Genomic DNA, 94,528 nt, shown 5'->3' on the forward strand with positions numbered 1-94,528 from the left:
CATTATTAAATGGTGCCCTAGTACCGTTTGTAGATACAAATTGAGTTATTGTTGATGGAGATGTTTTAATCTCAAAGTTTTCATCCTTTATTAGCTCACTAGCTAACTCTGGAGTAATAGCCCCTAAATCCATAACACCCATAATTTCCTCTGATTTAAGTGCTGTGTAACGAGTTTGTGCATCTTTAATTACATTTACTCTTACATTTTTAACTTTACTTTTATCTCCATAATAGTCTTGATTTCTCTCTAACAAAACAAATTGTTCTTTTTCTCGTTCTTTTATCTTAAATGGACCAGTTCCTTGTGCATACTTAGTAAAGTCTCCCGTTTTTACATCAAAACACTCTGGACTATACATAGCACTTCCAAATCTAGCCATGTTGTATATTAAAGTTGATATTGGTTTACTGAAAGTAAGTTTAACTTCATAGTCAGAAACTTTATCCACACTTTGTAAATTAGGATATGTCTTTTCTATATCAAACGAATAAAAAGGTGAAGATTTCGTTTTCATATTCATATAACGTTCAAAATTTTTTACTACTGAATCTGCATTCAAATCTACACCATCATGGAATTTTACACCCTTCTTTATTGTAAATGTCCATTCTTTATAATCATCTGAATTTGACCATTTTTCTGCAAGTTCTGCCTTTGGTTTTCCATCATCACCCAGCCCTATTAAAGGTTCCCAAACATAGAGTATAGAACTTGTGTAATAAGCATCTTGTTCACCTGGTGCCAAATCCCTAGCTGCTGCTAAAACTACTTCCTTTTCATTATTCATCTTACTAACATCATTATTTTCCTCTGGCTTACTACACCCTGTTATCAATGATAACATCAGCATAATTGCTAAAATTATACTACTCAGCTTCCCTTTTGAAATCTTCCTCATAATACATTTCCCCCTTATTTAGAAATATGAGCATAAAAAAAGTTATAGCAAATAATGCTATAACATCCCATTTTAATATGTATACTTTAAATTCTAAATTCCATATACAAAACAATAAATCTAGTTGCTCCCCCCTAAATTTATTTACTAATATTTAATGTAGGTATCTGACTTACATTTCATTTTCTCAGCCTTTCTAAATAACATCTGTTGGCTATGTAGAATTTATCCATGCTTACAGTGATGGGTTCGTGTTGGATTTTCACCAACTTCCCTACTCTTTAAATACATTTATTCAATTCTTAGTTTAATTGTATGCAATCTTATATAAATTGTCAACTTAAATCAAAATATAGCACTATATGCAAAATTAAAATTTACAATTATCTATCTATTAAAGTCTATTATAAAAACAGATATATTTTTTTCGTATGGAAGGTAATAAGCTACTTTATCTCCTTTAACTATATTTTTCATAATATGATTGTATATAGTTTCATACTCTCCGCCTTCATCATAAGACTTAGCATACCTAACTATGTCATCTTCACAAGTAAATGTCTGTCCAAATTCAAGACTTAATGGTATTAATTCATATCTAAGTTTCTTTTCATCTAATAATACTTTTAAATTTTTTGAGCTATGTCTTTCCACCACATCCATTCTTTTCTTAGATACTGGAATATGAGTTTTGGACTTATCATTAACAATTGCAATTAATCTATCACAATGTCCAGTAAAAAGTTCTATATTCTCATATGAAAAAAAAGAAATTAGTATAGTATCAAATTTTGTATTTATATCTTTAAAATCTTTTACCATACATCTAATATTGCTTATATTATTGTCTTTTATTGATTTTTCTAAATAATTTATAGCATTTTGGTTTATATCAATACAAGTTATATCTTTCAGTTCTTTGCTTAAATACATATCTATTAAACCTAATCCACAACCTACATCACAAAAAGTTTGGCTATCTTTGATGTACGGAATTATTTCTTTAGCTAATATCTTGTGAAAACCAGTATACTCACTTGCATCAGCAAAAGATTTTATTGTAGTATCATTCCAATTCATTCTCATATTTAAATTTCCCCACCGTCTTTTAAATTTACTTTCTGACCTGTACTGTAAAACATACTGTTTCTCTCATTTCCACTTATTATGCTCATTACTTTATCATGTTCTTTAATTACAAATCCTGATAAATCATTTACTCCATACTTAAATAATATAGGTGCCATTGGAGTTGCTGGACCTACCAATACCACATAAGCATTTTTGCTTAATTCTAAATACCAAGGAAAAGTTTTTGTACTTAATGTGTAACAAGATATAACTACAAAGTCCTGTTCAGGTAAGATATATGGTGCTGAAGTCTCTGGATAATCACCATATATATCTTCACTTTCTATTATGGATAAATCACAAACAGGTGCAAATAGTTGTTCTAAATAGTGAAAATGACCTATAACCGCTACCTTTTTTCCCCTTATCATATTCTGGTATGAAATAAAAGGGTCATTAATTCTATCTTCTATAAAATTGTTTTCATTTAACTTTATATTATTTTCTTTTGAAACTTTTACAGAATTATAATAAGAATTTATTGCAGCCAAGCCAATTCCTGATTCTGTGATATTCCAAGACTTAATACATCCAGCTATTTCATATAAAGATTTTCCTTTAAAAGATTTTACAAACTCTGGAGGACGCCCATCTTCACTATATACAAAACCTATACCACTACCTACACTACTTCTTACTAAAATATTATGTTGCCCAACAGCTATATCTTCAACTATTATCTCCTTAGGAATTCCTTCTATTAAATCATCATAAAGTTCCCACAAAGTCATTTACCTCCTCCTGTACAATACTCTCTATTTCTTTTCTATTTAAGACTTCACCTTTTCTAACCTTGTGCCTAATATCTAGTAAAATATTATCTAGGCTTTCTATGTATTTAATACTTTCTATTTCTTCATCTGTTGTAGATATTACCTTTGAAATTCCACCATTTTTAATAACTATTCTTTTATTAGCGTTTAAAGCTAATATAGGGTCATGTGTTGAAATCAAAATTATTTTTTCCTTTTTAGATAATAGTCTTAGAGCTTCCTTTCTATCTATACCTGCATTTTCAATTTCATCAATTAAAACTATTGGTGAAGAACTCATATATGCAGTATCCGATATCATAAGAGCTCTTGATTGACCTCCTGATAATTGGGTTATCTTTGTGGTTAATTCAAATTTTTCTCCAGCTAGTTTATTAGCACAATAAAAGCATTTTTTTACTATGTCATCTTGATTTTTACAAAAACGACTTTTAGAGTGCATTTGTAAAAATTCTTCTACTGTTAAATCCATTACAAAATTCATATTTTGTGAAAGTTGAGCTACTAGCTTTCCATCCATAACAAAACGAGTTTCATCACTTGGAATACTTTCATTTATTAATATTTGTCTGTTAGTAGGAGTGTCTCTCTGGGCTAAACATTCAATATCCTCTAACAGTCTACTTTTTCCTGAACCTGTAGGTCCAACAATACTTATAATTTCTCCAGCCTTTATTTTCAATGAGATAGCTTCTTTTTCTTTTAGCTTATTGTACCCACCATTAATAGTAATGCTTTCTATATTTAAACTCTTTTCATCTTGGCCAAATTCTTTTAAAAACTCCACCAGTTTAATGTATAACTCTTCTTTTTCTATCCCAAAAGTTATATAAAATTCCTCATCTAAAGATTCTATTAGATTATTAAAAATAATTGAATCATCTACATTATTTAGATTGTAATTTAAGAAAAAATCAAAGGCCATAGAGTAGTTTTCTTTTATCTCTTTTATAGACATGTTTAGTAAATTTTCATAATTATCATATTTCATAGTCAAACTCCATTTTCTTTATCATTCCCATTTGATAAGATTCTCCAATTCTAGTCTCTCCAGTACAGTAAGAACACACTGATGCTGGTGTTGTAAAACGTAATTGTTTTTCCCTAAGCGTGGTTATTTCTTTTATATCACTTAAATATTTCTTAAGTAAAAATACTCCTTGTCCTGTGATTCCATTTATAAATATTATCTTAGCTTTTGAGTTTACTTGACGTACATTAAAGGAAAATACCTCCCTTTCTGCTTGTGATACTATGTCTCCTTTTGTAATTACAACAATATCAGCATATTTTAGCATTGGTCCTATTTTTCTAGGTGTATTTATCCCTGATAAATTATCCATTACACAAACTGCTGGTATAGTTTTTATATAGGGTGAGCAACGATTACAAAGCCCTGCACTTTCAGTAATTAAAATATCTAAGTTTAATTTTTTAGACCAATAAAGTGCATCTTCAATATTACTTATAAAAAAATGGTCTGGACAAATTTTACCAGATAGTCCAATTTGAACAGGTATATTATTCTCTTCATATCTAATCTGGTCAAAAGATGTAAGGCAGTCAAACTTTACTACTCCAACCTTATTTTCTTCTGCCTCCATAGCTTTAATTAGATGAAGAATAACAGATGTTTTTCCAGATGATGGTGGCCCTGCTACTGTAATTAGTTTCATATCAATTCCCCTTTTTACGAAAGAAAGTAGGTAAAATCCTACTTTCTTTTAATTTATGTCTATATATTATTTAATAACTTTATGTCTAAACATTATTTAGTAACTTTATATCTATATACTATTTAATAGCGTTTTTAGTTAATTTGCTATATTGTTCATCACTTAAATCAACATGATAAAATAACTTATAAAATTCTTTTGTTTTTTCTTTTAAATCATAATTAAAATGCTCTGGATAAAGTATTTCAGATAGCCAAATCATACCCATATATCTATTTACAGATGGAGGGAATCCCATCCAATTATATGGCGTACTTGGTGCTTCATAGTATTTACCACTAGATATAGCACTTATTTTTTGCCATTCAGCTTGACTTCCTACTTTACTATATATACTCTGTGGTGCAAACACTATTACATCTGGATTCCATAAATATAATTGTTCTAACGATACTTCATTTCCATTGCCTTTACTTGATGGGTCATTGAGCTTTGCAACATTATTTGCAAGTATATTAATAATCTCAGAGTGGAAAGACCCTTCTGCAATTACATTTGTTCCTGTGTCTCCTACGCAATAAGCAAGGTTTACTTTATTCTTATCACCTATTTTCTTCATCGTTTCTACAGTTGTATCATAAGTAGTTTTACAGTAATCAGCTAATACTTTTGCATTATCTTCTACATTTAAGATTTCTCCTAGCTTAGTGTAACATTCTGACATATTAGCAGTTGTAGCTTCTATAAATATAGTTGGTATACCTGTTTGTTCTTGTATAGAATCTAAATCTTCTTTCATGCTACCTTTCTTCTCACCTATATCGATAATTACTTGTGGTTCTGCTGCTGCAAGGGCTTCCATATTTAAATCTCCCTTACCATAAAATTGACCAAAAACAGGAAGACTAGTATACTTTTTATCCACATAGTCTTTTGAATCCTCTGTCCAATCTCCTGATAGTCCAACTAGCTTATCTGGTGCTACTGAAAATAGTACGATTTGTGCTAAACTTCCTGAAGGTGCTATTTTTTCAATATTTGCTGGAATCTCAACTTTTCTACCTACTGAATCAGTAAACATTATTGTTTTAGATGCATTTTTATCCTCTTTTTTTTCTTTAGCATCACCATTTGACGATGTACATCCAACTAAAGATGTTATTACTAAAGTTAGTACCAATAACAATGATAATAATTTCTTTTTCATTTTATCCCCCTTAAGTAAATTATATAGTTACACTTTTTGGTATGCAGACTCTAATTTTATCATCATATAAGCTGTTTAATTCTACATCTATGTTATATAATTTTTTAATTAGGCCAGAATTAATTATGTACTTAGGCACACCAAAAGCTAATATTTCATGATTGTATAAAGCTAAAACCTTGTCTGCATACAAAAAGGCTTGGTCTGGATTATGTGTTGACTGAATTATTATATATCCATCCCTTGTTAATTCTTTTACTGTATTTAATACTCTAATTTGATTACCATAATCTAAATCAGAGGTTGGCTCGTCCATAATAAGTATCTTTGCATTTTGAGCTAAAGCTCTTGCAATAAGTACTAATTGTCTTTCTCCTCCACTTAAATTTATAAAATTCCTATCTTTTAAATAGGAAATTCCTATTTTGTCTAAAGATTCTTCAACTATTTCCATTTGTTTTTTAGTAGGTTTAGACATAGGTGAAATTTGTGATGTTGTTCCCATCAATACCATTTCAACAACAGAATAACTAAATACAGGATTATGAGACTGAGGGATATAAGCTATTTTTCTTGCTAGATTCTTAATTTTGTAATCCTTCAAGTTTTTTCCATCCAATAATATTTCACCTTTATATCCTTTTAATAACTGAAGTATACACTTAAACATAGTACTTTTCCCTGCACCATTAGGTCCTAATATACATAGTAACTGACTACCTTCAACATTAAAGGATATTTGATTAAGTACATTTTGATTTTTATAAAAATAACTGAGATCTTTAACTTCTAAAATCATATTAATCCCCCCTTTTCGTAATCAGATATATGAAAAATGGTACACCAATAAACGATGTTAATATACCTATAGGTATCTCACTAGTCCATAAATTTCTAGATACATTATCAACTAACAACAAAAACGATGCTCCAAACATAGCTGATGTTGGCAATAAATAAACAAAATTATTTCCAACTAATCTTCTAGATAAATGTGGTATTACAAGACCAACCCAACCTATCATTCCACTTACAGCAACACTTGCAGAAGTTAAAAGTGTAGCACATATAATAGTAATAAATCTTATACACTTTGTATTTATCCCCATCGTTCTTGCCTCATCTTCTCCTACAGTCAATATGTTTATTTGCCAGCTAATAAGTATTAGAGGTACTATACCTATTAACATAGGAATAATTGCAAATTTTATGTCAGATATTTTAGCTCCTGATAAACTTCCCATTAACCAATATGTAATTGCAGGTAACTGGTCATTAGGGTCTGCTACAAGTTTTATAAAAGATGTACCTGAAGAAAATAATGAACTTACCATAATACCAGATAAAATTAAGCCTAACACTTTACTTCCCTTTGTTCTTTCACTTATCAAATAGACTAAAATTACAGTAATTAAACTAAAGATGAATGCACTAACTGTAACCTCTCTACCACTTTTATAAAGAAATAATGCTAAAGCAGCTCCAAATGCTGCTCCTGATGATGCCCCTAGTATATCTGGTGATGCCATAGGATTTAAAAAAATATATTGATATGATGCTCCTGCAGCTGCCAATGCCCCACCTACTAAACATGCAAGTACTATTCTTGGTAATCTAACATTTAAAAATATAGTTTCCATGCTATCTGTCCAAAACTTATCTATATTACATATTTTCGAAACTAAAATTCCAAATACTTGATGTGGTTCTACTGGATATTTTCCAAGTGCTAATGATACTAATATCAATGTAATCAATATTATAACTAAACAAAACATAATTAACTTATTACTTTTTGCACTCTTATTCACTTATTTAATCCCCTTTTGTCTCCACTATTTTCATTATGTTACCTGTCTTTTCGATATCCTCATAAGGTGCACTTATTTTTACTAAATTAAAACATTTATCTATATCATCTACAACAAATCCACCTATATTTTTTATACCTAATTTTTTGAAATCTGAAGATATAGGTGTCGATATATCACAAATTATGCTTTCTTTATTAAGTGAATCATTTGCTATTTTTATTAAATGTTTATTAATAATTAAGTCTCCTCCTAAATATGTACTATCATAGTTTTCTACTAAATATCCATATGCTGATATGTTGTAATCCTCTTCTACTATTTTTCTATTGAAAAAATCCACATCATATCTAAATTTAATTTTATTTTTATTTTGAAGATTTCCCTCTACTACTGCTATTTTTTTTGATGAATCATCAATCATGGAAATGAAATGATGATTAATTTTCTCTAGGCTTAATGTTTTATTGCAAATATTCTGATTATAATAAGAATTTATTGCTGCTAATCCTAAACTAGCTTCTATAAAATTCCAAGATTTAATTGACTTGCATAAATCTTTTAAAGACATATTTATTTTTATATCGTTTTCAAAAGGAAATCTTTTATCAGATAATAAATGACTAATACCTGCTCCATAATCTGTTATTACCATAGCAAACTCTGAGCCTATAATAAAATCTTTTACTCTTATGTTTTCTGGTATTTTATCTATTAAATTATTATAAAACTCCCACATTTTGTCACCCCCTTCAAAGTAATTATATTATGTTTTATTATATTTAGCTATATTTTTTTATATTTTTCTGTATTTTTAGTTATGTTTCATTATGTTTTACTATGTTTAATTATATTACACTTCATTATTTTTTAATTTAACCGTTCTATTTTGAAATCATAAGTTTATTTAGTAGATGTGGCTATTATGCACAAGTTTTCCATAGATTCAAAATAACTATAATACTCTTGCAACTAAAAAAGCCATGCAAACTAATCTAATTTACATGGCTTTATACTCATCAATCTACACCTAACACAACTTTAATTTTAGATTCTATTGTAATAACTCTTGGCCCAAATATAACTTGAACTGAATTTTTCTTCCTAACAACTCCACTTGCACCTAGCTCATTTACCCAAAAACCATCCTCATAGAATCCATCTATTGGGTTTAGCTCTACTCTAGACCTAGTTGCACAGTTCGTAATACTTTTTATATTGTCACTTCCTGCTAAACCTTCTATTATAGAATGTACAAGTTCTGTATCTTTGTCTTCTACTGTATCTTCTACTGCACAATTATTTACTGCTTTAAAATTATCTACATCTTGTCTTTATCTATACTCTTTCTTACTGTAAAGCTTAACTTCTTCTGAGCTTCTTCCTGGTGTCTTTATATCAAACTTCTTAATTGCACATGTGAATATTACATAAGTAACTATAAAGAATATTGGTAAGTATCTCATTACAATAAATCCTAAATCATTTATTACTTTAATGAATATATTTATAAATAAGTCTTCATGTATTAATCCACAAGCCTTAAATCAGAAACATTTTCCATATTTGCAAAAGCTAACCCTAATTCTATAAATATCCCTGCTAGAACAAGTAATATAATAGGAATCATCATTGATTCAGAAAGTACTTGTAATTTATCCTTCATCTTGTATAGATTATAATTAGTTAGACAATAAATATTTGAGCATGATATTATTATATATAATAGTACAAAGAAATATAGTTTTGCCATGAATAGAAAAAGTAAAAGTTATATAAATAACTATAATAATTGAAAAGGAAGTAATCTATGAAAATAGCAATCATAACAACTGAATTTTTAAAAGAATTTGTAGCGAATTCTATAAAAAAATTAAATATTAATGCAGAAATTGAAATATATATTTATAAAGATTTTTCTCATGTTGGAGATTTATATCTAGAAATTGAAGATAAGTTTGATGGATTCGCAGTCAGTGGACCTATACCTAAGGAAGCTATTACAAAAAAAGTTGGTACTATAAAAAAACCTTTAGTTGATTTTGGTACTGATTTACAAAGTTATTATGATATGTTTCTAAAACTTATTTTTAAATACAATACATTAGATTTTTCTAGAGCATACTTTGACCTAATGGACTGGGCAGATAATCCAAAAGACATATCATATTATTTATCAAATGGTACTTTTGGAGATTTAATGTATAGTATTAATGAAAATACATCCAAAATGAGTTTATCTGATATAGCAGAGCTTGAAAAAAATATTGAAAAAAAACATATTAAGTTATGGAATGAAGGGAAAATTGATTTTTCTACTACTCGTTTTAGTAGTATTGTCCCTATGTTACAAGATGCAGGAGTAAATTTTCACTTCATATATCCTGACATAAATTTATTGAAAAGTACTTTTAATGAATTAATAAAGGACATTCATCTGCATAGAATGAAGGTAAACCAACCTGGTGTAATATATATAACAGTTAAAGATATGAACCATTATGATTATACTATAGACCAAATTTATAAAATATTAAACAATCTAAAAAAAGATAAATTAACTGATTTTATAATTGAAAAGGATACTAGCTCTTTTAAGATTTTTACTAAATGTGAGACCATTAAATCATTAACTAAAAATTTCACTACATGTTATATAAAAGAATCTATTGAAAATAGTATAAACCTTAAAGTATGTGTTGGGTATGGAATTGGTAATAATATAAAACAAGCCATGTCTAATGCTATAAATGCTAATAAGGAATCTAAAATAAATCCTTTAAACTACAGTTTCTTAGTTAATGAAAGTTATGAGACAATAGGCCCTTTACTATGTGATAAATTACTTACTGTTTCAAATAAAGTAACTCCACACATAAATACAATTGCTAAAAATTCCAAATTGTCTACTCTTACTATTCAAAAGATTATATCCGTTATTGAAATTCTACAAAGAGATGAAGTTACTCCTAAGGAATTATCTTCTTGTTTAAATGTAACAGTAAGAACTGCCAATAGATTTTTAAGTAGTCTACTAAAGTCTGGAAATGCTACTATATTATACGAAAAACAAAACTCAACAAAAGGTAGACCTGAGAGGGTATACAAATTATTTATATCAGAAAACAAACATTAAAATCTAGAGTACATAAAAATATTTTATCATTGAATAGTAAATAAAGTTATATGATTTTCTAAAAGGTATATCCCATATTTGTTTTTTAAGATATACCTTTTGTGATATTTATTAATAATTTATGTTATTCCCTATTAAAATTATTTTCTAGCTATTTCACTTCGCAATGAGCAAATAAACAGTAAAATTTCGTGTTCTTTTGATAATGAAAAAATGCTGGCATAAAAATTGTAATCTTATATTTTAAACTTTATATCTCATTTAAGGAGTTGGAATATCATCTGGAATAGGACACTTATATGTTTTTCCATTCATAGATTTATCGAATTCTTCTTTTGCCTTTTTAGCTATATCTGGATTATTCAGTATCTTAGCTCCAAACATAGCCATAATTTTTGCCGCATATATCATACCTTTTTCTCCAATAGAACTTCCTGCACAAGATGTAAACTGCCAACTATGCCCAGGTGCCCCTAGGTTTGTACATCCTGTAAAAAAGTAGGCTGTAGGAACTATATGCATTACATCTCCAATATCAGTAGAACCATAGCTATTAAAGTTCGTAACATTTCCTCCACCATAATATAGATGAGTTCCTTCTGGTAAATTATATTTATTTATCATAGCCTTATATTGTTGTGGGCTTTGTCTATCTAATTCAGCTGCAAAATCCAATTCATCTTGAGTCCAAGGCTCTTGTTTAATATTATCCATACATTCTGACACAAGATTTGCTAAGACATGATTATTTAGAGTATTATAACATCCTCCTAAAAACTCTACTTCAACCTCAGTCTCAGTCATCATTGCAGCTCCTTTTGCTACTTTTATAAGTCTTTCATATGTATTTTCTACAGCTTCCCTACTTAAAGCTCTTGTATAATACCATACTGATGCTTTATCAGGAACTATGTTAGGTGCTACTCCTCCACCTGTAATGGTATAATGAATTCTTACATCAGAAGTAACATGTTCTCTCAAATAATTAGCTCCTACATTAGTAAGTTCTACAGCATCTAAAGCACTTCTTCCATTTTGCGGGTCTGAACCAGCATGTGCAGTTTTTCCTTTAAAATGAAATTTTACAGAGTTAACAGCTGTTGATATACCAATTGTAGCTTCACTAATCTTATTTGGATGAAAATTTATAGCTAAGTCTAATCCTTCAAATGCACCACCTCTAGCCATAAATCCTTTCCCTGTTAATTGTTCTTCTCCTGGACATGCATAAAATACTATAGTTCCACTTAAATGGTTTTCTATCATTTCTCTTTTAAGTCCTACTACTGCTCCTACATGTGCAGTACATAATAAGTTATGTCCACATCCATGACCATAACCTCCCAATTCAAATGCTTCTTGCTTTGTTGAAACTTTTTGGTTTAAACCAGGTAGCGCATCAAACTCTCCCATAAAACCTATAACTGGTTTTCCTGAGCCAAAACTAGCTTTAATAGCTGTAGCTAAGCCTCCTACTCCTATTTCTACATCAAATCCTTCACTTCTTAGAAAATTTGCTGTATTTTCACATGCTTTGAATTCTTTAAATGCTTTCTCTGGATTTTTCCATATTTTCTTACTTAAATCATCAAGTTTGAGTCTTTTTTCATCTATCTCATTTATAGAAATATTTCCTATCATTAACTTTACCTCCCATAAATCTATTTTACATTAACCAAATATAATTGGACCTATTATACTAGCAAATGCCACTGAAGCAATAGTTACAGTAACAAATCCCCCTATAATCATTTTTGGTAATAAATAATCTGTTGCCCTTTGCTTCTCTTCTACAGTTCCTTCCATAGCATCAATACCTTCATTAGAAATTATCTGTGTTGCTGGATAAGCAAGCATACAAGTTACACCAATTGCTGCTGACATTCTTGGAGAGTATCCTAATAACTTTCCTACAATTGCAGTAAATAGTATTATGAATACAGCTCCTACAACTAGAATTCCTATAGTTGGAACAATCATTGCAAATAATGCTGTTGGAGTTACCTTAGCAAGTCCTCCAGGTAACATTAACATACATCCAAACATTATAATTCCATTAGATTGAGATTTATCTAAAATTCCCTTTTCTAAAAATCCTATTCGTGTAAAAATTAAACCTACTAACAAGCATGCTATATTTGGATTTAAATAATAATTTGCTGGAGTAAATCCTGGTATTAGAGTAGCTAATCCTACAAAGTTTCCAATCATAGCAACAAATGAAAGTTTTGCAAGATATACTAGATTGGAGGATTTCTTATTTGATTCTTCTTTAAAAATTCTCATACTTGGAAGCTTAAAATTACTCTTTGATACATCCTTTAAGAAATCTCCCCTATCTCTTTTAAATTTTAATTCTTTATTTATGCAATATGTTGTTATAGGAATACCAAAGAATTTTTGAAATGACAATACTAAAATTACAAATGCTGCAAGTTCAGGTCTATTTGCTGCTTCTGCAACCGTTGTTACAATAATACCAGCAACAGTAGAACCTGCTATTGGAGGTGCTGCTATTAAAGCATACTCTCTACCAAATAACATACTACCAACTGTGAAACAACCAACCGCTATGCCTACAATACCTACTAATGCAATTACAACTGTTTTCCATTCATGGCATAAATCCTCAAGGTTTATAAGCGTTCCCAAGTTAGTTATTAACAATGCTATACCAAAGTTACTCATTGCAGCTAATATCCCTGATGCTCCTGTAACGTCTTTTGGAAGAATATTTGTCCAAAAGCCTAATAAAAATATAATACATACAAATAGCAATGTTGAAATTGCACCTTTTGTTTTCTTAGATAAAAACTCACTAAAAGCATAAATCATTACACATACAGTAAAGCAAGTAAGCGGATTCCAAAAATTTTCCATTGTTGTTTCCTCCTAAATATAATAATTTTTATCAATAAAACAATAATTATAAAGTGTGTATTCTGTAGTTATTCTCAACTACATATAGCACAATTTGATATTTTTTGATGATATTTTATACGTCTCAAATTATTCCTAAAATGCCTAATATAAATTAATAACATATCCATTAATATTGTTAAGAGATACCTTATTTTAACTATTTCTTTTAAGTCTTCTTTAGGTGCAAACTTGTATTTGCTAATGCCTCCCCTCTTTAAGTTAGACTATATCTAGCGACTTTAGAAATCGTATTCCTAGCAATAACAATTATTTGTCATATTAAATAAATGATAAACTATATGTCTATAGTAGTCCTAAATTATTCTTAAATTAGTAAAAAAAAATAAATTTACTAAAATAAGGTCACTAGTTTTTATTTTGTCAAACTATTCTTGATATAAATTATAATTTCAAACTTTACTTTTGTCAATATATTCTGACAATAAATTACAAGTTTATAGTTTTAGAATTATTCTTAATCTTCTTATATCACCATGTACTTTATACTTAAATGATTATCATTCAGAAGTTATTCTAGAAGATTCCTACTATATATTACTTTTTATACAATATACTTTTTTAAGATTGAATATAATGTTATGTATCTATTTTTCAATAAAAATACTCCTATTTTATCATGAGCTATTTATCCAACATGCCTTTAAGATAAATTGGTGGATGCTTTACACCTTTTAATTCTTCATTGCTTTTTAAAAGTTTATTATTATTTTCCATATCATAAATTTGTAACATTACTTTATTTACATATAGAGCATAATAATCATCACTATAAAAATATTGATATTCATATTGAGGGTCATCTTTGTAATATACTCTATATAGTATTCCTTTGTAGCTTGCTTTCTTTGCTTTTTCTCTTGTAATACTCTTTATATTATCTTTTGAAATATCTTGCTTTACCATATACTTGTTAATATATATTTCAGCCTCCTTCCATGGTTTAATGTAGTTTTTATACACAACAAACCCTGTTACACTTATAATACTTATAATTAATACTCCTAAAATAACTTTATACTTTTTCATATTAATCCTCCCTACTTCAATCTAAATTTTTTTCAGTTCTAATGTTAAAAACTTGATATAATATACTAAAAAAGAGATGTTATATTTTTTTATTAAAATATAACATCTCTCATATTTAGTATCAATATATATGCCCCAACTGGTAGGTTAAGTGACCCCACTGTCAGTATTTTGATTAAGTGGTATGTATTGTCCATTTTAACCAATTTACTATATTTTAATTGCTCTACTATCACATATAAACTGTAATATCACATCTGCTGCTTTTTTTGAACCTCCTGCATTATAAAAACTTTTTGATAGTTTAGTTGCATTTTCTTTGTATTCATTATCATTCATAACTTGAAATACTGCATCTTTAATATCTTTTGATTTATTTTCTTTTAACATGAGCCCTGCGCCCAAATAAGTAACTCTATTAGCTACCATTCTCTGCTCCGAATGTTGTGGAAATAATACCATAGGTACTCCATAATATAAACTTTCATTAACACTATTCATCCCACAATGAGTAATAAACACATCAGTTTCTTGAAGTACAGTAGTCTGTTTGACACTATTTTTAACTTCAAAATTATTTGGTATATGTCCTAAACTTTTAATATCAGTATCACTACCAACAGACATAATTACATCAACCTCATAATCTTCAAATGCATTTATACAGTTTTTATAAAAGTTAATATTTTTATTATTAATTGTACCAAGTGAAATATATATTAGCTTTTTCTTTCTCTCTTTGGATCCAATAATTACCTTTGATACTGATGGCCCTACAAATGAATATTTACTAGAAAAAGTTTCTACCATTGGTTGAAATTCTTTTGATGTATATACAATAGTATTCGTATCATCATCATTAGAAACTATAGAAATAAAGTTTTTTACCTCATATCCTTTTCTTCGTAAAAGCTTTATTTTTTTATTAATACGTCTCATACCAAAAACCATACGTATAATTTCTATAAAGCTTTGTTTCATCATCTTCGCTGTATGTTTATTAATCGCGAAAGTTGTTGTAGAACATATATATGGAATATTAAGTTTTTGTGCAAATAATTTTCCCCAAAAACTTAGTGAATCTGATACAATACAATCTGGATTAAATTCTTTAAGTTCTCTACAAACTTTTTCATCTAAAGATATGGTAGTATCTACTATCATCTCAATTAACCCAGAAAAATCTTTACCAATTTTTTTCTCATCTCCAGGACGTAATTCTGGAAGATATTTATCACAACAAATAAATTTTGCTCCAGCACCTTCAATTTTATCTTTAAATTCATTAAAAGAATAGTACAATACCTCATTCCTTCTATCTACCAATTCACGAACTACTTCAACGGTAGGATTGGTGTGACCATATGCAGGAATACTGAAAAATACTATTTTACCCATATTTTATCCATCCTTTTATAATTTTTTTAAATTACTCTTCTTTACTTATTACCCCCATATGACCTATAAAATTTATCAAATCACGTTGATGAACAATTCCTAATCCTCTTTCTTCATCTCCTAGTATCAATAATTTGTCCCCTGAGTTTATATTAAATACATCCCTTGCTTCTTTTGGAATAACAATCTGACCACGTTCACCAACTACGACAGCTCCAAAGAAAAATTTTCCTGTAGGTGGTACTATAATCCCTGATTTTTCTTCCGAATGATTAACTAAATCATCTAATCTGACATTATACAATTTTGCAAGTTTAATACAACTATCTATATCAGGAGTAGATTCTCCATTTTCCCATTTTGCTACTGATTGTCTAGAAACATTAAGTTTTTCAGCTAATTCTTCTTGTGTGTACTGGTGAATTTTTCTTAGTCTTTTCAAATTCGTATTAATCATATTTTTCATACCTCCTATGTTTATAGTATTAGATTTATTACTTAAATTCTATCAACTAATCTTAACATTCATGTATATATTTTTATACATAAAAAAGAGCTATCACAGAACAAATTTAATTTATTCATGCGACAACCCCTTTTTGCTAAATCACTTTACTTTACTCACCTTTTCTTACATCATCTTCACCAATATGTTGTATTCCAACAAATATAAGATTTATTAGCTCTGTTAGTGATTTCCATTGTGATTTTTTTGAATCAAGATAATAATAATTTCTAGTTCCTTCTCTACGTACATTAACAATTTCTGCTTCTTTCAATATTTTAAGATGATGAGATACAGCAGGACGAGAAAGATGTGTTTTTTCTGTAATTTCTCCTACTCGTATACCATTGAAGTCACTTTCTAGGAGTGTGATTAAAATTAACTGTCTAGTTTCATCTCCCATAGCAGAAATAGCTTTACGACATTCTTTAAATTTAGATGTTATTTCTTGTATTCTTTGCTGACATTCTTTTTCCATAAACTCCTCCATACCTTATAAGTATCTAACACTTGCTGGTTCTTTTTGTGCAGTACGTCTATATTTAACATCTGGATAGCCAATCACTAGTGTCATAAGTACATGATTCCTGTGTTTTAGACCTAAAAGTTTTTTTAACTTTGGTGAATTATTTGCTACATCTGAAAAATATCCACTAAATAAAACCCCCAGACCATAAGATTCTGCCATTAGTGCCATATTAGATGCTGCAAGTGAACCACTAATCTTATCTTTTGTTACTATCATTATTGCAATAGGAGCATGCTTGAAGAAAAAGTTATCATCAACCTCAACTTCCTTTGAATATTTAACAGCAATATTTGCAATAGGTTTTATTTTTCTAAAAAATCTCACTGCTTCCTTTTCATATATTGCTTTTTTATTGTCTAAAACAATATATGATACATCTTGTGAATTTTTAGCACTAGGTGTGTATCTACCTGCTTCAATAATTTGCTTTACAATTTCTGAAGAAACTTCTTTATCTTTAAATTTCCGGATACTTCTTCTAGATTTAATTGCCATTAGTAATTCATCTGAGTCTAAGTTTGGCTTATTTGTAAGTTCTATTGGTGGTTCATCAAACCCAGTAAGTGTAATAGCTTCTTTGGGACAGATTGCTGCACAGTGTCCACACATTAGACAATCTTGTTTTTTAATTACTGATTTTTTATTTTCTATAATTATATTATTTACTGGACAATCATTTTTACAAAGTCCACATCCAATACAAAGGTCTTTATTAACTTCAATTATATGTTGATATTTCATATACATTCATCTACCTTTCGTTCATTAGTTTAAACTATTATAACACGAAGATGTTTTTTATATTCATTGGTAAAGAATTTGATTACCATTAAATTTTTAATACCTCTATTACACAAGTTTTTCATAGATTTTAAAGTATTATAGGTTTTGTATAATAAAAAAGACAAACTTGAAATTTAAGCTCGTCTTTTTTATCTCTTACTATAAAATAAACTCTCTCTTCCTTTTTAGCAAATCTCTCCATGAATCCTGCTACATTATTATCAACTAATAACTTTCCTTTGTTTAATCCTAATAACTCATATCAATAATTTGGCACATGTTTATAATCGGTAACGATGATAACACATTTTTCATTCCAAAATAAATTCAAATTTATAGTTTATACAATATCTATGCTTCATAAAATACACCTACTATTTCTTTTTTGGTATGTGCACTTAAAAGCCTTTCACTTATATCTTTACCACCTAAAATATAAGATATTTTAGATATTAACATTATATCTTCTTTACCTTCAGATTGTGGCATAGCAAACATAATTACTAATTTTACAGGCAAGCCATCTATACTTGGCCAATCTACACCTTCTCTAGATTTACCTATTACCACAGATGCTTTCTTTACATACTTTGTTTTTCCATGTGGCATAGCCATTTGATAACCTATACTTGTAGAGCCCATTTTCTCTCTATGCTTTAGTGCCTTTATAAACTTACTTTTTGAAGTTATACTTCCTTTATCATATAATTTATCTACTAATTCTTGTATTATACCTTCTTTTGTAGTTGATTTTAAGTCTAAAATAACACTTTCTTCGCTTAATATTTCTCTAATTTCCATTTATTTTCTCCAGTACATTGTTATCAAATAATATTTTAATATCCTCTTCTCTTTCGCAATCTATTATATAATTTATATAGTTCTTTTGCCTATATAGATTTGATACTTCAATCAGAATATGTTTTAAAAAGCTATGATTACTAGTTTCTAAGTAAAGGTCAATCGTTCTATTAATATTATTGACATTCATTATTCCCTTATTTACTTTACTTTGATTGCATATATATATATTTAAATCTTTTCCTAATGCAATAGATTCATATTTACTGCTTAAATTCATACCTATTAAACTTCTCATCTGGCTTACATCAAAATTAAAATATATATTATCTTTTAAATATACTCCTAATAAGTTTGTATCTAAGTCCATACTTTTTCTAGGTTTATTAAGTAAAGCATTTTTTATATTATTAATATCACTTTCCATTAATAGTACTGATACAACTATATGTGATTTCTCTTTCAAATCTAAATTTACAGTAGATATTACAAAATCTACATCATCCAAATTTCGCTTATTCAACTGATGCATGGGAATTATATCAACTATAGTCCATTCAGGAAATTCTCTTTTTAATCTAGCAGCAAGAAGCTGAGATGTTCCATATCCTGTATTACAAACGACTATTACTCTTTTACTACTCATATTTCTTTCTATAGCTGCTTGAAAATATGTAGCAATATACGAAACTTCATCTATACTAATATTCTTCAGATTATAATGCTCTGTCATAATATTTATAGTCATCATGCATAACCCCAATACCTCAGAAAATCGCTCTTGTATCTCTTCTAATAATGGATTTTTTATTTGGATATCATATCTTAATCTGTTTAACATGTGTCTTACATGAGATGTCAGACTTTTTTGCAGTAGTTCATCATCTTTAAGATTTATATTTAAAAACTGTGACATATTCTCTATCATTATAGATGATATTTTTTCACTATCACTTAATATATCTGATTCATCATTGCAACGCTTATTGCTTTCGCTACTAAATCCAGATGATACTAAATATATATATATATATTTAATTTCATCTTTAGTTATTTTTACTCTGTATCTATTTTCTATTTTACCTATAAGTGTAGTGACCTTTTGATATACTAACTCATCCAAATTACATATAGAGACTTCCTTTTCTTCCTGAAAATCTATTTGATTACCTTCTTCAACTCTCTTTAAGCATATAAGTATATGTGTAATTAAATTTATATAGTAGGGCTGACTTATAACATATCCTAAATTATCTTCTAATTCTGTAATTATAGTTTCTACAAATATGATAGAATCAATATCAAATAAATTTATCAATGCACTAAATGTAGCAGAATCTAATCTGGTTAACTCAGATATATCGTGCTGTTCATAATTTTCATCTAATAAATCATCTACCATCTTAGCAATCGATTTCCTTATATCTACTTCTTTACCTATAATTTTAGTTCCCTCTAAGGTTTTATTAAGTTTTAAATTATATTCTTTTATCCATTCCTCTATATATTTAAAATCATTTACTATAGAAGTTTTACTTACATAATATTTATCCGATAACTGATTTATTGAAGTTATATTATTTGAATTTAATAATAGATATTTTAAAATTTCCATTCTTCTTTGCTCTACTGATAAAGACTTATTTCCCTTTGGTTGTATATTTAAACTATTAATTAGGTCTATATCTTTCTTTGCTGACGCTTCTATTAATATTCCGCAACCCCTTTTTATATCAATTTTTATACCGAAAGTTTCTAAGTATATCTCAATCATCTTCAAATCTTTTTGTAATGTTTTATCTGATACATTTAATTTATCTTTAAAGTATTTTATAGGTCTATATTCATTTTCATTTAATATCAATTTAAGAAATTCAATTTGCCTTGATGCAAGCATACTTATGCCCCCTACCCATTTTTTGATATTTCTATTAATTACTATTTTAGCATATTTAATAACTATGTAAAAATACTAAAATACTTCTGTATCATAAAAGAATTTATGATACACTTTACAAAATCGATATAATATAGGATATAATTTTAAAATAAAAAATAAGGATATTGAGAGGTTGCTAACTACTTCCAATATCCTTATTTTAACTCTTATTTATAATTTAAGCACCAAGTACTTCAACTTCACCACTTCCACTCTTTATAGTAGGCTTTGTTATTCCTATAATTAAAGTTGTTATTACTGTACCAGCTAATATACAAGCTATATACGCAACTGGTGCACTACATGCAAATGGTATTACAAATATTCCTCCATGTGGTGCCATCAAGGTTATATCTAAACTCATACATATTGCCCCACCTATACAAGAACCAATTATGTTTGCCGGAATCATTCTTAACGGATCTGCAGCTGCAAAGGGTATTGCTCCTTCCGTTATAAAAGATGCTCCCATTATAGCAGTTGGTAGTGCTGACTTTCTTTCTTCTTTAGTAAACTTATTTTTAAATATTAACATGGCTAATGCTATTGCTAATGGAGGTACCATTCCACCCACCATTAATGCTGCTGATGGTTCAAATACATTACTAGAAAACATAGCTAATCCAAATGCAGAAGCTGTTTTATTAATAGGTCCTCCCATATCTGATGCCATCATTCCTGCTAATATTGCACCTAGTAATACTTTATTAGTTCCAGACATACTTTGTAACCAGGACTGTAAAGCTTCATTTAACCATGATGCTGGTGTATTAACTACGAAGAACATTATAGCTCCACTTGTGAATGCAATCAGCAGTGGACATATCAGTACAGCATTTACCCCTTTTAATACATCTGGTAAGTTTTCTGTTATCTTCATTACTCCTAAAGCTATATATCCAGTTGCAAATCCTGCTACCATACCCCCTAGGAATCCTGAACCTCCAATAACTGCCATAAAACCAGCTATCATAGCAGGAGCAAAACCTTGTCTTCCTGCAATTGATTTAGCTATAAAACCAGCAAGTATTGGTATGAATAACTTAAATGCTGAATCGCCTCCAAGTTGCCCAAAGAATCCAGCTATAGGATTGTATGTTTCATGAGTTGGGTCTGATGCAAATATACCAAACATAAATGCTATAGCTATACCAATCCCACCTATTACTACAAATGGAATCATTTCAGATACACCATTCATTAAGTGCTTATAAATACCTTTTTTCTCTGACCCTTGAAGTATTTCTTTTGAATCTTCTAAAGTTTTTCCACCTGGCTTAATTTCTTTAGCCATTCCATTTTCAGCATTTATAATTAAATTTTTGGCTAATGAAACATTCTTAGCATCTGCTACTTTCTTTTGTAATACTTTCTTTCCTATAAATCTACTTGTTTGAACTTCTCTATCACAAGCTATTATTACGTATTCAGCTCTTTTTATATCTTCTTTAGTTAACTTATTTTCTACACCTATGGCTCCATGTGTTTCTATTTTAACTTCATACCCAAGTTCTTGACCTGCTTCTTCTAACGCTTTTTTTGCCATAAAAGTATGAGCTATACCTGTTGGACATCCTGTTATTCCAACTATAAGACCTTTATTTTGATTATTACTTGAATCTCCTGATTCTACAGCTTTATAATTAAATATATCTAATATTTCATATGGAGTTTCTGCACTTAGTAGGTTCTTAATAAGATTTTCATCCATTAAATATGTAGCTAGTTTAGATATAATCTTAAGATGCTCGTCTAAACCTGACTCTGGAACTGCTATCATAAAAAATGACCTAAGTTTTTGACCATCATTATCCGTGATATCCTTATCTGTTCTTAAATACATCATTACAGGTCGCTTTACTGTACTTGACTTAGCATGAGGGATAGCTATTAAATTTCCCATGTTAGTTGGTGATTCTTTTTCACGTTTATTAATATCAATTATAAACTTTTCTTTATCATTTATATAATTTCCATGATACAAATGATTTGCCATATAATCAATTACATCTTTTTTAGTTTGTAATTGTTTATCTAATACAATACAATCACTACGTAATATTTTATCTACCATAAATTCGCCCCTCCCTTTAATTTGTTATCCAATCACTGATTCTTCTTTTGGTGAAAAGCATTTTAATTTATCTATGTCATTGAATAAATTCATTTTAAACTCTATAACTTCCCTTGCAGCTTCTATACATTGTGAATATATAGCATCTGGTTCATATAAACTTGGATTTTGTTCTAATACTTCTCTGCACTTCTTATAATACGCTGATTTAACATCACTTGAAATATTTACTTTACAAACTCCTAGTTTAACTGCTTGTGCTATTTCTTCATCTGGATTTGACGATCCGCCATGAAGAACTAAAGGTATATCTACTACTTCTTTTATTTCTTTTAATAAATCTAATTTAAGCTCTGGTTTAAACCCTTTTGGATATATACCATGTGCTGTACCAATTGCAATGGCTAATGTGTCTACACCTGTTTTTTCAACAAAATCCCTAGCTAATTGTGGATTTGTATATATTATTTCATCAGAACCACCTTCTCCTGATGTTCCAGTTGTTCCTATTGTTCCAAGTTCTCCTTCTACAGATATATTTAATCCTTTTGCAATTTCTACTACTGCCCTAGATATTGCTACATTTTCTTCATATGATAAATGTGAGCCATCAATCATTACTGATGTAAATCCACATCTTATAGCTCTTAATATTTGACTTTTATTTGCTCCATGGTCTAAGTGTATTACCATAGGTACCTTACTCTTATGTGCTTCTTCTATACAACTAGCTACAAAGCTATCTTCTAGGAAACTTAACTCATTTGGGTGTATTGCAAGTATTACTGGTGCATTTTTTTCATTAGCACTCTGTACTACTGCTTTAAGTATTTGCCCACTCCCTATATTAAATGCTGGTACTGCAAATTGATTTTCTTGTGCCACTTGTAACATTTCCTTCATATTTATTAACATATTGTACCTCCTGATATTTTAATTTTGATTTATTTGTTATTGTTTATATTTAAATAATATCAGGGTAATAAAAGTCAGAAAATAACAATCGTTTTCCTTATTGAAAAGGAACTTTTATTATATATTCTTAGTTCCTTTTCAATAAGGAGCTTTTAGAAGTCTGTATCACAGTTAATTATATTTCTTAAACTTATTTATTATCAATACTCAATAAGCTCAAAAGCTGACTCTAATAATTGTGATTACTTTGTAAATCTTCATTTAAATTCTATCCTCTAGATATATCATCAATTTATCAAAAGATACAAACATATCAAATACCCTACTTTCATTTACTTGAAAATTAACATTCAATAATAGCATATCTTACATAGATGTTATATTTTACATACCTATAGCTATAAATTTTAAAACACTAGCACTATAGTTAATGCTATATTGATATCAAAAAATCAAAAAGATATTAGCCAGACAGCCAATATCTTTTTGTACATTTCAATGGTATAGATGATTTATAGGAATCATACTCACAATTATCTAATTTTTAGATGTCATAAGCTTGACATAACACACCAAAATTACACTTCTTGAGTTCATTTCTAAGAAATAAAGAAACTTGGTTTTCTAATCACTAATTTATAAATTAGTACCTACTATTTTATGTAAATCTTTTTCTATCTAATTTATAAATTATTCCTAATGCTATATAACATATCCCAATTACTAATACACCATAAGCCATAGATACTCCTATCTTAAATTCTTGCATATTAGTTACAATGGATATTGAAATAGGTCTATTGTAAACGCCATAAAGCAAGGCTGACATTGTATATTCTCCAATTGTACGAATAAATACTAATATAGCCCCTGAAATTATTCCTGGCATCATATTTGGGATTATTATATTATAAAAGGTTTGTATTCTTCCAGCACCTAAACTCCTTGATGATTCTTCTAGTCCTAAATTTATTGACTTCATAGCAACCTCATTGGATGAAAATAGTAATGGCAAGGCATAAATTGTATATGCTATAGGCAAAATATAAAAACCACCTATTAAGGATTCATTAAAAGCAAATATACTTTTTTGATTAAATGTATTAATTAGGTTAACTGCAATGGCACTTGCAGGCATACTCCAAGGTAACATTATAATAAATTTTGCTAGTCGATTATATGTATTATCCTTTTTAATTACTAAATATGATACTGGTACTGTAATTATTAATCCTAATGCTACTGCCATTAAAGACATTTTCAAACTGTTTAAAATAGGCTGTAATACACGTGATTTTTGGAAAATCATCTGATAGTTTTCCAGTGTAAAATCTCTAGGAAATATGGTCGTCATAATTGAATGTGTACTTACAAATGATAAGTATACAATAGTAATTATAGGGAGCATAATAATAATAATTTGTATTTCAATAATAATCTTACATACAAATGTAAATAAGTCTTTTTTTCTATTGTCAACTTTATAACTTTGAGATTTTAGGGATGATACTACTCCATATTTTTTGCCATAATACTGTAACAAAAGCATAAATGCAATCCCCATTAGTAACAAAGTAATCACTTGAACTGAAGCTATATCCATATGGTTATTAGCCTTAGACCTAACAATCTGAGTACTCAAAACTTTAAAACCACCACCTATAAGATTTGGTGCTGAGAAAGAACTAATCCCTGATGCAAAAGTTATAATAGTAGAAGTTATAACAGCTGGTGTAATAACAGGCCATATTACATCGAAAAATACTCTTAGCTTTGATGCTCCCATTCCTTTTGCAGCTTCAACTGTTGAGTAATCCACATATTTTAAGGCAACATATACATTTAAATAAAAATACACATACTGAGTATAGGCAACCACAAATAAAATTCCCTTTAATCCACTAAAATCATAGGGTTTGTTGATAAATGAGAGTAAAATTTCTATAGATTTTGTAACTATCCCACTTTCTCCATAAAGCTGAATACATGCAATTACCATAATTACTCCAGGAATCATCATTGGACTTAGTAAAAGAATATGTATGATTTTTTTGTGTTTATCACAAACAAATGTCATATACAAGGCAAGTGATATACCCATAATTCCACACACAACTACAGAACCCAATCCCAAAATTATAGTATTGCTTACTACCCTTAAATTATTAGTATTTGAAAAATATTCTTTGAATACTTCAAAAGAATATCCAGCTTCACCTTGAAATGCTTGTGCAAAGGTGTTAGCTATTGGAACGATAATATATCCAATCAGAATCCAAAATAATATACTGTATAAAATAATAGAAATAATATTTTTAGATGTGAATTTACTATGGTTTCTTTTTTTAATCATATTATTCACCTTGTAGCACACCTAAATATGCCCTATCCCCTACATTTAATTTATTACTATTATTCAGCCTATTAAGTTCAGTCACTTGATATTTTTTCCCATTATTTGATACTGTATATTCTAAAATTGGTCCTAAGAAACGCTTAGATTCTACTTTTACTTTTACAAACCCACTTTGGTTAGTATTTTGCAACAATACCATTTCTTCAGGTCTTTTATAAATATAAGGCTTTGTCTCTTTTTCAATATTAAAATTAACATAATCCTCTTTTTCAATACAGTTTGAAGTGCCTACAAAATTTGCCACAAAATCATTCAATGGTCTTTTGTAGACTTCCATTGGCATACCAATTTGAAGAACTTTACCCTTATCCATTACAGCTATTCTATCAGAAATAGCCAACGCCTCTTGTTGATCATGAGTAATAAATAAAGTAGTAATACCAATTTTTTGCTGTATCTCTCTTATTTCTTCTCTCATTTTAACTCTTAAAGCTACATCTAGATTAGACATTGGTTCATCTAATAAAAGCATAGTAGGCTCAGTAGCTAATGCTCTTGCTACTGCCACTCTTTGTTGCTGTCCACCAGATAATTCATCAATCTTTTTTTTCCTAAAATCTTTCATTCCTGCCAGTTCTAAATAAGTATCACATTTTTCTACTATAATTTTTTTAGATAATTTTTTTATTTTTAATCCATAAGATACATTTTCTTCTACAGTCATATTTGGAAACAATGCATAGTTTTGAAAAACAGTTCCCATATTTCTATTTTCTGGTTCTAGGTTGGTAATATTCTTATCACCAACATAAATACTCCCAGAAGAAGGTTTTATAAATCCACCAATTATTCTTAAAATGGTTGTTTTACCACATCCAGAAGGGCCTAATAAAGTAAAAAATTCGCCTTCTTTGATGGATATATTAATATCATGTAATACTTTTTCTTTTCCATAATAATGATTAATTTCCTTTAATTCTATATTCTCCATATCGACCCCACAAAATATCTAATATTTATAAATTTTTAAATATACACATGATGAATCACTTCACATCATCGGCTACTTCATTAATTACTCAAAAGCTATTTTATTTAATATCAGAGTATTAGCATCATTAGGTAGCGTGAATTACACAAAAACCATGATATACTATAGTTCCCTTATACGTAAAATAGCGAGGAAAGTCCTCACTATTTTTGTATATAATATTAAATTATCTAACTAGACTATTTTATAGTTTTATTATTATCTATTATATCTGTTTCCCACTTTTCAATCCAGTTAGATTGATTTTTTCCAATTACAGACCAATCTACATCCATAGCTTTATATTCTTTCGACATCCACTTTGGTGAATCTTTAAGTGCAGAATCTAATGTTGGTATACGGTTAAAATCATTTGCAACCATAGATTGGACTTTAGCACTTCCAACAAAATCTACAAATTTAGCTGCTGCATTTGGATGTGGTGCATTTTTTAAAGCTGCTACACAGTCTGTAATTACTACAGAACCACTCTCTGCATCCACAACTTCTAATGGCATATTATTTTTTTCTTTATTATCTATTATATCACTTAACACTGCAACAGATATAGCAGCTTCACCTTTACCTATTGCTGAATACATAACACTTCCACTATTGTAGTAGTTCTTTATATTTTTATTTAAATCTTCAAGATACTTCCAAGCTTCAGCTTCACTCTTAGTAGTTGAATAGTAATTGATTAAGTTACTAACAGTAGAACGCATAGATGATGATAATGAGTCTCTAGTAACTATTAAATCTTTATATTCTTCTTTTGTTAAATCGCTCCAATCTTTTGGTGCTTTATCGGCTGATAATAATTTTGTGTTATAAAACATCATTACTGGTGTTTTTATAGTTCCATACCAATATCCTTCTGAATCTTTATAAGACTTGTCCAATTCATTATTCCAACTTGGTTCAATCTTTTCATATAATCCTTCTTCTTTTAATTGCATATATGTAGACGTATCCCCACCAAACATTATGTCTGCTTGTGGATTATCTTTTTCACTTCTAACACGATCTGCTAGTTCACCCTTTAAGTTTATAAATTCAACATTAACTCCTGTGTCCTTTGTAAATTCTTCAGAAATCGCTCCTAGCATATCCTCACTATGAGTAGTATATACTACTAATGTATCCTCTAATTTATCACTTTTTGCTGCATCATCATTGCTACAAGCTACAAGTGATAATGACATCACTACAGTTGATAAAATAGCTGCTATTTTTCTCTTCATATTGACTCCTCCCCCCATATTCTCCATGTTCATTTTAAATGTTATTATTCTTATAGTCAACGATTCGACAATAATCTATATAATTGTATTTTTCTATAATTACTTATTTTGTTATTGTTTTTTTCTATATTCATGTTTATTTTTATACATATAATTTTTGTATTCACATTAATCCTTTTTTAATATTAGTATTTTATTTCTTCAAGACATATTTTAAGTATTAGTATTATATACATAAAAAATGACCTATAAATAGGTCATCTGAACTAATGATTCTATGGTATATGAGATACTTTCTTAAATCACTTATTATTATTATCATTTACAATACTCTTTTTATCTTAAAATAATTATAATCTAACTTTAATCACAAATTAGATTACATACAAATATTTTTAGCGAACTTAATAATTAAATAGCTATATTTCATTAACCATCTTATAAATAATTATAATCTATCCACTATTCTTCCTCAATAAATTCAAATAAATTTTCCACTGTAGTATCGAATACTTTAGCAATATCCATAGCTAACTTTAGAGAAGGATTATATTTTCCATTTTCTAAGTGTACAATAGTCTCACGTCTTACTCCAACCGATTTAGCAAGTTCATTTTGTGTCATAAGGAGTTTTTCCCTATATTCTTTAATTTTTGTCTTCATCAATATTGACACTTAGTTACATATCCCCCTTTTATCAAAGTACACATACAAAATTAATTTAGATAATGATTGTATAAATAATACTGCAATAAGAATTATGCCAGTGTCCTGGTTTGATATATTTATATTCCTTGTATAAGGAGTTGCAAAGAAAATAGCAATTATAACTATAGAATATATCATTATTTTTATTGCAATATGATTGACCTTTGATAGTATAAATTTAGATGATTCATCAACTAAATCATTATATTTTTTATTATAAATTAGATAACAACCAAAAACTATTAACCAGCTCAGCCCTGGAAGAGAAGCAGTACTTGGACCTTTAAAAATATACTTAGTCGCTAATACCGCTATAAAAAAATAAGTTATTACAAGTAATTCTAAGATAAGCTTTGATTTTACTCCAGTTTCTGATTTAGACATATAAAAACCCTCCTTAAAAGTTATATACTCTTTAGTTTTTGTTTTCATTAATATAATTACTTAATTATATATACCTCTTTTATCAAAATATATATACAGAATTAATTTAGATAACGATTGTATAAATAAAACTGCTAATAGAATTATACCTATATCCAAATTTGATATATCCAAAGCTCTTGTATGATTAGCTGAAAAGAGAACAGCTATTACAAACATAGAGTACAGCATTATTTTTGATGCAATTTGATCAACCTTTAATAACATAAGTTTTGATGCCTCATCAACTAAATCATTATATTTTTTATTATACATTGAGTCAAATACCCAAAAAACTAATAAGATTATAAAAGTAATCCAAATACCTTCGCCTTTAAAAATAAACTTTTCTAATAATAAGTCTATAAAGAAATAGGATAACATCAGGAATTCTGAAACAAGATTTGCTTTAACACCAAGCTCTGATCTAGACATATAAAATCACCCCTTAAAAGTTATATATTTATAACACTTCATGTTATAAATATATAACTTTTCCAAATAAATTACAAGAAAATATTGTAAATACTTAATAATATTTTTACAAGTATAGTTCATAAAAGATTTCATAATAGATATCTAATGCTTACAAATAATATTATAAAATTACTTTTTTATTCACTCCTATATAACCAGCTCTCTAAAAAATTCTTATACCATAAAAATTTATTCTTTAGTAAGCATTACAGTACAGTACTAGATTAGTTTATTATATCTATTTTCTCAATCATATCATTTAATAACTATTATCCTAATTAATATGAAATATTGAAATGTATAATTATACAACCTAAGTTCACTTCAATATCCTTCAAAAATACCTTTTCTTGCGACTGGAGTATGGTTTTGGATTTCATAATCAAAATTCTAAACCACTTATCTATTGCCATAGAGAAAGTGGTTTAGAATTTGAATTTAAAAATAAATCTTAAATTTATTTATTACAATTCATTAATTCGAAAAAATATTTAGAGTCATGTGTCTTATAAAGATTTAGCCAAGAAATTAATGCTTCTTCTTTAAAAACATCTAAAACTTTTAAAACTTGTATCGTAAATTCTAATGGTGCAATTCCAGAAGCAGTAATTAAATTTTCATCACTAACTGCAGATTCCATTTTATAATATTTTTCTCCAGAATAACTTGGTATCACCATTTTTAGAAATTCTAAATCATTACTTGTATGATTTTTAAAATCTAGTAAACCTGTTTTAGCTAACCCTAAAGTAGCACCACAAATAGCTGCAACTATAGACCCTTGTTCCAAAGCCTCCTTAGATTTTTCTAATATTTTCTCATGACCCATAGACATCCAAGTATTTCCCCCTGGCAAAATTAATAAATCATTACTTTCAATATTAAGCTCATCAATTGTAATCTCAGGTAAAACTTTTAATCCACCCATTGTTATAATAGGATTTTTATCAACTCCTACTGTAATTACTTTTAGTGGCTTTAATCCTTTTTTAAAATATCTTCCTGTGTTTAATTCAGCAGTTAAATATCCAACTTCCCAATCTGACATAGTATCGAATACATACATGTATACTTTTCTATTTTTCATCTTTTACTCCTTATCTTATCAATTAATATACCTACATTGTAAAATAACTTAACTGACAGACTCTGTCAGTTAAGTTATTAAATTTGATAGTGATTAATTAATTCAATTAAATCTTCAACCATTTTATCCCTAAGGCTTAATGGTTCAATTATTTGTATAGATTTTCTATAAGGTATAAGTATATTTGGTACATATGTAAATATTATCTCTTCTTGAAGTTTAAATATTGCTTTATTTGAAGTCCTTTCTTTCAAATAATATCCTAGAAGCCAATGCTGACATAAGTTGTCCAATGCATTTCTCTTTCCTTCTATAACTAATTGTATAGTATTATCTTCATCTTTTGTTTCGTCCATAATCCCCTTTATAAAGAATTCACTTGCTGAAAATTCCTTTGGTCTATTAAAAGTATTTGATGTTTCTATAACACTACTAATTCTATCTAACCTAAAGCTACGAATCTCATTTCTCATTTGGCAAAATGCTACTATGTACCAATTATTATTCCAACGAACAATTCCATATGGATTTATAATCCTACATTTTGATTTTTCTTCACGAGCTGTGCGATAATTAATTTCTACAGATAATTCATTTGCTATACTATTCTTCAACTTTTTAAGTACAGATTCTATGGATATTTTTCCAGTTGGTTTTATTACTTCAAAACCTATTAAATGTTTTGTTAAAATTTCTTCTTGTTTTTGATTTGAATACATTTTTAACTTTGAAGTTGCTTTATCTAATGTTTCATCTAAGAAACACCCTTCTTCTTTAGCAAATATAGCTGCATGAAGTAGAGCAGTTTGCTCTTCTGTATCGAAAAAAAGAGGTGCTTTGATGAAATTATTCAAAAGTGTATATCCACCATTATGACCTGTATCTGAAATTATAGGTATTCCACTAGCAGATAATGCATCAATGTGTCTGTAAACAGTTCTTATGTTTATTTCTAGTTTTTCAGATATTTGTTTCGCGGTAATTTTTTTATCTGAGTTTAGCATCCATAATATGGACATCATATTGTCAATTTTAGCCATATAGTTTTACCTCTTCATGTGTGTTTTATAAGTTAATTATATATGTTATTAGATTAATTTTCCAAAAAAGATATTAGCAATTTGCTAATATCTTTTTTGGATTTCAATAGTGGAAACGAGTGGGAGTCTATAAGTGGTTAGTTATATATCTATTTTCTTTATTAAACATATTTTATTTACTCCTATTTGTATCCTAATACTCTACAGTTGAATACTTATACTCTATTCCTTTACTAATTTTAAATGCGTACTCTGGATTAATATCTAACACTTCTTCTAAATCATCATTCTCAAGTATCTCATTCATTACCTCATGCTTATCAGTTTTATTTAACCAAAAGTCCATTATCATCTCCTTGTCAAACAATCTATCTATGATATGTTCATCATCTAGCATTGTTTCTAAAGCTTCTTTAGCATATTTTTTTAAGTATTTATCACTTCTGTATATTAAGTATTCTTCTATTTCTATGTATCCATTTATATCTAATATTTCATAATTAATAATCGCATTTTCTATACTCATATCTTTTATCTCTGAGTTGTACCAAATGAAAAATAGAATAACATCCACATCTATATCTCTAATTTTCATTGTACTTACTACTTCATCTAACTTACTAGGATTATTTAATAAGTATTTTCCTAATTCTTCATCATCTAGATGATTCATTATTGATTCTATTACTTCTTGTGTACTACTTTCTATTTCATTGTATTTTCTTATTAGTTGTTGAAGTTCTTTGAAAAACAATTTATTCAAAATCTCTGATTTTATTTTTATCATGCTATCCTCCACTACTCTTGTATTTTTTATCAGGGCTTCTAAGGCTTTATTTTATTAGCCCTGTTAGCCCTAGTTAATTACATAGGTACATAGAAAAAGTCTTAGCTTCTATCTCTAAGCTAAGACTTCCTATATCTTGTTATTTTCTTTAAAACTAAAGTATGTATCATTATCACCTACTATAATATGGTCTACTAATTCAATTCCTAATATTTCACCTGATTTTCTTAATCTCTCAGTTATTGATTCATCTTCTTTACTAATATTAATACTCCCAGATGGATGATTATGAAAGCATAATATTTTTGATGCATTAGTAAGAACCGCTGTCTTAAATACTTCTCTTGGATGTACTATAGCTGAATTTACAGTGCCAACACTTACTACTTCTATGCTTACAGGTTGATTCTTTGTATCTAAACAAGCCACTATAAACTTTTCTCTATCACTATCTATTAGAAAGTTTTTTGCTAATCTATATGCATCATAAGGATTACTTATTTTTCTAGTTTCATATAGTACTGAACTTTCTTTAACTATTTTAAGAGATACAATATTTACTCTCTTTGCTGATACTTCCTACTCCATTTTTATCTCTCCTTATATATCCATACCTTTATTTATTACAATCTATCCTATAACTCCATACTTTGAACAAGCTTTACTTACTGCTTCGCTTGGATCTATCCCCTCTGCTATAAGACTTAAAACAAATGCTATTATTAATGTCCACATATTCTAACCTCCTTTAAATTATCAATAGTTAATATATTTCTTAATGCTAAATAAAAATAAGCATCTATACTTTGCTAGTATAAATGCTTATTTTAGTAATTCATCAGTTGCTTTATTCTTAGTAATTACGGTAATAGAATAATCACTAGATAATAAGTATAATGTTGAACTATATTTATCAATACCATCTTCATGTATAACATCACTAAACTCTTCAATTAATCCCTTTAGTATGTTTACTTTTAGAGACTCTACTTCTTCAATCTCCTCAATTACACATACATATCCACCATCATCTGTTAATTTTCTATCCTTTCCGTAAGATTCATTCAATATCGTGATAATGTTATCTACACTATCAACAATTTCTTTAGGATATTCTGATAATAAGTTTAAATCTTCTTTCTTACATAAGTTAATCATATTAACTTCCTCCTTTTAATTTTTTATACTAAAAAAGAGATGTTAATATTTTTATCAACATCTCTTTTTTAGTTTTTATGTTCCTATTCTAGTAGGCTATCTATTTAATATAGATCAAATATATAATATATAGTTGTAAAACAATTTGATACGACTTTCTAGCCTACCATCTATTTGTAAAATATCTTTCTTTATAGCTTCTAACATATTATCTATTTTATCTACATCAAAATTTGATTTCTTATATAATCTATTTTGTTCCTATTTTCAAATATGTTATTTGTTAACACTATAATTAGGTCTATTAATGTATTTTCATAATTTTTTAATTCTTCAAATCTATATGGTGTAATTAATATATTACTTATATACTAATAAGATATTAAATTTATTCTGCAGTTTAAACCTTGCAGATATTTATTCTGTTTACCGACCGTTTTAAGCACATTTAAGTATTTAATTATTCATCTTTTTTAATTAAAAAAGATGGCTGCATACGCCTCCAATTTTAAAATTAGTTATGCTACAGCCTCACTAAATTAATCCTCATCTACAATCTTATACTGTTTACTTAATGGTCCATTAAACAATTCTTTTGCATGACTACCAGTAAACTTATCAATTGCCTCTTGTACCTCTGATTTCATTAAGTCTAGATAACGAATCTCATCATTTTTTTCATCTGTAACAGCAAGTACTCTTGCAAACATTGTTGGATGATCTTTCAGATATGAAACATATCCTTTCAATCGACCAACACTATCACCCAACCAGCCTCCATGTGGATCAACAATTGAAGGAATAATTTTTCCGCCTACATTCTGAAAAAATATAAAATCGGGATAACAATTATCGAGCTGCTTTCCTTCGCTATTCATCCATTTTGGAATAGATAGTGATGCGCGAAGATTCTTTGGTTGATTTCTATACCAAGCAACATTCAATGCATGACTCATTTCTGTTCTGAGAATTTTCTGTTCTAATTCATTTAACTTATGATATGACCATCCATCATCATCACTGATGATATGTTTTTCATATCTATCATAATCTTTATTCTGATGTGTATTAGTAGATTTTATGTTCAAATAATCTTCAACATAAGGTTTTGTATTACCTTCAATTCTATCCCATTTTTCTCTATTCTTTTCAGATACAGAAGCTCTAAATGGTCCATATATGTCAAGTAGTTCTTCTGTTTTGCTTTCAGCCCAAACTTCCATAGCCTGAACAATTTCAATACAATATCCAACTGCACACATCATACGAATAGCATCTTCTTCTGTATCAAGTTCATCTTTCATTCTTTTATTAATGCAGTATTTAATTTTATCAGATGCACCTGAGAAAACTCTCACTGTATTCTTATAGTAAGCGAGTAATCTATCTGCATCATTTTCAGCCAATTCAACGCGATCTTCAAATTCTTCACCAGTTAATGGGTCAACTCTTTTAATAGACATCTGTGTACTACGAATTTCACCAAGTGAACGCTTGTATTGTGCTGGATTCCTCTTAATTTCAGCCTCAATATTACGATAGAAATCTTCCTGAATATCAGCATCAAGATTTCCATTTGGATTAAGATCCGCTTCAATTATATCGACACAATCCCACAAATCTAAAAAATGATTTGGCTTATCATGACGTACTTGCCTTGTAATAATACTCTCAAAACATGTACGTATAGCTTCGCTATCGACCTTAGGAATACGTTCAAGTATCTCATTAAGTTTCTGCATAAATTCTTGAGCCTCGTCTGAATTAACTGAAAAATCATCATCCATATTTACATAAAATTCATCCTCTAAATTAGATATATCTAACATACCAGAACTAACTATATTTGAAATTTCCGTTGCATTAGATACATGTTGCACAATTGTATCCTCATTGCATAAAGATATATCATTCTGTCCACTTTCTTTTTTCTGTTTATTCTCCAATTTTTCCTCTAACATCTTCTTTGTTTTACCAAAAAATGCAACATCAACAGAGTTAACTGTGATATTAGAAGTCTGGTCTATATTATCTTCTTTCAACTTTTTAACAACACTTTCAACCGTTGATGCATCATACTGTGGAAGGTAGCAAGAAACAGTATTTAACTCCTCTATATCACGAATTCTCCGAGCCAACGGTGTACGAACCATACGACCAATTAATTGAGCAATATATGTTGGATCACTACGTTTACGTCTAGAATAAATTACTTCAGCACGTGGACAATCCCAACCAGTTGAAACTGCATCCTTAGCAAATAGAACTTTAATTTCATTATGTTCTGCAACATCCTCAGGTTTTACATAAGGAATTTTCCCTGCATTAGTTATAATATCTTCATGTCCACCAAATACATTAGCAAAGCATGTTGAACTATCAAGCCAAGGTAAAGTTTTGCAAATCTGGCTACATAATGCAGCCAATGTTTCTTTACTAACCTTGTCTTCAACCTGTACAACCATAAGTGGCACAATAATTGGATATATATGATTCTCTTCACAATACTTTTTCCAAAGACTTGATGATTCAGCTAACTTCTCGCAAGCATATTTCAAATCCTGATGTTTTGTATCAACTGCTTTTTGGGGTGTTCTTAACTCAATAGAATCTTTAACCAACCCAGAAGTTCTTACCTGTGATACTGGAACTTTCACTTCAGCTTTAATATCACGTTCTTTTCTACCATTCATTGCTTTGTTGAAATTTTCAGGAGTAGCAGAAATACCAATCACTACAGGTACGGGTGGATTATTTCCTTCCTGACCATCAATCAATTTAGCATAAATAGTCTTACTAGTATTTTCAGATGTAGCCTTGCTATCACCTTTACTACCAAGACCCCTATGTGCTTCATCAATAAATAAATAAAAACGAATATTATCGTCTTCAATTGTATTTGTAAGAACATCATAAAAAGTACGCCCAACTTCTGATGGATTTGATAACTTTTTTCCTTCACCAAGAAGCTGTCTATTTAAAAAATAGATATGTCCCTGCTGTAATTTCAGATGATTCTTTGCAAAATCTGGACCAATAACTTCCATAGTTTTTGCATCTGACAGTAAATCTGTCGCGTCAGCAAACTTCTTTAATGTCTGCTCATTCAAGGACGGACTGTCAGACAACCATAAAATAGTCGCACTACTATCTCCACTATAGATATCATTTCCATAAAACAATGCCTCTGCTACAGCTGCAGCAATAACTGTTTTACCAGAACCTGTAGGTGCAATTAACGGAACTGCAGATAATGAACCATCTGATTCATAGCTTCTCTGCATTGATTCTAATCTCTTTAAAAGAGTATTTACTGCAGTTTTTTGAAAATCAAATAACTCATATTTCATATTTAGTCAATACCCCCTTCTCCATAAATTTCAAATGTTCTAAGGTATGTTTCATACAATCTATGTACTTCTACTCCTGGTAGCCTTTTACACATATTAGAATACCTTCTTTGATCATCTGTTACAACAAATACGGTCTTAATTGATGGTGTATTTTTAATCTTCTCACAAAATTTTGACGCTTGATTGTAATCAAATAATACACCATAATAATCTGTTGTTAAATAACTCTTTCCTATTTTTCTAATAATTGGTCCACGACAACCTGCTTGCATCCAAAGAATAGGAGCAATTGCATCAAATGCATTATCCAGTCGAATAGGCCATGCTGACTCGTATGTTAACTCACAAAATATGGCATTCTCTTTAAATCCATCAGACATAGGAAATTCTTCCGTAAATTTATAGTCACCTTTAACTGGTTCATTAAGAGTATTGATACCTGTAATTGCTGACTTAATACGAGGCCACGTGAAATAATTCGCAATTCCATATTCCATCCACTCAGCATCATAAGGTTGTAAACCTTTTTGTATAAATGTTCTTTCTTCATCTGCCCCAATTTCATTATTTGTAATAGAAATTGAACGTCTATTTCCTCCATCAAGATGATTTAGAAGCATTACTGCATTTGCTGTAGTACCTGAACCCGCAAAAAAATCTACAATAAGTGCATCTGGTTTATTTGTAACAAATAAACGAATAACATCCTCTACAGCATATACTGACTTAGGAAATGGAAATATTCTATCTGGCATAAAACACGAATTAACATTTGTTCCATATATCTTTGCATCATATGCAACATTATCCCACTGAGTTGTTGGCAATGATTTCTTTCCAGTAGAATAAAAAGCATTTACGCTACCATCTTTTGCATAACCCGTAACAGTTGCTTCTCCTTTTTCAATATCCTCAATGGTTCCTGTTGTCAAATATGATATTACATATTTTTGAGGTTTGTCTTTAAAATATTTACCAACTCTGACAAATCCCTTCTCTAGACGAGCTTTTAATGCACCACCAGTTAGCCCCCAGTTCATTTCTATACCATTATCACGAATTGGAAAAACAGGAATTGTACCTTCAATCATTGGAATTGAATCTAAACTATCACTTGGCATTAACGGCTCTCCTATATGAACAATCTTCCCTTCTTTAGAATCAATATAAATAGGATAAAATTGTGCAGTTCCACCTTTTTTTGTACCTCGTTTAGATGCTAAATCGCTCCTACGTAATGGTTGCCAATGCACTTCAGAATCTTTTGAAACAGATTTAACATCATTTAATTTCTCAATCGAACAATTTCCAAAACGGACACAATAAATAAATTCATTTGTTCGAGAAAATTCATCCGCACGAGCAGTACCTTTTCTACTGATAATACTACTTATCATCTGAATTTTAGCTTCTGGAAAAATTTGCTCCAACAATAATCCTAATCTAGCATACTCCTTTTCATCTATTGTAACAATTAGAACGGAATTATTAGGATTTAATAATTGAGCTGCTAATTTTAAACGTCTTTCCATAAATGTTAACCATTTGCTGTGTCTATATTTATCATTTTCATCAACATAATCATTATTATATTTCCAATCAGTAGCACCTGAATTATATGGTGGGTCAATATATATGCAATCAACCTTACCAGCATATGCATAAGTCAAAGCTTCCAATGCATGATAGTTCTCAGAATTAATTACCATATGATATGGATCTTCAGGTTTCCCATTCTCTACACGGTCAACCTCTTTTAAACCTGGATAAATAACATCTCTATATCCAACGATTGGAACAATATCTTCCACTGGTACTTCATAAAATTCGTCACTATTCTGAATAATTGCAACTCCATCTTTAATTTCTTTAACAGTCCATACCACTTTGTTTACATCTGTTTCTTCATGTCCGCGTTTGGATAAAATATTAACATTATCACCAACTCCAGGCAATTTTTTATATAATCTTACTGCATCTGGTAAGTTATTCTCATATACAAGACCATAAGAATGCGTCTTCACATATTTCTGAATCTCCCTTGCTAATGCAGGATTTAATTTTGCAACTTCTTCAATCACAGCATGAATATTAGCCATATTTTAATTCCTCCTTAAAATTATATCATGAATTAATTAAATCCCTTTAGATTTCAAAAACTCATCTAGTATATTTCTCAACATACTTTTCATTCTAACATCATTAAATACACAATAAGTTTTTAATCTTTTTTTCATATCCTTTATGATATAGATCTGAACAGGCGTCATCAGTTCTACAGTTTTATTTATAGGTACATATACTCATTCAATAATAATAATTTTCACTACAATCTTTTGCCTATTCAAGTCTCCATTTATCCATCTACTGTACATTTAATCTTATGTACTTTGAATCTATATTTCGCCATATTCTGTTCTTCTTTTCAGTCTACTTCAAAATCGTATTCATTTACTTTCAAAATTTATGTTTTCATTATATCATTAATAGATATAGCGTCAATAATAAAATCTACCTTGACTACCATAGTAAATTTTAAGATATAAGTTTTTATACAACGCATAAATAAGATTATAAACAAACTGTACAATTTTATCAGATTAATTATCATATTCCTTGTATAACAGAAAAATTTATTTCTCAAATATTATTTTCTATAATTTTTTTATATACACAAATAATATCTAGTTATTTTACTAAATATATTATATATTATTTTGTATTAAAAGTAATCTTGCTTAATTCAAATATCTTCATTTTATTACCTCATATAATAAAAAAAATATTGATTTTTCAATCAATATCTTTTTAGTGGATTTCAATGGTGGAGACGAGGGGAGTCTATAAGTGGTTATTTGATTGTTTTGTTGTTTTTCGTAAGTGTAGGCATATAGCTATTTAGTTATGATGTTAGAGCAATTTTTTGGTTATTTTTTATTGTTTATTTTTGTAGTTGGGGTATTATTGGGGTACAATTTTTTATTTAGTATTTAAATATTAGTATAAAAATAGGTTTTATAACTAATTGTTATAAAACCCATTATTTATGATACCTTCAGCTTTGACTCTTATTATTGTATAGTATTTTAGAATATTTAAAATCTCTTTATCATTTGTCAAATAAATTTTGAGCTTTTATTATTTTATCAGCCATATTTTTACTCCTTTTATAATACCATTGCAATTTCTTCATCTAATATTTTTTTTCTTTCTTCCCAGTCAGGCATAAATATATAAAGAAAGTCATAAAACTCTTTATTATGTTCATTGTGAATCATATGAATTAACTCATGTAAGATAACATATTTTATGCAGTACTTTGGGGCTTTGATTAAATCTCGATTTAATATTATTGTATTTTTACTAGCAATACATGATCCCCATCTTGTTTTCATTTTTCTTATATTAATTTTTATATGAGGAACATCATATTTACTTAACTGTGGGTAAGTTTCATTATACAAATCATTAAATATAGTTTTACATTTATAATCGTACCAATTATTTAATAACTCTTCTTTTCTCTTGTAATTACCCTTATCTTTCACATTTAAATAAATATAACCTCTAAAATATTTTACAACTTCTTCTTCACTTTCTACTACTTTAAGTCTGTACTGTTTTCCTAAATATTTTAAAGTCTCTCCACTAACTAATTCTTTCTTATGTTCTTTTTCCGGTTCATGATTTTTGTAATATTTTAAATTTTTTTCAATCCAGTCAGCTTTCTTAGAAACAAACTCTTTTATATATTCTAGTGGAACTTCTTGATTAGCAGATACAACTACATCCCCACTAATTTTAATATTTAAGTTAATATTTTTAATATGTTTTCTCTCAAGCTTAAATTTAATTATACTTTCACCATAGATTATCTCATATGTGTTCATTTTGTCTCCTAATATCTCTTTAACGCTATATTTTTTACTTTTTCTATTATTTTATCTATATCGTCAAAAGTAAGTTCTATTCCTGTTTTGTCTGTATAATCAAATATAATATCATCTATTTCTTGAGCTATCTGATTGTGTACATCAGTATTATTATGCCAATCAACTTTACACTTTTCCCTAATTACATTATCAATTTGTAAAGCTAACTTTGCCAAATCGTCCATTTCACCATATTCACTATCGCTATCACAGACTACTTCACTTACTACACCATAGAAAGCCTGTGCATTCTCATTATACTTAATAGGGTCTGGATACTCTGTTTCATCTTTCTTTTCTCTATATTTATTCTTTAGATCTTCCATTTTATTTAGATAATCAACTTCAGATATTCTTTTATTTTTATAATCTTCTAATACTTTTTCTATTCTCTCTGAGAACTTTTTATAGTAAGTAGGATTTTCATCCCATTTTTCGCTTATACTTTTTCCTAGTCTTGTTCTAATCGTATCTGCTTTTGATCTAGGATTTTTGGCATTCTTTACTTCTTCTTCAAAAGCTTTTTCATCAAGTATATCTACTGGATTAGTTATATACATCATACCTTCAGCTGCAATGTAATTATCTATTAGTTTTTGCATTCTAGCTTCATATTCTTTATTGTCTATACTATCTGAATATCTTCTTTTTACAGACTGTCTTAATTTCTGACAGAACTTGAAATATGATTTATGTTTTTCTATCTCTTCTTTTCCTAATTCATTATAAATTTTTTCAGATTCTAGGGTTATTGATAAATTCCTTCCATAGTTGCTTACTAACTCATAAAAATCTGTTCTTAATTTATTATCAGCTAGGTAAACTTCATATTCTTCTTCATCATCTTTATTTTTTACACTATTAAAGAAACTAATAAGTTCACTGTAATATTGCCTTAAAGAACCTATTATTACACTTACATTACAAATAGCACCTTTTAGATCTTTTCCTTCAAAGTTCTCAAGCCCAGATCCACTATATTGGCTCATAGCTTCATCAAGCTTTTTTATTAACCCTCTATAATCCACAATATAACCATAGTCTTTACCTTCATATAGACGATTAACTCTTGCAATAGCTTGAAGTAATGTATGTTCCTTCATTTCTTTATCTATATATAAAACAGTTGCTCTTGGTGCATCAAATCCTGTAAGAAGTTTTTCTACTACTATTAATAAATCTATTTCACCATGAATGAAGTTATCTTTTATCGTATCTTCATATGATGTAGAATTACTGTATTTCTTCATCATTTCATTCCAAAACTCAATAATCATATCCTTAGATACTTTATCTACTTCTTCATTTCCTTCCCTCATATCAGGAGGTGAAATTACAACTGCCACATTCATATCATTCAGCTCTTCAAAAGCTCTTAAATATTTTATAGCTTCTGATTTACTACTAGTTGCTAACATAGCTGTAAATGGTGAGTTACTACTTTTATAGTTATTCACAAAATGTTCATTTATATCAAAAGATATTAGCCTTATTCTTTGTTCACTAGATGCTACTCTCTCAAAACAACTCCATTTTTTCATTACTTCTTCTTTTTGAGCTTTATTAAGATTTCTTGTAATTATATCAAGTTGTAAATCAATAGCTCTCCTATTAACGCTTTGTTCTACCATTCTTCCCTCATATAAAAGTGGCAGTATAGCTTTGTCTTCTACTCCATCAGCTATAGTATATTTGTGTATTAGTTTACTCCCAAACTTTTTAACTGTACTTTTTTGCTTTTTCATTAGAGGTGTACCTGTAAATCCTATATAACATGCATTAGGAAATACATTTTTCATCTTTGTATTTAATTCTTTATACTGACTTCTATGAGACTCGTCTACTAACACAAATATATCTCTATTCTCCAACTTTGTTTCTTTATTTGCTGCTGTATCAAATTTATGAACTAAAGTAGTTATGATATCAGCCTCATCATCATTAATTAGTTTTATTAAATGATTACCAGTTGCTGCCTTTATTGCTCTTAATCTTGTATGGTTAAATGTTCTATTAATCTGTGTATCTAAATCAACTCTATCTGTAACAACTATGACTTTAGGGTTTAGAGTTGCAAGTTCAGATAAAATATATTTTGCTACCATTACCATTGTTAAAGATTTTCCAGAGCCTTGGGTATGCCATATAACCCCAGATTGTCTATTTCCATTTTCATCATTTTCTTCTATAGTCTTCATTATTTCTTTTATTGCAAAATATTGTTGATATCTACATATTTTCTTTATATCTTTATCAAATAATATAAAGTATTTGATAAATTCAATAATTCTTGATGGATGAAGTAACGAGATTATATTTTTATCTTGGTTAGTAGGTATTCTTCCATTTACTACTTTGGCTAGTTCAGACCCTAGCCATTTATTATTTTCCTCTTTCCATACACTCCAAAACTTCTTAGGAGTACTGCATGTAGCATACTTGGTTTCATTCTTATTAGTCGCCATTACAATTTGTATAAATTTAAATAACTGAGGAATATAGTCTTTTGATTGATTTCTAATCATTTGACTTATACCTTGGTCTATAGATAATGAGCTTTTTTTACATTCTATAACACCAAAAGGAATTCCATTTATAAATAATACTAAGTCAGGTCTAGCTGTATTTTTTCCATCTTCACTTTCAACTGAAAATTCTTCTACAATATAAAAGTCATTGTTACTTATATATTCCCAGTCTATAAACTTAATTGTAAAACTTCTTTTAGTTCCATCTTCTAAAGTTTCAGTGTAACTTCTTCCTAAAAGTAATGTGTTAAATATTTTTTCATTTGTTTTAACTAGCCCATCAGTTAATAATTCGTCTAAATCATTCATCGCCGTATTTATATTTTTTTCATTAAATTTATACTCTTTACCCTTATATGTGTAAGAGTTTAATTCTTCTAATTTAGATTTTATTATTGGTTTTAGTAATACATTATATAGATTCCCTCTCATTATTTCAGCGTCTTGTGTATCTATATATGTGTATCCCAAATTTTTCAATACTTCTATAGCAGGTTTTTGGCTTATGTTTATTTCATCTAATTTTTTATTATCCATATCGTCCCCCCTATCTTCTATATTAAGAAACAGCTAATTTATAATATTAACTGTTTCTTTTTAGTATTTAATATATTTTATAATTACTTATACTCTTACTATACCTGTTAAAAGTAATTGCATAATACCTTTCTTTTGCTCTTTTAGTAGTTCTATTTCTTTTCTTAGTAAATCAATTTCTTTATCTGATGTTCTTAGTATAGACGCAATCATTTTTTGTTCATTTATGTCTACAGGTATATTAACCTTTATTCTCTTAAAATTTTCATACTTTAAGTTTAATGTATCACTTACCAAACCTTGAGAGTGTCTATAAAATAAATTAATTATCTTAGGAAGTTTAAATAGATACGAGATAAATTCTGAATCAACATTTTCTGTTGGTTGTAATATTGTATATGCTGGACTCACTATACCTTCGTATTTAGAAAAACCAGATACTCCTTGCCACATTCTCATTGTATTATAGCCTATATCTCCAGGTAAGATTCTCTTATATTTACTCTTATCTTCACTAGAGTTATCTTTTATATCTACTGCTGTTCTTTTTACAACCCCATTAGCAGAAGTTATTGCTAATAATTCTAAATCACTATATCCCATTTCTTTTCTTTCCTTCATAACATTACCTAGCTTTACAGTTTTCCATTTTTCAGTACATCCATTTATTCTTAATTGCCCAGTTAAGATTCTTTGCATTAGTCCTTTTTTACAATTAATTTTTTCATCAAGTAGTTTACTCTTTAATTCAATACTAGCTTTTACGCTATTATAAATAGTAACTATTTTCTCTTGTTCTTCTAATTTTGGTATGCATATACTTTTTTTCATCCAATCATTAGTTTTAAATAAGAGTTTTTCTATATGAACACCATCACTAGATATATAAAAATTTCTTTTCATAAATGGTAATTGCACATACAAATTGATAAATTCTAAATTAATTTTTAATTTAGGTAAAAAAACATTGTATTCATTAGATACTATTGAGTTATCAAGTTCTTCAGGAACTATTCCACAGGCTCCATGGGCTATTTGTCTTTTGGAAATTAAAAAATCTCCTTGCTTCACTCTAAATTGATTTTTTACTAATATCTTATTTCCATAAAACTTACCTCTAGAATCTATTCCATTATAATTTCGTCTGACAGTAACAAGTTCATATCTGTCTGTATCTTTCATTTCAATTGGTCTTTCTATTAGTTGTAATACATCATTTATAGTTATCCTTTCCCAATCTTTAGGAAAATTGTATTTACTATAGTTATAACTCAAATTTTTCATAACCTTCACCTCCTATTTCAACTTTCTCTGCTCTTCCTTTTCAATGGTCTTAACACTTCTCTCTGGTGTTGGTAAGTCCTCAGGCATTGTTCCACCAAGTTCTTTTATAGTATTTCTAACTTTAGTCCCAACCTCATAATGAGTTCTATTTTCATTGTCTTTTCCTTTAATATTATCTCTTCTCAGTTTTTCCTCTGTTTGTGTAGCTCAGAATAGATTTGCAGCTAGTTCTGTACTCCCCATATGATTTAATATATTTTGACTCTTCTTTAAACCTTCTTTAGCGTGTCCATCCCTAGCTTTCAATCCACCATAAAGACCCATATATCCATAATTTTGAAAAATAGCATATACAATATTAGTTTTTACACCTGCCTCTTTTGCTGCATCTACTAATTTTTTGAGTATTCAAGAGTTTCTGCTAATTCTCTTCCATACCAAAATTCTTGATCATATGCATTTATATGCTTGATTTTTTCAAGTATTTTTTCATTATATTGTTGAATTTCACTCATAGCATTCCTCCTTAGTTTAAACCTAATTCTTCTAAGTATTTAGCCATTTGAGTTTCAACTTCTGATATCTCCGCTTTTAACTTAGATATGTTTTCTGCTACAACTTCCATATCAACCATTTCTTCTTCTTCAAAAGTATCAACATATCTAGGTATATTTAAATTATAATCATTTTCTTTTATTTCTTCTGAACTTGCTACGTAACTATACTTATCTAAAGTTTCATAACTTTCATATACTCTAACAATCTCTTGTAAATCTTCTTCCCTTAACTTATTCTGATTTTTACCCTTTTCATAATGATCGTCTCCTGAAGCATCTATAAACAACACATTATCTCTTTCTCTATTGTTTTTAAATATTAATACTACTGCAGGTATTCCTGTTCCGAAGAATAAATTTTCTGGTAATCCTATTACTGCGTCTAAAAGATTTAACTCGAGTATTTTTTTTCTTATTTTTCCTTCACTAGCACCTCTAAATAATACTCCATGAGGTAATACAACCCCCATTCTTCCTTCTTCTGCTAAAGAATATAACATATGCTGAATAAATGCAAAGTCACCTTTGCTTGATGGTGCTACTCCCCATTCAAATCTTCTGTGTATATCTAGACTACTTTCCATCTTAAATTTTTTGTCCTCTACCTCAGCCCCTGAGAATCCCATAGCCCACTTATCTAAAGAGAAAGGTGGATTAGCTACAACAACTTGAAACTTCATTAATTTTCCATCTTCTAAATGAAGTGGATTTGATAGAGTATCTCCATTCTCAATCTTTGCATCATCAATACCATGTAAGAACATATTCATCTTACAAAGTGCTTGAGTTTGTCCATTTCTTTCTTGACCATAAATCTGAGCTTTTCCATTAGGTACTTTTTTAAATGCTCTTATAAGAAGAGATCCTGAACCACAAGTTGGATCATATATTCTATCATTTGCTTCAGGTTTTACTAGTCTAGCAAGTAACTCTGAAACCATTGATGGAGTAAAAAACTCTCCTCCTTTTTTTCCTGCATCTGATGCAAATTGAGCTATCATATATTCATAAGAATCTCCAATTACATCATTTCCTGCTATATTACTTGGCTTTAAATTTAATGATTTGAAATCATTTAATAAAGTTCTTAATATGGCATTTCTATCATTAGTTTTTCCTAATATAACTTCTGAATTAAAATCTATATTTCTAAACACACCTCTTAATTTTGATTTATTTGATTCCTCTATATGCTCCAATGCTTTATTTATAATATCCCCTATACTACTATCATTTCTCTTCTCATATAAATAATCAAAAGTAGATTTTTCATCTAATATAAATCTTTCTCTGCTTAAAGCTCTTTTTATTCTAGCTCCATCATTATTATATTTTGATGCATACTCTTCATAATGCTCTACATAAACATCACTTAAATATTTTATAAATAACATTACTAATATGTAGTCTTTATATAAAGACGAATCTATTTTACCTCTAAAAGTATCTGCTGCCCTCCATAGAGTTGAGTTAATTTCTTCTTGTGTAGTTTTTTTTATTTCCATACCTTTACCTCCATTTTATTTGAACATTTTACTCATTATAGTTTTGTGGTATTTATTTTTTTCATCTATAAATTGTTCTAGTATTTGTTTCTCTTTAATTACTAATTTGTTTAATTCTATGACCTTGTTTTGATTTTCTAATGTGTACTCTGGTATCTTTATATCTTTAAAGCTGCTAGTTCTTACAATTGGCACTGCACTACCTATAGTATCTGCTGCTAATCTTCTTTTACACTTTTCTGAATTTAGATATACTTGAATAAATCGAAAATTTATAGTTTTTGACCTATTTCTTATTATAGCAAATAAAGATGGTATAACTATATTTTCCTGATCTTTAGTTATGTATATTGCAGTATTTGGTGAACTTAATCTTACTATAATATCTCCTTCTTGTGTTAAATATTTACTTTTTATTTTTTCTTCACTAGTAAAATTATCTAGGTAATCATCTTCAAGATATCCATTTTCACTAAAACTTTTTAAGGTAAGGAGTTCATATTTGAACCCCTTATTAGTTGATGACTTTTTCCTAGCTAGTACTAACCCAGTACTAATGTCTGCTATCTCGTCTAATTTCAAATTATCACCTCATTACTTCATATAATCTGCTGCATATACAGTAGATTTCACATTTTGTGGTGTTACTAAAACTGGCCACCAGAAAGGTGTTCCGCTCCATCCATACTCTTTATCAGCCTTTCCATTTTGTTTTATTAATATTAATGATGGATTGTCTATTGCCATTTCTTTTGCAGGAATACCATCTTGTGTACCATTATCAGGAGAATTCATGATTCTTCCTGATCCAGGTGTGTATTTTTTAGTATCTCTTCCTTCTCTAACAACTAAATGTACTTCATCTTTAGATAGGTAATTAATTAAAGATAACATAGTTTCTTTATCTACAGAATAATTATCATCTAAATCAATAGTTTCATACACCAAATTAATAATATCACATGCTATTTCCTTGTTAACAGTAAATTCTGATGCTTTTTTATGATCTGGATTTTCATTAATTATTATTTTATCTATTTTGCTTACTATAGGTATTATTTTGCTTTTACACTTTGGTGTAAATCCTATTGGCAACATTCTTCTGTGCTCTTTTAGTATATGAGTTTTACTTACCATTATTTTATTAGGAGAGCAAGGAATTATTTTGCCTAGTGAATCTCTTCTTATGAAAATAATTCCATCTTTATTCTTTTGTTCTTCAAAATCTTTTCTTAATGCCGAATCAAATTCATTTATTTTTACCATTTGATTATAAAGATGTTTAGTAGTATACAATCTTGTAACTGCTAAATCTTCTAACTTTCTATAACCAAACATTCTTGCATGCTGCAATACTGTATCTTGTTGCATCTTCTGAGGCCTTCTTCCATACACAAAACCTAATAGATTTGAAATAGTTATACCTCTGTCTAATATTTGCCCACCTACAAATATATTTAATGGTGTCCTAAGTTCTAATTGCCCTCTTTCATCTAACATATCTTTTACTTCATTCTCTGAGTTGACAACAGATATAGTTATTCTTTCACTGATTGCTGTATATACTTCTGATTTCAATATTTCTTCATCTATACTGTCAAATCCATATGCTTCTATACTTCCACTTAAATCCGCTAATGATTCTAATATTAATTCATCTAGGGTCTCTTTATCATTATTTATTAACTCTTTAAGTTTTTCGACTAGTGTAATAATATTCTCTTGTCTTGTATGAGAGTTTTTTGCTATTTCTGTATGAATAATAAGGCTATATCTATTATTTTCATCAAATTCGTCTCCACCATTTTGAAGCAATCTAATAGTTCCTGCTACTATGAAGTTCATAATAGCTTTTCTTATTCCACTTATTTTTTTATGTGTAAGAACTTCTTCTTCTTTAAATACTCTTCTATCACTATTTTTTAGAATCTCAAACTCTTTTTGATCTATCTCTTCAAATAAGTATTGTGCTAACGGATTTTCTTCATGATTAAAATAATAATCTCCACCTATATATCCTTTTCCTGGTGGTACCAATACTGTGTGAGCAGGTTTTATTGGATAAATATCTACACCTAACTGAAAAGTTTCTGGCTGAAGGTATAATGAGTATGGAGTTGCTGTCACTTGGATAAATCTACATTCATCTAAAGTTCCCCTAATTTCATTTATATCTGCTACAATCCTTCTAATATCAAAAGCTTCATTTTTCTTTTCAAATCCAACACTAGCAAAATCTGCTTCATCATCAATAATCATGCACTTTTTATTAGATTTTAGAGGATAAGTTTCTATAAAATCTTTAAATCTTGTAAGATTGTTTTTTTCTTTTTTGATTATTATTATCATCTTTTGTTTTAGTTCAAATAGTGATAGATTATTTGGCATTGACATTATATCAAATATTCTTACATGTTCCCCTTTAAACTCATATTTCATTCTTGACAGTGTTTGTTGAGATAATGCGTTAGTTCCTTTAGTCAATACTACTGCTAAATCATATCCGTTATCAAATCCTAATGCAATTGTACCTATAAATGTTTTTGTTTTTCCACTTTGAATCTTACCAAGCATCATTAAAGGTTCATTTTTTAAACCTTCTAGCGTTTGAATACTTTCCTCTATGCATTCCTTTTGCTCCACTGTGTATTCATTTGAATCTATTCTCTTTTTGTAAAACTTCCCATTTAAATTCATAAATCCCCCTATTTTTTGTACTACATTAAAAATGACTTACACTTGTATAGTAACCAAATTTTGTATTATTGTCAATCTTTTTTTGTACTATATCATAAATAACATATTTATTTTTAATAAAACAATCTTTTTATAAAAACATTGATTATTTAATCAATACATTTCGTTTGAATTTCAATAGTGAGGAATATAGAAATAGAAGTGGTATTTTACTTGTTTTATTGATTTATGTAAAGTTATCTATTTAATCATTTTACTAATTTTGACATTCTTTTTTTCATAAGACTTTTTATTTTTATAGTTGAGAGTATAATATTCTGTTTATCTAAAAATAGGCTAACACTTTTTTATTACTTTTGTGATTTTTATTTATACTCAAACAATGTAATATACATGTTGATTAATACCCTTTACTTTGTTTTGATGATAAATATAGTGTCTCTTTCTATTACTCATATTTTTCTTAAATAAATACTTGTAAATTACTTTATTTATTTGCTCTGATGTATATTTATTAAACACCCTTTTTTCTCATTAGGTTCTAGATTAAGTATTATCATATTATCTTCCTCGAGTTATTATTTTAAATTTTAATAAAATTATTGTATCATATGTTTATTATCAAAATATGTTATTCACCTAAATACACAAAACCTACAATATAATTAATTGAATAAAAAATTATAGAGGGCATATTTATGCCCTCCTTTATAAAATATATTTATTTTAAACAACATAATCAAAATCTATTTAATTCAAAATATTACAGTACAATTATTAATAAACTCAATTTGTGATTTAATTATTCTACTGAAATATACAAATTAATTACTTCAACAACTCAATTGTAAATTTTGCTCCTGCTTGAAATCCAAATTTATAACTAAGCTCTCTTTCAAATTCTATCAATGAATTAAATAAATCATTTAATTTTATTAACGCATGTATTCTATTTTCTTCTAATAATCCATTCTCTATTAATTCATTAATATCTCTAATTTCTTTCCAATTTTCAATATAATACTTATCTTTTTCTAAAATATCTTTGTATATATGTTCATTTATCCAATAATCAAAATATATTTCTATAATTTCATCATACATTTTAGTACCTCCTTGACTTTCATCTGGTACTTAATATATACTTAACTTGTGTAGGTTAGTGTACATTAAGTACCTAATTTATAAAGGTAGTTGTTATATTTATATGGCAACTACCTTTTTCTAATAAATTTTTCAATCTAAATACTATATATTTTAAATCTTTATTGCATACAATTAAGGATTATATACTTACCTTCTTACATTCCTTAAAAGAAAACAAACTTCCTATATACCAATAAGGTCTAAAACCTGATTCCCCATCTCTATTTTTAGCAACTATAATCTCACTTAAACTAGCTCCAAAACCTTTTTCTCTACGCCTTAATTCTTTTATATCCTCTATTCCCATTGTCTTACAATAATCAAGAGCCTCTTTCTCTGTAGGTCTATGAATATATATAACTGAATTAGAATCCATATATATCTGTTTTGAACTTCTCATTACTCTATCACCTTTTGGTCTTTCATCCTTCAATTCATCATTTAATTGAGCCAACTGTATAATTGGAATATTAAAGTCTAAAGTAATCTTTTTTATTTGCCTTGATAAATCAGCAAATTTAGCTTCTCCAACTTCTTTACCTTCATAATCCAAAATCTGAAGATAATCAATTATAACAACATCTGGTTTAATACTTTTTATCTCCCTCTTAATTCCTGATATTGTATTCACTGAATCATTAATATATAGATTATTCTCCTGATTTAAAGTACTTAAAGCATTTATGTATTTAATTATTTCTTCTTCATTTAGATTTCTATTCTTCATTTTTACAACTGATATTCCAGTTAAAGAAGCTATGTTTCTAAACAAAATTTGTATATCACTCATTTCACCACTTATAAAAAGTACTTTTTTACCTTGAAATACTACATTTCTCATTATCTGTAAGGCTAGTGCTGTTTTTCCTCTTCCACTTTTGGCCGCTATTGTAATTAATTCACCACTATATAGACCTCCAATAGTTTCATCTAAAAATTTTATTCCTATATTGATACCTTCTTCAATTTCATCATTTATGTATTCAAAGGCTCTTTCTGATATAGCTGTTATACTAGAATCCTTCTTAACCAATTTCTGATTGACTTCATTAATGTATTTTTCTAATTGATATATAAGTGTATTATCATCTATTTCACCTAATTTGAATTTATTAAATTTATCAATTATATTTCTATTTTTATATTTTTCAATAACTATCTCAATATAATGAGATACATTACCTATAGTTGGAACTATTGTTGATAGTTTTGTCAAATAACTTATACCTCCAACATAATCTATAAGCCCTTTTTTCTTTAAATCTTCTGTAAGAGTTATTATATCTATAGGCTCATCCCTTTTATGTATATCTTTCACTGAATTGAATATATGTTTGTGTTCTTGATGATAAAACATATCTTCACTTATTAATATTTCAATCTCTTCTATTTTCCTCGAATCTAGTAAAATACTACCTAATATAGATTGTTCTGCTTCTGTGTTCTTAACTAAATTACTCATATTATCCATAATATAAACTCCCTACCACTTTAATTGTGAATCATCTGGACTATATGCATCTGCATCTACTTTGACATTAATTGATTTATCTTGATAATTGCCTTCTAATATCTTAATAAAATTATTTGGGCTCATTATCCAATCAAAACTTGCCTTCCAACCTTTTTCATTGCTTCCATTTAAAAAGCTAGTTTTACTAACTATATGAATAATTTCTAATACAGTCTCTTTATCATATTCTTTTATCCTAGCATTAATTACTTTTTTTCTAGCTTCTGTAAGTTTCTTTACTTTTGATAGTTCTGTACAAGTAATATTGAATTTTTCTATAATTTCACTGTATATTTTACTTTTTTCATTATTTACATTCTTGTTAGTTGTTAGTTGCTTGTTAATTGCATGTTGATTAGTCTGTTGATTTTCTTCATTAGATTGATATAGCTCCCAGTTTTCAATAGTTATAAGCCTATTTTTGTTTGTTGATTCATTTGTTAGAAATCCATATCTTTCAAATTTCTTTAAAGCAGTTCTTACATTCTGAATACTTACATCTTTTGAACACATATTTGCTATACTTTCCAAAGATGTTATTAACTGTCCAGATTTAACTTCATATTCTTTACCTCCATAAACCCATTTATTAGGCTTATGATTAACTGACAGTAATAAGTTTATGAGTATATCTCTTTGTTTGGAATTACAATCTTTATATAGTGGGCTTTCTTTTATCTTTCTATGAAGCTTTATCCAACCTAGATTACTCAAGTACTATCACCCACTTAAACCTATAATTTTATACCATTTGCATTTTCAATAAACCAATCATCTAGTTTATTTTTTATTATATAAACTCTATTATCTATCCATATACAAGGAAATCCTTTATTTTTAGAATGACATAACTGTCGAAACTTTGATTCCCCTATTGGATAAGTTTTAGAAGCTTCTTTACAAGTGATAAGTTGAGCTTTATCTCTTCTATATGTCTGTATCTCCTTGTACCCTTTTGCCTTTTCTTGTGCTTCTTGTTCTTGCTTTACAAGTATATTCAATGTAGCTTGTAGTGTTTTAAGAACTTCCAGATTATTTGTATCTGCCATACATCATTCCCCCTTATCAAAAAATAATTCTTCTACGCTTGTATCTAGTTCTTGAGCCAATTTTAACATCAACATATTACTTGGATTTTTTGATTTGCCTCTTTCCAAAGAAGATAAATAATATCTTGAAATACCAACTTTCTCAGCTAATTCATATTGCTTTATACCTTTTTCAATTCTTTTTAATTTGAGCTTCATTGATTTCCTCCTTCCTCTCATACCCATATTGTGCCTTTTTATCTTTCTATAAAACAGAATAACACCCATTTCGTGCTTTGTCAATATATTTAAGTGTATTAATACACCCATTTCGTGCTATAATGTATTTGAGGTGAAATTATGATAAATAGTACAATCGGAGAAAAGATTAAACAATATAGAAAATCATTAAATATGTCAAGAGATGAGCTAGCTAACAAAATTGGTTGTTCAGTTCATGCTATAGCTAAATATGAACAAAACCAAAGAAAACCTAATTTAGATATGATAAAAAAAATATCTACTGCTTTATCAATTCCTATAAATAGACTTATTATTGAAGAAAATGATTTAGATACTTCAACAAATAATTATACTAATTTAAAAGAATTTGATTCAGTGGTAAAAACATTTGATAATTACTCAGCAAAACTCATCGGAAATAATATAAGCAAATTTAGAAACATAAATAATATCTCTGTCAAAGAGCTCTCAGAAAAAATAAATTGCTCTGAAAATGAAGTTATAAATTATGAAAATGGAACAAAAATGCCTAGAATTGAAATATTAAAAAAAATAGCACTTGCTACTTATGCCAATATTGAAGATTTATTTGGATTCCCATTAGAAGAGATAAAAATAGATAACCAAACAATCCTTTATAGAAACCCTCAGACTGGATATATTGTAAATGACTTTCTTATTGATTTTATAAATAAAGATATTGACATAGATAATACTCCAGTTTCTCATTATATAGACAAGTCTGAGTTTGATTTAGTGATTTATATATTAGAAAATTATGGTTATGATATAAAGACAGACTATAAAACAAAGTTTGAAATTATAGACAATGCAGACACAATAAAACCAATTAACTTAAACTTTTCTGACTTCAAAGACTTCTCTAAAAATCTAAATTGGGTGATAAATAGTCTTGTTGAAAATTTTGTACAAGAAAATTCTAATGGTATTATTGAAGATGAGGATGAAGAATATTAGTATTGCACATTTTTAAAATATTGGTTTACTTATTAACTTTTATACATTCATAGTTAATAAATAAAAATTAGATATGGAAGGAGCTACAATCATGAATAAATCATATATACCAAAATACATATATAAATTCCCTACTAACCTACCTCATGGAGATAAAAAATATACTTTAACATATATTAGAAGAATGATAAGTGAATTTGTATATGATATGGGTAACCTAGAAAATAACCCCTTTACATTCCCAGAAGTACAAACATTACTTGATGGTATAACAGTGGGTGGACATAAATTAAGTGACCAAAATCAAATACTAAATATAAAATCATCATGGGATTATGTAATAAAATTAAGTAACAAAGAAAACTTATCTTTAAATAAAGATACAATTTGCTCTATACATAAAATAGTTGCAAGAGATGAAGCTCTAATCGTTGGAGATTTCAGAAATGGTAATATAGGTATAGCTGGTACCACTCAATATGAGTGCATAGAAGTCACTCTATTAAATGATTTATTTGTAAGTGACATAAATATCATAAATAAAATAACTAACCCCTTAGAAAAGGCTATAATAATAAATTTATGGTTGTCCTATTGTCAATTCTTCTATGATGGTAATAAAAGAACTGCTAGACTTACCTCAAACCTAATACTTATAAATAATGATATAGGAGTTCTATCAATACCAGCTAAACATAAACAAGAATACAACACATTAATGCTAAACTTCTATGAAACACTAGAAGCTGATGAAGTTATAAAATTCTTATTAGAGAAATGTATTACATTCTTTGATGGATATAACTATAAATCATATAAGGAGCTGTTTAAAAATGGCAACTAAAAGAGCTAATGGAGAAGGCTCTATCGGAAAATATAAAGATGGTTGGCGTTCCCGTATAATGATTGGTTACAATGAAGATGGTAAACCAATAAGAAAAGAATTTTATGGTAAGACTCAAAAGGAAGTTAAAGATAAATTAGATGCTTATAAAAAACAATATTATTTAGCTCTGATATTTCAGATGATAAAATAACTTTAGAACATTGGTTTTACAATTGGTTGTTTGAATATAGAATAAAAGATTTAAAACCTAAGTCATTTGAGAGATATGAAAGCATATATCGCAATTATATTAAAGATACTGATTTAGGCAATGTTAAATTAAGGGACTTAAGAGTATCTCACATACAAAAATATTACAATAGATTACTTGATTCCAATAAAAGTATACCTACTATAAGACAAATAAACACTAAACTGAAAACCTGCTTATCAGAAGCTGAAAAACAAGGTCTTATACAACGTAATTATTGTACTATGGCAAATATACCAGTTGAGAAAAAAGAAAATAAGCTTGAAATATTGACTCTTGAACAACAAAAGAGTTTTATAAAAGCTATAGAGGGGCATAAATTAGAGGTATTATTTTTACTTGCTCTTGGTACTGGACTTAGATTAGGAGAATTATTAGGACTTAAATGGTTTGATATTGATTTTAAAAAGTCTAATTTAACAGTTAAAAGAACTCTTCAAAGAACATATTTTATAGATAAAACTGGAAATAGAGAGCTTAAAGTATTAGAGCAAGAGCCAAAGACATCAAATTCTTACAGAACTGTACCTATTCCAAAAGATGTTTTAAATAAATTGAAAGAGCATAAAGTAAATCAAAATGTGGATATATTAAAGGCTGGAGAATTATATAGAAATGATAATTATGTATTTTGCAATGAATTAGGCATCCCTATAGATGATAAAAGACCTTTAAGGAATTTAAAGTCTATATTAAATAGCTTAAATATAGAGCCTATAAAGTTTCATGGTCTTAGAAAAACTTATGCAACTAGACTTTTTGAGAATGATGTCCCTCCTAAAACTGTACAAGTTTTAATGGGTCATTATGATATATCAATAACTTTGAATATATATACTCAAGTTATGGAAGATAAAAAAATTGAAGCTGTAGAAAAGTTGGATAAAATATTTTCATTGTAAAAATCAAATACATAAAAATACTATGATTTCATATAGTTAATTACAAAATCAAAATAAGGATACAAATTAATTTAATATTATCTTGTATCCTTATTTCGTATCTAGTTTTTTAACTATTTATCTTGGATAGCCTTTATGATGCATTAATCCATTTTCTAGCATTAATTCTTGAGCCAAGTATATATGACCCTTACAGTGCATATCTGATACACCCTCACTTATAAGTTTATATGTTTCAGAAGTATATAAATAATCCATACTTTCTTCCAAACTCTTGCCTGTCTGCCTAGAAAATTCTAATATAATTTTTTTATATAGTATTTGTAATAATGTTTTATTTGCTTCCATAAGCACTATACCTCCTCTTCACATCTAAACTTTAAATATTTATCTATTACATTTTGATTGGTTATACATATTTGTTCATTTGGTTTATAGTATTTTAGTCTTTTTAAAGCTTCATCTTTTTCAATAAGATTATCTTGATACAGTTCTATTGTATTGTAAATCTTATCATCAGCAATTCCACCTATTATAATGTCATATTTCATATATACATCACTCATATTTCTGCATTCTAATATAAAGTCAAGCCATTCTAAATTATAACTATCGAATATTTTTACATTACAGATTTTTTTTAATTCATCAATATCTAAAGAATAGCTATTTAAATATGCTTTTTTACCCCTTTTCTTAAAACGTTCTGTCCAGTTAAGTGCCTGTGTTTTTATACTAGTTAAATAGAATCCTTTTCCAAAATCTAAAGAATCTCTTGAGAAGATAATATTAGGCGTTTTACCACACAGTATGAACCATGATATACAATCATTACATCACGCCCTTTTCTTTAAGCACTTGTATTAAATCTTGCACTATATAACTTTTACTTTGAGAATGTAGTGCTTCATAGCAAGGTATTATATAGTTATCTAAAATATCAGTATCATGTTTAAGAAGTTTATAAACTCCTTCTGAATCTATATCCAATTTTTCTGCTAAAGCTTCAATGCAAAAAATAGAAAATTCTAGTTTTCTTTCATCCATTACAAACCTCAACTCCTATCAAACTTATATAATATATATTTTTATTAATTAACAACTTCAACTGTTTTACATTTATAAAAATATTATATCATAAAGTAGATATTAAAATTCTATGTTACCTAATATCATAATAAATAAATGCTTTTTATACACCCTAAATGCACCCCAACATACCCACAAAAAAAACTCTTTTTCTGTAGTTGGGGTACGGTTGGTGGATTTTATCACCAAAACAAAAAATACTAGTCAATAAAGACTAGCATTTCCAAGTATTTCATCATTCTTTTTTAAAAATTGGTGGAGACGAGGGGAGTCGAACCCCTGTCCGCAAATCTTTTCCTCGCTGCATCTACATGTGTAGCCAACTTTACTAATATCTCACCTTACATAACGCCAAGTGGCAGGCTCTATGCTTAGCCAGTCCCAATTAATCTACCCTAAGTCGAGACACCCTCAAAGTAGTTCCCTGCATAATGACGTCCAGTCTTAGCCGGCAGGAGGGCTAAGAGGGACGAGCAGCAACTAGGCTGCTATCGCGAAATTATCGTCTGCGTTTATTTTAAAGTTCCCCAGTTTTTACGTGACCCAGAGTAACACGACACGCAGCCTCAAGTTCCAAACCCACGTCGAAACCTTTACGCCCCCTTGAGTAGTTTATAGTCCATTAGACTCTTCGCAAACTTTATCACCATTCTTATTAAATTTTTAATGTATATATAATATAATACTTTTAAGAATAAAAATCAATGTTATGTTCTAGATAATAAAGAATTTTATTCTAAAAAATACAATTTTAACTAGTTTAATATTTCCCTGTCATTTCTCTTTCTATACGTCTTTGGGCATCTTTCTTAGCCATATCTTGACGCTTGTCATATAACTTCTTACCTTTTGCTAAAGCAATCTCTACTTTAACTTTACCATTTTTTAAATATAAACTAAGTGGTATAAGTGAATACCCCTTTATAGTAGTTGCTCCAATAAGTTTTCTTATCTCATGCTTGTGAAGCAATAACTTTCTCACTCTTAGAGGGTCAACATTAAATATATTTCCTTGCTCATATGGACTTATATGAACTTGTTTTAAAAATACTTCACTGTTATCTACAGATGCAAATCCATCACTTAGGTTGACTTTACCCTGTCTTATTGATTTTACTTCTGTTCCTTTTAATTCAATTCCACACTCATAGGTTTCCTCTATAAAATATTCATGTCTTGCTCTTTTGTTTGTTGCTAATATTTTTTTACCAGCCATATAAATCTCACCTTCTTTGCTAGAAATTTCTTTAATATATACTAAAAATTTACTAATTATTTTATATCTACAAATCTTTTGACTACCCTGTATGATAACATATTCAAGTACTTTAGTCAATATGACAACTCATACATTAAACTAATTAAGCAAGATATATTAAATAATATAACAACATATTGTAAGAAATTGCATCTACTCTATTTAATGCAAAGTCAAAATAAATTACTAAAAATAATCTATCAAACTCAAAACAAAAATTTTAATACTCTAATACCTACTTCTAACTTCTAACTTTTCACTTTTCACTTTTCACTTTTCACTTTTCACTTTTCACTTTTCACTTTTCACTTTTCACTTTTCACTTTTCACTTTTCACTTTTCACTTTTCACTTTTAAATAATTTTAACACTCCCATAAAATATAATACCCACAAATTATAAATACTACTCAAAATACATACTCAAACAATATACTTCAATTATAAATATTCTTAAAATTTCTTAATATCTATGTAAAACTTTGATGATAAAGTAGCTAATTTTTCAAAAAAAATGTAATATATAGTTATATCTTATAATATTTTAGAGATAAATTTTAATATAGTAGGGAGAAATTTGTATGGATTTAAGCAAAAAAGTAAAAATTTTAGAAAATACATCAGATGGTAGAAGTGAATTTGAAATATTAGAATTTGAAAAACTTGAAGGTGCTTCTAGCCCAATGATGGCAATGGGATTATATTTTGCTAGAGAAGCTGGCTTGAAGGCTAGACAAATTAAGATAAAATTAAATAATTCATCAATAAAAACAGAAGCTGGTGCACTGTACTATTATAAAGGAAAGATATCTTCTGAAACTAAAATTGGTGGTGTTGGAGGTCTTTTCAAAAAAGGAATATCAGGAGCACTTACTAATGAGTCAATGATGAAACCTACATATAAGGGTACTGGCGAAGTTTACTTAGAGCCTTCTTTTAGACATTATTTATTTATGAGCCTTGATAATGATTCTATAATCGTCGATAAAGGTCTATTCTATTGTTGCTCTGACACTATAGAAGTAAAGGCATTTACGCAAAAGAACTTCTCTTCTGCTTTACTTGGCGGTGAAGGTTTCTTCCAAATAGAGTTAAGTGGTACTGGTGTAGTTGTTCTAGAATGTGTTGTGCCTCAAAGTGAAATTGTAGAATATGAATTGAGCAATGGAGAAGAATTAAAAGTAGATGGTAACTTTGCAATAGCCAGAACATCTGGAGTTAATTTTTCTGTTACAAAGTCAGATAAATCTTTAATTGGTTCTGCTTTAAATGGTGAAGGTTTCTTAAATACATTTACTGGAAATGGTACAGTTTGGTTAGCTCCTACTCAAGTAATGTACGAAAAACTAAGCTTTGGAGCCATGCCTACTAATGATAATATGAATAATAAGGTTTCTAAGCAAAAATAGAAATTTTATGAAAATTTTATAAAACTATTCATGTAAAGTTAATATAAAATATACTTTTGACATCTTTAGATAAAATTTAGTAAATAGATATATTTTATAATATAAAGACATCAGTGTAAATATAAAAAAGCTGTAGGTAAATTTGTTTCTACACACAAATCTACTTACAGCCTCAAATCTACTAATAGCCTCTTTTATAAATATAAATTCATATTTAAAGATATATTCGTTTTACCTAATGCTCTAATTCAAATCTTATCTGCGTTAAATCATTCAATTATCAATAAATCCAATTAAATAAAATTATGCATATATTATAAATCTAATAACTTTTATTATAGTTCTGATTATTAACCTAAAAATGCCTATTATTAATCTATTTAGTTTTACTACAATAAACAATTTTTATATTAGTATACTTAGTTTGCCTGCAATAAACAACTTTAATATCACTCTGTTTAATGTATCCTCAATAAACAACTTTTGTATTACTCTATTTAATTTACCTACAATAAACAATTTTAATCTAACTAACCAATCTTTCTTTTTATTGGCTTTATCAAAAGAGATACAACTATAAGCACAATACTTCCACATATCAACCAATACTTTTCATCAAAGCTACCTCGACTCATAGACATTATAAAGAAATTTCCAACATACTTATCTTTAGTCATCATATTTAAAATTAAATATCCTATAGATACCATATATCCTATAATAGTATTGTTAAATAAATTAGAAAATAACATACCTAAACTTCCTATAAACATAGCTGATGCAAAACTCCCCACAATATATTTAAATATAGGAAAATTGCCTCCAAGATGTTTTAACATCAGTACAAATCCAGCAATTAACACAAGTATACTTATAATTGACATTATTATTCTTATTAATTGTATAACTACTTGAGATACTGATTTTGATGATACTATCTCATCAATTTCCTTCGATTGTTCTAAGTAAAATATAGGAACTATCATTATTATTCCTGCTATTATAACATAGTTTTCAAGACATATAGCTGCTGAAATACTATCTAAATTTGCTACCCCTTGTATAAATGGAATCAAACATAACATACCAATTGAACATATTAGATTAATTAGAGTGCTTAATTTGAAGTTTTCTTTTATTAAAACTAAATAATTTTGAAAACCTTGAACCAACATTAAGATTCCCCCTTCTTTTTTGTTCATATAAAAATGTAGTTATCAAGACAATTATTAATGCTCCTAATCCTATTAAAAGTCTATTACTCATAATAGTATTAAAGTTTTCTGCTATAATAGTTCCATTTAGTACATTATTATGTCTTATCATTAGTCCCATTGATGGATAATCTCCTTCAAGACCTATAGAGTTTATACTGTAAAACCACCAAATTAATTGAACAATAATTGCTACTGGTGTGTCTGTTAAAACAGTCAGACTCACTCCTACAGCTGTAACTATCATAAGAGTTGGCAATAACCACCACAGTGTATATTTTATAAATGCTAAATTATCAACAGAAATTCCTTCATCTTTAGCAAATGAAATTAAAGGAAGTAATTCTTTTATACCTAAAATTAAAACTGGCAACATCATCATAAATACAAGAGCAAAATATCTTGATAAAATTATTTTAGATGTTGATGCTTGTTTTGAATAGACAATTTCGCTCATTCTTGAACGTCTATCTTTCATTGACATAAAAACTGCTACAAATACTGGAAATATACTTAAAATTATACCAATATAGTCACAAAAAATTCTTGCATAACCATTAGTTACTTTATCTTTTTGTATTGTATAGTTATAATTTTGCATAGCTTCTTCATAAGTAATTGGAACTATACCAAATCTTTGTAATTTATCAATGGCATACGCAGACCCACCACCTAAAATTTCATCTATGCTTTGCATTATTTCTTCAAATTTTTCAAATGATAATTTAGAAGAATTTATTTCTATATTTTCTCCACTTTCCCAAATTGAGTTTACTTTGTCAATACTGTTACCAGTTATCTCCTCAATATACTTCTCTATAGTTTGGGTCTTACTTTCATTTAATTTTATATGCTTAATAATTCCCATTGGATATGTTGTATATGAATTTTCTTGATATTCTCTAATTAAACTTATAGTTGCACTTGGAATTACTTTATCAGACTTCAAAGATTCTTTTTGACCATATGGATATTGATTGTGTTTTAAGTAGTATTCATCAATGTTTTCTACTTTTTGAGGAGCAACTAATGGATTCCCTTCATTAGGAATATTTTTGCTTACATCTTCTGAAACTGAGCTTCCAAGTTGTGAAATATAGAAAACTACTAATACTACAATAAAAACATAATAGACTGTGCTTTTTAATATGTTTTTACACTCTTTTATAAATAGATTCATATCTTATTTCCTCCCATCATAAGCATATAGCCATCTTCGATAGTTGGATTACATTCTACTGCTGTTTCAAAAGGTTTTTCTTCTGATATGATTCTAAGTGTAGCTTTTCCACCTTGAGTCAACATACCTATAACTACAAATCTATTTTTTATATTTTCTATGTCCTTTTTATCTACTTCAACACTATATACTTTTCCATAAGCAAGTTTTGTTAATGCCTCAGTTGTTCCATTATATATAACTTTTCCATTATCTAATATAGCTATATTTTCACATGTTGCTTCTATGTCTCCTACAATATGTGTTGATAATATAACTATTCTATCATTGGCAATCTCACATAATAAATTTCTAAATCGTATACGCTCTTCTGGGTCAAGTCCTGCTGTTGGTTCATCTACGATTAAAACTTTAGGATTATGAATCAGCGCTTGGGCAATTCCAAGTCTTCTATTCATACCTCCAGACAAAGATTTTACTTTTACTCTTTGATGATTAGTTAAATTTACTTTACTTAATAACTTATTGATAATTTTTCTTCTTTTTCCTGATGGTATATTTGATAAAACAGCTAGATAATCCATTGCTTCATACACTGTCATATTTGGATACATTGAAAAATCTTGAGGAAGGTAACCAACCATATCTCTAATTTCTTTCGTTTTTTCTATAGGAATTCCACACATATCTATTGATCCATCAGTTTTTGACAATAAAGTAGCTAGAATTCGCATAAATGTTGTTTTTCCTGCTCCATTTCTTCCCAAAAGTCCAAACATTCCACTATCAATTTCAATGTTTACATTTTCAAGAGCCAATTTTGAACCAAACCTCTTACTGAGATTAGACACTGATATTTTCATTTCCATATATAAGTACACCCCCATAAATCATTTTATAGTATTTTATTTTTATTAATTTTTTATTATATTTCCATAATAAATTCTAAAACTTAAGATATTATTTAGAAATTTCTAAATTTTTTCTAAAGATTCTAATTTCTCTTAATAAATAAAATAAATACGCTTATATACTAATGACTTCTGTACTATAGTGATTTAAAAATAATTGAAGTGTCTAAAAATAATATTACTATTTAAAAAGTTCTTTTAAAATTACTATAATTGGATTACATTCTACTGCTGTTTCAATATGTACGTTTATAAAGGCATCATTTACTCATATCTAACTTTATTAAAATTTACAACTTTATAGTAAACAACTTTATAAAACTTACAATCTTATGATAAATAGCTTTATAATAATCATTACATTATACAAAATATTACAGCTTGTCCCTCATTAGAAGCTACTTGCATAAATTTTTTAAGTTCAATTAAATTAGCCCATACATATTCAAAAAATTCATCCTCATCTTCATCATCCATAACAGGATAAATTTCATTTTCTAGCATTTCACTGACACTAAATTTTTTTCTAAATTCTTCTTCTTCCAAATTGTTCATTGCCTCTGATAGTTTTTTTACATCATTAGCTGTAATTAACATAGGATAAAATTCTCCTTCAATTTCCATAAATGTGTTTCCACTCAACACTAATTTACTAAAAATATTAGCATTATCTCCACCAAAAGGACAACCAGTTAGAGTAAACTGAATTGCATGCCATGCTTTATCAATATTAATACTGCTATCTTCCTGTACATCTTCAAACATAAAATCCTCTAAGTTATCTGTTGATTGTTGTAATTTCAAAATATTTTCTTCACTTATTCTAAAATAACTTCCTATCATGCCCATAATTACTTACCTCCTAAGTAGTATGTTTATAATTTTAACTCATAAGAAAAGGTATTGACAAGAAAATTCACTAAAAAAAATGTCATTACATCTTAAAAATCAAAGTATACATGAGGTAATATTTCTGATGTGGAACCAAAGAATTTTATTACGCACACACATACACTAATATTGCATAAATTAGTTCTATCTTTTTAGGAAAATACATGTGTTGTCGTGTCAAAATTATATAAAATAAAAAATAAGTGTATCTCAAGTTCTAAATGATACACTTATTTCCTATAAAAATCTATTTTTTAATATATATTTTTTGCTAAATGCTAAATATGGTCTAAACATCTACTTTTTATCAAATATTCTACATTTAGTCATACCATAAACACTACAAATGTTCATGTCTACTTTTAAATATTTCTGTATTTTCTTATTTTAAGATATTAATTTTTTCCTGTTTACTCTTATTTTCAAATATTAAACCTTATTCTTTATATTTTGTTTATTCTTCAATCTTTTTAACTATCTCAAAGTCAATTTCTTTAAAGTCTACATTTACACCTTCAACTTTTATCTTAACAAGGTCACCTATTTTATATGACTTCTTGGTTCTCTCACCTAACACACTATAAGAACTTTCATCATAGATATAATAGTCATCATTCATATTTGCAAGTCTTATCAATCCTTCTATAGTATTATCTAGCTCAACAAATATTCCAAATGAAGTTACACTAGATACAACACCTTCAAACTCTTGACCAACTTTATCCTTCATATAAAGAGCCTTATAGAAGTCATGTACATCTCTTTCAGCCAATTCTGCTTTTCTCTCTTTTTCAGATGATTGAACAGATGCATAATCTACTATAGTAGTAAGTTGCTCTTGTCTCTTTCCATTTATCTTATTATTTAAAGACTCTTTTATTATTCTATGAATTTGAAGGTCAGGATATCTTCTTATTGGTGAAGTAAAGTGACAATAGAATTTAGCAGCTAACCCAAAGTGTCCACTACATTCTGGTGAATACTTAGCCTGTTTTAAAGAACGAAGCATTATGGTACTGATTGCTCCCTCTTCTGTTTTGCCTTTTATCTTCTCTATTATTCCTTGTAATGCCTTTGGATGTACTTCTTCTTTATCACCTTTTATTGTATATCCAAATGTAGATATAAATTTACTCAATTCTTCCATTTTTTCTAAAGATGGTGTTTCATGTATTCTATACACAAATGGTATACCCATCCAATAAAAATGTTCAGCAATTGTTTCATTACTTATAAGCATAAACTCTTCTATTATTTTATTAGAAATTCTTCTTTCATATGGTTTTATATCTGCAACTTCTCCATTTCCATTTAGAATTATCTTTGCTTCTGGGAAGTTAAAGTCTATAGCCCCTCTTTTTTCTCTTCTTGACATAAGAATTCTAGCCAAAATTTCAGAATTTTTAAAATCATCTACAACATGTTCAAAAGTCTTTTTAAGCTTTTCATCATCTTTTTCTAATATATCGGATACTTCTGTATAAGTCATTCTAGCCTTTGAATTTATTATAGATTCACATATTTCATGCTTAACTACATTTCCCTTATGGTCTATTTCCATAAATATAGAAAGAGTTAATTTGTCTTCAAATGGATTTAAACTACATACTCCATTAGAAAGAGTCTTTGGCAACATTGGAATTACTTTATCTACTAAATACACAGATGTAGCCCTTTTTAAAGCTTCTTTATCTAATTTATTTTTTTCTCTTACATAATGTGTAACATCAGCTATATGAACCCCTAATTTAAAGTTTCCATTAGATAATACCTCTATTGATATAGCATCATCTAAATCTTTTGCGTCATCTCCGTCTATAGTAAATATATTTAAATCCCTTAAATCTCTTCTTCTTTTTACCTCTTCTTCTGGAATTTCAACAGCAACAGCTTCTGCTTCTTGCAATACCTTCTTAGGAAATTCTTCTGGAAGACCATGTTCTCTTATTATAGAGTCTATTTCTACTCCTCTTTCACCTTTTTGACCCAGTATTTCTATAATCTTTCCTTCTGGTTTTCTATCTTCTTGTGGCCATACTGTAATTTCACAAACTACCTTATCATTATCTACTGCACCACTAAAATATCTTTTAGGTATATATACATCCTTAGTAAATTTCTTATTGTCTGGTGTTACAAATCCAAAAGTTTTACTTGATTGAAAAGTACCTACTATTTTAGTTATTTCTCTCTTTATAATTTTTACGATTCTTCCTTCTGCTCTTTTTTCTTCAGTTGCAGGTACAACTATCTCTGCCATAACTCTATCATTATGCATAGCTCCATTTATATTGTCACTTGAGATAAATAAATCTTGTGTGTATTCAACATCAGATTCTACAAATCCAAAGCCTTTTTTATGTGATGTAAATTTACCAACAAAATATCCCATTTGATTTGATGATACTATTTTATTTTTCTTAGTAAAACATATATATCCATCTTCCTCTAATTCTTCTAAAAAATTATAGAACATTGGCATTTCTGATGAATGTATATCAAAAATTTCTGCTAATTCTTCCTTTTTTAGAGGATTATATGCACTTTCGTTTATTAATCCTAACAAACTCTCTTTAAGTCCTGGTATCATTTTTTCCTCCTATTTTACTTTCTTGTTATATTATTTTTTTAGTTTTCTATTATATTACCCTTTGTATATCTTCTATATTACCTTTCATATATCTTCACACACCGTTTTTTATATTCTTTTATTATTGTTTCAAGTTAAATCAATTATTATATGTTTTTTATATTTAATTGAAATTATCTTAATAAATCTTTAAAAAAGTTATGATAATTCTCTAATAATAGTTTAAGTTATCATAAGCACAATTGTAATTTACTTAAAATATCATTATTACAGCTACTTTATCACCTAATTATACACCATCATATAGAATTGGTAAAATATTCATTCCATCTAAGTATTACTATATAATAATTTATTCTATTAGTATACTCAAATTAAGTTAAATTTATATAACTCAATTAATTTTTTAAATATAACTTTTTATAATATAAAACTTATAATAAAAGTAAATTTATATGTTAAATTAGGTTGATTTTTTATTGTTTTTTATTTATTCTAATATTAAAGGCTTGCAAACGTTTTTTGACAAGTCTTTATTTTATATAAATTAAATAAATTTTTTTATTATAAATAATATATTAAATTTAAACTAATCTACTTATTGGAGGAGATAAACTTGGAAGAAGTAATTGCAAAAATTATTACCATAGAAAATGGTTTTAAAGAAATCGAAAATATTGCTAAAAAAATTGTAAAAAATAATGACTCAAAGAAGTGTTATTATCTATCAATTTACTTATATAGATCAGAATACTATCAAGTAAGAGAATTAGCAGTGTTTATATTAGGCTTTATATCAATACATATTTCTGAAGCCTTATTATTTTTAAAAAACAATGTGAGTAAAGATGAAAACTGGAGAGTACAAGAAATATTAGCTAAATCATTTGATTATTATTGTAGTGAAGTTGGATATGATAAATCACTTCCTGTGATAAAAGAGTGGTTAAGTTCTGACAACCCAAATATAAAGAGAGCTGTAACAGAAGGACTTAGAGTTTGGACTATCCGAGACTATTTTAAGACCAACCCCACTGTAGCTATATCATTGCTTTCTAGTTTAAAAGATGAGGACAGTGAATACTTAAGAAAATCTGTTGGAAATGCTCTCAGAGACATAAGTAAAAAACATCCAGATTTAGTAAAAAACGAATTAAACTCATGGGATGTTTCAAATAAAAAAGTTGAACTTGTATATAAACTTGCTTCAAAACGTATTTTGGCAAAATAAATTGGAGGTGACTATACTTGAAGCTTCGTGAAAAATATACATGTCCATTAGAACTAACACATGATATGATAAAAGGTAAATGGAAGTCTATTATATTATGGAGATTACGTATAGGTCCAACTTCTCTATCAAAACTAGAAAAAGAGATTAATGGAATCAACCAAAAAATGTTGCTTGAACAACTTAAAGAATTGATTGAATTTGGGCTGGTTGATAAAAAAACCTATGAAGGATATCCACTTAAAGTTGAATATTCACTTACACCTATTCGTGGAAAGCAGATGTTAGATGCTTTGGCTATAATGCAAGATATAGGAATTAATTTCATGCTAGAGAATGGTAAAGTAAGTAATTTACCATTATTTACAACTGGTATATAATAAACTTACAGAAAATTTTTATTAATTTATTATATATTTAGGAGGCAAATTATTATGAAAGTAACTAGTACAGGTATAGTAAACGGTGTTATAGAAGATAAATATGGAAAAAGAGGAAATCAATTTAATAAAGGTGGTATGCCTACATATTCATTACCTCTAAAATTTGAAGATGCTCCAGAGCATACAGTGTCCTTTGCTGTATTTTTAGAGGACAAAGATTCAGTTCCTGTATGTGGATTTGCATGGATACATTGGCTAGCTGCAAATATAACAAAAGATGAATTAAAGGAAAATGAAAGCATAACAGCTACTGATTTTATTCAAGGGACTACTAGTTGGCATAGTAAATTAGGTGATATTGGTAGATTAGAAGCTAGTGTTTATGGTGGTATGGCTCCTCCAGATAGACCACATGTTTATGAAATACATGTGTTTGCCCTTGATACTACTCTTAATCTTGAAAAGGGATTTTATATGAATGAGTTTTTTGAAGCCATAGATGGGCATATTTTAGATAGATTTACACTTAAAGGGAGTTATTCTAATTAATTAGATTTACTATAGCTAATCATTAATTTGTTACACTTAATTAATGATTAGCTTAATTGCTATTAAATTATTTTTCTATTTTAATTAATTGTTGATTCAATGGATTCGAATTATTTTTTATATTTTATTTAACTATTAAATCAATTAATTTCAGGTTATTTCTTATATTTAACTAATTATTATTTTATGCCTTATTAAAAGAAGATATCAACACATTTAATAAATCTATATAAAATTTCGAGGAGTTATTATGATAAAAAAAATAGACCATGTAGTCATTACTACTAATAATATAGAAAACTGCATAAATTTTTATAAAAAGCTTGGTTTTACATTAAAGATGGCAAATGAAAGATATGAACTTTACTCTGGAGATTTCAAAATAAATGTCCATTTAAAAGGTCATGAACTTTCACCTCACAGCAAAAACGTACAAACAGGTAGTGCTGATTTGTGTTTTGAGATAAATACTAATATTGACATGACAAAAACAAACTTAGAACAAAATGGGATTAAAATTGAGCAAGGAATTGTAGAACGCACAGGAGCCTTTGGTAAAATGAAGTCTATTTACTTAAGAGACCCTGATGGAAATTTAATTGAATTGTCAAGTTATGGAGAATAAACTTTGGAAAATTTAATTCTATCTATAAATGTAGTTCTTCCTTTGTTTCTCACAATGTCACTTGGGTATGTTCTGAAAAAATTAAGTTTATTTGATGAACATACTTTAAATAAAATGAATAATGTTTGTTTCAAATCTTTCCTGCCATTACTATTATTTTTTAATATATACAATACGGATTTAAATGGTTCTCTTAACCTCAAACTTATGGCTGTAGCTATTATAAGTATTTTTTCAATCTTTTTACTCTTAGTTTTTATTATACCTAAGATTGAAAAAGATAATAAAACAAGAGGTGCATTAATACAAGGTATCTTTCGCAGTAATTTTGTTATATTTGGTATACCTGTAACAATCTCACTATTTGGTGATAAAAATATTGGGGTTACATCTTTATTAATTGCAGTTATTGTTCCTATGTTCAATGTATTATCAGTCATAATACTTGAGATTTTTAGAGGTGGTAAAATAAATATAAAGCACATGATTAAAGGTGTTTTAACAAATCCTCTCATAATAGCTTCTGTAATAGGATTGATAATGCTTATTTTAAATATTAAAATCCCTGAGTTTTTACATAAAACCATTGGTGATATTTCCAAAATTGCTACTCCCCTATCACTTATAATTCTAGGTGGGTCTTTCAGCTTTTCTGCTATAAAAGGACATATAAGACCAATTATACTGGGGGTGTGCGGAAAACTTATTCTTATACCTGCTATATTTTTACCAATTAGCATTTTTCTTGGATTTAGAAATGTAGAATTAGCTTCACTTATGATAATGTTATCTGCTCCAACTGCTATTTCTTCATTTACAATGGCCCAACAGATGAATTCTGATAGTGAACTTGCTGGACAAATTGTAGTATTTACCTCTGCATTTTCCATAATCACAGTATTTATAATAATATTTATCTTAAAACAGAATAATCTTATTTAGTAATATCCTATAGTATAATTTGGTATAATAAGAAATATATACTTGTATTGTAAGAAACACATATTGATAGCATAGTAAATATGTATTGATATTGTAATAAATATATACAGAAAATAAGTACTACTCATAACTCAAAAAAATATAAAAAAGGTGGACTATAATAAATATAGTTCACCTTTTATATTGAAATTTATATTCTCTATTGAAACTTGTATTCTTTACTGAAACTCATAAAATTTCAAGCTTTTTTTAAAAATAGTATATAGCTTATTACTTATAAAAATTATATTGGCATATCCTCTTTTTTTATATTATTTTTTAGCTTTATCAGTTGATAATTCACCTACAGTTGTATACTTAACATCCCCATCTTTAGGATTTCCTACTTGTACTGGCAGATTAGGTTGTGTTTGCCATTGCCACCATCCACCATCAAATAAAGTGATGTTTTTCCATCCATTTTCATAGCACATTAACCAAGGAATAGTTGCTCTCCATCCAGTTCCACAATAAAATGCTGTATTTGTATCTTTTGTTACATCAATATCTTTAAAATAACCTAATACTTTATCAAAATCTACATAGCTTCCATCTTCATTCATATAATCTTGCATACTGCTTGCATCAGTACCTGCACGCCCCCATACAGCACCCTTTGGCTCTCCAGCTTTATCAATATAATTGTAACCACTTGTTTTTCCAGAGAACTCTTCTAAGCTTCTTATACTTACTAGTCTAAAGTTAGGGTCATTTTTTAATTTATTTTCTACATCTTTTATATCCATTACATATTCTGGATGAGCTGGAACTTTTACACCAAACTCTTTTTGAGATTTTGGCTCTACTGCTCCTTTTTCTACATCATATTTTGTATTTTTCCATGCTTCAATACTCCCATCCATAACTTTAACATTTTTAACACCAGCCCAAAGACAAATGAATGCTATTCTATCTACTCCTGAATCAGAACCATATAGTATAACAGTTGTATCTGATGTAATACCATTGCTAAGTAATACTTTTTCAACTACATCTGCTGGTTTGATATTATAATTATCAAAATCTTTTACTCCTTCATCATTATCATATTCTAAAGAGTCTGTATCAATATGAATAGCTCCTGGTATATGCTGTTTCAAGTAGCCTTCATTTTGTTCAGTTGCTCCCCATGAGCCTTCTGCAATAACATAATTTTTAGACTCTGGTTGATTTCCATCAATAACACTTTTTACCCACTTAGGTGATACAAATACTTTTGTTGTATCAACTGGGTCAGCTGTAACCTTTTCCGCATTAGCATCTTTATTACTTGCTTCATTTGAATTGTTGTTTGAACACCCAACTAATAAAGTCGCAATCATAGCTATACATAATATTAAACTTAATAACCTTTTTTTCACGTTTTTCCCTCCATCTTATCTAGTTTTCATCTAAAAAGTATATCATATAGCTTTTTTCTATTCAATAATTCTACAGCTTATACATAATATTGGCTATACAAAATATCTATACTTCATCTTACTTTTTATACAAAATTTCTATACAGCATTCTATTTATATCTTACTATTAAATTATATTGATTTATATTATAATATTTTAGTAGTAAACATTATAATATAAATCAATATAATATTTTTAGTTTGTCTATAATTTAATATAATAAGGAGAAATACTAATGAAGAAAACACTCTATAGTATTACAATACTATTTCAAATTGCTTTTCTAATAGGATGTAAGGTTTTTGAAAAATATGCAAATACAAGAATGGGAATGCATAGGTGGGTAACATACACTAACAGAAACTTTGAAAGAGATTATCCTATTGAATCACTTAAAATAGCTCTAATAGCTATTCTTATCGTTTTTACTATAATTGCAATTATACTGCTAATTCAAAACACTATTTTAAAAAAGAACTATAATTTATTTGGTAAATTAATGGGTCTTTTAACAATAATAATCAACACTCTTTTATTAAAGTTTATATTAACAAATACACAATATACTAACAGTTCCTACTTTTTTTTAATAATGATGCTTAGTATGGTATCTATTTTGCAAATTATCAAGTTGATTGTGCATACTAGAATGATTAAAAATTAGATATATCAAAAGCTAGATATTAAAAACTATATAACAAAAATAGATATATCAAAAATTTATTTTATAAATATCTGACTCAATTCATAAAATAAAAACTGGACCAATAATATAAAATCATTAGTCCAGCTTTTACTTTACGTACTTTTTTATGTTGACGTACTTTTATTAAAAACTAAATTTAATTTTTAAATGTAACCAAAATGCACTAATTAAATAATGGCCAGTTATTCAACAATACCACTACTTCTTAACTATAAGTAGTGCCAATGCATTTATAAAAAATAATACTGCTGTTATCTTTGTAACTCTAGCAAGAAATGCTTGTTTTCCTTTTGGTTTAAAGTAAGCTTGACTTCCTTCTCCACCAAACTCTGAAGGTAAAGCATTCTTAGAATCTTGAGGCATTATGCTAATTACTAGTAAAATCCCTAGTACTACTTGCACACCCATTAAAATGTTGCCCATTCTTGCCCCTCCTATCTTTCTATTACTTAAATTTCATTACTCTTTAGTGTATCACAATAATATAGTCATTTCAAGACTATTATGTTATAAATCACAAACAAAACTGATATCAAAAGCCATCAAAATATATCTATAGTTTTTAATTATAGCAATTATTTCAAAGCTTTTATTTATTTTCCTAATAAAAATGGCTTACATATAAAAAGGGATAAGTGCTTTGAAAAATCAATTAACACTTATCCCATTTATCTCTTATAAGATAAACTTAAAATCTTTTATACTATCTTTTTAATCCTTAAAAACTATTTTTTTAAGTTATAGAAAGATTTTAATCCACAGTATCTAGCTTGCTCTCCAACCATTTCTTCTATTCTTAATAATTGGTTGTATTTAGCAACTCTATCAGTTCTTGATGGAGCACCAGTTTTTATTTGTCCAGCATTTACTGCAACAGCTAAATCTGCTATAGTAGAATCTTCAGTTTCTCCTGATCTATGAGATATAACAGCAGTGTACCCTGCTCTCTTAGCCATTTCTATTGCATCTAGAGTTTCAGTTATTGTACCTATTTGGTTAACTTTAACTAATATAGAGTTAGCTACTCCATTTTCAATTCCTTTTTCTAATCTTTCTGTATTAGTAACAAATAAGTCATCTCCAACTAATTGTAATTTGTTTCCTAATTTTTCAGTTAATAATTTCCATCCATCCCAATCTTCTTCATCTAAACCATCTTCTATAGTTATTATTGGGAAGTTGTTTGACCAATCTTCATATAAAGCAACCATTTCAGCAGCAGTTAATTCTTTTCCTTCTCCAGCTAAAACGTATTTTTTAGTTTCTTTATTGTACATTTCTGTAGCAGCAACATCAAGTCCTAACATAACATCTTCTCCTGGCTTATATCCAGCTTTTGTTATAGCTTCAACTATTAATTCTAAAGCTTCTCTGTTTGAACCTAAGTTTGGAGCGAATCCACCTTCGTCACCTACACCACAAGCTAATCCTTTTTCTCCTAAAACTTTCTTTAATGAATGGAATACTTCTGCTCCCATTCTTAAACCTTCTTTAAAGCAACAAGCTCCTACTGGTAATATCATGAACTCTTGAACATCAACGTTATTATCAGCATGTTCTCCACCATTTAATATGTTCATCATTGGAACAGGTAATTGCTTAGCATTTACTCCACCTAAGTATTGGAATAATGGTAAACCTATTTCATCAGCAGCTGCTCTAGCTACTGCCATTGAAACACCTAATATAGCATTAGCTCCTAATTTACCTTTGTTTGGAGTTCCATCTAATTCTATCATCATTGCATCTATAGCTGGTTGGTCAAATGCATCCATTCCTTCGATTTCTGGTGCTATTATTTCATTTACGTTAGCAACAGCTGTTTCTACACCTTTTCCTAAGTATCTTCCTTTGTCTCCATCTCTTAATTCAACAGCTTCAAAAGCTCCTGTAGATGCACCTGATGGAACTATTGCTCTTCCCATTGCTCCATCTTCTAATACTACTTCAACTTCTACAGTTGGATTTCCTCTTGAGTCTAATACTTCTCTAGCATATACTAATTCAATAACTGACATTTGTATATCTCCCTTCGATTTTTCTATTAGTTAAATTTTCATTTACTGTAAACATCCGTCTACTAGTTTTAATCTACTTATTATATTATAGTACAGAAAGTTATTTTTGAAAATTAGATACAAATTTATTTGATGGGTAAATTTGTAAAAGTTTCTATTTTTATTTTATTTTTTATAATTTTTAACTTATCTATTAGCCAAAATCAATCTTCAATACATAAATATACAGATAAACTTAAAACATGAAACACAAAATTTACAACTAATGATTCTAATAATTTTTGATTTTATAATATATATTAATTATTATTTTTTACATCATTTTACTTAAACTTTATAAAATTCACTTAGACTGAAATACTTTTAAGTTTACTTTATTGTAAGTTACTATTCTACTTATCAATTCAATTCAATTCAATTTATAAACTTATTAATTCAATTTCTAGCACCTAATTTTGCATATTCAAATTCTTTAGCAAAAATTTCAAATGGCACTAGATTAATAGATAATACTTATTAAGCTTAACTATTTTGAAATAAGTGAATGACCAGTCATTTCTTCTGGTTTTTCTAACTTCATCATATCTAAAACAGTTGGCGCTATATCAGATAATCTTCCTGCGTCTAATAATTTTGCACCTTCAAATTCTTGTCCAACAACCACAAATGGTACTGGATTAATAGAGTGGGCTGTTACAGTCTTTCCTGTTTGTGGGTCTAACATGTATTCAGCATTTCCGTGGTCAGCAGTTATTATTGCGCTTCCACCTAGCTCTATTATTTTATCTACTAATTTTCCTACACAAGTATCTACAGTCTCAACAGCCTTTATAGCTGCTTCAATATTTCCTGTATGACCTACCATGTCAGGGTTTGCAAAGTTTAAAACTATAAAGTCAAACTTATCTTCTCCTAGTTTTTCTAAAGCTTTGTCTGTTAATTCATATGCAGACATCTCTGGTTGTAAGTCGTAAGTTGCAACCTTTGGAGAAGGTATTAATAATCTCTCTTCACCTTTGTTTGGCTCTTCTACTCCACCATTGAAGAAGAAAGTAACATGCGCATATTTTTCAGTTTCAGCAGCTCTTAATTGAGTTTTTCCATTTTTCGCAAGATATTCACCCAGAGTATTAGTTAAAGATTGTGGTCCAAATGCTATATGCACTTCTTTTATAGTTATATCGTACTCTGTTAAACATACAAAGAAGTTTTTAATTTCTTCTCTTTTAAATCCATCAAACTCTTCACTTACTAAAGCTCTTGTTATTTGTCTTGCTCTATCTGGTCTGAAATTGAAGAATATAATTGAATCATTTTCTTTTATACTTCCAACTGCTTTATCATCTTTAACAATAACTGTTGGCATTATAAATTCATCATTTTTTCCATTATCATAAGAGTTTTGAATAGCTTCTTCAATAGAAGTTGCTTTTTCGCCAATACCTCTAGCCATGGCATTGTATGCAAGCTCTACTCTTTCCCATCTCTTATCTCTATCCATTGCATAGTATCTACCAGAAACTGTAGCAAATTCACCTACTCCAATTTCATTCATACTAGCTTGTACTTCCTTAGCATATTCCAATGCGCTTTGAGGGTCAGTATCTCTACCATCAGTAAATGCATGAACATATACTTTTTCTACACCTTTATCTTTTGCCATTTTGATTATAGCTTTAAGATGGTCTATATGTGAATGTACTCCACCATCAGACAAAAGACCCATTACATGAAGAGAATGTTCTTTTGCATTGTCCATAGCTTCACATAAAACTTTATTATTAAAAAAATCACCATCTTTTATAGATTTTGTTATTCTAGTTAAATCTTGATATACAATTCTACCTGCACCTATATTAGTATGGCCAACTTCTGAATTTCCCATTTGACCATCAGGTAGACCAACATCAAGACCACTAGCATTTATTAATGTGTTTGGATATTCTTTCATTATTCTGTCTAAATTAGGAGTTTTGGACTCAGCAATTGCATTTCCCTTAACTTCCTTATTATATCCAAATCCGTCCATAATAATTAAAGCAACTGGTTTTTTCATCATTTCACTCCTTAGAAATTAACAAGGTCTAAATAGTCATTAGCAGCTAAACTAGCTCCACCTACTAAAGCTCCATCTATATCACTTTGACCCATTATTTCAGCTACATTTGAAGGTTTAACACTTCCACCGTATTGTATTCTAACTTCATTAGCTAATTCTCCATATAATCCTTTTATAACTTCTCTTATATAAGATATAACATCATTAGCATCTTCAGCAGTTGCAGTTTTACCAGTTCCAATAGCCCAAATTGGCTCATATGCAACAACTACTTTTGCTAAATCATCTTTAAGAACATTTTCTAAAGCTTTTTCAACTTGAACTTTACAAACATCTTTAGTTTTTCCAGCTTCTCTTTGCTCTAAAGTTTCACCAACACATAGTATTGGGTCTATTTCTACTTCTAAAGCTTTTAAAACTTTTTTGTTTACAGTTTCATCAGTTTCATTGAAATACTGTCTTCTTTCTGAATGTCCTATTATAACATAGTCCATATCTATTTCTTTTAACATAAGAGGTGAAACTTCTCCTGTAAATGCTCCTTTTTCTTCAAAGTGCATGTTTTGAGCACCTATCTTTATATTTGTACCCTTAGTAGCTTCTTTTAAATCCTTCAATAAAGTAAATGGTGCACATATAACAGCTTCTGCCTTATCAGCATTAACTTTTCCTTTAACTTCATTTACAAATTCTAAAGCTTCTTTTATTGTTTTATGCATTTTCCAATTTCCTGCAATTATAGGTTTTCTCATTTTACAATCTCCTCTATATAGTAGTTTATTTATTATCTAATGCTGCAATACCTGGTAATTCTTTACCTTCTAAAAATTCTAGTGATGCTCCTCCACCTGTTGATACGTGAGTCATCTTATCACCAAATCCTAATTGATTAACTGCTGCTGCACTATCACCACCACCAATTACAGTAGTTGCGTCAGTTAATTCTGCCATGGCTTTAGCTACTGATAGTGTTCCATTTGCAAAGTTTTCAAATTCAAATACTCCCATTGGTCCGTTCCATACTACAGTTTTTGATTCTTTTATGGCTTTTACAAAGTTTGCTATAGTCTTAGGTCCCATATCTAGTCCCATATAATCTTCTTTTACATTAGCATCTTCTGTTACTATTGGAGTTGCATCTGGTGCAAAGTGGTCTGCCATAACAACATCTACTGGCAATAATAAGTTAACGCCTTTTGCCTTAGCTTTTTCCATCATTTCTTTTGCATATTCTACTTTATCTATTTCAAGTAAAGATGTTCCTACTTCATAACCTTGAGCTTTTAAGAATGTATAAGCCATTCCTCCACCTATTATTAGATTATCAACTTTTTCTAATAGTTCATTTATAACAGCTAATTTATCAGAAACTTTAGCTCCCCCAAGTATAGCTGTAAATGGTCTTACAGGATTGGCAACAGCTTCTCCTAAGAATTTTAATTCTTTTTGAATTAAGTATCCGCAAACTCTCTCTTGTAAAAATTCTCCTGCTCCAACTGTTGAACAATGCGCTCTATGAGCAGTTCCAAATGCATCATTTACAAATATTTCAGCAAGTGAAGCTAATTCTTTAGAGTAGTTTTCTTCATTTTTAGTTTCTTCTTTTCTATATCTAGTATTTTCTAATAACACTACATCTCCGTTTTCCATTTTTTCAGTAGCTTTTTTTGCATTTTCTCCTACAACATTATCATCTGCTGCAAATACAACTTCTTTACCTAACATTTCAGATAATCTCTTTGCAACTGGTGCTAAAGATAATTCTGGTTTAGCTTCTCCCTTTGGTTTTCCTAAATGAGAACATAATATAACTTTTGCTCCTTTAGAAATTAAATATTGAATTGTTGGTAAAGCTCCGTTTAATCTATTTTCATCAGTAATTACACCATCTTGTAATGGTACATTAAAGTCACATCTCACTAATACTTTTTTCCCGCACACATCAATATCTTCTATAGTTTTTTTGTTTAGCATTGACATAAATATCTCTCCTTTTAATAAAGTAATTTTTTATTGCCAAGTATAATATAGTACATACTTTTACCCTATTAAATATATCATATTATCATATTTTTATATATAGTATGTAACATTATTTAGGTGTATTTTATATATTTTTTCTTAAAAAAAGTCCAGAGTCCGTAGTGTTAAACTACAAACTCGGACTTTGTCAATCTACTTTTCTATTTTCTAAAAGCTGACTATTTTGCTAATTGTGCAAAGTATCCTAAAGTTCTTATTAATTGAGAAGTATAAGACATTTCATTATCATACCAAGAAACAACTTTAACTAATTGTTTTCCATCTACTTCCATAACTTTTGTTTGAGTAGCGTCAAATAATGAACCGTAGCTTATTCCGATTATATCAGAAGATACTAACATTTCTTCAGTGTATCCGAAAGATTCGTTTGAAGCTTCTTTCATAGCTGCATTTATTTCTTCAACTGTAACATTTTTTCCTAATGTACAAACTAATTCAGTTATTGAACCAGTTACAACTGGTACTCTTTGTGCTGCTCCATCTAATTTTCCTTTTAATGCAGGTATTACTAAACCGATTGCTTTTGCAGCTCCTGTAGTGTTTGGAACTATGTTTCCAGCAGCAGCTCTAGCTCTTCTTAAATCACCTTTTGGATGAGGACCATCTAAAGTATTTTGGTCATTAGTATATGCATGTATAGTAGTCATTAATCCTTTTTCTATACCATATTTATCATTTAATACTTTAGCCATTGGAGCTAAACAGTTAGTTGTACAAGAAGCTCCTGATATAACTGTTTCAGAACCATCTAATATGTCACTGTTTGTGTTGAATACTATTGTTTTTAAATCTCCAGTTGCTGGTGCAGATATAACAACTTTTTTAGCTCCTGCTTGTATATGAGCTTCTGCTTTATCTTTAGAAGTAAAGAATCCTGTACATTCTAATACTATATCTACTCCTAATTCAGCCCATGGTAGGTCAGCAGGATTTCTTTCTGCTGTTACTTTTATTTCTTTTCCGTTTACTATAAAAGCACCTTCTTTAACTTCTATTTCACCGTTAAATCTTCCTTGAGCTGTATCATATTTAAATAAATGAGCTAACATTTTAGCATCTGTTAAGTCGTTTATTGCAACAACTTCAAACTTATCTTGTTGCTCCATCATTTTTCTTAATGCTAATCTTCCTATTCTTCCAAATCCATTTATAGCTACTTTAACCATTTTCGCTACCTCCTATAAAGTAAATGTATGTTGTCTAGCTCTGTGCTAGTTTTCGACTTTTATAATAATGACAATATCTTATAAGCACTTTCTTCATCTGTTACAAGAACCATGTTTTTATGCATATTTGATATAGCTAATAAGGCTTCTACTTTTTCTGTTCCTGCAAAGATTGCAATAGTTTCTTTTACTTCTTTAACTGTCTCTAAATCAATTCCAACAGTATTTAATTTATAAACTATTTCTCCATCTTTGTTGAAATAATATCCAAATGCTTCTCCAACTGCATTTTTAGATAATATCTCGTTAACTTTATCTTCTGGAAGTTTTCTTCTCTTTGCCATGACATCTGCTCTACCTATGCTGAAAACTAAAATGTCTGTTCTTTTAATATACTCCAAAGTTGTCTTAATCTCTGGCACTTGGCTAAGAGTTTTCATTGCACTCTCGTCCAATTCATCTGGTATATGTAAAAGTTTGCAATTAGAGTGTAATTTCTTACTTACTGAAGCAACTATACTATTAGACTGCATCTCTACATCAGTTCCCATACTTCCTCTAGCTGGCACTATTGTAGAGTTTGGATATCTCTTATCAGTTTTAATAACATTTGAAAACTCTAACATAGTGCTTCCCCCTGTTATTGAAACTATATCTCCATCTTTTAAAATACCTAAGAAATACTCGCATCCATATCTAGTTACATCTTTTAATAAGCTTCCATTTTCATCACAGCTTCCAGGAACTAGTATTACCTTTTTTATTCCAAGCTTTTCTCTGACCCTATCTTGTAACTTAGACAATCCCATGATGTCACTCATGATGTCTTTAAGTTTATCTAATAAATCAGAACCTTCTTTAGTGATAGTCATTCCAGATACAGCAACATCTATAAGTCCTTGTTCTTTTAAAAACTCTGTTTCTGACCTAATTATTCTTTCACTAATTTCTAATACATTTGATAAAGTTCTTCTACCTATTGGTTCACTTAAAGATATTTGTCTTAAAATAGAGTATCTTCTTTCCATAAGTTCAATTGCCTGTGGAATTAGTTTCTTTTGAATTTCTAATAAGTTCTTCATAACATACTCCTTATTGCTTTCCTTTAGGGACTTTTTTTGTCCCTAGTGTTTATTTAAGTCCCACAAGATAATTTTATTTTATAGGATTTGCGTATAGATTTCAATAGTTTTTCAAAAACTTTTTTATTTTTTTGTTTTATAGCAATTTCTCCACCATTTTCAAAGTACAGTATTTTTTATTTTTTATATAATATTTTTTCCATATATTTTTTGGTTTTTATTCTAATATTTTTGACTCAATCTTGTATGTTCTACTCTGCTAGATTCTATATGTCTTTGTTTTTATACTTTATGTTTTTATTTTTATGCTCTTAAAATTAACAATAACTGTTTATTTATCTCTGTATTTTTTTGACTCTAGTTATCGTTCTAATTCCTGATTTTTCCTAATATTTAATTTTATTTCTAATACTTTTCTTTCCAATACTTAAATTCATTTGTATAATGCTCATTTGTATTTTAATTAGCATTTCCCCTAATTTTACTGATACTTCTTTCTCTTTTCACTAATATTCTTTTCTCTTACTTGAAGACAAAATTCCTAATTCTTCACGATACTTGGCAACTGTTCTTCTTGCAACATTGATTCCTTTTTCTTTTAATAGCTTAGATATATGGTCATCACTTAAAGGTTTCTTTTTATTTTCGTCTTTTATTGTTTCCTTTATAATTTTTTTTATGCTTGTACTAGATGCCATTTCATGATTTTCAGTTTCAATAGCACTACTGAAAAAGTACCTAAATTCATATACTCCAAAAGGTGTCAGCATATATTTCCCATTTACACCTCTACTTATAGTAGATTCATGAAAATCTAATTTTTCTGCTATGTCTTTCATTTTTAAGGGCTTTATATATTTTGTTCCTTTTCTCAAAAACTCATCTTGAGCTTTTACTATTTCTTCTGCAATTTTAAGTACTGTAGTCTTTCTACTTTCTATATTTTTCATAAGCCCTGTTGCCGAATTTAGTCTTTCTTTTATAAATTCTTTTGCACTTTCGTCAGACTGTGAATTTTTTAGTATGTCTTTATAATAACTGTTTATTTTTATTTGATAGGAGTCTTTTTCATTTAAATACACAATAAATTCATCATCAATTTTTTCAACTGTTACATCTGGTTGTATATATACACTTTTTTCTACTGAACAGGTTCTTCCTGGCTTAGGGTCTAATGTTTTAATTATATTTATTAGTTCAACGCATTTTTGTAGTGACATATTGTACTTCTTGCTTATCTCTTTATATTTATTATTTGCAATTAAATTTAAGTCTTTTGTAACGATTTCCTCTAAAATTTCATTATATATTCCTAAGCTTGCCATTTGAATCATCAGACATTCTGAAAGACTTCTTGCACCTACTCCACTAGGTTCCAACTGCTGAACACTAATCAAGCATTTTTCAAAAAGTTCTTCATCTATCTTTAAAGTATCAACAATTACTTTTTCCTCAGTTCTCAAATATCCGTCCTCATCTAAGCTATCAATTATATACTCACAGACTTCCATTTGTTTATCTGTTAGCTTATATAAGCTTATCTGAAACTTCAAATCCTCATATAAATTTGACGAATATTTAACTAAATTTTCTAGATTAACTTCATTGTCAGGGTTATAACTTATTTCTGTTCTATCTAAACGTCTTGATTTTTCCATATCTTTTATATATTCTTCCCAATTTATCTCCCCACTTTTCTCAACTTCGACTAATGGGTTATTCTCTGCTTCCCTTTTAATCTCTTCTTCTAACTCCAACTTACTCATATTTAATATTGATAATGATTGCTTAAGTTGTGTAGTCATGATTAGCTTCTGAGACTGAGTTAACTCTAGACTATTATTAAAATTCATTTTGCTCACCTCTCAATTTTATTAAACTTATTTTATAAAAGAAAAACCCTCCTGTATATGTATATTCTATCATTTAAAATATACCTTATGCAAAAGGGTTTTTTTTATTTACAATTTAATTGATTTTTTTTATTTAATATTTATTTTTTTGTTATTTTTTTTTACTATATGGCGTATTTTGAAGTGGTAGTTCAGTTCTAAACTCTTTATCAAATACATAATAGGCATTTTGCACTGCTGGTGCAGTGGGAACTGTACAAATCTCTCCTACTCCTTTTGCACCATATGCCAATAAATCTTTGTTTTTTTCAACTATTACGGCTTGTATTTCTGGTATATCTGTAGATTTAAATAAGCCTAATGTACCAAATTTAGCTGTAGGTACAGAGTTGACTACTGGGTAATCCTCTGTTAAGGCATATCCAAGACCCATAACAACTCCACCTTCTATTTGCCCCTCTAAACTGATTGGGTTTATAGCTCTTCCTACATCATGTGCTGCTACTACTTTTTCTAATTTTCCATTTTCATCTAGCATTACAACTTGTGTTGCATATCCATAAGCTACATGGCTTACTGGATTTTCTTTATCAGAACCCATTTTGTCTGTAACACTTGCATATTCTCCGTAAAATTCTTCTCCCTCTAAATCAGATAATGCTTTTCCAGTTGCTAAAGCTTCTTTTAATTTAATTGCTGCAACCTTAGTAGCCTCCCCTGTAAATACTGTCTGTCTTGAAGCTGTAGTATTACCAGAATCTGGTGTCAAGTGAGTATCTGGAACTTCATGCACTATGTTTTCAGGTAGTAAATTTGCAGTTTCACAAACTACTTGAGTCATAACCGTACCAAGACCTTGACCTATACAAGAGGCACTTGTTCTTATATGAACTTTACCATCTTTTATTACCAGTCTACATCTTCCCACATCAGGTATCCCAACTCCTACACCACTATTTTTCATTGCACAAGCTATACCTGCACGTGGGTGTTTTTCATACTCTTCTTTTACAGCTTCTAATGTTTCTGCCATTGCTGTTCCTTCATCTGCAAATTGACCATTTGGTAAAACTTGACCAGGTCTTATTGCATTTTTATATCTTATTTCCCAAGGTGATATTCCAGCCATTTCAGCAAGTAAATTTAGATTACATTCTGTAGCAAAACAGCTTTGTGTAACTCCAAAACCTCTAAATGCTCCTCCAGGAGGATTATTAGTATATACTGCTGTTCCAGTTATATCAATATCCTGATAATTGTATGGTCCTGCTGCATGAGTACATAATCTTTGCAATACTGGTCCTCCAAGAGATGCATAAGCACCTGTATCAGATATTATAGTTGCTTTCATACCTGTTAGATATCCATTTTCATCACATGCTGTTGTAAATTCCATTTCTGTAGCATGTCTTTTTGGATGAACAATTATACTTTCTTTTCTAGTAAGCTGTACTTTTACAAATCTCTTTGTGTGGTATGCAAGTAAGGCTGCATGGTGTTGAACACTCATATCTTCTTTTCCACCAAATCCGCCTCCTACCATCTTATTTATCACTCTTACTTTTTCATGTGGTAATCCTAACATATCTGCACATTCATGTTGAGTAGCAAACACACCTTGGTCTGTTGAGTAAATTATTACTCCATCTTCTTCATAAGGACCTGCTACTGCACATTCAGGTTCTAAAAATGCATGTTCTGTTGCAGGTGTAGTGTATTTTTTAGTTACAACGTATTTTGAGTTCCTTATTTTTTCTTCAGCATTTCCTCTTACTAAATGTTCCTTAACAAGTACATTACCTGTTTCATGTATATTTGGAGCATCTTCTTTAAGAGCCTCTGCTGTAGTACTTAAAGGTGTCAATTCTTCATAATCTATCTTAACTAGTTTTTTCGCTTCTTCTAATGCTTCTCTAGTTTCTGCTGCTACTAAAACTATTCCATCTCCTAAGTATCTAGTTATTTCACCTTCTGGAATTAAAGTATCCCAATCTTTCTTTAAGTGACCTACTTTTATAGTTCCTGGAATATCTTTAGCTGTAAGAACTGCAACAACTCCTGGGTAAGCTTTTGCTTCTTCTATATCTATCTTTTTAACTAATGCTCTTGGATATTTGGCTCTAACTGCTGAACCATAAATCATACCTTCTAATCTTATATCATCTACATATTCAGAGTATCCAAGTGTTTTGCCTACTGCATCAACTCTATGAAGACTTTCACCAACTAGACCTTTGCAGTTTACTTTTGGCACATCTATATCTTCTCTAAATATCTTTGCTGCCAAACTCACAGCTTTAATTATTTTTACATAACCTGTACATCTACATATATTACCTTTTAAAGCTTTTTTTATGTCATCTTCAGTAGGATTATTATTAACGTCTATAAGCGCTTTTGAACTAATTACCATACCTGGGATGCAAAATCCACATTGAACAGCTCCTTGACTGGCAAAAGAATATGCAAAAACATCTCTTTCTCTTTCTGATAATCCTTCTATAGTTGTTATATTTTTCCCAGCTAATTTATCAGTTTTAAATACACATGCTTTAGTTGCTTTACCATCTATTATGACCATACAAGTTCCGCAAGCACCTTCTGAACATCCATTTTTAACTGAAGTTATATTCATATCTTCTCTAAGGAAGTCTAAAAGTTTTTTGCCTTCTTTTGCAACAACTTTCTCTCCATTTAATATAAATTCTACCATTCTCTAGCCCCCTCTGTTAGACGCCTTTTTATATATCTCCCACTTGGAGTATTACAAATTAATTCTCCCTCTCTAACAACTTCTTTTCCTCTTAAATAAACATGTTCTATTTGACAATTTACTTCATAACCTTCATAAGGCGTATAATCTACATTTTGTAATTGTTTTTTTGCTTCTATTTTATATTTTTTATTTGGATTTAAAACTAATATATCTGCATCACTACCTATTTCTATAGTTCCTTTTTCAGGATACATTCCAAATAATTTGGCGGCATTAGTCGATGTTACTTCTACCATCTTGTTGATAGATATTTTATTTTTACAGACTCCATATGTGTATAAAAGACTCATCCTATGTTCCACCCCTGGCGAACCATTAGGAATTTTACTGAAATCGTTTATTCCAAGTTCCTTTTGCCCCCTATAATTAAAAGAACAGTGGTCTGTACCTATAGTATCTATTTGATTATTTAAAATAGCATTCCATAAAATTTCATTATTTTCTTTATCCCTTAAAGGTGGTGACATTACATATTTAGCACTTTCAAATCCTTCTAAATCATATAATTCATCACTTAATAGAAGGTATTGAGGACAAGTTTCAACTATCACATCTACTCCTCTTTGTTTAGCTTTTAGAACTTCTTCCAAAGATTCTTTACAACTTAGGTGAACAACGTACACCTTAGAATTTGCCACTTCTGCTATCTTCATCAGTCTTGAAGTTGCTTCTGCTTCTAATATAGCTGGTCTAGTTAATTGATGATATTTTGGAGATAGATTATTTTCTGCTTTTGCTTTATCCACAAGTTCACATATTATATCCCCATTTTCACAATGGAATCCAATAATTCCTCCTACCTCTTCTGCTTTTCTCAAAGCTTCAAAGATGACACCATCATCAACTTGAAGGCTTCCTTTATATGCCATATACAATTTAAATGAAGATACTCCCTCTTTCACCATGTCTTCCATTTCATTACAAACTGAAGCATTCCAATCTGTTATAGCCATGTGAAAACCATAGTCTGAATAAGATTTATCTCTAGCTTTTTCATGCCATTCATCTAATCCTTCTTTTAAAGAACAACCTCTAGATTGTGTAGCAAAATCTAAGATAGTAGTAGTACCTCCAGCTATTGTAGCTTTTGTTCCTGTTTCAAAATTATCTGCTGTCTTAGTAGTTCCTGTATCTAAATCAAAGTGAGTGTGTGTATCTATACCTCCTGGTATAATATAATAATCACTAACATCAACTACTTCATCATTTTCTTTTGATATATCAACACCTATATCAACTATTTTCTCATTTTCTATTCTTACATCTGCACAGTAAGTTTTTTCACTTGTTACTACTTTCCCACCTTTTAAAACAATTCCCATATAGACTCCACCTTACTTATAACGTATCAATTTATTTTATCTGAAGAAATTAACTTAAAGTAATTTGATTAGAGAACTTATACACAGTAAATTTATATTTAGATTAAACCATTATTTAATTAAACTAATGTTTAGTTAAATCAACGTCATAAAATTATTAACTTCACGTTGTATTGTTAATGTATAAACTTGCTTATCTAATATATTTTATTATCTTAATATATTTATTACTCTAAGTTAATTACTAAAATTCTATATAATTATTATTCATTAACAGCTTCTACTTGATTGTAGCAAATACTTAAAGCACCTTTTGGACATCTAGTTACACATAATCCACAACCAAAGCACTTATCCACATCTATATTTAATTTATCTGTCACTTCTAAAGCTTCATATACACAGCTTGTTACACATTGTTTACATTTGATACACTTATTATCATCTACAACTGGAGCCACTGCATGAGTTCTAAATCCTCTAGCTGCCATTTTCTTATGAGTTAATCCTTTGATTTCATTAACATCAGCATATCCATTTTCATCTAAGAAATCATTTAATTCTTTAGCAATTTTTCCATATATAGAAGGCCCTTTAAGGATTGCTTCTGTACATACTTGAACAGCACTTGCTCCTGCCATCATCATTTCAGCTACATCTTTTCCACAAGTTATTCCACCAACACCTATAATTGGTATATTTACAACTTGAGAAGCTTCATATATACATCTTATTGCTAATGGTCTTATAGGAGCTCCTGATAACCATCCATATCCTGCTTTACTTCCCATTATAGGGTATCCTGTGTTTACATCTATTGCCATACATGGTCCAAATGAGTTTATCATTACAAGTCCATCTGCTCCTGCTTCTTCAACAGCTTTTGCAATAGTTTGAATATCAGTATGAGGACTCATTTTCATAAATACTGGTACATCTAAAACAGCTTTTGCAGCTTTTAAAGCATTTACTATTGGAGCAACATCTGTGCCTACATAATGAGTTGATAATTCAACTGCATCTGCGTAAGGTTTTACTAAAGGTGCAACCTCAGCTATTTGTTCTGCTGAATATCCCATACTTACTATTACTGGAAGACCTGCTGCTTTTACTTTTTTGTATTCTTCTTCTATCCATTGTTCTTTTGGAAGCTCTGACCATAATTCTGTATTTAAGAAACCACTGTTAGTTTTTGCCATACATGGTCTTGGTACATCTGCTGGTAACACAGATATAGTTTTTGTACATATAGCTCCTGCTCCACCTTTTGCTGCCTCTTGACAGAGATCACCATCTTTTGCTCCAGGACCTGCCGCTGTCATAACTGGATTTAAGAATTCCATTCCATATAAATTAACTTTTAAATTAGCCATATTATTATCTCTCCCTTAATTAAATATATTTTTTAATATTTAGCTTAGATACTCTTTTATATATGTTGCTTTTCATTTATTTCTTCCTATTTTGCTTCTTCAGTCTTAGGAGCTTTTTCCTTTTTTGAACCTAATTCATTGAAGAAGATATTCAAAAGTACTGCTGATAAACTTCCTGTTGTTATTCCACTGTGGAATATCGTTTGCACCCAAGTTGGAAAATTATGATAGAAATCAGGATTTGTCAGTGGTATCATAGATAACCCAACACTAACTGCTACTATCACTCCATTTTTAGTTCCATCAAATTTTACTTTACTTAGAGTTTTTACTCCTCCAACCATTACCATTCCAAACATTGCAAATCCTACTCCACCAAGAACAGGCTTAGGTATTGCTCCTATTATTGCTGCAAACTTTGGTAAGAAACCAAGTACTAGCAATATTACCCCTGCATAAACTGCAATAAATCTTGATTTTATACCTGTAAGTCCAACAATTCCTGTATTTTGACCAAACGGAGTTATTGGAAATGAATTGAATATTCCAGATAAAGCTGTAGATATTCCATCTCCAAATAGACCTCTTTTAATATTTTTACCAGTTACCTCTTTGTCTACCATTTCGTGAATAGCTATCATATTACCAACTGATTCTGTCATAAGTACTAACATAATTAAGCATAATGATAATATTGCAGATGGTTCAAATCTAGGCATTCCAAATTTTAAAGGTACATTTAAGTTAAGCCAACCAACTCCACTTACTGCACTAAAATCAGCCATTCCAACTGCCATAGAAAGTAATGTACCAAGTACTATACCTACCAATATCGCTGTACTATTCCAAATTCCTTTTAAGAACTTAAATGAAAGTAAAGTTATAGCCAATACTGCTAAAGCTAATGCTAATGAGTTTGGTTCAACCGCTTCCAATTTGTTGTCAGTTATCCACTTTATCCCAACTGGGAATAGTGAAATACCTATTACCATAACAACTGTTCCAGTAACTACACTAGGGAAGAATCTTATTAGTTTTTCAAATACTGGAGCAAGTAATATACAAAACAGCCCAGCTACTATTACAGAGCCAAATACTGTCTGTATTGCAACTTGAGAATCACTATATGATGAGGCTATTGCTGTCATACCTGCCACAGCGGCAAAACTAGTTCCTTCAATTACTGGTATTTTAGCGCCTACAATATTTCCTATACCAACACTTTGTATGAGTGTTCCTATACCTGCCATAAACAAGCAAGCATTTATTAAAAAAACAATACTAGCATGATCTAGTCGTGCAGCACTTCCTATCATCATAGGAACTGCTACCGCTCCTGCACACATTGCTAAAACGTGCTGTAGTGAAAATACCCAGGATTTGGATACAGGTAACCTTTCATCTACTGGAGCTATTTTAGGGCTTTCATTTTGAGACATGTTGGGTCTCCCTTCTATATTTAGTTTAATATTCTATTCCATATATTTTTTATCTATATACTTCATTTAAATTCTACTTTTGTCTAAGTTTTATTTTTAACACTTATATTCTTTTCTCTTACTTGTATGTCATTATCAATTATTTAGATTCTATTCCATAGGTTCTGACTTAGTTCTCTGCTCTTAGCTAGAATACTTTCTTCATCAATGTTTACCAATTTTCTGTCTTTCATAAGTACTTTTCCATTTATAATAGTTGTATCCACGCTTCTTCCACTCATTCCAAATATGATGTGTCCCCCTATTGTGTTTTCTGTCAATGGAGTATGTGGTGTATAATCAACTACTATGACATCCGCATAAGCACCTTTTTTAAGTATGCCTAGGTCATTTTTATAATAAGCCTTTGCTATTTTTTTATTGTTATCAAATAACATTGTTTGTGATTCTCCAAATCCAACTCTTGGGTCACTTAAGTGGTGTTTATGAATTATATTAGCAACCTTTAACGATTCAAACATATCACTAGTGTATCCGTCAGTTCCTAGACCTACTGTAACACCTCTTTTTAGTAATTCTATTGCAGGAGAACATCCAACTGCATTTCCCATATTAGATTCTGGATTATGAACTACAAATGTATTTGTTTTATTTAAAAGATTGATTTCATCTGTACTTATATATATACAATGAACTGCTATAGTCTTTTCTTTTAGAACACCAAAATCATTAAATCTTTCTAAAACTCTTTTTCCATATTTATCTACATTATATTGTAAGTCTGCTAATCCTTCAGCAACATGTACATGATAACCTGTATCAAGACCAGCCATTTCTGAGGCACACTTATTTAATGTATCATCAGACAATGTAAATGCAGCATGAAGACCAAACATTCCCTTTATCATGTCTGTATCATCTTTTTGAGCATATTTTATGAAATTTACATTTTCATTGATACCTTGTTGTATTGTATCTCCACCATCTCTATCAGATACCTCATAACAAAGGCATGTTCTTATTCCCAAATCTTTTGCAACATCTGATATTGTAAATAAACTACCTTCAATTGCATTTGGACTTGCATGATGGTCATAAACTGTTGTGACACCATTTTTTATACATTCTATATAAGTTGCATATGCACTGTATTTTGTATCTTCTAGTGTAAGTTGTTTATCAAGTCTCCACCATAAATTGTTTAATATTTCTAAAAAATTTTCAGATGGTTTTCCTGGAACTGCCATACCTCTAGCAAATGAACTGTATATATGCATATGTGAATTTATTAGACCAGGCATGATTATCTTCTTGCCTGCATCTATAAATTCATGTCCTGGATATTTCGCTTTCATTTCCTCAGTAGTACCTATATCTTCAATCAGATTGTCATTTATTACAACACATCCATCTTCCATATAGGGATTTAAAGAATCTTGGCTTATTAGCCTCCCATTCCCCACTAAAATCATAAATTTATTCCTCCTTAAAGCTAAGATTTAATTTTTAAGTACTTTTCCTGCTTTAATTTTATTGTATTTTCCTTCTTCAACAACACAATTTCCATTTATAATTACATAATCTATACCTGTAGGATATTGCATAGAATTGATAAAATCATCACATCCACTAACAGTATCCTTGTCAAATATAACTAAGTCTGCAAAATATCCTTCTTTTAGTTCACCTCTATCTTTTATACTAAAGCTTACTGCTGCTTTTTTAGTCATTTTATAAACAGCTTCTTCAACTGTTAGTACATTTAATTCTCTAACATATCTTCCTAGTATTTTAGGGAAAGAACCATATGCTCTTGGATGTGGCTTACCTGCTAAAAGACCATCTGTACACACATTTTGTTCGTCTCTTTTCATAAAACCTATTATATGTTCTTCCAAGCCATAGAAATCTACCATTCCAACTGCATTTTCTTCTTCTTTCAATAAATCAAACGTTGCATCTAACGGGTCTTTACCTCTCATCTTTCCAATTTCTAGTAGGCTCTTACCAATTGTATCTTGATTTTTTTCTGTCTTTACACTTGTTACAAAAATTTGGTCTATTCCAGCAAATTCTATAAAGTTATCCCAACCTTCGATTCCATTTGCTATATCTTTTTTCATTTTTGCTCTTTCGTTTTCATCACTTAATCTTTCTATTAATTTATCAGTTCCTCCTGAATGTGCCCATGGAGGTAAAACTACTCCAAGCATTGTACTTCCAGCTGCATAAGGATATTGGTCAAATGATACTCTTATACCTTCTTTTTCTGCTTTTTCTAAAAGTTCTATAACTTGAGGTATATACTTCCAATTTGATTTACCACAAACCTTAAAGTGTGAGAAGTGAACTTTTACTCCTGATTGCTTTCCAATTTCTATAATTTCTTCCATTGATGTTAAAATTGTATCTGCTTCACTTCTTTGATGAACCACAAATACTCCATCGTATTTTGCTACTACTTTACACATCTCTATAATTTCTTCTGTCAATGAATACGCACAAGGTATATATATAAGTCCAGTTGATAATCCTATAGCTCCTGCCTTTAATTCTCTTTCTGTGATTTCACACATCTTTTGAATTTCCTCTTTAGTGGCAGGTCTATCTTCAAGCCCCATTGCTTCCATTCTTACATTTCCATGAGGTACTAAATAGGTTTCATTTAACCCTACCCCATTTTCATCCATCATTTTTAAATAGTTTTCTGTTGTTTCATATTTCCAATCAATTTCATCACTTTCACCATCTAGGCCTGCTAAATTTTTTCTCCAAGAAGATATATGCTCTTGAGGTAGAGGGGCCATAGATATTCCATCTTGGCCCAACACTTCTGTTGTAATTCCCTGTCTAATCTTTACCTCATTATATGGATTAACCAAAATCACTAGGTCTGAATGGCTATGAGTATCTATGAAACCTGGACATATAACTCTACCTTTTGCATCTATAACTTTGTCAGCTTCTTCGTTTAAATCCTGTGATATTTTTAATATTTTTTCGTTTTCTATTAAAATATCCCCTTCATATGCTGGTGTTTTATTTCCATCTACTATAAGCCCATGTTTTATTAAAGTTCTCACAAAACCATCTCCTAATTATTTTTTATAAACTGATTTTAATATTCCATAATATCCTTCTGCACCTTTGAATAATTGGTCTAACTCTATATGTTCATCTATTGTATGAGCAAGATTTTCTCTAGAAGGACCAAATCCTATAGTTCTTATTCCAGCCTCACCTGCATAATGGCTTCCATTTGTACAGAATGAGTATTGAGTTATTTCTGAATCTATTCCAGCTTCTTTTAATCCTTTGTATGCTGCTTGAACAAATTCATCATCTTCATCGTATAACCAACCTGGGAAGAATCTTTCACTTTCTATAGTATTCCCTGTATAACATTCAGCTTTTTCAGATGCATAAGAAACTTTTGCATTTAATTCTGAGTCTTCTTTCATCATTTCATCTAATAATGCTTGTATTGGAGCTAATACTCCTTCTTTTGTTTCTCCAACCAATAATCTTCTATCAAAAGTAGCTTTACAATAATCTGGCACTACTGATGCACCTGGATATGGAGAAGATTTTATATCTGTTAAAACTAGTATTCCATCACCTAAAACTGGATGAGTTGGAGGTACTAATTGTTGTATTCTTTGAATTACATTAGCCATTTTATAAACTGCGTTTATACCTTTTTCTGGGTTAGCAGAGTGAGCTGGTTTACCAAAAGTTTCTACAACTATTTCTCCTCTACCTCTTTGACCAATCTTTAAGTTTAGTTCTGAAGATTCTCCGATTACAACATAATCAGGTTTA

At 28.9% G+C, this 94,528-nt stretch carries 85 protein-coding genes, 1 other RNA gene, 2 pseudogenes and 1 riboswitch (1 of these 89 running past the window's edge); of the genes and pseudogenes, 12 read left to right on the forward strand and 76 right to left on the reverse strand.

Annotated elements, in window-relative coordinates; all coding sequences use genetic code 11:
* From IC214_RS05285 to IC214_RS05335, 12 genes are all read right to left on the reverse strand, one after another.
* Positions 1-901, reverse strand: the 5' portion of a protein-coding gene (locus tag IC214_RS05285) for an ABC transporter substrate-binding protein (protein ID WP_227866345.1). The gene continues 680 nt to the left of window position 1, outside the view; the window shows 901 of its 1,581 coding nt (coding positions 1-901); its start codon is at positions 899-901; the stop codon falls past the left edge of the window.
* 140 nt (positions 902-1,041) lie between these two features.
* Positions 1,042-1,209, reverse strand: a riboswitch (cobalamin riboswitch).
* 79 nt (positions 1,210-1,288) lie between these two features.
* Positions 1,289-1,987 carry a methyltransferase gene (locus tag IC214_RS05290; RefSeq protein ID WP_227866346.1) on the reverse strand — a complete coding sequence of 233 codons (699 nt, stop codon included), beginning with the start codon at positions 1,985-1,987 and terminating at the stop codon, positions 1,289-1,291.
* A 2-nt stretch (positions 1,988-1,989) separates the two neighbouring features.
* Positions 1,990-2,763, reverse strand: a complete 774-nt coding sequence (locus IC214_RS05295; protein WP_227835153.1) for a Rossmann-like domain-containing protein — start codon at positions 2,761-2,763, stop codon at positions 1,990-1,992.
* The gene (locus IC214_RS05300; RefSeq protein ID WP_227845986.1) at positions 2,741-3,796 is read right to left on the reverse strand and encodes an ATP-binding cassette domain-containing protein; all 1,056 of its coding nucleotides are present in this window, start codon (positions 3,794-3,796) and stop codon (positions 2,741-2,743) included. Before IC214_RS05300 ends, IC214_RS05295 begins: the two co-directional genes overlap by 23 nt.
* Positions 3,786-4,481 (reverse strand): GTP-binding protein, encoded by a 696-nt coding sequence (locus IC214_RS05305; RefSeq protein ID WP_227866347.1) that lies wholly within the window; start codon positions 4,479-4,481, stop codon positions 3,786-3,788. The genes IC214_RS05300 and IC214_RS05305 overlap by 11 nt, the downstream gene beginning before the upstream one ends.
* A gap of 118 nt (positions 4,482-4,599) precedes the next feature.
* Positions 4,600-5,688, reverse strand: a complete 1,089-nt coding sequence (locus tag IC214_RS05310) for an ABC transporter substrate-binding protein (protein WP_227866348.1) — start codon at positions 5,686-5,688, stop codon at positions 4,600-4,602.
* 19 nt (positions 5,689-5,707) lie between these two features.
* Positions 5,708-6,487: an ABC transporter ATP-binding protein gene (locus tag IC214_RS05315; protein WP_227433848.1), complete on the reverse strand. Its 780-nt coding sequence runs from the start codon at positions 6,485-6,487 to the stop codon at positions 5,708-5,710.
* A gap of 1 nt (position 6,488) precedes the next feature.
* On the reverse strand, positions 6,489-7,499 hold the full coding sequence (locus tag IC214_RS05320) for a FecCD family ABC transporter permease (RefSeq protein WP_413926636.1): 1,011 nt from the start codon (positions 7,497-7,499) through the stop codon (positions 6,489-6,491).
* Between the two features lie 4 nt (positions 7,500-7,503).
* Positions 7,504-8,238, reverse strand: a complete 735-nt coding sequence (locus IC214_RS05325; RefSeq protein WP_227481945.1) for an enolase N-terminal-like fold-containing protein — start codon at positions 8,236-8,238, stop codon at positions 7,504-7,506.
* 280 nt (positions 8,239-8,518) lie between these two features.
* Positions 8,519-8,746, reverse strand: coding sequence for a PTS transporter subunit EIIB (locus IC214_RS21080; RefSeq protein ID WP_227866370.1), 228 nt, complete (start codon positions 8,744-8,746; stop codon positions 8,519-8,521).
* An 87-nt stretch (positions 8,747-8,833) separates the two neighbouring features.
* A complete protein-coding gene (locus tag IC214_RS20825) occupies positions 8,834-8,965 on the reverse strand; it encodes a hypothetical protein (protein ID WP_255613126.1) in 132 nt (43 codons plus the stop codon).
* Between the two features lie 62 nt (positions 8,966-9,027).
* Positions 9,028-9,165: a hypothetical protein gene (locus tag IC214_RS05335; protein WP_227481944.1), complete on the reverse strand. Its 138-nt coding sequence runs from the start codon at positions 9,163-9,165 to the stop codon at positions 9,028-9,030.
* 144 nt (positions 9,166-9,309) lie between these two features.
* On the opposite strand from IC214_RS05335, the gene IC214_RS05340 reads away from it, so the two are divergent.
* Positions 9,310-10,635, forward strand: coding sequence for a hypothetical protein (locus IC214_RS05340; RefSeq protein ID WP_227862905.1), 1,326 nt, complete (start codon positions 9,310-9,312; stop codon positions 10,633-10,635).
* 261 nt (positions 10,636-10,896) lie between these two features.
* Here IC214_RS05340 and IC214_RS05345 read toward each other — a convergent pair whose 3' ends face one another.
* The 38 genes and pseudogenes from IC214_RS05345 to IC214_RS05520 all read right to left on the reverse strand — a co-directional run bounded on the left by IC214_RS05345 (position 10,897) and on the right by IC214_RS05520 (position 54,157).
* On the reverse strand, positions 10,897-12,276 hold the full coding sequence (locus IC214_RS05345) for a M20 family metallopeptidase (RefSeq protein WP_227862904.1): 1,380 nt from the start codon (positions 12,274-12,276) through the stop codon (positions 10,897-10,899).
* A 30-nt stretch (positions 12,277-12,306) separates the two neighbouring features.
* Positions 12,307-13,515, reverse strand: a complete 1,209-nt coding sequence (locus IC214_RS05350; protein WP_227862903.1) for a hypothetical protein — start codon at positions 13,513-13,515, stop codon at positions 12,307-12,309.
* A 684-nt stretch (positions 13,516-14,199) separates the two neighbouring features.
* Positions 14,200-14,604: a DUF3139 domain-containing protein gene (locus IC214_RS05355; protein WP_227433831.1), complete on the reverse strand. Its 405-nt coding sequence runs from the start codon at positions 14,602-14,604 to the stop codon at positions 14,200-14,202.
* A gap of 210 nt (positions 14,605-14,814) precedes the next feature.
* Positions 14,815-16,002 (reverse strand): macrolide family glycosyltransferase, encoded by a 1,188-nt coding sequence (locus tag IC214_RS05360; RefSeq protein WP_227824409.1) that lies wholly within the window; start codon positions 16,000-16,002, stop codon positions 14,815-14,817.
* 31 nt (positions 16,003-16,033) lie between these two features.
* Complete coding sequence (locus IC214_RS21085) at positions 16,034-16,249, reverse strand: AbrB/MazE/SpoVT family DNA-binding domain-containing protein (protein WP_413926638.1); 216 nt, start codon at positions 16,247-16,249, stop codon at positions 16,034-16,036.
* Positions 16,250-16,276: 27 nt separating this feature from the next.
* Positions 16,277-16,468: pseudogene (locus tag IC214_RS21090) on the reverse strand (helix-turn-helix transcriptional regulator); the annotation flags it as partial.
* 151 nt (positions 16,469-16,619) lie between these two features.
* On the reverse strand, positions 16,620-16,985 hold the full coding sequence (locus IC214_RS05370) for an ArsR/SmtB family transcription factor (protein ID WP_227433828.1): 366 nt from the start codon (positions 16,983-16,985) through the stop codon (positions 16,620-16,622).
* A gap of 15 nt (positions 16,986-17,000) precedes the next feature.
* On the reverse strand, positions 17,001-17,777 hold the full coding sequence (locus tag IC214_RS05375; RefSeq protein WP_227433827.1) for a nitroreductase family protein: 777 nt from the start codon (positions 17,775-17,777) through the stop codon (positions 17,001-17,003).
* 393 nt (positions 17,778-18,170) lie between these two features.
* Positions 18,171-18,620: a PTS sugar transporter subunit IIA gene (locus IC214_RS05380; protein WP_227433826.1), complete on the reverse strand. Its 450-nt coding sequence runs from the start codon at positions 18,618-18,620 to the stop codon at positions 18,171-18,173.
* Entirely contained in the window at positions 18,610-20,517 is a 1,908-nt protein-coding gene (locus tag IC214_RS05385) for a BglG family transcription antiterminator (protein ID WP_227433825.1), read from the reverse strand. The genes IC214_RS05380 and IC214_RS05385 overlap by 11 nt, the downstream gene beginning before the upstream one ends.
* A gap of 220 nt (positions 20,518-20,737) precedes the next feature.
* Positions 20,738-22,633 carry a fructose-specific PTS transporter subunit EIIC gene (locus IC214_RS05390; RefSeq protein WP_227824413.1) on the reverse strand — a complete coding sequence of 632 codons (1,896 nt, stop codon included), beginning with the start codon at positions 22,631-22,633 and terminating at the stop codon, positions 20,738-20,740.
* Between the two features lie 24 nt (positions 22,634-22,657).
* Positions 22,658-23,548: a ketose-bisphosphate aldolase gene (locus tag IC214_RS05395; RefSeq protein ID WP_227866349.1), complete on the reverse strand. Its 891-nt coding sequence runs from the start codon at positions 23,546-23,548 to the stop codon at positions 22,658-22,660.
* A 658-nt stretch (positions 23,549-24,206) separates the two neighbouring features.
* Positions 24,207-25,901 (reverse strand): ABC transporter permease, encoded by a 1,695-nt coding sequence (locus tag IC214_RS05400; RefSeq protein WP_227862898.1) that lies wholly within the window; start codon positions 25,899-25,901, stop codon positions 24,207-24,209.
* A 1-nt stretch (position 25,902) separates the two neighbouring features.
* On the reverse strand, positions 25,903-26,895 hold the full coding sequence (locus IC214_RS05405; RefSeq protein WP_227862897.1) for an ABC transporter ATP-binding protein: 993 nt from the start codon (positions 26,893-26,895) through the stop codon (positions 25,903-25,905).
* Between the two features lie 239 nt (positions 26,896-27,134).
* Positions 27,135-28,178, reverse strand: coding sequence for an extracellular solute-binding protein (locus tag IC214_RS05410; RefSeq protein ID WP_227862896.1), 1,044 nt, complete (start codon positions 28,176-28,178; stop codon positions 27,135-27,137).
* A 462-nt stretch (positions 28,179-28,640) separates the two neighbouring features.
* On the reverse strand, positions 28,641-28,853 hold the full coding sequence (locus IC214_RS05415) for a helix-turn-helix transcriptional regulator (RefSeq protein WP_227862895.1): 213 nt from the start codon (positions 28,851-28,853) through the stop codon (positions 28,641-28,643).
* Positions 28,854-29,270, reverse strand: a complete 417-nt coding sequence (locus tag IC214_RS05420) for a hypothetical protein (protein ID WP_227862894.1) — start codon at positions 29,268-29,270, stop codon at positions 28,854-28,856. It abuts the gene before it with no gap.
* A gap of 60 nt (positions 29,271-29,330) precedes the next feature.
* Positions 29,331-29,744, reverse strand: coding sequence for a hypothetical protein (locus IC214_RS05425; RefSeq protein ID WP_227862893.1), 414 nt, complete (start codon positions 29,742-29,744; stop codon positions 29,331-29,333).
* Positions 29,745-30,243: 499 nt separating this feature from the next.
* Positions 30,244-30,873 (reverse strand): type 1 glutamine amidotransferase family protein, encoded by a 630-nt coding sequence (locus tag IC214_RS05430; protein ID WP_227862892.1) that lies wholly within the window; start codon positions 30,871-30,873, stop codon positions 30,244-30,246.
* A 77-nt stretch (positions 30,874-30,950) separates the two neighbouring features.
* Entirely contained in the window at positions 30,951-31,913 is a 963-nt protein-coding gene (locus tag IC214_RS05435) for a helix-turn-helix transcriptional regulator (RefSeq protein WP_227866350.1), read from the reverse strand.
* 193 nt (positions 31,914-32,106) lie between these two features.
* Positions 32,107-32,700, reverse strand: a complete 594-nt coding sequence (locus IC214_RS05440; protein WP_227866351.1) for a hypothetical protein — start codon at positions 32,698-32,700, stop codon at positions 32,107-32,109.
* A gap of 129 nt (positions 32,701-32,829) precedes the next feature.
* Positions 32,830-33,255, reverse strand: coding sequence for a JAB domain-containing protein (locus IC214_RS05445; protein WP_227866371.1), 426 nt, complete (start codon positions 33,253-33,255; stop codon positions 32,830-32,832).
* Between the two features lie 267 nt (positions 33,256-33,522).
* Positions 33,523-33,858 (reverse strand): hypothetical protein, encoded by a 336-nt coding sequence (locus IC214_RS05450; protein WP_227866352.1) that lies wholly within the window; start codon positions 33,856-33,858, stop codon positions 33,523-33,525.
* Positions 33,859-34,397: 539 nt separating this feature from the next.
* A complete protein-coding gene (locus IC214_RS05455) occupies positions 34,398-36,515 on the reverse strand; it encodes a hypothetical protein (RefSeq protein WP_227866374.1) in 2,118 nt (705 codons plus the stop codon).
* 63 nt (positions 36,516-36,578) lie between these two features.
* Positions 36,579-37,208 (reverse strand): annotated as a pseudogene (locus tag IC214_RS21095) (DEAD/DEAH box helicase family protein); the annotation flags it as partial.
* 2 nt (positions 37,209-37,210) lie between these two features.
* Positions 37,211-39,310 carry a DNA methyltransferase gene (locus IC214_RS05465; protein ID WP_227866353.1) on the reverse strand — a complete coding sequence of 700 codons (2,100 nt, stop codon included), beginning with the start codon at positions 39,308-39,310 and terminating at the stop codon, positions 37,211-37,213.
* A gap of 1,068 nt (positions 39,311-40,378) precedes the next feature.
* On the reverse strand, positions 40,379-41,101 hold the full coding sequence (locus IC214_RS05470; RefSeq protein ID WP_227866354.1) for a SprT family zinc-dependent metalloprotease: 723 nt from the start codon (positions 41,099-41,101) through the stop codon (positions 40,379-40,381).
* An 8-nt stretch (positions 41,102-41,109) separates the two neighbouring features.
* Positions 41,110-44,208 (reverse strand): type I restriction endonuclease subunit R, encoded by a 3,099-nt coding sequence (locus tag IC214_RS05475; RefSeq protein ID WP_227866355.1) that lies wholly within the window; start codon positions 44,206-44,208, stop codon positions 41,110-41,112.
* Between the two features lie 87 nt (positions 44,209-44,295).
* Positions 44,296-45,492 carry a restriction endonuclease subunit S gene (locus tag IC214_RS05480; protein WP_227866356.1) on the reverse strand — a complete coding sequence of 399 codons (1,197 nt, stop codon included), beginning with the start codon at positions 45,490-45,492 and terminating at the stop codon, positions 44,296-44,298.
* A 392-nt stretch (positions 45,493-45,884) separates the two neighbouring features.
* Complete coding sequence (locus tag IC214_RS20830; RefSeq protein ID WP_255613127.1) at positions 45,885-46,007, reverse strand: hypothetical protein; 123 nt, start codon at positions 46,005-46,007, stop codon at positions 45,885-45,887.
* 11 nt (positions 46,008-46,018) lie between these two features.
* Positions 46,019-47,554 carry a type I restriction-modification system subunit M gene (locus tag IC214_RS05485; RefSeq protein ID WP_227866357.1) on the reverse strand — a complete coding sequence of 512 codons (1,536 nt, stop codon included), beginning with the start codon at positions 47,552-47,554 and terminating at the stop codon, positions 46,019-46,021.
* A 15-nt stretch (positions 47,555-47,569) separates the two neighbouring features.
* Positions 47,570-48,136, reverse strand: coding sequence for a restriction endonuclease subunit S (locus tag IC214_RS05490; protein ID WP_227866358.1), 567 nt, complete (start codon positions 48,134-48,136; stop codon positions 47,570-47,572).
* A 12-nt stretch (positions 48,137-48,148) separates the two neighbouring features.
* Positions 48,149-50,251, reverse strand: coding sequence for a Z1 domain-containing protein (locus IC214_RS05495; RefSeq protein ID WP_227866359.1), 2,103 nt, complete (start codon positions 50,249-50,251; stop codon positions 48,149-48,151).
* An 828-nt stretch (positions 50,252-51,079) separates the two neighbouring features.
* Complete coding sequence (locus IC214_RS05500) at positions 51,080-51,355, reverse strand: hypothetical protein (RefSeq protein WP_102814821.1); 276 nt, start codon at positions 51,353-51,355, stop codon at positions 51,080-51,082.
* A 181-nt stretch (positions 51,356-51,536) separates the two neighbouring features.
* Complete coding sequence (locus tag IC214_RS05505) at positions 51,537-52,868, reverse strand: replicative DNA helicase (protein ID WP_021362984.1); 1,332 nt, start codon at positions 52,866-52,868, stop codon at positions 51,537-51,539.
* 12 nt (positions 52,869-52,880) lie between these two features.
* Positions 52,881-53,624 carry a hypothetical protein gene (locus IC214_RS05510; protein WP_227866360.1) on the reverse strand — a complete coding sequence of 248 codons (744 nt, stop codon included), beginning with the start codon at positions 53,622-53,624 and terminating at the stop codon, positions 52,881-52,883.
* 20 nt (positions 53,625-53,644) lie between these two features.
* Positions 53,645-53,959 (reverse strand): hypothetical protein, encoded by a 315-nt coding sequence (locus tag IC214_RS05515; RefSeq protein WP_227860614.1) that lies wholly within the window; start codon positions 53,957-53,959, stop codon positions 53,645-53,647.
* A 3-nt stretch (positions 53,960-53,962) separates the two neighbouring features.
* On the reverse strand, positions 53,963-54,157 hold the full coding sequence (locus tag IC214_RS05520; RefSeq protein WP_070112955.1) for a helix-turn-helix transcriptional regulator: 195 nt from the start codon (positions 54,155-54,157) through the stop codon (positions 53,963-53,965).
* Between the two features lie 141 nt (positions 54,158-54,298).
* On the opposite strand from IC214_RS05520, the gene IC214_RS05525 reads away from it, so the two are divergent.
* The 4 genes from IC214_RS05525 to IC214_RS05540 all read left to right on the forward strand — a co-directional run bounded on the left by IC214_RS05525 (position 54,299) and on the right by IC214_RS05540 (position 57,158).
* Positions 54,299-55,159 (forward strand): helix-turn-helix domain-containing protein, encoded by an 861-nt coding sequence (locus IC214_RS05525; protein WP_227866361.1) that lies wholly within the window; start codon positions 54,299-54,301, stop codon positions 55,157-55,159.
* Positions 55,160-55,250: 91 nt separating this feature from the next.
* The gene (locus IC214_RS05530; protein ID WP_227866362.1) at positions 55,251-56,003 is read left to right on the forward strand and encodes a Fic family protein; all 753 of its coding nucleotides are present in this window, start codon (positions 55,251-55,253) and stop codon (positions 56,001-56,003) included.
* The gene (locus tag IC214_RS05535) at positions 55,993-56,196 is read left to right on the forward strand and encodes a hypothetical protein (protein ID WP_227866363.1); all 204 of its coding nucleotides are present in this window, start codon (positions 55,993-55,995) and stop codon (positions 56,194-56,196) included. The genes IC214_RS05530 and IC214_RS05535 overlap by 11 nt, the downstream gene beginning before the upstream one ends.
* Before the next feature lie 26 nt (positions 56,197-56,222).
* Complete coding sequence (locus IC214_RS05540) at positions 56,223-57,158, forward strand: site-specific integrase (RefSeq protein ID WP_255613128.1); 936 nt, start codon at positions 56,223-56,225, stop codon at positions 57,156-57,158.
* A 117-nt stretch (positions 57,159-57,275) separates the two neighbouring features.
* Here the strand turns inward: IC214_RS05540 and IC214_RS05545 are convergent, their stop codons facing one another.
* The 5 genes from IC214_RS05545 to smpB form a co-directional block, all read right to left on the reverse strand.
* Complete coding sequence (locus IC214_RS05545) at positions 57,276-57,506, reverse strand: hypothetical protein (RefSeq protein ID WP_227862878.1); 231 nt, start codon at positions 57,504-57,506, stop codon at positions 57,276-57,278.
* A gap of 5 nt (positions 57,507-57,511) precedes the next feature.
* Positions 57,512-57,982, reverse strand: a complete 471-nt coding sequence (locus tag IC214_RS05550; RefSeq protein WP_413926639.1) for a DUF3990 domain-containing protein — start codon at positions 57,980-57,982, stop codon at positions 57,512-57,514.
* A gap of 7 nt (positions 57,983-57,989) precedes the next feature.
* Positions 57,990-58,205 (reverse strand): DUF3791 domain-containing protein, encoded by a 216-nt coding sequence (locus IC214_RS05555; RefSeq protein ID WP_227450928.1) that lies wholly within the window; start codon positions 58,203-58,205, stop codon positions 57,990-57,992.
* Positions 58,206-58,500: 295 nt separating this feature from the next.
* Positions 58,501-58,850, reverse strand: a transfer-messenger RNA (tmRNA) gene (gene ssrA / locus IC214_RS05560).
* 157 nt (positions 58,851-59,007) lie between these two features.
* Positions 59,008-59,463 carry an SsrA-binding protein SmpB gene (gene smpB, locus IC214_RS05565; RefSeq protein ID WP_054275121.1) on the reverse strand — a complete coding sequence of 152 codons (456 nt, stop codon included), beginning with the start codon at positions 59,461-59,463 and terminating at the stop codon, positions 59,008-59,010.
* A gap of 621 nt (positions 59,464-60,084) precedes the next feature.
* Between smpB and IC214_RS05570 the strand changes: the two genes are divergently transcribed.
* Positions 60,085-60,912, forward strand: coding sequence for an AIM24 family protein (locus IC214_RS05570; RefSeq protein WP_227433791.1), 828 nt, complete (start codon positions 60,085-60,087; stop codon positions 60,910-60,912).
* A 530-nt stretch (positions 60,913-61,442) separates the two neighbouring features.
* Here IC214_RS05570 and IC214_RS05575 read toward each other — a convergent pair.
* The 5 genes from IC214_RS05575 to rnr form a co-directional block, all read right to left on the reverse strand.
* Positions 61,443-62,087, reverse strand: a complete 645-nt coding sequence (locus tag IC214_RS05575) for an ABC transporter permease (RefSeq protein WP_227855148.1) — start codon at positions 62,085-62,087, stop codon at positions 61,443-61,445.
* A complete protein-coding gene (locus IC214_RS05580) occupies positions 62,017-63,306 on the reverse strand; it encodes an ABC transporter permease (protein ID WP_227862876.1) in 1,290 nt (429 codons plus the stop codon). Before IC214_RS05580 ends, IC214_RS05575 begins: the two co-directional genes overlap by 71 nt.
* Positions 63,303-64,175 (reverse strand): ABC transporter ATP-binding protein, encoded by an 873-nt coding sequence (locus IC214_RS05585; protein ID WP_227433788.1) that lies wholly within the window; start codon positions 64,173-64,175, stop codon positions 63,303-63,305. The genes IC214_RS05580 and IC214_RS05585 overlap by 4 nt, the downstream gene beginning before the upstream one ends.
* A 399-nt stretch (positions 64,176-64,574) precedes the next feature.
* A complete protein-coding gene (locus tag IC214_RS05590) occupies positions 64,575-65,066 on the reverse strand; it encodes a YfbM family protein (protein ID WP_227433787.1) in 492 nt (163 codons plus the stop codon).
* A gap of 496 nt (positions 65,067-65,562) precedes the next feature.
* Positions 65,563-67,698: a ribonuclease R gene (gene rnr, locus IC214_RS05595; RefSeq protein ID WP_227866364.1), complete on the reverse strand. Its 2,136-nt coding sequence runs from the start codon at positions 67,696-67,698 to the stop codon at positions 65,563-65,565.
* Between the two features lie 616 nt (positions 67,699-68,314).
* On the opposite strand from rnr, the gene IC214_RS05600 reads away from it, so the two are divergent.
* From IC214_RS05600 to IC214_RS05620, 5 genes are all read left to right on the forward strand, one after another.
* Entirely contained in the window at positions 68,315-68,929 is a 615-nt protein-coding gene (locus tag IC214_RS05600; protein WP_227433785.1) for a DNA alkylation repair protein, read from the forward strand.
* 17 nt (positions 68,930-68,946) lie between these two features.
* Positions 68,947-69,309 (forward strand): winged helix-turn-helix transcriptional regulator, encoded by a 363-nt coding sequence (locus tag IC214_RS05605; protein WP_227481914.1) that lies wholly within the window; start codon positions 68,947-68,949, stop codon positions 69,307-69,309.
* Positions 69,310-69,363: 54 nt separating this feature from the next.
* Entirely contained in the window at positions 69,364-69,861 is a 498-nt protein-coding gene (locus tag IC214_RS05610) for a YbhB/YbcL family Raf kinase inhibitor-like protein (RefSeq protein ID WP_227866365.1), read from the forward strand.
* A gap of 250 nt (positions 69,862-70,111) precedes the next feature.
* Positions 70,112-70,486 carry a VOC family protein gene (locus IC214_RS05615; RefSeq protein WP_227866366.1) on the forward strand — a complete coding sequence of 125 codons (375 nt, stop codon included), beginning with the start codon at positions 70,112-70,114 and terminating at the stop codon, positions 70,484-70,486.
* Positions 70,487-70,540: 54 nt separating this feature from the next.
* Positions 70,541-71,428: an AEC family transporter gene (locus tag IC214_RS05620; protein ID WP_413926640.1), complete on the forward strand. Its 888-nt coding sequence runs from the start codon at positions 70,541-70,543 to the stop codon at positions 71,426-71,428.
* Positions 71,429-71,739: 311 nt separating this feature from the next.
* Here IC214_RS05620 and IC214_RS05625 read toward each other — a convergent pair whose 3' ends face one another.
* Complete coding sequence (locus tag IC214_RS05625; RefSeq protein ID WP_227866367.1) at positions 71,740-72,828, reverse strand: rhodanese-like domain-containing protein; 1,089 nt, start codon at positions 72,826-72,828, stop codon at positions 71,740-71,742.
* Between the two features lie 276 nt (positions 72,829-73,104).
* Here IC214_RS05625 and IC214_RS05630 point away from each other — a divergent pair, with 276 nt between their 5' ends.
* A complete protein-coding gene (locus IC214_RS05630) occupies positions 73,105-73,533 on the forward strand; it encodes a hypothetical protein (protein WP_227433779.1) in 429 nt (142 codons plus the stop codon).
* A 240-nt stretch (positions 73,534-73,773) separates the two neighbouring features.
* Here IC214_RS05630 and secG read toward each other — a convergent pair whose 3' ends face one another.
* The 15 genes from secG to IC214_RS05705 all read right to left on the reverse strand — a co-directional run.
* A complete protein-coding gene (gene secG / locus IC214_RS05635) occupies positions 73,774-73,998 on the reverse strand; it encodes a preprotein translocase subunit SecG (protein ID WP_227433778.1) in 225 nt (74 codons plus the stop codon).
* A gap of 302 nt (positions 73,999-74,300) precedes the next feature.
* Positions 74,301-75,593 carry a phosphopyruvate hydratase gene (gene eno, locus IC214_RS05640; protein ID WP_227433777.1) on the reverse strand — a complete coding sequence of 431 codons (1,293 nt, stop codon included), beginning with the start codon at positions 75,591-75,593 and terminating at the stop codon, positions 74,301-74,303.
* A 526-nt stretch (positions 75,594-76,119) separates the two neighbouring features.
* Positions 76,120-77,649, reverse strand: a complete 1,530-nt coding sequence (gene gpmI / locus IC214_RS05645; protein ID WP_413926637.1) for a 2,3-bisphosphoglycerate-independent phosphoglycerate mutase — start codon at positions 77,647-77,649, stop codon at positions 76,120-76,122.
* A gap of 11 nt (positions 77,650-77,660) precedes the next feature.
* Positions 77,661-78,404: a triose-phosphate isomerase gene (tpiA, locus tag IC214_RS05650; protein ID WP_227433775.1), complete on the reverse strand. Its 744-nt coding sequence runs from the start codon at positions 78,402-78,404 to the stop codon at positions 77,661-77,663.
* A 25-nt stretch (positions 78,405-78,429) separates the two neighbouring features.
* Complete coding sequence (locus IC214_RS05655; protein WP_227481909.1) at positions 78,430-79,632, reverse strand: phosphoglycerate kinase; 1,203 nt, start codon at positions 79,630-79,632, stop codon at positions 78,430-78,432.
* A 221-nt stretch (positions 79,633-79,853) separates the two neighbouring features.
* Positions 79,854-80,861, reverse strand: a complete 1,008-nt coding sequence (gap, locus tag IC214_RS05660; RefSeq protein ID WP_227433773.1) for a type I glyceraldehyde-3-phosphate dehydrogenase — start codon at positions 80,859-80,861, stop codon at positions 79,854-79,856.
* A gap of 59 nt (positions 80,862-80,920) precedes the next feature.
* Positions 80,921-81,943, reverse strand: coding sequence for a sugar-binding transcriptional regulator (locus tag IC214_RS05665; RefSeq protein ID WP_227433772.1), 1,023 nt, complete (start codon positions 81,941-81,943; stop codon positions 80,921-80,923).
* 506 nt (positions 81,944-82,449) lie between these two features.
* Positions 82,450-83,796, reverse strand: a complete 1,347-nt coding sequence (gene rpoN, locus IC214_RS05670; RefSeq protein WP_227433771.1) for an RNA polymerase factor sigma-54 — start codon at positions 83,794-83,796, stop codon at positions 82,450-82,452.
* A 151-nt stretch (positions 83,797-83,947) separates the two neighbouring features.
* Complete coding sequence (xdh, locus tag IC214_RS05675; protein WP_227831559.1) at positions 83,948-86,509, reverse strand: selenium-dependent xanthine dehydrogenase; 2,562 nt, start codon at positions 86,507-86,509, stop codon at positions 83,948-83,950.
* Positions 86,503-87,894, reverse strand: a complete 1,392-nt coding sequence (hydA, locus tag IC214_RS05680) for a dihydropyrimidinase (protein WP_227866368.1) — start codon at positions 87,892-87,894, stop codon at positions 86,503-86,505. Before hydA ends, xdh begins: the two co-directional genes overlap by 7 nt.
* A gap of 263 nt (positions 87,895-88,157) precedes the next feature.
* Positions 88,158-89,267, reverse strand: coding sequence for a 4Fe-4S binding protein (locus IC214_RS05685; protein ID WP_227433768.1), 1,110 nt, complete (start codon positions 89,265-89,267; stop codon positions 88,158-88,160).
* Between the two features lie 86 nt (positions 89,268-89,353).
* The gene (locus IC214_RS05690; RefSeq protein WP_227824441.1) at positions 89,354-90,706 is read right to left on the reverse strand and encodes a nucleobase:cation symporter-2 family protein; all 1,353 of its coding nucleotides are present in this window, start codon (positions 90,704-90,706) and stop codon (positions 89,354-89,356) included.
* A 143-nt stretch (positions 90,707-90,849) separates the two neighbouring features.
* Complete coding sequence (gene ssnA, locus IC214_RS05695) at positions 90,850-92,178, reverse strand: putative aminohydrolase SsnA (RefSeq protein WP_227433766.1); 1,329 nt, start codon at positions 92,176-92,178, stop codon at positions 90,850-90,852.
* Between the two features lie 27 nt (positions 92,179-92,205).
* On the reverse strand, positions 92,206-93,789 hold the full coding sequence (locus IC214_RS05700; RefSeq protein WP_227481904.1) for an N-acyl-D-amino-acid deacylase family protein: 1,584 nt from the start codon (positions 93,787-93,789) through the stop codon (positions 92,206-92,208).
* Between the two features lie 15 nt (positions 93,790-93,804).
* Positions 93,805-94,528 (reverse strand): YgeY family selenium metabolism-linked hydrolase (locus IC214_RS05705; protein WP_227866369.1); only part of this gene is annotated, 724 nt, incomplete at its 5' end.

It is taken from the genome of Clostridioides sp. ES-S-0190-01 (genome assembly GCF_020658275.1).
Lineage (GTDB): Bacteria > Bacillota > Clostridia > Peptostreptococcales > Peptostreptococcaceae > Clostridioides.

What these genes read in the sequence shown, in the direction of transcription:
- IC214_RS05585 (WP_227433788.1), bottom strand. Translation starts at nt 64,175, where the DNA reads ATGGAAATGAAAATATCAGTGTCTAATCTCAGTAAGAGGTTTGGTTCA.
- IC214_RS05390 (WP_227824413.1), bottom strand. Translation starts at nt 22,633, where the DNA reads ATGGTAGATAAAATATTACGTAGTGATTGTATTGTATTAGATAAACAA.
- IC214_RS05690 (WP_227824441.1), bottom strand. Translation starts at nt 90,706, where the DNA reads ATGTCTCAAAATGAAAGCCCTAAAATAGCTCCAGTAGATGAAAGGTTA.
- IC214_RS05525 (WP_227866361.1), top strand. Translation starts at nt 54,299, where the DNA reads ATGATAAATAGTACAATCGGAGAAAAGATTAAACAATATAGAAAATCA.
- IC214_RS05345 (WP_227862904.1), bottom strand. Translation starts at nt 12,276, where the DNA reads ATGATAGGAAATATTTCTATAAATGAGATAGATGAAAAAAGACTCAAA.
- IC214_RS05325 (WP_227481945.1), bottom strand. Translation starts at nt 8,238, where the DNA reads ATGTGGGAGTTTTATAATAATTTAATAGATAAAATACCAGAAAACATA.
- hydA (WP_227866368.1), bottom strand. Translation starts at nt 87,894, where the DNA reads ATGGGAATTGTTTTAAAAGGTGGGAAAGTAGTAACAAGTGAAAAAACT.
- IC214_RS20825 (WP_255613126.1), bottom strand. Translation starts at nt 8,965, where the DNA reads ATGAGATACTTACCAATATTCTTTATAGTTACTTATGTAATATTCACA.
- IC214_RS05535 (WP_227866363.1), top strand. Translation starts at nt 55,993, where the DNA reads ATGGCAACTAAAAGAGCTAATGGAGAAGGCTCTATCGGAAAATATAAA.
- IC214_RS05580 (WP_227862876.1), bottom strand. Translation starts at nt 63,306, where the DNA reads ATGAATCTATTTATAAAAGAGTGTAAAAACATATTAAAAAGCACAGTC.
- IC214_RS05590 (WP_227433787.1), bottom strand. Translation starts at nt 65,066, where the DNA reads ATGGGCATGATAGGAAGTTATTTTAGAATAAGTGAAGAAAATATTTTG.
- IC214_RS05290 (WP_227866346.1), bottom strand. Translation starts at nt 1,987, where the DNA reads ATGAGAATGAATTGGAATGATACTACAATAAAATCTTTTGCTGATGCA.
- IC214_RS20830 (WP_255613127.1), bottom strand. Translation starts at nt 46,007, where the DNA reads ATGAGTGAAATTCAACAATATAATGAAAAAATACTTGAAAAAATCAAG.
- IC214_RS05295 (WP_227835153.1), bottom strand. Translation starts at nt 2,763, where the DNA reads ATGACTTTGTGGGAACTTTATGATGATTTAATAGAAGGAATTCCTAAG.
- IC214_RS05405 (WP_227862897.1), bottom strand. Translation starts at nt 26,895, where the DNA reads ATGGAGAATATAGAATTAAAGGAAATTAATCATTATTATGGAAAAGAA.
- IC214_RS05425 (WP_227862893.1), bottom strand. Translation starts at nt 29,744, where the DNA reads ATGTCTAGATCAGAGCTTGGTGTTAAAGCAAATCTTGTTTCAGAATTC.
- IC214_RS05575 (WP_227855148.1), bottom strand. Translation starts at nt 62,087, where the DNA reads ATGTTGGTTCAAGGTTTTCAAAATTATTTAGTTTTAATAAAAGAAAAC.
- IC214_RS05620 (WP_413926640.1), top strand. Translation starts at nt 70,541, where the DNA reads ATGTCACTTGGGTATGTTCTGAAAAAATTAAGTTTATTTGATGAACAT.
- IC214_RS05465 (WP_227866353.1), bottom strand. Translation starts at nt 39,310, where the DNA reads ATGGCTAATATTCATGCTGTGATTGAAGAAGTTGCAAAATTAAATCCT.
- secG (WP_227433778.1), bottom strand. Translation starts at nt 73,998, where the DNA reads ATGGGCAACATTTTAATGGGTGTGCAAGTAGTACTAGGGATTTTACTA.
- xdh (WP_227831559.1), bottom strand. Translation starts at nt 86,509, where the DNA reads ATGGTAGAATTTATATTAAATGGAGAGAAAGTTGTTGCAAAAGAAGGC.
- IC214_RS05475 (WP_227866355.1), bottom strand. Translation starts at nt 44,208, where the DNA reads ATGGATAATAAAAAATTAGATGAAATAAACATAAGCCAAAAACCTGCT.
- IC214_RS05530 (WP_227866362.1), top strand. Translation starts at nt 55,251, where the DNA reads ATGAATAAATCATATATACCAAAATACATATATAAATTCCCTACTAAC.
- IC214_RS05505 (WP_021362984.1), bottom strand. Translation starts at nt 52,868, where the DNA reads ATGGATAATATGAGTAATTTAGTTAAGAACACAGAAGCAGAACAATCT.
- IC214_RS05685 (WP_227433768.1), bottom strand. Translation starts at nt 89,267, where the DNA reads ATGGCTAATTTAAAAGTTAATTTATATGGAATGGAATTCTTAAATCCA.
- rnr (WP_227866364.1), bottom strand. Translation starts at nt 67,698, where the DNA reads ATGATACCAGGACTTAAAGAGAGTTTGTTAGGATTAATAAACGAAAGT.
- IC214_RS05380 (WP_227433826.1), bottom strand. Translation starts at nt 18,620, where the DNA reads ATGGAAATTAGAGAAATATTAAGCGAAGAAAGTGTTATTTTAGACTTA.
- IC214_RS05370 (WP_227433828.1), bottom strand. Translation starts at nt 16,985, where the DNA reads ATGGAAAAAGAATGTCAGCAAAGAATACAAGAAATAACATCTAAATTT.
- IC214_RS05430 (WP_227862892.1), bottom strand. Translation starts at nt 30,873, where the DNA reads ATGAAAAATAGAAAAGTATACATGTATGTATTCGATACTATGTCAGAT.
- IC214_RS05545 (WP_227862878.1), bottom strand. Translation starts at nt 57,506, where the DNA reads ATGGAAGCAAATAAAACATTATTACAAATACTATATAAAAAAATTATA.
- IC214_RS05385 (WP_227433825.1), bottom strand. Translation starts at nt 20,517, where the DNA reads ATGCTTGCATCAAGGCAAATTGAATTTCTTAAATTGATATTAAATGAA.
- IC214_RS05495 (WP_227866359.1), bottom strand. Translation starts at nt 50,251, where the DNA reads ATGAATTTAAATGGGAAGTTTTACAAAAAGAGAATAGATTCAAATGAA.
- IC214_RS05300 (WP_227845986.1), bottom strand. Translation starts at nt 3,796, where the DNA reads ATGAAATATGATAATTATGAAAATTTACTAAACATGTCTATAAAAGAG.
- IC214_RS05335 (WP_227481944.1), bottom strand. Translation starts at nt 9,165, where the DNA reads ATGAAGGATAAATTACAAGTACTTTCTGAATCAATGATGATTCCTATT.
- IC214_RS05360 (WP_227824409.1), bottom strand. Translation starts at nt 16,002, where the DNA reads ATGGGTAAAATAGTATTTTTCAGTATTCCTGCATATGGTCACACCAAT.
- IC214_RS05310 (WP_227866348.1), bottom strand. Translation starts at nt 5,688, where the DNA reads ATGAAAAAGAAATTATTATCATTGTTATTGGTACTAACTTTAGTAATA.
- IC214_RS05450 (WP_227866352.1), bottom strand. Translation starts at nt 33,858, where the DNA reads ATGATTAACTTATGTAAGAAAGAAGATTTAAACTTATTATCAGAATAT.
- ssnA (WP_227433766.1), bottom strand. Translation starts at nt 92,178, where the DNA reads ATGATTTTAGTGGGGAATGGGAGGCTAATAAGCCAAGATTCTTTAAAT.
- IC214_RS05375 (WP_227433827.1), bottom strand. Translation starts at nt 17,777, where the DNA reads ATGAAATATCAACATATAATTGAAGTTAATAAAGACCTTTGTATTGGA.
- IC214_RS05485 (WP_227866357.1), bottom strand. Translation starts at nt 47,554, where the DNA reads ATGGAAATAAAAAAAACTACACAAGAAGAAATTAACTCAACTCTATGG.
- IC214_RS05515 (WP_227860614.1), bottom strand. Translation starts at nt 53,959, where the DNA reads ATGGCAGATACAAATAATCTGGAAGTTCTTAAAACACTACAAGCTACA.
- IC214_RS05395 (WP_227866349.1), bottom strand. Translation starts at nt 23,548, where the DNA reads ATGTTAATAAATATGAAGGAAATGTTACAAGTGGCACAAGAAAATCAA.
- IC214_RS05555 (WP_227450928.1), bottom strand. Translation starts at nt 58,205, where the DNA reads ATGGATGAAAGAAAACTAGAATTTTCTATTTTTTGCATTGAAGCTTTA.
- rpoN (WP_227433771.1), bottom strand. Translation starts at nt 83,796, where the DNA reads ATGAATTTTAATAATAGTCTAGAGTTAACTCAGTCTCAGAAGCTAATC.
- IC214_RS05500 (WP_102814821.1), bottom strand. Translation starts at nt 51,355, where the DNA reads ATGTATGATGAAATTATAGAAATATATTTTGATTATTGGATAAATGAA.
- IC214_RS05665 (WP_227433772.1), bottom strand. Translation starts at nt 81,943, where the DNA reads ATGAAGAACTTATTAGAAATTCAAAAGAAACTAATTCCACAGGCAATT.
- IC214_RS05435 (WP_227866350.1), bottom strand. Translation starts at nt 31,913, where the DNA reads ATGGCTAAAATTGACAATATGATGTCCATATTATGGATGCTAAACTCA.
- gap (WP_227433773.1), bottom strand. Translation starts at nt 80,861, where the DNA reads ATGGTTAAAGTAGCTATAAATGGATTTGGAAGAATAGGAAGATTAGCA.
- IC214_RS05440 (WP_227866351.1), bottom strand. Translation starts at nt 32,700, where the DNA reads ATGATAAAAATAAAATCAGAGATTTTGAATAAATTGTTTTTCAAAGAA.
- IC214_RS05655 (WP_227481909.1), bottom strand. Translation starts at nt 79,632, where the DNA reads ATGTCAATGCTAAACAAAAAAACTATAGAAGATATTGATGTGTGCGGG.
- IC214_RS05410 (WP_227862896.1), bottom strand. Translation starts at nt 28,178, where the DNA reads ATGAAGAGAAAAATAGCAGCTATTTTATCAACTGTAGTGATGTCATTA.
- IC214_RS05350 (WP_227862903.1), bottom strand. Translation starts at nt 13,515, where the DNA reads ATGGAAAATTTTTGGAATCCGCTTACTTGCTTTACTGTATGTGTAATG.
- IC214_RS05470 (WP_227866354.1), bottom strand. Translation starts at nt 41,101, where the DNA reads ATGAACACATATGAGATAATCTATGGTGAAAGTATAATTAAATTTAAG.
- IC214_RS05610 (WP_227866365.1), top strand. Translation starts at nt 69,364, where the DNA reads ATGAAAGTAACTAGTACAGGTATAGTAAACGGTGTTATAGAAGATAAA.
- IC214_RS05630 (WP_227433779.1), top strand. Translation starts at nt 73,105, where the DNA reads ATGAAGAAAACACTCTATAGTATTACAATACTATTTCAAATTGCTTTT.
- gpmI (WP_413926637.1), bottom strand. Translation starts at nt 77,649, where the DNA reads ATGAAAAAACCAGTTGCTTTAATTATTATGGACGGATTTGGATATAAT.
- IC214_RS05315 (WP_227433848.1), bottom strand. Translation starts at nt 6,487, where the DNA reads ATGATTTTAGAAGTTAAAGATCTCAGTTATTTTTATAAAAATCAAAAT.
- IC214_RS05305 (WP_227866347.1), bottom strand. Translation starts at nt 4,481, where the DNA reads ATGAAACTAATTACAGTAGCAGGGCCACCATCATCTGGAAAAACATCT.
- IC214_RS05615 (WP_227866366.1), top strand. Translation starts at nt 70,112, where the DNA reads ATGATAAAAAAAATAGACCATGTAGTCATTACTACTAATAATATAGAA.
- IC214_RS05400 (WP_227862898.1), bottom strand. Translation starts at nt 25,901, where the DNA reads ATGATTAAAAAAAGAAACCATAGTAAATTCACATCTAAAAATATTATT.
- smpB (WP_054275121.1), bottom strand. Translation starts at nt 59,463, where the DNA reads ATGGCTGGTAAAAAAATATTAGCAACAAACAAAAGAGCAAGACATGAA.
- IC214_RS05570 (WP_227433791.1), top strand. Translation starts at nt 60,085, where the DNA reads ATGGATTTAAGCAAAAAAGTAAAAATTTTAGAAAATACATCAGATGGT.
- IC214_RS05340 (WP_227862905.1), top strand. Translation starts at nt 9,310, where the DNA reads ATGAAAATAGCAATCATAACAACTGAATTTTTAAAAGAATTTGTAGCG.
- eno (WP_227433777.1), bottom strand. Translation starts at nt 75,593, where the DNA reads ATGTCAGTTATTGAATTAGTATATGCTAGAGAAGTATTAGACTCAAGA.
- IC214_RS05480 (WP_227866356.1), bottom strand. Translation starts at nt 45,492, where the DNA reads ATGAAAAATTTGAGTTATAACTATAGTAAATACAATTTTCCTAAAGAT.
- IC214_RS05355 (WP_227433831.1), bottom strand. Translation starts at nt 14,604, where the DNA reads ATGAAAAAGTATAAAGTTATTTTAGGAGTATTAATTATAAGTATTATA.
- IC214_RS05520 (WP_070112955.1), bottom strand. Translation starts at nt 54,157, where the DNA reads ATGAAGCTCAAATTAAAAAGAATTGAAAAAGGTATAAAGCAATATGAA.
- IC214_RS05420 (WP_227862894.1), bottom strand. Translation starts at nt 29,270, where the DNA reads ATGTCTAAATCAGAAACTGGAGTAAAATCAAAGCTTATCTTAGAATTA.
- tpiA (WP_227433775.1), bottom strand. Translation starts at nt 78,404, where the DNA reads ATGAGAAAACCTATAATTGCAGGAAATTGGAAAATGCATAAAACAATA.